General features: G+C 69.9%; 88 protein-coding genes and 11 pseudogenes (1 of these 99 only partly in view). 65 read left to right on the forward strand and 34 right to left on the reverse strand.

What is annotated here, in order from left to right:
- The 7 genes from trpB to BL254_RS11265 all read left to right on the forward strand — a co-directional run.
- Positions 1 to 466 carry the 3' end of a tryptophan synthase subunit beta gene (gene trpB / locus BL254_RS11235; protein ID WP_047221875.1) on the forward strand. Its footprint begins 767 nt before the window's first position, so the window shows 466 of its 1,233 coding nt (coding positions 768–1,233); its start codon lies beyond the left edge, outside the window; its stop codon occupies positions 464 to 466.
- Between the two features lie 159 nt (positions 467 to 625).
- On the forward strand, positions 626 to 1,522 hold the full coding sequence (gene trpA, locus BL254_RS11240; protein ID WP_235433304.1) for a tryptophan synthase subunit alpha: 897 nt from the start codon (positions 626 to 628) through the stop codon (positions 1,520 to 1,522).
- Between the two features lie 286 nt (positions 1,523 to 1,808).
- Complete coding sequence (gene lgt / locus BL254_RS11245; protein ID WP_076843263.1) at positions 1,809 to 2,987, forward strand: prolipoprotein diacylglyceryl transferase; 1,179 nt, start codon at positions 1,809 to 1,811, stop codon at positions 2,985 to 2,987.
- Positions 2,988 to 3,426: 439 nt separating this feature from the next.
- On the forward strand, positions 3,427 to 7,998 hold the full coding sequence (gene gltB, locus BL254_RS11250; RefSeq protein WP_047221816.1) for a glutamate synthase large subunit: 4,572 nt from the start codon (positions 3,427 to 3,429) through the stop codon (positions 7,996 to 7,998).
- Between the two features lie 427 nt (positions 7,999 to 8,425).
- A complete protein-coding gene (locus BL254_RS11255; protein ID WP_076843264.1) occupies positions 8,426 to 9,868 on the forward strand; it encodes a glutamate synthase subunit beta in 1,443 nt (480 codons plus the stop codon).
- 263 nt (positions 9,869 to 10,131) lie between these two features.
- A complete protein-coding gene (gene serS / locus BL254_RS11260) occupies positions 10,132 to 11,394 on the forward strand; it encodes a serine--tRNA ligase (protein ID WP_076843265.1) in 1,263 nt (420 codons plus the stop codon).
- Positions 11,395 to 11,544: 150 nt separating this feature from the next.
- Complete coding sequence (locus BL254_RS11265) at positions 11,545 to 11,763, forward strand: DUF6343 family protein (protein ID WP_076843266.1); 219 nt, start codon at positions 11,545 to 11,547, stop codon at positions 11,761 to 11,763.
- A 162-nt stretch (positions 11,764 to 11,925) separates the two neighbouring features.
- Here BL254_RS11265 and BL254_RS11270 read toward each other — a convergent pair whose 3' ends face one another.
- Complete coding sequence (locus BL254_RS11270; RefSeq protein WP_047221814.1) at positions 11,926 to 12,333, reverse strand: type II toxin-antitoxin system VapC family toxin; 408 nt, start codon at positions 12,331 to 12,333, stop codon at positions 11,926 to 11,928.
- Positions 12,330 to 12,632 carry a type II toxin-antitoxin system Phd/YefM family antitoxin gene (locus BL254_RS11275; protein WP_254858009.1) on the reverse strand — a complete coding sequence of 101 codons (303 nt, stop codon included), beginning with the start codon at positions 12,630 to 12,632 and terminating at the stop codon, positions 12,330 to 12,332. The genes BL254_RS11270 and BL254_RS11275 overlap by 4 nt, the downstream gene beginning before the upstream one ends.
- A gap of 528 nt (positions 12,633 to 13,160) precedes the next feature.
- On the opposite strand from BL254_RS11275, the gene BL254_RS11280 reads away from it, so the two are divergent.
- From BL254_RS11280 to BL254_RS11385, 22 genes are all read left to right on the forward strand, one after another.
- Positions 13,161 to 14,939, forward strand: coding sequence for a 2-oxoacid:acceptor oxidoreductase subunit alpha (locus BL254_RS11280; RefSeq protein ID WP_371390470.1), 1,779 nt, complete (start codon positions 13,161 to 13,163; stop codon positions 14,937 to 14,939).
- Positions 14,932 to 15,966, forward strand: coding sequence for a 2-oxoacid:ferredoxin oxidoreductase subunit beta (locus BL254_RS11285; RefSeq protein WP_076843268.1), 1,035 nt, complete (start codon positions 14,932 to 14,934; stop codon positions 15,964 to 15,966). The genes BL254_RS11280 and BL254_RS11285 overlap by 8 nt, the downstream gene beginning before the upstream one ends.
- Positions 15,967 to 16,851: 885 nt before the next feature.
- Positions 16,852 to 18,018 carry a homocitrate synthase gene (nifV, locus tag BL254_RS11290; protein WP_052914278.1) on the forward strand — a complete coding sequence of 389 codons (1,167 nt, stop codon included), beginning with the start codon at positions 16,852 to 16,854 and terminating at the stop codon, positions 18,016 to 18,018.
- Positions 18,019 to 18,269: 251 nt separating this feature from the next.
- Positions 18,270 to 19,142, forward strand: a complete 873-nt coding sequence (gene nifH, locus BL254_RS11295) for a nitrogenase iron protein (protein ID WP_076843269.1) — start codon at positions 18,270 to 18,272, stop codon at positions 19,140 to 19,142.
- A 33-nt stretch (positions 19,143 to 19,175) separates the two neighbouring features.
- Positions 19,176 to 20,624, forward strand: coding sequence for a nitrogenase molybdenum-iron protein alpha chain (gene nifD, locus BL254_RS11300; protein ID WP_076843270.1), 1,449 nt, complete (start codon positions 19,176 to 19,178; stop codon positions 20,622 to 20,624).
- 112 nt (positions 20,625 to 20,736) lie between these two features.
- Positions 20,737 to 22,260 carry a nitrogenase molybdenum-iron protein subunit beta gene (gene nifK / locus BL254_RS11305; RefSeq protein ID WP_076843271.1) on the forward strand — a complete coding sequence of 508 codons (1,524 nt, stop codon included), beginning with the start codon at positions 20,737 to 20,739 and terminating at the stop codon, positions 22,258 to 22,260.
- A gap of 41 nt (positions 22,261 to 22,301) precedes the next feature.
- Positions 22,302 to 23,831 carry a nitrogenase iron-molybdenum cofactor biosynthesis protein NifE gene (gene nifE, locus BL254_RS11310; RefSeq protein ID WP_076843272.1) on the forward strand — a complete coding sequence of 510 codons (1,530 nt, stop codon included), beginning with the start codon at positions 22,302 to 22,304 and terminating at the stop codon, positions 23,829 to 23,831.
- Positions 23,831 to 25,222: a nitrogenase iron-molybdenum cofactor biosynthesis protein NifN gene (nifN, locus tag BL254_RS11315; protein ID WP_076843273.1), complete on the forward strand. Its 1,392-nt coding sequence runs from the start codon at positions 23,831 to 23,833 to the stop codon at positions 25,220 to 25,222. The genes nifE and nifN overlap by 1 nt, the downstream gene beginning before the upstream one ends.
- Complete coding sequence (gene nifX / locus BL254_RS11320) at positions 25,216 to 25,614, forward strand: nitrogen fixation protein NifX (RefSeq protein ID WP_013874043.1); 399 nt, start codon at positions 25,216 to 25,218, stop codon at positions 25,612 to 25,614. The genes nifN and nifX overlap by 7 nt, the downstream gene beginning before the upstream one ends.
- The gene (locus BL254_RS11325) at positions 25,611 to 26,111 is read left to right on the forward strand and encodes a NifX-associated nitrogen fixation protein (protein ID WP_254858010.1); all 501 of its coding nucleotides are present in this window, start codon (positions 25,611 to 25,613) and stop codon (positions 26,109 to 26,111) included. Before nifX ends, BL254_RS11325 begins: the two co-directional genes overlap by 4 nt.
- On the forward strand, positions 26,098 to 26,307 hold the full coding sequence (locus tag BL254_RS11330; protein ID WP_013874041.1) for a CCE_0567 family metalloprotein: 210 nt from the start codon (positions 26,098 to 26,100) through the stop codon (positions 26,305 to 26,307). Before BL254_RS11325 ends, BL254_RS11330 begins: the two co-directional genes overlap by 14 nt.
- Positions 26,304 to 26,681, forward strand: a complete 378-nt coding sequence (gene nifW / locus BL254_RS11335) for a nitrogenase-stabilizing/protective protein NifW (RefSeq protein ID WP_076843274.1) — start codon at positions 26,304 to 26,306, stop codon at positions 26,679 to 26,681. The genes BL254_RS11330 and nifW overlap by 4 nt, the downstream gene beginning before the upstream one ends.
- Positions 26,681 to 26,977, forward strand: a complete 297-nt coding sequence (locus BL254_RS11340) for a nitrogen fixation protein NifZ (protein WP_047221804.1) — start codon at positions 26,681 to 26,683, stop codon at positions 26,975 to 26,977. The genes nifW and BL254_RS11340 overlap by 1 nt, the downstream gene beginning before the upstream one ends.
- Positions 26,974 to 28,635, forward strand: coding sequence for a nitrogenase cofactor biosynthesis protein NifB (gene nifB, locus BL254_RS11345; protein WP_076843275.1), 1,662 nt, complete (start codon positions 26,974 to 26,976; stop codon positions 28,633 to 28,635). Before BL254_RS11340 ends, nifB begins: the two co-directional genes overlap by 4 nt.
- Positions 28,632 to 29,246 carry an iron-sulfur cluster assembly accessory protein gene (locus BL254_RS11350; protein WP_076843276.1) on the forward strand — a complete coding sequence of 205 codons (615 nt, stop codon included), beginning with the start codon at positions 28,632 to 28,634 and terminating at the stop codon, positions 29,244 to 29,246. Before nifB ends, BL254_RS11350 begins: the two co-directional genes overlap by 4 nt.
- A 43-nt stretch (positions 29,247 to 29,289) precedes the next feature.
- Positions 29,290 to 29,886, forward strand: a complete 597-nt coding sequence (locus BL254_RS11355; RefSeq protein ID WP_047221801.1) for an iron-sulfur cluster assembly accessory protein — start codon at positions 29,290 to 29,292, stop codon at positions 29,884 to 29,886.
- A 19-nt stretch (positions 29,887 to 29,905) separates the two neighbouring features.
- Positions 29,906 to 30,817, forward strand: coding sequence for a HesA/MoeB/ThiF family protein (locus BL254_RS11360; protein ID WP_047221800.1), 912 nt, complete (start codon positions 29,906 to 29,908; stop codon positions 30,815 to 30,817).
- A gap of 11 nt (positions 30,818 to 30,828) precedes the next feature.
- Complete coding sequence (locus BL254_RS11365; protein ID WP_083730992.1) at positions 30,829 to 32,022, forward strand: cysteine desulfurase family protein; 1,194 nt, start codon at positions 30,829 to 30,831, stop codon at positions 32,020 to 32,022.
- Between the two features lie 178 nt (positions 32,023 to 32,200).
- Positions 32,201 to 32,521: a hypothetical protein gene (locus BL254_RS11370; protein WP_047221799.1), complete on the forward strand. Its 321-nt coding sequence runs from the start codon at positions 32,201 to 32,203 to the stop codon at positions 32,519 to 32,521.
- A gap of 456 nt (positions 32,522 to 32,977) precedes the next feature.
- Positions 32,978 to 33,448, forward strand: coding sequence for an ester cyclase (locus tag BL254_RS11375; RefSeq protein ID WP_047221798.1), 471 nt, complete (start codon positions 32,978 to 32,980; stop codon positions 33,446 to 33,448).
- Positions 33,445 to 35,265 carry a hemopexin repeat-containing protein gene (locus BL254_RS11380; RefSeq protein WP_139342274.1) on the forward strand — a complete coding sequence of 607 codons (1,821 nt, stop codon included), beginning with the start codon at positions 33,445 to 33,447 and terminating at the stop codon, positions 35,263 to 35,265. The genes BL254_RS11375 and BL254_RS11380 overlap by 4 nt, the downstream gene beginning before the upstream one ends.
- A 142-nt stretch (positions 35,266 to 35,407) precedes the next feature.
- Entirely contained in the window at positions 35,408 to 36,739 is a 1,332-nt protein-coding gene (locus BL254_RS11385) for a hemopexin repeat-containing protein (RefSeq protein ID WP_076843278.1), read from the forward strand.
- A gap of 380 nt (positions 36,740 to 37,119) precedes the next feature.
- Here the strand turns inward: BL254_RS11385 and mftR are convergent, their stop codons facing one another.
- Positions 37,120 to 37,788, reverse strand: a complete 669-nt coding sequence (gene mftR, locus BL254_RS11390; protein WP_076843279.1) for a mycofactocin system transcriptional regulator — start codon at positions 37,786 to 37,788, stop codon at positions 37,120 to 37,122.
- 372 nt (positions 37,789 to 38,160) lie between these two features.
- Between mftR and BL254_RS11395 the strand changes: the two genes are divergently transcribed.
- The 15 genes and pseudogenes from BL254_RS11395 to BL254_RS11465 all read left to right on the forward strand — a co-directional run bounded on the left by BL254_RS11395 (position 38,161) and on the right by BL254_RS11465 (position 56,549).
- Positions 38,161 to 38,934, forward strand: coding sequence for a mycofactocin-coupled SDR family oxidoreductase (locus BL254_RS11395; protein WP_047221870.1), 774 nt, complete (start codon positions 38,161 to 38,163; stop codon positions 38,932 to 38,934).
- The gene (gene mftF / locus BL254_RS11400) at positions 38,931 to 40,739 is read left to right on the forward strand and encodes a mycofactocin biosynthesis glycosyltransferase MftF (protein WP_254858013.1); all 1,809 of its coding nucleotides are present in this window, start codon (positions 38,931 to 38,933) and stop codon (positions 40,737 to 40,739) included. The genes BL254_RS11395 and mftF overlap by 4 nt, the downstream gene beginning before the upstream one ends.
- Positions 40,736 to 41,458 carry a mycofactocin biosynthesis peptidyl-dipeptidase MftE gene (gene mftE, locus BL254_RS11405; protein WP_083730994.1) on the forward strand — a complete coding sequence of 241 codons (723 nt, stop codon included), beginning with the start codon at positions 40,736 to 40,738 and terminating at the stop codon, positions 41,456 to 41,458. The genes mftF and mftE overlap by 4 nt, the downstream gene beginning before the upstream one ends.
- A gap of 32 nt (positions 41,459 to 41,490) precedes the next feature.
- Positions 41,491 to 43,713 (forward strand): ATP-dependent RecD-like DNA helicase, encoded by a 2,223-nt coding sequence (locus BL254_RS11410; RefSeq protein WP_076843280.1) that lies wholly within the window; start codon positions 41,491 to 41,493, stop codon positions 43,711 to 43,713.
- A 600-nt stretch (positions 43,714 to 44,313) separates the two neighbouring features.
- Positions 44,314 to 44,706 carry a TcmI family type II polyketide cyclase gene (locus tag BL254_RS11415; protein ID WP_076843281.1) on the forward strand — a complete coding sequence of 131 codons (393 nt, stop codon included), beginning with the start codon at positions 44,314 to 44,316 and terminating at the stop codon, positions 44,704 to 44,706.
- On the forward strand, positions 44,703 to 46,520 hold the full coding sequence (gene accA / locus BL254_RS11420; RefSeq protein ID WP_076843282.1) for an acetyl-CoA carboxylase carboxyltransferase subunit alpha/beta: 1,818 nt from the start codon (positions 44,703 to 44,705) through the stop codon (positions 46,518 to 46,520). Before BL254_RS11415 ends, accA begins: the two co-directional genes overlap by 4 nt.
- The gene (locus BL254_RS11425) at positions 46,517 to 47,143 is read left to right on the forward strand and encodes a biotin/lipoyl-containing protein (RefSeq protein ID WP_047221793.1); all 627 of its coding nucleotides are present in this window, start codon (positions 46,517 to 46,519) and stop codon (positions 47,141 to 47,143) included. Before accA ends, BL254_RS11425 begins: the two co-directional genes overlap by 4 nt.
- Positions 47,144 to 47,175: 32 nt before the next feature.
- On the forward strand, positions 47,176 to 48,543 hold the full coding sequence (locus BL254_RS11430; RefSeq protein ID WP_076843283.1) for an acetyl/propionyl/methylcrotonyl-CoA carboxylase subunit alpha: 1,368 nt from the start codon (positions 47,176 to 47,178) through the stop codon (positions 48,541 to 48,543).
- Complete coding sequence (locus BL254_RS11435) at positions 48,540 to 48,800, forward strand: acyl carrier protein (RefSeq protein ID WP_047221791.1); 261 nt, start codon at positions 48,540 to 48,542, stop codon at positions 48,798 to 48,800. The genes BL254_RS11430 and BL254_RS11435 overlap by 4 nt, the downstream gene beginning before the upstream one ends.
- Before the next feature lie 121 nt (positions 48,801 to 48,921).
- Entirely contained in the window at positions 48,922 to 49,431 is a 510-nt protein-coding gene (locus BL254_RS11440; RefSeq protein ID WP_076843284.1) for an SRPBCC family protein, read from the forward strand.
- Positions 49,432 to 49,474: 43 nt separating this feature from the next.
- A pseudogene (locus BL254_RS28305) lies at positions 49,475 to 49,873 on the forward strand (cupin domain-containing protein); the annotation flags it as partial.
- Positions 49,874 to 50,058: 185 nt separating this feature from the next.
- Positions 50,059 to 51,372 (forward strand): beta-ketoacyl synthase, encoded by a 1,314-nt coding sequence (locus BL254_RS11450; RefSeq protein WP_047221789.1) that lies wholly within the window; start codon positions 50,059 to 50,061, stop codon positions 51,370 to 51,372.
- Entirely contained in the window at positions 51,369 to 52,607 is a 1,239-nt protein-coding gene (locus BL254_RS11455) for a beta-ketoacyl synthase N-terminal-like domain-containing protein (RefSeq protein WP_047221788.1), read from the forward strand. Before BL254_RS11450 ends, BL254_RS11455 begins: the two co-directional genes overlap by 4 nt.
- Complete coding sequence (locus tag BL254_RS11460; RefSeq protein ID WP_076843285.1) at positions 52,608 to 55,085, forward strand: FAD-dependent monooxygenase; 2,478 nt, start codon at positions 52,608 to 52,610, stop codon at positions 55,083 to 55,085.
- 81 nt (positions 55,086 to 55,166) lie between these two features.
- A complete protein-coding gene (locus BL254_RS11465; RefSeq protein ID WP_076843286.1) occupies positions 55,167 to 56,549 on the forward strand; it encodes an NAD(P)/FAD-dependent oxidoreductase in 1,383 nt (460 codons plus the stop codon).
- Here BL254_RS11465 and BL254_RS11470 read toward each other — a convergent pair.
- The 3 genes from BL254_RS11470 to BL254_RS11480 form a co-directional block, all read right to left on the reverse strand.
- The gene (locus tag BL254_RS11470) at positions 56,530 to 57,387 is read right to left on the reverse strand and encodes a 4'-phosphopantetheinyl transferase (RefSeq protein ID WP_047221866.1); all 858 of its coding nucleotides are present in this window, start codon (positions 57,385 to 57,387) and stop codon (positions 56,530 to 56,532) included. The two genes, BL254_RS11465 and BL254_RS11470, sit on opposite strands and share 20 nt — an antisense overlap.
- Before the next feature lie 160 nt (positions 57,388 to 57,547).
- Positions 57,548 to 58,405 carry a metallophosphoesterase gene (locus tag BL254_RS11475; protein ID WP_076843288.1) on the reverse strand — a complete coding sequence of 286 codons (858 nt, stop codon included), beginning with the start codon at positions 58,403 to 58,405 and terminating at the stop codon, positions 57,548 to 57,550.
- Between the two features lie 182 nt (positions 58,406 to 58,587).
- A complete protein-coding gene (locus tag BL254_RS11480) occupies positions 58,588 to 59,460 on the reverse strand; it encodes a TIR domain-containing protein (RefSeq protein ID WP_076843289.1) in 873 nt (290 codons plus the stop codon).
- A 576-nt stretch (positions 59,461 to 60,036) separates the two neighbouring features.
- Between BL254_RS11480 and BL254_RS11485 the strand changes: the two genes are divergently transcribed.
- The 5 genes from BL254_RS11485 to BL254_RS11505 all read left to right on the forward strand — a co-directional run bounded on the left by BL254_RS11485 (position 60,037) and on the right by BL254_RS11505 (position 62,317).
- Positions 60,037 to 60,237, forward strand: coding sequence for a hypothetical protein (locus BL254_RS11485; RefSeq protein ID WP_047221787.1), 201 nt, complete (start codon positions 60,037 to 60,039; stop codon positions 60,235 to 60,237).
- Positions 60,237 to 60,767 carry an HEXXH motif domain-containing protein gene (locus BL254_RS11490; protein ID WP_052914271.1) on the forward strand — a complete coding sequence of 177 codons (531 nt, stop codon included), beginning with the start codon at positions 60,237 to 60,239 and terminating at the stop codon, positions 60,765 to 60,767. Before BL254_RS11485 ends, BL254_RS11490 begins: the two co-directional genes overlap by 1 nt.
- A complete protein-coding gene (locus BL254_RS28310) occupies positions 60,752 to 61,030 on the forward strand; it encodes a DNA-processing protein DprA (protein WP_052914270.1) in 279 nt (92 codons plus the stop codon). Before BL254_RS11490 ends, BL254_RS28310 begins: the two co-directional genes overlap by 16 nt.
- A 473-nt stretch (positions 61,031 to 61,503) precedes the next feature.
- Positions 61,504 to 61,914, forward strand: a complete 411-nt coding sequence (locus BL254_RS11500) for a hypothetical protein (protein WP_047221785.1) — start codon at positions 61,504 to 61,506, stop codon at positions 61,912 to 61,914.
- Positions 61,915 to 61,987: 73 nt separating this feature from the next.
- Positions 61,988 to 62,317 (forward strand): hypothetical protein, encoded by a 330-nt coding sequence (locus tag BL254_RS11505; RefSeq protein WP_052914269.1) that lies wholly within the window; start codon positions 61,988 to 61,990, stop codon positions 62,315 to 62,317.
- A 295-nt stretch (positions 62,318 to 62,612) separates the two neighbouring features.
- Here the strand turns inward: BL254_RS11505 and BL254_RS24905 are convergent.
- From BL254_RS24905 to BL254_RS29385, 10 genes and pseudogenes are all read right to left on the reverse strand, one after another.
- A pseudogene (locus BL254_RS24905) lies at positions 62,613 to 62,776 on the reverse strand (alpha/beta hydrolase); the annotation flags it as partial.
- A gap of 6 nt (positions 62,777 to 62,782) precedes the next feature.
- Positions 62,783 to 63,841 (reverse strand): LLM class flavin-dependent oxidoreductase, encoded by a 1,059-nt coding sequence (locus BL254_RS11510; RefSeq protein WP_076843291.1) that lies wholly within the window; start codon positions 63,839 to 63,841, stop codon positions 62,783 to 62,785.
- The gene (locus BL254_RS11515) at positions 63,838 to 65,793 is read right to left on the reverse strand and encodes an FAD-dependent oxidoreductase (RefSeq protein WP_083730997.1); all 1,956 of its coding nucleotides are present in this window, start codon (positions 65,791 to 65,793) and stop codon (positions 63,838 to 63,840) included. Before BL254_RS11515 ends, BL254_RS11510 begins: the two co-directional genes overlap by 4 nt.
- Positions 65,790 to 67,220 (reverse strand): NtaA/DmoA family FMN-dependent monooxygenase, encoded by a 1,431-nt coding sequence (locus BL254_RS11520; RefSeq protein ID WP_076843292.1) that lies wholly within the window; start codon positions 67,218 to 67,220, stop codon positions 65,790 to 65,792. The genes BL254_RS11515 and BL254_RS11520 overlap by 4 nt, the downstream gene beginning before the upstream one ends.
- A 131-nt stretch (positions 67,221 to 67,351) precedes the next feature.
- A complete protein-coding gene (locus BL254_RS11525; protein WP_076843293.1) occupies positions 67,352 to 68,197 on the reverse strand; it encodes an ABC transporter ATP-binding protein in 846 nt (281 codons plus the stop codon).
- Positions 68,187 to 69,146 (reverse strand): ABC transporter ATP-binding protein, encoded by a 960-nt coding sequence (locus BL254_RS11530; RefSeq protein WP_076843294.1) that lies wholly within the window; start codon positions 69,144 to 69,146, stop codon positions 68,187 to 68,189. The genes BL254_RS11525 and BL254_RS11530 overlap by 11 nt, the downstream gene beginning before the upstream one ends.
- Positions 69,143 to 70,045, reverse strand: coding sequence for an ABC transporter permease (locus BL254_RS11535; protein WP_047221781.1), 903 nt, complete (start codon positions 70,043 to 70,045; stop codon positions 69,143 to 69,145). Before BL254_RS11535 ends, BL254_RS11530 begins: the two co-directional genes overlap by 4 nt.
- 1 nt (position 70,046) lies before the next feature.
- Positions 70,047 to 71,081: an ABC transporter permease gene (locus BL254_RS11540; RefSeq protein ID WP_076843295.1), complete on the reverse strand. Its 1,035-nt coding sequence runs from the start codon at positions 71,079 to 71,081 to the stop codon at positions 70,047 to 70,049.
- 269 nt (positions 71,082 to 71,350) lie between these two features.
- Complete coding sequence (locus tag BL254_RS29380) at positions 71,351 to 72,904, reverse strand: ABC transporter substrate-binding protein (protein WP_047221861.1); 1,554 nt, start codon at positions 72,902 to 72,904, stop codon at positions 71,351 to 71,353.
- A gap of 240 nt (positions 72,905 to 73,144) precedes the next feature.
- Positions 73,145 to 74,503, reverse strand: a pseudogene (locus BL254_RS29385) (LLM class flavin-dependent oxidoreductase); the annotation flags it as partial.
- 416 nt (positions 74,504 to 74,919) lie between these two features.
- Here BL254_RS29385 and BL254_RS11555 point away from each other — a divergent pair.
- A complete protein-coding gene (locus BL254_RS11555; protein WP_047221779.1) occupies positions 74,920 to 75,828 on the forward strand; it encodes a LysR family transcriptional regulator in 909 nt (302 codons plus the stop codon).
- A 27-nt stretch (positions 75,829 to 75,855) separates the two neighbouring features.
- On the opposite strand, the gene BL254_RS11560 is transcribed toward BL254_RS11555, so the two are convergent.
- From BL254_RS11560 to BL254_RS11570, 3 genes are all read right to left on the reverse strand, one after another.
- Positions 75,856 to 78,258: an excinuclease ABC subunit UvrA gene (locus tag BL254_RS11560; protein WP_047221778.1), complete on the reverse strand. Its 2,403-nt coding sequence runs from the start codon at positions 78,256 to 78,258 to the stop codon at positions 75,856 to 75,858.
- Positions 78,259 to 78,378: 120 nt separating this feature from the next.
- On the reverse strand, positions 78,379 to 78,789 hold the full coding sequence (locus BL254_RS11565; protein ID WP_047221859.1) for a VOC family protein: 411 nt from the start codon (positions 78,787 to 78,789) through the stop codon (positions 78,379 to 78,381).
- 5 nt (positions 78,790 to 78,794) lie between these two features.
- Positions 78,795 to 79,244, reverse strand: a complete 450-nt coding sequence (locus tag BL254_RS11570) for a helix-turn-helix transcriptional regulator (protein ID WP_047221777.1) — start codon at positions 79,242 to 79,244, stop codon at positions 78,795 to 78,797.
- Positions 79,245 to 79,494: 250 nt separating this feature from the next.
- On the opposite strand from BL254_RS11570, the pseudogene BL254_RS11580 reads away from it, so the two are divergent.
- The 4 pseudogenes from BL254_RS11580 to BL254_RS29395 form a co-directional block, all read left to right on the forward strand.
- Positions 79,495 to 79,746: pseudogene (locus BL254_RS11580) on the forward strand (AAA family ATPase); the annotation flags it as partial.
- A 161-nt stretch (positions 79,747 to 79,907) separates the two neighbouring features.
- Positions 79,908 to 80,102: pseudogene (locus tag BL254_RS11585) on the forward strand (Tn3 family transposase); the annotation flags it as partial.
- A pseudogene (locus BL254_RS29390) lies at positions 80,071 to 80,166 on the forward strand (hypothetical protein); the annotation flags it as partial. The pseudogenes BL254_RS11585 and BL254_RS29390, both read left to right, overlap by 32 nt.
- Positions 80,167 to 80,271: 105 nt before the next feature.
- Positions 80,272 to 80,391 (forward strand): annotated as a pseudogene (locus tag BL254_RS29395) (MFS transporter); the annotation flags it as partial.
- Here BL254_RS29395 and BL254_RS28325 read toward each other — a convergent pair.
- From BL254_RS28325 to BL254_RS11605, 4 genes and pseudogenes are all read right to left on the reverse strand, one after another.
- Positions 80,355 to 80,477, reverse strand: a pseudogene (locus tag BL254_RS28325) (toxic anion resistance protein); the annotation flags it as partial. The pseudogenes BL254_RS29395 and BL254_RS28325 overlap by 37 nt on opposite strands.
- 91 nt (positions 80,478 to 80,568) lie before the next feature.
- Positions 80,569 to 81,606, reverse strand: a complete 1,038-nt coding sequence (locus BL254_RS11595; protein WP_076843298.1) for a PD40 domain-containing protein — start codon at positions 81,604 to 81,606, stop codon at positions 80,569 to 80,571.
- Positions 81,603 to 83,006 carry an MFS transporter gene (locus tag BL254_RS11600; protein WP_052914268.1) on the reverse strand — a complete coding sequence of 468 codons (1,404 nt, stop codon included), beginning with the start codon at positions 83,004 to 83,006 and terminating at the stop codon, positions 81,603 to 81,605. Before BL254_RS11600 ends, BL254_RS11595 begins: the two co-directional genes overlap by 4 nt.
- A 5-nt stretch (positions 83,007 to 83,011) precedes the next feature.
- Positions 83,012 to 83,854, reverse strand: a complete 843-nt coding sequence (locus BL254_RS11605; protein WP_139342275.1) for an alkaline phosphatase family protein — start codon at positions 83,852 to 83,854, stop codon at positions 83,012 to 83,014.
- 344 nt (positions 83,855 to 84,198) lie between these two features.
- On the opposite strand from BL254_RS11605, the pseudogene BL254_RS28330 reads away from it, so the two are divergent.
- Positions 84,199 to 84,383: pseudogene (locus tag BL254_RS28330) on the forward strand (IS5/IS1182 family transposase); the annotation flags it as partial.
- A gap of 215 nt (positions 84,384 to 84,598) precedes the next feature.
- Here BL254_RS28330 and BL254_RS11610 read toward each other — a convergent pair.
- The 3 genes from BL254_RS11610 to BL254_RS11620 all read right to left on the reverse strand — a co-directional run bounded on the left by BL254_RS11610 (position 84,599) and on the right by BL254_RS11620 (position 86,842).
- Complete coding sequence (locus BL254_RS11610; RefSeq protein WP_047221772.1) at positions 84,599 to 84,901, reverse strand: hypothetical protein; 303 nt, start codon at positions 84,899 to 84,901, stop codon at positions 84,599 to 84,601.
- Between the two features lie 130 nt (positions 84,902 to 85,031).
- Positions 85,032 to 86,120 carry an iron-containing redox enzyme family protein gene (locus BL254_RS11615; RefSeq protein WP_083730999.1) on the reverse strand — a complete coding sequence of 363 codons (1,089 nt, stop codon included), beginning with the start codon at positions 86,118 to 86,120 and terminating at the stop codon, positions 85,032 to 85,034.
- On the reverse strand, positions 86,117 to 86,842 hold the full coding sequence (locus BL254_RS11620; RefSeq protein WP_047221771.1) for a class I SAM-dependent methyltransferase: 726 nt from the start codon (positions 86,840 to 86,842) through the stop codon (positions 86,117 to 86,119). Before BL254_RS11620 ends, BL254_RS11615 begins: the two co-directional genes overlap by 4 nt.
- Positions 86,843 to 87,680: 838 nt before the next feature.
- On the opposite strand from BL254_RS11620, the gene BL254_RS11625 reads away from it, so the two are divergent.
- Positions 87,681 to 88,997 carry a mechanosensitive ion channel family protein gene (locus BL254_RS11625; protein ID WP_047221770.1) on the forward strand — a complete coding sequence of 439 codons (1,317 nt, stop codon included), beginning with the start codon at positions 87,681 to 87,683 and terminating at the stop codon, positions 88,995 to 88,997.
- 132 nt (positions 88,998 to 89,129) lie between these two features.
- On the opposite strand, the pseudogene BL254_RS29400 reads toward BL254_RS11625, so the two are convergent.
- Together BL254_RS29400 and BL254_RS11635 are read right to left on the reverse strand one after the other, a co-directional pair.
- Positions 89,130 to 89,231: pseudogene (locus tag BL254_RS29400) on the reverse strand (polyketide cyclase); the annotation flags it as partial.
- A 209-nt stretch (positions 89,232 to 89,440) separates the two neighbouring features.
- Positions 89,441 to 90,235 carry a methyltransferase domain-containing protein gene (locus tag BL254_RS11635; RefSeq protein ID WP_175648353.1) on the reverse strand — a complete coding sequence of 265 codons (795 nt, stop codon included), beginning with the start codon at positions 90,233 to 90,235 and terminating at the stop codon, positions 89,441 to 89,443.
- A 196-nt stretch (positions 90,236 to 90,431) separates the two neighbouring features.
- Here BL254_RS11635 and BL254_RS11640 point away from each other — a divergent pair, with 196 nt between their 5' ends.
- From BL254_RS11640 to BL254_RS11655, 4 genes are all read left to right on the forward strand, one after another.
- On the forward strand, positions 90,432 to 90,731 hold the full coding sequence (locus BL254_RS11640) for a type II toxin-antitoxin system Phd/YefM family antitoxin (RefSeq protein ID WP_047221768.1): 300 nt from the start codon (positions 90,432 to 90,434) through the stop codon (positions 90,729 to 90,731).
- Positions 90,728 to 91,015, forward strand: coding sequence for a type II toxin-antitoxin system RelE/ParE family toxin (locus BL254_RS11645; protein ID WP_047221767.1), 288 nt, complete (start codon positions 90,728 to 90,730; stop codon positions 91,013 to 91,015). The genes BL254_RS11640 and BL254_RS11645 overlap by 4 nt, the downstream gene beginning before the upstream one ends.
- Positions 91,016 to 91,167: 152 nt before the next feature.
- Entirely contained in the window at positions 91,168 to 91,719 is a 552-nt protein-coding gene (locus BL254_RS11650) for a TetR/AcrR family transcriptional regulator (protein ID WP_175648354.1), read from the forward strand.
- Positions 91,720 to 91,991: 272 nt separating this feature from the next.
- Positions 91,992 to 92,471: a DUF3592 domain-containing protein gene (locus BL254_RS11655; protein WP_047221765.1), complete on the forward strand. Its 480-nt coding sequence runs from the start codon at positions 91,992 to 91,994 to the stop codon at positions 92,469 to 92,471.
- A gap of 869 nt (positions 92,472 to 93,340) precedes the next feature.
- On the opposite strand, the gene BL254_RS11665 is transcribed toward BL254_RS11655, so the two are convergent.
- Positions 93,341 to 94,360 carry an AraC family transcriptional regulator gene (locus BL254_RS11665; RefSeq protein WP_083731000.1) on the reverse strand — a complete coding sequence of 340 codons (1,020 nt, stop codon included), beginning with the start codon at positions 94,358 to 94,360 and terminating at the stop codon, positions 93,341 to 93,343.
- 85 nt (positions 94,361 to 94,445) lie between these two features.
- Here BL254_RS11665 and BL254_RS11670 point away from each other — a divergent pair, with 85 nt between their 5' ends.
- The 3 genes from BL254_RS11670 to BL254_RS11680 all read left to right on the forward strand — a co-directional run bounded on the left by BL254_RS11670 (position 94,446) and on the right by BL254_RS11680 (position 96,954).
- A complete protein-coding gene (locus BL254_RS11670) occupies positions 94,446 to 95,114 on the forward strand; it encodes a peroxiredoxin-like family protein (protein WP_047221764.1) in 669 nt (222 codons plus the stop codon).
- A gap of 35 nt (positions 95,115 to 95,149) precedes the next feature.
- Positions 95,150 to 95,581, forward strand: a complete 432-nt coding sequence (locus tag BL254_RS11675) for a TIGR03618 family F420-dependent PPOX class oxidoreductase (RefSeq protein ID WP_047221763.1) — start codon at positions 95,150 to 95,152, stop codon at positions 95,579 to 95,581.
- 515 nt (positions 95,582 to 96,096) lie between these two features.
- Positions 96,097 to 96,954: an LLM class flavin-dependent oxidoreductase gene (locus tag BL254_RS11680; RefSeq protein ID WP_076843304.1), complete on the forward strand. Its 858-nt coding sequence runs from the start codon at positions 96,097 to 96,099 to the stop codon at positions 96,952 to 96,954.
- A 165-nt stretch (positions 96,955 to 97,119) separates the two neighbouring features.
- Here BL254_RS11680 and BL254_RS11685 read toward each other — a convergent pair whose 3' ends face one another.
- The gene (locus tag BL254_RS11685) at positions 97,120 to 97,911 is read right to left on the reverse strand and encodes an alpha/beta fold hydrolase (RefSeq protein ID WP_076843305.1); all 792 of its coding nucleotides are present in this window, start codon (positions 97,909 to 97,911) and stop codon (positions 97,120 to 97,122) included.
- 692 nt (positions 97,912 to 98,603) lie between these two features.
- Here BL254_RS11685 and BL254_RS11690 point away from each other — a divergent pair.
- Positions 98,604 to 99,302 carry a PhoU domain-containing protein gene (locus BL254_RS11690; protein ID WP_083731006.1) on the forward strand — a complete coding sequence of 233 codons (699 nt, stop codon included), beginning with the start codon at positions 98,604 to 98,606 and terminating at the stop codon, positions 99,300 to 99,302.
- 302 nt (positions 99,303 to 99,604) lie between these two features.
- Here BL254_RS11690 and BL254_RS11695 read toward each other — a convergent pair whose 3' ends face one another.
- From BL254_RS11695 to BL254_RS11705, 3 genes are all read right to left on the reverse strand, one after another.
- Complete coding sequence (locus BL254_RS11695; protein ID WP_076843306.1) at positions 99,605 to 99,853, reverse strand: hypothetical protein; 249 nt, start codon at positions 99,851 to 99,853, stop codon at positions 99,605 to 99,607.
- Positions 99,854 to 100,276: 423 nt separating this feature from the next.
- Positions 100,277 to 100,912, reverse strand: a complete 636-nt coding sequence (locus BL254_RS11700; RefSeq protein ID WP_076843307.1) for a CoA transferase subunit B — start codon at positions 100,910 to 100,912, stop codon at positions 100,277 to 100,279.
- Positions 100,902 to 101,648, reverse strand: a complete 747-nt coding sequence (locus BL254_RS11705) for a CoA transferase subunit A (protein WP_047221759.1) — start codon at positions 101,646 to 101,648, stop codon at positions 100,902 to 100,904. Before BL254_RS11705 ends, BL254_RS11700 begins: the two co-directional genes overlap by 11 nt.
- Positions 101,649 to 102,614: 966 nt before the next feature.
- Between BL254_RS11705 and BL254_RS11710 the strand changes: the two genes are divergently transcribed.
- The gene (locus BL254_RS11710; protein ID WP_047221853.1) at positions 102,615 to 104,576 is read left to right on the forward strand and encodes an NAD(P)/FAD-dependent oxidoreductase; all 1,962 of its coding nucleotides are present in this window, start codon (positions 102,615 to 102,617) and stop codon (positions 104,574 to 104,576) included.
- 121 nt (positions 104,577 to 104,697) lie between these two features.
- Here BL254_RS11710 and BL254_RS11715 read toward each other — a convergent pair.
- Positions 104,698 to 105,395: pseudogene (locus BL254_RS11715) on the reverse strand (acetyl-CoA acetyltransferase); the annotation flags it as partial.

The raw sequence follows: 105,395 nt of genomic DNA on the forward strand, positions 1-105,395 counted from the left end.
GATCTTCCATCCGTTCATCGACGACACCTCGGTCCGCCTGATCGGCGCCGAGGCCGGCGGCGACGGGCTGGCCACCGGCCGGCACGCGGCCGCGATCGCCGGTGGCGCTCCCGGCGTTCTGCACGGCATGCGCACCTTTCTTCTTCAGGACGCCGACGGGCAGACGCAGGTGTCGCACTCGATCTCGGCCGGGCTGGACTATCCGGGCATCGGCCCCGAGCACGCCTGGCTGCACGAGACGGGCCGGGCGACCTACGGGGTGGTCGACGACCAGGCCGCCATGGACGCGCTGCGTCTGGTGGCCCGGCTGGAGGGCATCCTGGTCGCGATCGAGAGCGCGCACGCGTTCGCCGCCGCGTTCGACGTCGCCCGGGATCTCGGCCCGGACGCCGTCGTCGTCGTGAACTGCTCGGGGCGGGGCGACAAGGACGTCGACACCGCGGCGAAGTGGTTCGATCTCCTCTGACGGCCAGCACCGGCGGGAACGCTGTCACCGACGAAAAACGCCATCATCGGCGGGAGAGAACACCGCCAGCGACCGGAAGCATGCCGAACCAGCTCCGCGCGGCGGGCGTCAGGCACGGCCTGGCCGCCGCCGCCGGAACGGATCACGGAACGGACCAGAGTGCGAAGTCTTTCGGATGAACGGAGTCTCGCCGGCGAGCCCAGCGAGCGGAACGAGCCCGGCGGACAGAGTCGGCTGAGCCAGGTCTTTGCCAGGGCGCGCGCTGACGGGCGGGCGGTACTGGTCGGCTACCTGCCGGCGGGCTTCCCCTCGGTGGCCGGCGGGATCGCGGCGGTGCGGGCCCTTGCCGAGGCCGGGGCGGACGTCGTCGAGGTCGGCCTGCCCTACTCGGATCCGACCATGGACGGCCCGGTGATCCAGGCCGCGTCGGACGCGGCCCTGCGCCGCGGGGTCACCACCGCCGACGTCCTGCGCACGGTGGAGGCGGTGGCCGTCACCGGCGTGCCGGCGCTGGTGATGACCTACTGGAACCCGATCGAGCGCTACGGGGTCGACGCGTTCGCGCGTGATCTCGCGGCCGCGGGCGGGGCCGGCGCGATCACCCCGGACCTGCCGCCCGAGGAGGCCGGCCCGTGGCTTGCGGCCACCGCCGACGCCGGGCTCGACTCCGTCTTCCTGGTCGCGCCGAGCTCGACCGACGCCCGGCTGGCGCGGGTCGCCGCGGTCAGCAAGGGCTTCATCTACGCGGCGTCCCTGATGGGAGTGACCGGGACCAGGGAGCGGGTCGGCGCGCAGGCGGCCGACCTGACCCGCCGGGTCCGGGCCGTCACCGACACGCCGGTCGCCGTCGGGCTCGGTGTGAGCACGCCCGAGCAGGCGGCCGAGGTCGCCGGCTTCGCCGACGGTGTGATCGTCGGATCGGCCCTGGTCAAGGCGCTGCTGGAGGCCGAACGCGCCGGGGCGGATCCGGGGGAGGCGGAGGTGGCGCTGCGGGGGATCGTGGCCGGGCTTGCCGCCGGGGTGCGCCGCCCCGAGCCGTCCGTGCCACGGGGGTGATCCCCGGCGGTTCCGCCGCCCGCACCGCTCCCGCCGTCCATGCCCGGTGCCGCGATTACAGGGCCCGGTGTCGCGATTACAGGCACGCTTTATAGTAATTTGTCATGTTTTGTCATGCGCTGTAACGTATTGTGACGCCTGCTGATGGCTGCTGACGTTCGGTGGTATTCGGTCGTATTTGATGATGTTTGGTAATGGCCTGCTGGTAACTTACGGTGATTCTTGTGATGGTCGGTGATGTGGGGCATGGCGAGGGCCAGGTTACGGGCGGTATAGCTTGACCTATGTGGTCCTAGCCGCGATTCCCAGCCCCTCGACGGGCATCCTGTACGTAGGCCCCGTCCCGCTGCGGGGCTACACCCTTGCGATCATCGTCGGTATCGTGATCGCGACTGTGATCACCGGGCGGCGGCTGCGCGCGCGCGGCCAGCCGGCCTATCTCGCCACCGACGTGGCCGGGTGGGCCGTCCCGTTCGGCATCGTCGGAGCGCGGGTCTACCACGTCGTCACCAGCCCGGACGCCTACTTCGGCGCAGGCGGGGACCCGGTCGACATACTGCGGGTCTGGCACGGCGGGCTGGGGATCTGGGGCGCGGTCGCCGGCGGGGCACTGGGCGTGTGGCTCGCCTGCCGGCGCCGCGGGGTYGGCTTCGGCCTATTCGCCGACGCGGCGGCCCCGGGCCTGGTCCTGGCCCAGGCCGTCGGGCGGGTCGGCAACTGGTTCAACCAGGAGCTCTACGGGCGCCCGACCGACCTGCCCTGGGCGTTGCGGATAGATCCCGAGCACCAGCGTGTCGCCGGTGAGTCGCTCTACCATCCCACCTTCCTGTACGAGGCACTGTGGAACGTCGGGGTGGCCGGCATCCTGCTGTGTGTGGACCGCCACCACAGGCTCGGCCGGGGCAAGCTGTTCGCGCTCTACGTGCTGCTCTATACCGCCGGGCGGGCGTGGATCGAGGCGCTGCGCATCGACGAGGCCCACACCTTCCTCGGGGTACGGCTCAACGACTGGACGTCGCTGGTCGTGTTCGCCGCCGCGGCGCTCGCCCTGGTGTTCCTGCACGCTCCTGTCGACCCTCCGGTGGCCGCCGACACACCCGCCGACGATCCCAGCGCCGCTCCCGGCCCCGGCCCCGGCCCCGTCGCCGGGCCCGCGGCTGTCTCGGGCGAACCACCCAGCCGGCCCTCCGCTGCCTCCGGTGACGCCGCCGCCCAGGCCAACGGCCCGGACGGGGAGAGTGACGCGGGGAGCGCGGCGGCCGAAGGCAGCGGCCCGGACGGGGAAGCCGGCCCGGCTCGGCCCGACGCCGCGCCGCCGGATGTGCCGCCGGATGTACCGGGTGTGCCGCCGGGTGTGCCGGGTGTGCCGCCGGGTGTGCCGGGTGTGCCGCCGGGTGTGCCGGGTGTGCCGCCGGGTGTGGAGTCCGCCGTCCCCGCGACCGGCGAGCCGTCCGACCGGCCCTGACCGGGGCGGCGCCCGGCAGCGACGGCGGAAAACGAGGAGGACGGGAGAACCCGGGGAACAACGCGGGGAACGCGGGGAACGCGGAGAGTACGGAGAGTACGCGGAACGAGGTGTCCGGCGTCCGACAGTCGGCGGCTGACAGCGGTCGCGGACAGTGCTGGAAGGCAGCGCTGGAAACAGCGACGAAAGGTGTCCGTGACGTCGGTGTACGGTCAGTGCAGCATGCCCGGGGACCGGCCGGCGCACCTCGGGGCCGAGGCGCCACCGAGTGCCCGGTTGGCCACATCCGCCGCCAGCCCGTTTGTGATCACGGCGGATCCAGTGCGCACGTGGCACACTCGTTAGTGCGCCCGGCCGGGACATTCCMTGTCGCGGCGGCGCGTCCGGACAGCGTCGTCCGCCTCTTGGAGATCCCCTGAAGACGGACAGGACCCGCCGGATGTCGATCGCACAAGGTTTGTACGACCCCACGTTCGAGCACGACGCCTGCGGGGTCGGCTTCGTCGTCGACGTTCGTGGGCGACGCAGTCACGAGCTGGTCGAACAGGGCCTCACCGTGCTACGCAACCTTGACCACCGGGGTGCCTCCGGCTCCGACCCGGACACCGGGGACGGCGCGGGCATCCTGTTGCAGATCCCGGACACGTTCCTGCGCGACGTCGTCGACTTCCCGCTGCCGCCGCCCGGCCAGTACGCGGCGGGGACGGCGTTCCTGCCGCAGATCGCCGGCGACCGGGACGACGCGGTCCGCGCGATCAGCCGGATCGTGCGCGCGGAGGGCCTGCGGGTCCTGGGCTGGCGTGAGGTGCCGGTGGTCAGCCACATGGTCGGCCGGGCCGCCGCCGAGGTCGAACCGTGGATGCGCCAGCTCTTCCTCGGCCTGCCCCCCACGGCCAGCGGCAGCGGCACAACCGGTGTCACAGCTGGTGACGGCGCCGCCGACGGGTCCTCCGACCTGATGGACCTCGAGCGCCGGGCGTTCCGCGTGCGCAAGCGAGCCCGCCTGGAGGCGGGGGTGTACTTCCCCTCCCTGTCCGCGCGCACCATCGTCTACAAGGGGATGCTCACCACCCACCAGCTTTCCGCGTACTTCCCCGATCTTGACGATCCCCGGTTCGCCAGCGCCATCGCTCTGGTGCACAGCCGGTTCTCCACCAACACCTTCCCGAGCTGGCCGCTGGCGCACCCGTACCGGTTCGCGGCCCACAATGGTGAGATCAACACTGTGCGTGGCAACCGCAACTGGATGCAGGCCCGGGAGGCGCTGCTCGCCAGCGACCTGATCCCGGGGGAGCTGAGCCGCCTGTTCCCCATCTGCTCGGACGGCGCCAGCGACTCGGCCAGCTTCGACGAGGTCCTGGAACTGCTCCACCTKGCCGGGCGCAGCCTGCCGCACGCGGTCCTGATGATGATCCCGGAGGCGTGGGAGAACCACGACGAGATGGATCCGGCCCGGCGGGCCTTCTACCAGTTCCACTCGACGCTGATGGAGCCGTGGGACGGCCCGGCGTCGATCGCCTTCACCGACGGTACGGTCATCGGCGCGGTGCTCGATCGCAACGGGCTGCGTCCGTCCCGCTACTGGGTGACCGACGACGGTCTGGTTGTCATGGCCTCCGAGGTCGGCGTCCTCGACATCCCCGCGCACAAGGTGGTGCAGAAGGGCCGGCTGCAGCCGGGGAAGATGTTCCTGATCGACACCGCCGAGGGCCGGATCGTCGACGACGAGGAGATCAAGTCCGAGCTGGCCGCCGCCGCCCCCTACGAGGAGTGGCTGCACGCCGGCCTGATCTCCCTGGACGACCTGCCCGAGCGTGAGCACGTCATCTACGGGCACGAGTCGGTGCGCCGCCGTCAGCAGGTCTTCGGCTACACCGAGGAGGAGTTGCGGGTCATCATCGCGCCGATGGCCCGCACCGGCGCCGAGCCGATCGGGTCGATGGGCACCGACACCCCGATGGCGGTGCTCTCGCAGCGCCCGCGGCTGCTGTTCGACTACTTCACCCAGCTCTTCGCGCAGGTCACCAACCCGCCGCTGGACGCGATCCGGGAGGAGATGGTCACCAGCCTGGCGCGTACGCTCGGCCCGGAGGGCAACCTGCTCGCGCCGTCACCGGCGTCCTGCCGGCTGGTGCACCTGCCGTACCCGGTCATCAGCAACGCCGAACTCGCCAAGATCGTCGGTATCAACGACGACGGTGACATGCCCGGGTTCGCCGCGGTGACCGTCCGTGGTCTCTACGACGTCGACGGCGGCGGGGCGGCGCTCACCGGCCGGCTGCGGGAGATCTGTCGCGGGGTCAGCGAGGCGATCGCCGACGGCGCCCGCATCGTCGTGCTCTCCGACCGAGACTGCGATCGGCACAAGGCCCCGATCCCCTCCCTGCTGCTGACCGCCGCCGTCCACCACCACCTGATCCGGGAGAAGACCCGCACCAAGGTCGGTCTGATCGTCGAGTGCGGCGACGCCCGTGAGGTCCACCACATCGCGCTGCTGCTCGGCTACGGCGCGGCCGCGGTCAACCCGTACCTGGCCTTCGAGTCGATCGACAACATCCTCGACGCCGGCGAGCTGGACGGGATCACCCGGGAGCAGGCCCAGAAGAACCTCATCAAGGCGCTCGGCAAGGGCGTGCTGAAGGTCATGTCCAAGATGGGCGTGTCCACCGTGGCCGGTTACACCGGCGCGCAGCTGTTCGAGGCGATCGGGCTGTCCCAGCAGCTCGTCGAGACCTACTTCACCGGGACGCCGTCCCGGCTCGACGGAGTGGGCATCGACGTCCTCGCGGACGAGGTCGCGGCCCGCCATCACCGGGCGTACGCGGCGCTGCCCAGYGAGCTCGCCCACCGCGACCTCGACGTTGGCGGGGAGTACCAGTGGCGCCGCGAGGGCGAGGTGCACCTGTTCAACCCGGAGACGGTCTTCCTGCTCCAGCACGCCACCCGCAGCCGCCAGTACGAGGTCTTCAAGAAGTACACCGCCACCGTCGACGATCTCTCCCGGCGCAACGCCACCCTGCGCGGCCTGTTCGAGCTGCGCGAGGGGCTGCGCCCGCCGGTGCCGATCGAGCAGGTCGAACCGGTCTCGGAGATCCTCCGACGGTTCGCGACCGGGGCGATGTCCTACGGCTCGATCAGCGCCGAGGCGCACGAGACCCTCGCGATCGCGATGAACCGGATCGGCGGCAAGTCGAACACCGGGGAGGGCGGGGAGGACGCCAGGCGCTACGTCCCCGACGCCAACGGCGACCTGCGCCGCTCGTCGATCAAACAGGTCGCCAGCGGACGGTTCGGGGTGACCAGCGAGTACCTCGCCAACGCCGACGACATCCAGATCAAGATGGCGCAGGGCGCCAAGCCGGGTGAGGGCGGCCAGCTGCCCGCGCACAAGGTCTACCCGTGGATCGCGCGGACCCGGCACTCGACGGCGGGCGTGGGCCTGATCTCCCCGCCGCCGCACCACGACATCTACTCCATCGAGGACCTCGCCCAGCTCATCCACGACCTGAAGAACGCCAACACCCGGGCGCGGGTGCACGTCAAGCTCGTCGCCGAGGTCGGGGTGGGCACGGTCGCCGCCGGGGTGTCCAAGGCCCACGCCGACGTCGTGCTGATCTCCGGGCACGACGGCGGCACCGGCGCGTCCCCGCTGACGTCGCTGAAGCACGCCGGCGCCCCCTGGGAGCTGGGGCTGGCCGAGACCCAGCAGACCCTGCTGCTCAACGGCCTGCGCGACCGGATCGTCGTCCAGGTCGACGGTCAGATGAAGACCGGCCGGGACGTCGTCGTCGCCGCCCTGCTCGGCGCCGAGGAGTTCGGGTTCGCCACCGCCCCGCTGGTGGTGGCCGGCTGCGTGATGATGCGGGTCTGCCACCTCGACACCTGCCCGGTGGGGGTGGCGACCCAGAACCCGGTGCTGCGCGAACGCTTCACCGGCAGGCCCGAGTTCGTCGAGGCGTTCTTCACCTTCATCGCCGAGGAGGTGCGCGAGTACCTCGCGGCGCTGGGCTTCCGCACCCTGCGGGAGGCCGTCGGGCACGTCGAGTTCCTCGACGCCCGGGCCGCCGTCGACCACTGGAAGGCGGCGGGCCTCGACCTCACCCCGTTGCTGCACAGCCCGGAGCGGCCGTTCGGTGGCGCCCTGCACTGCACGACCGCCCAGGACCACGGGCTGGACAAGGCGCTGGACAACTCCCTGATCCAGCTCTGCGAGGACGCTCTTGAGGACGGCCGGCCGGTGTGGCTGGAGATGCCGATCCGCAACGTCAACCGGACGGTCGGCACCATGCTCGGCTACGAGGTGACCAGGCGGTACGGCGCGCGGGGCCTGCCCGACGACACGATCTCGCTGCGGTTCACCGGCTCGGCCGGGCAGAGCTTCGGCGCGTTCGTGCCGCGCGGGGTGACGCTCACCCTCGAGGGCGACACCAACGACTACGCGGGCAAGGGCCTCTCCGGCGGCCGGATCATCGTCTTCCCGCCGAAGGAGGCGCCGCTGCGCGCCGAGGAGAACACCGTCGCGGGCAACGTGCTGCTCTACGGCGCCACCGCCGGCGAGGCGTTCTTCCGCGGCATCGTCGGCGAGCGGTTCTGCGTGCGCAACTCGGGCGCGACCGCCGTCGTCGAGGGCGTCGGCGACCACGGCTGCGAGTACATGACCGGCGGTACCGTCGTCGTGCTCGGGCCCATCGGGCGCAACTTCGCCGCCGGGATGAGCGGCGGCGTCGCCTACCTGTACAGACCGCTGCGGCGGCGGATCAACACCGAGATGGTCGACGTGGAGCCGTTGGACGACGACGACCGCGAGCTGCTGCGCACCCTGATCGCCCGGCACCGGCGGGAGACCGGCTCCACGGTCGCGGCCGGTCTGCTCGGCCGGTGGGAGGACGAGCAGGCCCGGTTCGTCAAGGTGATGCCACGGGATTACAAACGCGTGCTGGCGGCTATGAAGAAGGCGGAGGATGACGGGCTGCCCGCCGATGATCTGATCATGACGGCAGCCCGCGGCTGAGCCCGGTCGGGACGCCGCTCGGCTCATCCGCGGACGGGCGGCGTCGCGGCGGGTGACGCCTGCCGGACGGGGAGGATCCCCGGTGGCACCGTCCACGCGCAGTACGTATCCGACGTATCCGACGTATCCGATGTTCCCGATGTGTCCGACGACATACCCGCACTCTTCTCGGCGGTTGTCCGATGAACCCGGCGCCGTCGACATGTCCGTGAAATCCTTGTAAAACATCCCCGCAAAAGCCTGATGGGACACACACCCGCGAACCGCGTCGAGCATCGCCCCCGCGACGCTGCCCCCGCGACCCGCCCCTCGCGGCCGACGCGTCGGCAGGCGGCGCCCGGCGCGCGGCGCCCCACCACCCGACAGCGTCCCGCCACCCGACAGCACCTGGTCACCCGACAGGACCCCACCACCCGACAGGAGCGGTATGGCTGACCCGACAGGCTTCCTCAGGCACCACCGGGAGCAGCCGAAGCGCCGGCCCGTCGACGTGCGCATCACCGACTGGAAAGAGGTCTACGAGCCGTTCCCGGCCAGCTCCCTGCGGGACCAGGCCACCCGGTGCATGGACTGCGGCATCCCGTTCTGCCACAACGGCTGCCCCCTGGGGAACATCATCCCGGAGTGGAACGACCTGGTGCGCCGCGGCGACTGGCACGACGCGATCGAACGGCTGCACGCCACCAACAACTTCCCGGAGTTCACCGGACGGCTCTGCCCGGCGCCGTGCGAGGCCGCCTGCGTCCTGGGCATCTCCGACGACCCGGTGGCCATCAAGCAGGTCGAGGTGTCGATCATCGACCGGGCGTGGGGCGACGGTGYGGTCCGTCCCGTGCTGCCGTCGACGCGCACCGACCAGCGGGTCGCCGTGGTCGGGTCGGGCCCGGCCGGGCTCGCCGCGGCCCAGCAGCTCACCCGCGCCGGCCACAACGTCGTCGTGTACGAGCGGGCCGACCGCATCGGTGGCCTGCTGCGCTACGGCATCCCCGAATTCAAGATGGAAAAGCACGTCCTGGACCGCCGCCTCGCCCAGATGCGGGCCGAGGGGACGGTGTTCATGGCCTCCTGCGACGTCGGCGTCGACATCACCGGGGACGAGCTGCACGCCTCCTACGACGCGGTCGTGCTCGCCGGCGGGTCGACGGTCGGCCGGGACCTGAACATCCCCGGCCGCGACCTCGACGGCATCCACCTCGCCATGGAGTACCTGGTGCCCTCGAACCGGGTCCAGCAGGGTGACCTCGCCGCGTCCCCGATCAACGCGGCCGGCCGGCGGGTGGTCATCATCGGCGGTGGCGACACCGGCGCGGACTGCCTGGGTACCGCGCTGCGCCAGGGTGCCCGCTCCGTGCACCAGCTTGAGATCATGCCGCGGCCGCCGCGGTCGCGGCCGGCGGCCAACCCGTGGCCGACCTGGCCGGTGGTCTACCGGGTGTCCAGCGCGCACGAGGAGGGCGGCGAGCGCGTCTTCGCCGTCTCCACCGAGCGTTTCTCCGGTGACGCCGCGGGTCGGGTCCGCTCGCTGCGCATGCACGAGGTCCGACTGGTCGACGGTCGTTTCGAGAAGGTGCCCGACACCGACGTCGAGCTGCCCTGCGAGCTGGTGCTGCTGGCGATGGGCTTCACCGGGCCGCAGCGGACGGGCCTGCTCGAACAGCTCGGGGTGGCCCTCGACGCCCGTGGCAACGTCGCCCGGGACGCCGGCTGGGCGAGCTCTGTCCCGGGCGTGTTCGTCGCCGGGGACATGGGCCGCGGCCAGTCGCTGATCGTGTGGGCGATCGCGGAGGGCCGGTCCGCCGCCGCGGCGGTCGACCGCTACCTGCGCGGCAGCACCGACCTCCCCGAACCGGTCACCCCAACCCAGCGATAAGCCCCAAAGGTACCTTCAGGCACAATTTGGGGACACTGCTCTCTGAGTGGTGGATCTGTCGCCGTGTGATCGCCGTTGGCGATCACGCTCCGTGCGGCTCCTGGCGTGAGGTGTCTTCCGGCATGACCGGGGATCCCTGTCCCTGGGCGGGCCACGGCCGGTGCCCTTCGGCCGGTGATCGCCGGTGGGCCTCGGGATGCGCTGTAGGCTTTTCGGCGACGTCCGTAACTGGAGTTCGTAACGGGAGAAGGCACAGGAGCCAGATGCTGGACAGGCGGTTCATCCGGGAGAATCCCGATGTCGTGCGCGAGGCCGCTCGCGTCAAGGGGGTCGACCTCGACGTCGACGGCATCCTGGCTCTCGACCGCAGCGTGCGATCGTTGCAGCACACCCTGGACACGGCGCAGCGTGAGCGCCGTGAGCTCGCGGGTTCGTTCAAGAGCGCCGACGCGGCCGGCCGCGAGCGGCTGCGGGAGCGCTCCGCCGCCCTCGACGTCCAACTGCGCGAAACCCGTGACGAGCTGGAGACCGCCAGCGAACGGCTGCGGGACCTGCTGCTGCGCACCCCGAACATCCCGTGGGACGGCGCCCCGGTCGGCCCGGACGAGTCCGCGAACACCGTCATCCGGGTCTGGGGGGAGCGGCCTGCGTTCGACTTCACCCCGCTCGACCATGTCGAACTGGCCGAGAAGCGCGGCTGGGCGGAGTTCGAACGGGCCCGCAACGTCTCGGGGGAGCGCGCCTACGCGCTGGCCGGGCCGCTCGTGCTGCTGGAGCGGGCGGTCCACTCCTACGCGCTGGACCTGCTCGCGCACAGGGACTTCCGGCTGGTCTCGGCGCCGTCGCTGGTGAAACGGGAGGCGCTGGTCGGCACCGGCTTCCTGCCCGGGCACGGTGAGGAGATCTACGAGCTGCCCGCCGACGAGCTGTTCCTCGCCGGCACCGCCGAGGTCGCGCTGGTCGGCCTGCACGCCGGCGAGATGCTCCCCCTGCGTGACCTGCCGCTGMGCTACGCCGGGATCTCGCCGTGCTTCCGCCGCGAGGTCGGCAGCGCCGGGCGGGACGTGCGCGGGCTGCTGCGGGTCCACCAGTTCGAGAAGGTCGAGCAGTTCGTCATCTGCGAGGCCGACGAGAAGCAGTCGGCCCACTGGCACGCCGAGCTGTTGGACACGGCCGAGACCGTCCTGCAGTCCCTGGGGCTGGCCTACGAGGTGGTGGAGTGCGCCACCGGCGACATGGGCCTGGGCAAGTTCCGGATGAACGACATCAACACCTGGTTCCCGTCGCTGGAGCGCTACCGGGAGACCCACAGCTGCTCGACGCTGCACGACTGGCAGGCGCGGCGGGCGAACATCCGCTACAAGGACGCCGAGGGGCGTGTCCGTTTCGCCCACACCCTGAACAACACGGCGGTGGCCACCCCGCGGCTGCTGGCCGCCATCCTGGAGAACTTCCAGACGGCGGAGCACCATGTCCGCATCCCCAAGGTCCTGCGCCCCTACCTCGGCGACCGCGAACTGCTCTAGCCAGGCCGGCCGGGCCCAGCCGGACAGATTCGCGGGGAAGGCGTACCGTCCCCGCCAGAACTGGCACGGCCAGGCACGTTCAGGTCTGATCGTTGTGGGCACATCACCACACGTGAACGACGGAGAGGCCGGGGTGGCGGGCGGGTCGGGATGAACGGCGGTCCGGGTGGGTATCCTCCCGCCCGCAGCGCGCTGGGCCTGCGTTTCGCCCTCGCCCTGTTTGGGCTGCTGTTCRCCACGGCCATGTGCGCCTACTTCGCGGTCCGGGACCAGCCAGCGCTCGCCGTGCTGCTCGGCCTGGTCGCCCTGACCGCCGTGGTCGACCTGTTCGTCATCGTCCGCCGCGTCCGCCGCGAACACCGCTGGTGACACCCGCCGCCGTCTTCAGTCTCCCTCCAACCCCGAGCTGTAGGTGGAAACCGTCACCAGAGCAACCAGAACCACCTACGTCAGCGGAACGCGTAGGTAGAAAAGGCTGTCGGGACGACCGAAACCACCTACGCCTTCAGGCGTACCGGGGTTGCCGAGCCTTCAGACACCGGGGCTGGCGGTGGGAAGTCCGGCCCTGGCCGCGATCGCGAGCAGGCGTTTGTCATAGGTGACGAACGCCTCCAGCCTGGCGCCGGGTTGGTCGGTCAGCACCGTGGCGGTGGCGAGGTGAACGGCGTCCAGGGAGCGGAGCTGTGGGTCATCGTAGGCGGCCGCGACGGCTCGGACCGTGGCGTTGATCTCCAGCCGGTACAGCCGGGCAAGGGTGACCGGCAGCCTGCCCAGAGCCTGCGGGACGCAGCGGCGCAGCGCGCGGGACGCCTCGACTTCGACCAGGACCGACGACACCAGCGGTAGGGCACGGTAGGCGTCCAGCCAGTCCAGCAGGTCAACGGTGCAGGGCTCCGCGCGGACCAGCTTGACCACGGCGGCAGAGTCGAGATAGATCACCAGTTTTCGTCCTCGCGGGCCGCGGCCAGCTCCGCGGCGGTGTCCACGGCCGGGTCGCCCAGTACGGGTGGCATGGAGAGTGGTTCGCCTACCTGGACCGAGGGCGCAGTAGCCTGGCCCTCGGCGACAAGGCGCTCCAGTACCGACAACTCACGTTCGACGGGGACGAGGCGTGCGACCGGATGGCCGCGATCGGTCACCTCCACTGTCTCGCCGCGGCGTACCCGTTCGATCACCTGACTGGTGTTCTGGTTCAGCTCGCGTACTCCTACCTGCCGCATGGGTCCAGTGTAGAACATGCCGTTCTACGCTATGGCTCTACAGGGGGTAGCGCTGGGGTGGGCCGGTTGTGGGGTAGCCGCGTGGAAGATGCGGGAAACCGCCGCGGGACGAACCGGCCCGGGCAGATAGGCCGGTTGCCGGGATGAGGTGAACCTTCGCCGTGAAGGAACAGACCGCCTGTCCCCTGTGCCGGGGAAACGTATTTCGGTCATTACTTCCCGAAAGTCCCGGGCCGGTGGTCGTGGGCGGGGGCCACGATTGTTTTTCCGCACGTCCGCCCATATATTTGACGGCGTTGTTGTCGAAATACCGTGACCGAGGCCGCGCTGATCGCGAGACGGCGATTTGACACCGCGAAACACGTTGGAAGCAATGCCTCCGTATAAGAAGGACGGGCGGGCCTGACGGCCTACTCTACCCACGGTCGGACCGTGGGTAAGCCCCTCGCCGACCGTCGGTCATTGAGGAGGTCCACGTACGTGGCCAAGCAAATCCAGCATCTGGACCGGGTGGCAATCCGGTTCGCCGGTGACTCCGGCGACGGCATGCAGCTCACCGGCGACCGTTTCGCCTCCGAGACCGCCATCCTGGGGAACGACCTGTCCACCCTTCCCAACTACCCCGCCGAGATCAGGGCACCATCGGGCTCGCTGCACGGTGTGTCCAGTTTCCAGGTACATTTCGCCGCCCACGACGTCCTCACTCCCGGGGACTCGCCGGACGTCCTGGTGGCGATGAACCCGGCCGCGCTGCGCGCCAATCTCGCCGACCTGCCGCCCAATGCGGAGATCATCGTCAACACCGACGAGTTCACCACCCGCAACCTGGAGAAGGTCGGTTATACAAGCAACCCGCTGGAGAACGACTCGCTCGACGGGTTCACCGTCCACCGGGTGCCGCTGACGTCGGCGACGATCGCCGCCCTCGCCGACTTCGAGGTCTCCAAGAAGGACGCCGAGCGGGCGAAGAACATGTTCGCGCTCGGCCTGCTGTCCTGGATGTACAGCCGGCCCACCGAGGGCACGGTGGAGTTCCTCAGGCAGAAGTTCGCCAAGAAGCCGAAGATCGCCGCCGCGAACGTGGCCGCCTTCCAGGCCGGCTGGAACTACGGCGAGACCACCGAGGACTTCGCCGTCCGCTACGAGGTCAAGCCCGCGAACCTGCTGCCCGGCACCTACCGCAGTGTCAACGGCAACTCCGCGCTCGCCTACGGCCTGGTCGCCGCCGGCCTGCGTGCCCATCTGCCGGTCTTCCTCGGCGCCTACCCGATCACCCCGGCCTCGGAGATCCTGCACGAGCTGTCCGCGTACAAGCGCTACGGCGTGACCACCTTCCAGGCCGAGGACGAGATCGCCGCGGTGGGCTCGGCGCTCGGTGYCTCCTACGGCGGCGCGCTCGGCGTCACCTCGACGTCCGGCCCGGGGCTCGCGCTGAAGACCGAGACCCTCGGGCTCGCGGTGATGCTGGAGCTGCCGCTGGTCATCGTGGACGTGCAGCGCGCCGGCCCGTCGACCGGCCTGCCGACCAAGACCGAGCAGTCCGACCTGAACATCGCCCTGTTCGGCCGGCACGGTGAGGCGCCGCTGGCGGTGATCGCGGCCCGCTCACCGGCGGACTGTTTCTACGCGGCGCTGGAGGCGGCGCGTATCGCGCTGACCTACCGGATGCCGGTCATCCTGCTCTCGGACGGCTACCTGGCCAACGGCTCCGAGCCGTGGCTGCTGCCGGACCCGGCGGACCTGCCCGACCTGCGGGTGGAGTTCGCCACCGAGCCCAACGGGCCGGACGGTAAGTTCCTGCCCTACCTGCACGACCCGCACACGCTGGCCCGCCCGTGGGCGGTGCCGGGCACGCCCGGCCTGGAGCACCGCGTCGGCGGTCTGGAGAAGGCCAACAACACCGGCGCGGTCTCCTACGTCCCGGCCGACCACGACCTGATGATGCGGCTGCGCGCCGCTCGGGTCGAGGCCATCGACGTGCCCGACCTGGAGGTCGAGGACCCCACCGGGGACGCCCGGGTGCTGGTGCTCGGCTGGGGCTCCACCTACGGGCCGATCGGCGCGGCCTGTCGCAAGCTGCGGGAACGCGGGGTGTCCATCGCCCAGGCGCACCTGCGGCACATCTCGCCGCTGCCGCGCAACGTCGGCACGGTGCTCGCCGGCTACGACCGCGTCATCATCCCGGAGATGAACCTCGGGCAGCTCGCCCACGTGATACGCGACCGCTACCTGGTCGACGCCGTGTCCTACAACAAGGTCAACGGCCAGCCGTTCACCTCGGCGGAGCTGGAGACGGTCCTGGAGGAGGTCGTGCGCAATGACTGAGGTCCCACTCAAGCTCACCGCCAAGGACTTCCGGTCGGACCAGGAGGTCCGCTGGTGCCCGGGATGCGGTGACTTCGCGATCCTGTCGGCGATCCAGTCGTTCATGCCGGAGCTGGGCATCCCCCGGGAGCGGATCACCTTCGTCTCCGGGATCGGGTGTTCCTCCCGTTTCCCGTACTACCTCAACACCTACGGGATGCACTCGATCCACGGCCGGGCGCCGGCGATCGCCACCGGTCTCGCGGTCAGCCGCCCGGACCTGTCGGTGTGGGTGGTCAGCGGTGACGGCGACGCGCTGTCCATCGGCGGTAACCACCTGATCCACGCGCTGCGCCGCAACGTCAACATCAAGATCCTGATGTTCAACAACCGGATCTACGGGCTGACCAAGGGCCAGTGCTCGCCGACCTCGGAGTTCGGCAAGGTCACCAAGTCGACGCCGGTCGGCTCCCGGGACACCCCGTTCAACCCGATCGCGGTGGCGCTCGGCTCCGAGGCGTCGTTCGTGGCTCGCACGATCGACTCCGACCGCAAGCACCTGCACTCGGTGCTGCGGGCCGCCGCCGCGCACCAGGGCAGCGCGTTCATCGAGATCTACCAGAACTGCGCCATCTTCAACGACGGCGCGTTCGACGTGCTGAAGGATCCCGCCAGCCGCGACTCGGTCCTCATCCGCCTCGAGCACGGCAAGCCGATCACCTTCGGCGCCACGGGGGAGAAGTGCGTGGTGCGCGAGCCGCGCGGCTTCGGCCTGGAGGTCGCCGACACCGCCAGCGTCCCGCGCAGCGAGATCATCGTGCACGACGAGGCGGTGCCCGGGCCGGCCTACGCGTTCACCCTGTCCCGGCTGTCCGACCAGGATCTCAGCAACACCCCGATCGGGGTGTTCCGTCGGGTGGCCCGGCCCACCTACGAGTCGATGGTCCAGGAGCAGAACACCGCCGCCCGCACGAGCGCCACGGACAGCACGCCCGACGACCTGCTCGCCGAGCTGCTGCACACGGGCAACACCTGGACGATCCGCTGAGCTCCTGATCCGCCGGGCCGTCGATCCACCGCCGCGCCGATCAGCCGTTTCGCCGGTCCGGCACCTGACCGATTCGGTGATCTGGTGATTCGGTGATCGGCCGGGCCCCCGGCTCACCGGCGCGCCGACCGGCCGAGCCGTCCAGCCATGTGATTTCCGGCGGACGGTGCTCACGGACATGTTCCGGTTTCCGCCCCACCGGCGTTCCCCGGTCGCCCGCGTCCAACGGACGCGGCGACCGGGGAACGCCTTTGTCGTTTCCGGCCTGTTCGCGGCGGGCCGTCCGTGTCCGGACCGTTCGCGCGGGCGGGGCCGCCCACCGTTGGCGGACGGCTTCGCACGTTCTTCCCGGCCAGCGCTGCCAGGCCGTGCCACAACGGTCGCCCGGACCCACGGGCCGGAATTTTCAGGCCATCCGAACAATGCGCCGGGTAATAGGTCACCGGCGTCGGAACGTTCGTCCCAGAAGTCGCCGGACGCCGTATTCGGCAACGGATCCGGGCTGTAAAGAACTGGTACGGCACGTTGTCGGAGTCGATCGCCGAAAATTGCTGACGGGCAGGCTGCCGACTGCCCGGAACCCAGGTGGTGACCAGCGTCCACACCATTGGTCCCAGGCCTTTCGGCCACCTGGCCCAGGCTTCTTCTGCTATTCGTCCCGGAATCGCGGATCGGGGGCAGAAGTAACTGGGAAGATACGGCGCTTAAAGCGCCCGAAACAACGGTCAGCGACATTTCTAATCGCGACACCTCAACGGTGAGGATCGCGGGACCGCCCACCGGCGGATCGCGGATCGCGGGTCCGGCATCAGGTAACTGGCCGGCACCGGCTCGGCACAGCGCCATCTTCCCTGTTCGGYGCGACTGACGGAGGGCACGCATGATGTGGAGCACGACATCGTGATCGGGTTCTGTGACACCACGCTGCGCGACGGTGAGCAGGCCCCGGGCGTCGCCTTCACCGCCGAGGAGAAGCTCGCCATCGCGTCCGCTCTCGATCGGGTGGGAGTACAGCAGATCGAGGCGGGCGTGCCGGCCATGGGGCCGTCCGAACGCGAGATCATCCGCCGTGTCGCGGCGGCGGGTCTGCGGGCGGAGGTCATCGCCTGGTGCCGGGCCGTGCGGTCCGACGTCGACGCGGCGGCGGCCTGCGGGGTGCGGCGGGTCCACGTCAGCATTCCCGTGTCCGACCTRCACCTGCAGTACAAGCTCGGCCGTGACCGGGCGTGGGCGCGCAGCCGGATCCTCGACTGTGTCGCGCACGCCCTCGACCGTGGACTGGTGGTCGGGGTCGGGTTCGAGGACGCCTCGCGGGCGGACGACGGCTTCGTCGCCGACCTCGCAGGCGAACTGTCCCGGGCCGGTGTCGACCGTCTGCGCTGGGCCGACACCGTCGGGATCCTCGAGCCCGCCGGGGCGTACGAACGGCTGTCCGCCCTGGTGGTAGCCGCCTCGGCCGCTCCGGCCGTCTGGGAGATCCACGCCCATGACGACTTCGGGCTGGCCACCGCCAACACGCTCGCGGCGGTCAGCGCCGGTTTCGGGTTCGTCAGCACGACGGTCGCCGGGCTCGGGGAACGGGCCGGCAACGCCGCCTTCGAGGAGGTGGCGATGGCGCTGCGTCATCTTCTCGGGTACCGGATCGATCTGGACACCACGGCGTTGCGCGCGCTGGCCGAACTGGTCTCGGGCGCGGCGCGGCGGCCGGTACCCACCGGGAAGGCGATCGTCGGGGAGTCGGCGTTCGTCCACGAGTCGGGTATTCACGTGGACGGCGTGCTGAAGGCTCCGAGGATCTACGAGCCCTTCGACCCCGCGGAGGTCGGCGCGCGGCGCCGGCTGATCGTGGGCAAGCACGCGGGACGGGCGTCGCTGCGCCACGCCCTGCGTGAGTATGGGATCGACGCCGACGAGGGCGTTCTCGGATCCGTCCTGGACGGTCTGCGATCGCACGTCGCGACGCTCAAGCGGCCGCTGTGCTCCGGTGAGGTCCGCGACCTCTACGAGCTCACGGCGGCCAGCCTGGCCACCGGCGCCGGCGCCGGTTCCTGAACGAATACGGCACGGAACAGTGCACGAAATACAGCACGAAATACCGCACAAAATGCAGCACGAAAACGGCATGAGAAGCACGACGGCGGTATCGCGGCGCGGGACCTGTTCCCGCGGGCAGCGGCATCGCCGCAGGCACCAGACAGGCGCCAGGACATGTACCGGTTCCCGGGCGCGGAGCGCTTCGGCGAACCAGCACCGGTTCTTCCACAGTGACGCACGCTCAAGCGTGCGGTGAGGAGCACACACCCATGAGRCAGCTCGCGTTCTACGGCAAGGGTGGTATTGGTAAGTCCACCACTCAGCAGAACACGATGGCCGCACTGGCTGAGCGGGGCAACCGGGTCATGATCGTCGGTTGTGACCCGAAGGCGGACTCGACCCGTCTGATCCTGCACTCCAAGGCTCAGCACACCGTCATCGAGAAGGCCGCGGAGAAGGGCTCGGTGGAGGACCTCGAGCTCGACGAGGTCCTGCTCGAGGGCGCGTGGAACATCCGGTGTGTCGAGTCGGGTGGCCCGGAGCCGGGTGTCGGCTGCGCCGGCCGAGGCGTCATCACCGCCATCACCTTCCTGGAGGAGAACGGCGCCTACGAGGACCTCGACTTCGTCACCTACGACGTCCTCGGTGACGTCGTCTGCGGTGGGTTCGCCATGCCGATCCGCCAGGGCAAGGCCCAGGAGATCTACATCGTCACCTCCGGTGAGATGATGRCCATGTACGCGGCGAACAACATCGCCCGAGGCATCCTCAAGTACGCCCACACCGGTGGCGTCCGCCTCGGTGGGCTGATCTGCAACAGCCGCAAGACCGACCGTGAGGACGAGCTGATCACCGAGCTCGCCCGGCGGCTGAACACCCAGATGATCCACTTCGTCCCGCGTGACAACATCGTCCAGCACGCCGAGCTGCGCCGGATGACGGTCATCGAGTACTCGCCCGAGGCCGACCAGGCCAACGAGTACCGCGAGCTCGCGCGCAAGATCGAAGAGAACGACATGAAGACCATCCCCACCCCGATCAGCATGGACGAGCTCGAGGAGCTCCTGATCGACTTCGGGATCATGGAGCAGGAGGACGAGTCGATCGTCGGTCAGAAGGCCGCCTCCGCCGTCGGCGCCTGACCGCTCGTCCCCGCACACCCAGAAAGGTCTGTCATGACTCCGCCCGTGACGTCTGCCGAGACGCAGGCGATGATCGACGACGTCCTCTCGGCCTACCCGCCCAAGGTCGAGAAGGACCGCCAGAAGCACGTCAAGCCCAACGACCCGGGCGGGGCGAAGGAATGCGAGGTCAAGAGCAACGTCAAGTCCCGCCCCGGGATCATGACGCTGCGTGGCTGCGCCTACGCCGGTTCCAAGGGTGTGGTGTGGGGTCCCATCAAGGACCTCATCTCCATCAGCCACGGCCCGGTCGGCTGCGGCCAGTACACCTGGGGCACCCGGCGCAACTACGCCAACGGGCAGCTCGGCGTCGACAACTTCACCGTCATGCAGATCACCAGCGACTTCCAGGAGAAGGACATCGTCTTCGGTGGCGACAAGAAGCTCGCCGCCATCCTGGACGAGCTGGTGGATCTCTTCCCGCTGGCCAAGGGCGTCTCCATCCAGTCCGAGTGCCCGATCGGCCTGATCGGTGACGACATCGACGCGGTCGCCACCGCCGCGACGAAGCGGCTGGACCTGCCGGTCGTCCCGGTCAAGTGCGAGGGCTTCCGCGGGATCAGCCAGTCGCTGGGCCACCACATCGCCAACGACGCGATCCGTGACCACATGCTGGGCACCCGGGAGATCGCCGAGCAGACCCCGTACGACATCACGCTGCTCGGTGACTACAACATCGGCGGTGACGCCTGGGCCTCCCGGAAGATCCTCGAGGACATGGGCCTGCGGGTCATCGCCCAGTGGTCCGGCGACGGCACCGTCAACGAGATGGCCACCGCCCACCTGGCCAAGCTCAACGTGCTGCACTGCTACCGCTCCATGAACTACATCGCCACCACGATGGAGGAGCGCTACGGCACCCCGTGGACCGAGTTCAACTTCTTCGGCCCCACGAAGATCGTCGAGTCGATGCGGAAGATCGCCGAGTTCTTCGACGACACCATCAAGGAGAAGACCGAGGCCGCCATCGCGCGGTACCAGCCCTTCTTCGACAAGGTGCGGGAGACCTACCGGCACCGGCTCGAGGGCAAGACCGTCATGCTCGCCGTCGGCGGCCTGCGCCCGCGCCACACCGTCGGCGCCTACGAGGACCTCGGCATGGAGGTCATCGGGACCGGCTACGAGTTCGCCCACAAGGACGACTACTCCCGTAGCTACCCCGAGCTCAAGCAGGGCATCGTGGTCTACGACGACCCGACCGCCTACGAGATGGAGGAGTTCACCCGCCGTCTCAAGCCGGACCTGGTCGGCGCCGGCATCAAGGAGAAGTACGTCTCGCACAAGATGCGGACGCCGTTCCGTCAGATGCACTCCTGGGACTACTCCGGTCCGTACCACGGTGTCGAGGGCTTCGCGATTTTCGCCCGGGACATGGACAGCGCCGTCAACAACCCGTCATGGGACCTGTTCGACGCGCCGTGGGTGAATTCCAAGAAGAGCTGATTTCCCGCGGAAGACRTGTCTTTCGCCCGTGGCTTCCCGCGAAAGGCACGTCTTCCGCTCGTAATTCCCCGCGGAAGACGTGTTCTTTCGCCCGTGAACCGGAGGATCGCTGGTGTCCACCAACCCAGACGCACTTGTGGTGCGAGACCACAACACACTGTTCAAGGGCCCTGAGTACCAGGAGCAGCGCGAGCGCAAGAAGCAGTTCGAGGCCGGGTCCTCGCCGGCGGAGGTCGACCGGGTCGCCGAATGGACCCGGTCGTGGGAGTACCGGGAGAAGAACTTCGCCCGGCAGAATCTCACGGTCAACCCGCTGAAGGCGTGCCAGCCGCTGGGCGCCGTGCTCGCGGCCCTCGGCTTCGCCGGGACCCTGCCGCTGGTGCACGGCTCGCAGGGGTGCACCTCGTACTTCCGCGGCCACCTCTCGCGGCACTTCAAGGAGCCGGTGCCGACGGTGTCCTCGTCGATGACCGAGGACTCGGCGGTCTTCGGCGGCCTGAACAACCTCATCGAGGCCCTCGGTACCGCCGTGCACGTGTACAAGCCGGACATGGTGGCGGTGTCGACCACCTGTATGGCCGAGGTGATCGGCGACGACCTGCAGAACTTCATCGCCAACGCCCGTACCAAGGGCGCGATCTCCGAGACCATCCCGGTCCCGTACGCCCACACCCCGAGCTTCGTCGGCTCGCACGTGCTGGGCTACGACAACATGCTGCGCGGCATCCTGTCGTACCTGACCGAGGGCAAGAAGAGCGCGTCCAACGGCACGGTCAACATCGTGCCGGGCTTCGACCCCTACGTCGGCAACATCCGGGAGCTCAAGCGGCTGTTGACCCTGCTGGGCGTCAAGCACGTCGTGCTCGGCGACCACAGCGACAGCCTCGACTCCCCGGCGACCGGCGAGTACCACATGTATCCGGGCGGGACCCCGCTCGCCGTCGCCGCCGACTCGATCAACGCCATCGCCACCGTCTTCCTGCAGTCCTTCGGCTCCAAGCGGACCAGGGAGATCGTGGGCGGGTGGGCCGGCGAGACGGTGACGGTCAACGCGCCGATCGGCATCGGCAACACCGACGCCTTCATCACCGAGATCGCCCGGGTGGCCGGGGTCAAGGTGCCGGACGAGATCACCGCGGAGCGCGGCCGGCTGCTCGACGCGCTGACCGACTCGCACGCCTACCTGCACGGCAAGCGGGTCGCGATCGCCGGCGACCCCGACTTCGTCAACGGGATGCTCGGCTTCCTGCTGGAGCTGGGTATGGAGCCGGTCCACGTGCTGGCCACCAACGGTGACGAGACCTGGGCCAACCAGGCCCGGGAGATCCTCGCCGCCAGCCCGTTCGGCCGGCAGGCGACCGTCTGGCCGGGCAAGGACGGCTGGCACCTGCGGTCGCTCGTGCACACCGAGCCGGTCGACCTCATCGTCGGCTCGACCCATCTCAAGCACCTCGCCCGCGAGGCGAACGTGCCGCTGTTCCGGGCCGGTTTCCCGATCTTCGACYGGCACCACCTGCACCGCTTCCCGATCTACGGCTACGAGGGTGGCCTGGCGCTGCTGACCCAGCTGGTCAACCTGTTCCTCGACGAGCTGGACCGCAACGCGCCCGACCACAGCTTCGACATCGTCCGCTGACCGGCAGCGCACGCTGACCGACACCGTCCGCTGAGGTGAAAATGGCTGCCCTGACGAAGATCGACGCCACGGTACTCTTCGACGAACCGGCGTGCKACCACAACCGCGCCAAGGATCCCAAGACCCGCAAGACGGGCTGCTCCCGGCCGAAGCCGGGCGGCACCGCCGGGGGCTGCGCGTTCGACGGCGCGATGATCACTCTGGTTCCGATAGCCGACGTCGCCCACGTGGTGCACGGCCCGATCGCCTGTGCCGGCAACTCGTGGGACGGCCGGGGCAGCCTCTCCTCAGGCCCGACGCTCTACCGCCGGGGCTTCGCCACCGACCTCGGCGAGCAGGACGTGGTCTTCGGCGGCGAGCAGCGCCTCTACGACACCATCGTCGAGGCCGCGCGCCGCCACCGCCCGCCCGCGGTCTTCGTGTACGCCACCTGCGTCACCGCGATGATCGGCGACGACGTCGACGCGGTGTGCGCGGCGGCGGCCACCGCGACCGGCATCCCGGTGGTCCCGGTGCACTCGCCGGGATTCGCCGGCAGCAAGAACTTCGGCAACCGACTCGCCGGCCAGGCCCTGCTCGAACACGTCATCGGCACGGTGGAACCGGCGTTCACCACGCCGTACGACGTGAACCTGGTCGGCGAGTACAACATCGCCGGCGAGCTGTGGGACGTCACCCCGCTGCTGGCGAAGCTCGGCATCCGGGTGCTGGCGAGCGTCAGCGGTGACGGCCGCTACGCCGACGTCGCCGCCGCCCACCGCGCGAAGGCGACGATGGTCGTCTGCTCGCGGGCGCTGCTCTCGCTGGCCCGGGGCCTGGAGGACCGCTACGGCATCCCCTGGTTCGAGGGCAGCTTCTACGGCGTCCGCGCGATGCGCGACACCCTGCGCGGATTTGCCCGCGTCCTCGGCGACAAGGAGCTCTCCTGGCGGGCGGAGGAGCTCATCGCCACCGAGGAGGCCGCCCTGGCGACGGCGCTCGCCCCCTACCGGGAGCGGCTGGCCGGTGCCCGGGCGGTGCTCTACACCGGCGGGGTCAAGAGCTGGTCGCTGGTGGCGGCGCTGCAGGACCTCGGGGTGGAGGTCGTCGCCTCCGGGGCCACCAAGAGCACCGAGGACGACGTCGACAAGATCACCGAACTGCTCGGTGAGGACGGGATCGTCGTCCGCAACGGCACGCCCGCCGAACTGCTGCGGGTGGTCGCCGACACCCAGGCCGACATCCTGATCGCCGGTGGCCGCAACCAGTACACCGCGCTCAAGGGCAGGCTGCCCTTCCTCGACGTCAACCAGGAACGCCACCACGCCTTCGCCGGCTACCCCGGAATGATCGAACTTGCCCGGCGGCTGGATCTGGCGCTGTCCAGCCCGGTCTGGGAGCAGGTCCGGGCGGACGCGCCCTGGGAGGACGAGCCGGATCCCACCGGCCCCACCGGCCGCCCGGGAGGCCCGGCCGCCAGCGCCGGTGGCACTGCCGCCGACGCTGTCACGGCCGCCGGCGCGGCCGCGGGCGGCGGCTTCGAGGACGGCACCGACGACATCGACGACGACAGCGATCCCGAGGTCTTCTGATGGCCCGCGTCACCACCGGCGGACACCGGGCCGCCTTCGACCCGCTCAAGCACAGCCAGCCCCTCGGCGGCGCGCTGGCCTTCCTCGGCCTGGCCCGCTGCATCCCGATGCTGCACGGTGCGCAGGGCTGCTCGGCGTTCGCCAAGGCCCTGCTCACCCGCCACTTCCGCGAGCCCATCCCGTTGCAGAGCAGCGCCATCAACGACGTCAGCGCCGTGCTCGGCTCGTCCGAGTCGCTGCTGAGCGCGCTGGACACCATCAACGAGCGGCAGCGTCCCGACATCATCGGGGTGCTGACCACCGGCCTCACCGAGGTCACCGAGGAGGACATGTTCGGTGTCCTCGGCGCGTCGAGGTACGCCCCGGGCTCCCGTGGCCCGCTGGTCGTCGCGGTGTCCACCCCGGACTTCCACGGCGGGCTGTCGGACGGCTGGTCCGCGGCGCTGCGGGGGATCGTCGCCGCGGTCCCGGCCACCGGGGTGACGGTCCCCGGCCGGGCCGCCGTGCTCGTCGGCCCGACGCTGACCGCGGTGGACATCGACGAGATCGCCGACCTCGTCCGGGCCTTCGGCCTCGACCCGGTGGTCGTCCCCGACCTGTCCGGGTCGCTCGACGGCCACCTCGCCGCGAACTGGTCGCCGGTGACCACCGGCGGGACGACCCTCGACGCCCTGCTGGGCCTGGCCGGCTGTGAGGTTGTCGTCGCGGTCGGGTCCGCGGCGGCCACCGCCGCCGGAGAGCTGGCGGGCAAGGCCGGCGTCCCGCTGATCGCCCACGACCACCTCAGCGGGCTGGCCGTCACCGACCTGCTGGTCACCGACCTGATCCGGCACACCGGCGCGACCGCCCCCGAGGCGGTTCGGCGCTGGCGCCGGCGGCTGGCCGACGGGCTGATGGACAGCCACTTCGTCCTCGGCGGGGCGAAGGTGGCCCTCGCGCTCGAACCCGACCAGCTTGTCGCGGTCGGTTCGCTGCTCTACGACGTCGGCGCCGAGATCGTCACCGCGGTGTCGCCGACGGACGCCGACGTGCTGCGGCAGGCGCCGTGGGAGGAGGTTGTCGTCGGCGACTTCGTCGACCTCGCCGAACGGGCCGCGGCGGCCGGCGCCGAGCTGGTCGTCGCCTCCAGCCACGGGGCCGACGCGGCCGCCGGGGCCGGCGCGGCACATCTGACGATGGGCTTCCCCGTCTACGACCGGATGGGCGCCCAGCTGCGCGCCACGTCCGGATACCGGGGCAGCCTGCACCTGCTCGTGGACGCGGCCAACCGGCTGCTCGAACACCGCGAGTCACACCGTCCGTCGCGTCATCCGGCAGCCGCGGCGCCGACGGGCGCGGCGGCCGCCGAGCGCCTGGAGCAGGACGAGCACCTGGAGGAACTGGCATGTTGAAGGTCGCCTTCGCCACCAGCGACGGCATCGTCGTCGACCAGCATTTCGGCTCGTGCCGCCGGTTCGACGTCTACGAGGTGTCCGCGGAGCTCGCCTCGCTGTATGAGAGCCGGGTGCTCGACCCGGCCGTCGACGACGAGGCCGAGAAGATCGAAAGCCGGTTGGACGCCATCCGGGACTGCGCGATCCTGCACGTCGCCGCGATCGGCGGGACAGCCGCCGCGAAGGTGGTCCGGGCCCGCGTCCATCCGCTGAAGGTCACCGAGGACACCTCGATCGCGGACCAGATCGTCCGGCTGCAGCGGGTCCTCGCCGGCAACCCGCCGCCGTGGCTGCGCAAGCTGCTGCGCGCGAGCGGATCCGGCGCCACCCCCACCTGGAGCCCGCGATGACCATCGACAGCACCAGCACCAGCACCAGCACCAGCAGTGCCGGCGGCGCGGGCGCGGACGTCGCCACCGGCTTCCTGCGCGACCTGATCGACCAGCTGCGCGCCGGGGACACCTACGGCCAGCTCGACCGCCTCGGCTGGGAGAAGCTGCTCAGCCCGTTCGTGCTCACCCCGCAGCGGCGCCGCGAGCTGGGGATCTCCTGTGATGTCGACCCGGCCACCGAGGGCCGGCTGCGCTCCTTCTACCAGGCGGTCGCCGCCGGCATCGAGAAGGCGACCGGCCTGGTCACCGGCTATCTGCTCGATCTCAGCCATGAGGGCTTCGGCCGGGTCACGGTGTTCACCGGCCGGCTCGTGGTCGTCTCCGAGGTGCTGCGTGACGCGCACCGTTTCGGCTTCGACTCCATCGACCATCTTGCCGGGCGTGGTGAGGCGCTGGTCGGCGCCGCCGCCGCGCTCGTGCGTGCCCACCCGGAGGTGGCCCGTGACGACTCCTGACGACATCCCCGAGCTGCGCACGAAGCTGAAGAAGCTCAACAGCCTCGCCACCCGTCTCAAGCTCGACCTGCACGATCTGGCCGAGGACCTGCCGGTCGGCTGGGAGCAGATCCTGGAGACGGCCACCGCGACCTACAACACCTACGTCGAGATCAACCGTCTCGAGCGCGAACTGGCGAAGGTGGACGCGGCATGACCGCGGCATCCGCCGAGCAGCTGCCACCCGCCGAACAGCTGCCACCCGGCGAGCGGCTGGCGCGCTTCCGCCAGTGCGCCACCGCCGAGGACTACTTCCAGGCCCTGGACGTCCCCTTCGACCCGAAGGTGGTCGCGGTCAACCGGCTGCACATCCTGCGGCACTTCTCCCGGGCCGTGGCCCGGACGGACGCGGAGAATCCCGCGCCGGGGGAGCGGCTGGCCGCCTACCGCGCCGCCCTGGTCGCCTCCTACGAGGCGTTCACCACGGCCGGCGCGCTCGACCACCGCCTGTTCAAGGTCCTCGCCGACCGCGCCCCCCAGGCGTTCGTCGCCCTGGACACCGTCACCGTTKAAGCCGAGAAGAGGGCCTGATGGACGTCAGTTTCGAGGAACCGCCGCTGTCCGAGGCCGCCTACGACGTCGGCGACACCGTCGTGGCCGTCAAGGACCTGCGTAACGACGGCACCTTCCCCGAGCCGGGGATCAGCGTCGGGGACGTGCTGGTGGAGACCGGGACCGTCGGTCACGTCCACGGTGTGGGCGTCTACCTGCAGGAGCACATCGTCTACGCGGTCGCGTTCAGCAACGGCCGGGTCGTGGGCTGTCTGGAGCGCGAGCTGGACCTGGTGACCGCCGCGCCGGGCCGGGAAGCGGGTGAGCGGCCATGACCCCCCAGTCAGCGCGGCCGGCGCCGGTACCGGCGCGCTCGATCCCCCTGACGGTGCTCTCCCCGGYCGAGGCGGCCGCGGCGTCGGCGCCGGTGGCCGCTGCGCCGTCGCCGGCGTCGTCGCCGGCGACGGGGTGCGCGTCCACTCAGGGATGCGGCACCAGCACGACCGGTCTGGACCCCGCGATCGCGGAGAAGGTCGCCAACCATCCCTGTTACAGCCAGGAGGCGCACCAGTACTACGCCCGGATGCACGTCCCGGTCGCGCCGGGCTGCAACATCCAGTGCAACTACTGCAACCGCAAGTTCGACTGCGCGAACGAGAGCCGCCCCGGCGTCRCCAGCAAGCTGCTCACCCCGGAGCAGGCACTGGCCAAGGTCAAGCGGGTGGCCAGCGAGATCAAGCAGATGAGCGTGCTCGGCGTGGCCGGGCCCGGGGAGCCGCTGGCCAACGCGGGGCGCACCTTCCGCACGATGGAGCTGGTGGCCCGGGAGTGCCCGGACATCAAACTGTGCGTGTCCACGAACGGGCTCGCCCTCGTCGACCACGTCGACCGCATCGCGGATCTCGGCATCGACCATGTGACGATCACGATCAACATGATCGATCCCGAGGTCGGCGAACGGATCTACCCCTGGGTGGCCTTCCGCGGTAAGCGCCACACCGGCCGGGAKGCGTCGAAGATCCTTGTCGAGCGGCAGCTGGAGGGGCTCGCGGCGCTCACCGAACGCGGGATCCTGTGCAAGGTCAACTCGGTGATGATCCCCGGGGTCAACGACGAGCACCTGGTGGAGGTCTCCCGCACGGTCCGCGGCATGGGGGCCTTCCTGCACAACGTGATGCCGCTGGTGTCCGCCCCCGAGCACGGCACCCACTACGGCCTGACCGGGCAGCGCGGGCCGACCCCGCAGGAGCTCAAGGCGTTGCAGGACCGCTGCGAGGGCGACGACGGCGCGCAGATGAACATGATGCGCCACTGCCGGCAGTGCCGGGCCGACGCGGTCGGCCTGCTCGGGGAGGACCGCGGCGACGAGTTCGGCCCCGAGACCTACCTGGAGGGCGAGGTCACCTACGACCTGGCCGGCCGCCAGGAGGCGCACGCGGCGATCGAACGCTGGCGTTCCGACGTCCGTGCCACCCGGGAGGAGCTGCGGATCTCCGCCGGCGCGGCAAAGCCGGAACGCACGGTTCTGATCGCGGTCGCCACCAAGGGCGGGGGAGTGGTCAACCAGCACTTCGGCCACGCCGAGGAGTTCTGGATCTACGAGGCGGGCGAGCGGTGGGCGCGCCTGGTGGGCACCCGCAGCGTCGCGCGCTACTGCGAGGGCGCCTCCGAGTGCGATGACGAGGGGGAGAGCGGCAAGGGGGAGAGCGGCAAGGGATCGGTGCTCGACCGGACCGCCAGCATGCTGTCGGACTGCGCCGCCGTGCTGTGCAGCAGGATCGGTAACGGCCCGCGGGAGACGCTGGCCGCGGCCGGGATCGAAGCCGTCGAGTGCTACGACATCATCGACTCCGTGGTTGCCACCGAAGGTGCGCGGCTTGCGGCGCAGGGTGCCCAACAGACGGCGGACGACCTGTTCGAGGACACCCCGGACGAGCTGTCCGCCCCGCGCCCGCGGTCGGCCGGGCCGGTCGCGGCGGAGGTGGGATCATGATCACAAAATTGCAGGTCGTGCTCACCGAGCGTGCTGGCGAGCAGGTCCGGGCGCTGCTCGCCCGCGACGAGACGACCACCGGCTACGGCCTTCGGGTCGGCGCGGAGCCCGGCGGCTGCTCGGGCTACAAGTACAGCCTCGCGCTCGCGCCCGCCGCCGAGAAGGGCGACATCACCGTCCGCCAGGACGGGTTCGACGTGTTCGTCGCGTCCGAGTCCGCCTCGCTCGTCCACGGGGTCCGTATCGACTATGCGGAGTCGCTGACGTCGTCGGGTTTCGTCTTCTCCAACCCGCGGGCGGCGGATCCGTGCTCCTGCGGGTCGTCCTTCTCCGCGGACTCCGCGGACTCCGCGGACTCCGCGGAGCGTCAGGAGGGTGACGAAGATACCCTGTGGCGGCAGGTCGACGAGGCGATCCAGCAGGTAAGGCCGTTCCTGCAGCGTGACGGCGGGGACGTCACGGTCGTCGACATCACCGCGGGCGTCGTCTCCGTCCGCCTCACCGGAGCCTGCGGGGGATGTTCCGCTGCCCTGGACACGCTCACGGGCGTCATCGAGCGCCAGCTGAAGGAATCGGTGCCAGCGGTCGAGCGGGTCGTCCTCGCGTACTGACAACTCCGTCCGAGCGCATCTGAACGCATCTGGAGGTGGACCAGTGGATATCACGATCAGTTTCACCGAGCGGGCGGCCGGCCAGGTACGTGCGCTGCTCGATCGGGAGGGCGGCACGCCCACCGCAGGCCTGCGGGTCGGCGTCGACGGCAGCGGCGGCTGCGCCGGGCACCGGTACCGGCTGGCCGTCGAGCCCGCGCCGAGCGCCGGCGACGTCGTCACCCGGGTGGCGGACTTCGACGTGTTCGTCGCCGCCGACGCGGTCGACCAGTTCGACGGCATGCGCATCGACTACAGCGAGTCACTGATGTCGTCCGGCTTCACCTTCTACAACCCGCATGCGCGTAGCCACTGTATGTGTGGCCCGTCGTTCGTCCCGCCCGTCCAGCCGGACGGGGTGGAGACGTCGCTGCTGCAGAAGGCGAACGTGGCGATCCAGCACATCCGGCCGCACCTGCAGCTGGTGGGCCGGGACGCGTCCGTGGTCGGGGTCGCCGACGGCGTGGTCTCGGTGCGACTGACCGGCATCGGCCTCGAACGCGAGGCCGACGTCATCGAGCTGGTGAAAACGGTCGAACAGCAGCTCAAGGACGCCGTCCCCGCCGTCCGACGGGTCGTCCCCGCATCCGTGGGCCGGTAGCGGAAGGCAGGGGGACGGCATGGACATGCGGCGGTTCGAGCGTCAACTGACACTGAGCGGTTTCGGGCTACCGGGACAGGAGCGGCTGTGCGAGGCGACGGTGCTTGTGGCGGGTGTGGGTGGGGTAGGCGGCGCCGTCGCCACCTACCTGGCCGCGGCTGGCGTCGGGCGGCTGGTCCTCGTGCATCCCGGCGCCCTCGAGACACCCGACCTCAACCGACAGACGCTTATGCGACCCGACCGGGTCGGTGAGTCACGGGTGGCCTGCGCCGCCGGCACGTTGCGGGAGCACTACCCGGACGTCACGGTCGAGGCGTGGGACCGGGACCTGTTCGACCCGCTCCTGCCCGGTCTCGTCGCCGGCGCGGACGTGGTCGTCGACGCCCGCCACAACTTCCCCGAACGGTTCCGGATCAACCGGATGTGCCTGGACCTGGGGGTGCCGCTGGTCTTCGCGGCCATGAGCAACACCGAGGCCCAACTGCTGACGGTGCTGCCCGGCGACCCGTGCCTGCGCTGCGTGTTCGCCGACGGCGACCCGGAGTGGGAGCCGCTCGGCTTCTCGGTGCTCGGCGCGGTGGCCGGCACGGTGGGCTGCCTGGCCGCCATGGAGGTCATCAAGATTGTTTCTCGGTTTGGTGAGCCGTCCAGCGGGAAACTGCTCACCTTCGACCTGTGGGACATGGACTTCCGCTCGTTCCCGGTGGCCCACGACCCGCAGTGCGTCGACTGCGGGCCCGTCCGGCGGCAGCCGTCGCACCCCCAGCCGTACACGGTGCGCCGCGTCCCGCTGTCAGATGTGTCAGATGTGTCGGACGTGTCGGCAGGCGTGCCAGGCCTGGCGGACACGGCCGGCACAGCCGGGGCCGGTGGGCTGGCGGGGGCAGGGGCCGGCTCCTGCGTCCGGTGCGGTCACGACGATCCGCTGTGACCGGATCTCCCATGACCCCGATGATCTACTGTGACTACAACGCGACGACCCCGGTCGACCCGCGGGTGCTCGACGCGATGCTGCCGCTGTTCACCGAGGACTTCGCGAACGCCTCCAGCGGGCATGCCGCCGGCCGCGCGGCCGCCCGCCTGGTCGAGCGGGCCCGCGAGCAGGTCGCGGCCCTGGTCGGCGCCGGCCGGCGCAGCGTCGTGTTCACCGGCGGCGCCACCGAGGCGGCCAACCTCGCGATCCACGGCGTCCTCGCCGGTGCCGAGCCCGGCCGTCGGCGCGTCCTGGTGGCGGCCACCGAGCACAAGGCCGTTCTCGCGGCGGCCGGGCAGGCCGCGCGGCTGCACGGTGGCTCGGTCGAGCTGATCCGGGTGCTGCGCGACGGCACCCCCGATCTCGATCATCTCGCCGCGCTGCTGTCGAAGCTGTCGGGGCAGGTCGGGCTGGTCGCGGTGATGGCCGCGAACAGCGAGACCGGCGCGATCGCGGACATCCGGCAGGCCTGCCGGCTCACGCACGGCGCCGGCGCACTGTACCTGTGCGACGTCACCCAGGCCGCCGGCAAGATCCCCGTCGCCATGGAGACGCACGGGATCGACATCGCCGTGCTCAGCGCGCACAAGATATACGGACCCAAGGGGGTCGGCGCGCTCGTCGCCAGCCGTCCGCTGCAGAACCGGCTGACACCGTTGATCGTCGGCGGCGGCCAGGAGCGGGGGCTGCGCAGCGGCACCATCAACAGCGCCGGCATCGTCGGGTTCGGCCAGGCCGCGCAGCTCGCCGCCGAGCGGCTGCCCGCCGACGCCGACCGGCTGCGCCACCTCACCGCGCTGCTGCACGGCCTGCTGACGGAGAAGCTCCCCGGCGTGGAGCTCAACGGCCCGACCGTCACCCGGCTGCCGAACACGGTGAACCTGCGTTTCGCCGGGGCGGACGCCGACGCGGTGATGACGTCGATGCCGCAGGTCGCGGTGTCGGCGGGCAGCGCCTGCAAGGGTTCGAGCACCGAGCCGTCCCACGTGCTGACGGCGATGGGGCTCGACACGACCGCCGCGTTGGAAAGCCTGCGCTTCAGCCTCGGCCGCCCCACCACCGAGGACGAGGTACACGCGCTGGCCACCCACGTTGCCACCGCCGTCACCCACGTCCGCTCCCTGCACACTCGCCCCCACACCACCCCCCGCGCCCACGCCTGACCGGCGGCCGCGGCGGAAACGCGGGTGGCACCATCATCCCGGCGATGGTTACCACCTATACCTCGTCTACCTCGTCGACGCTGGCCGAAGATGTAGGCGGAAAACATTGTCATGGCAGTGTTTTCCACCTGATACCGATATTTTTCACCTGGTACCGGTGTCGTTCCGTGATCCAATTGTGCTGTCCCGACCGGAGCTGCCGCGGCCGCCGTCCGTGCCGTTGCGGGATCTCCAGGCGGCGGAGGTGGCGCACATCGCCGGCCTGCTCACCTCGACCACCGAGGATTTCAACCTCGCCTGGCAGACATACCTCACCTGCGGCGGGTATCCGTGGGCGGTGAGCGAGTACCGCCGCACCGGAGTGGCCGGTGATGCTTTCCTGACCGACATCGAACCGACATCGAACAGTGGCTGCACCGCGATGTGGACCGGAACGCGCCGGAGGAGTCCATCCTCCGACCACTCGCTGGTCTCCACAGCCGTTGCGGTACCCCGATGAATGGACCAGGGCCGTGGTCGACCTGGGATATCCCTCCCGACAGGCATTCGACCTGCGCCTGGGGAAGCTCGTCCGGACGCTCGGAGAGCTCTGCTGTCATCAGATCGGTGCCGCGGTGCGCCGGGTGGCGGGCGCGTGGGCCGGGCTTTGCCTCGCTGATCCGATCATGGCTTGGTTGGGTCCCGGCTGCGGGCGCCGCCGGCTACGGCTTCCCGAAACGGCCTCCCGGAACCTGGCCCTGGGCGCACGCGCTGGCCACGTGCGCACCGTGTCCTCGCCATGCTCACCCCGACAAGACAAAAGGCGAGGACGGGAAGCGTCGTCTGGCCGACATTACGCCTCTCCAAAGCGGCCTTGTTACCGTGGCGTGATCTCAATAAAATCAGCTGCGACCGATGACCGCATCGAGCAATGGCAAACCGGGGGCAGCGCGTGGCGGGGGACAGCAGGACCATAGTGAGCGCACTCCTCACCGATGTGTGGGGTGCCGGGAAGGTCGATCTTATCGAGGATCTGATCGACGCCGAATACCGTAGTCATATCGAGGAGACCCATCCGGTCCGGTCCTCGCGTCGGACGGGTCCTGTCATTCCGCGCCTCGAGATCATCGCCTACCGCTCGGGTATACCGAACCTCAGCCTGGACGTCACGGCTGTTCTCGCTGACGGGGACACCGTCGTGGCGATATGGACGATGTCAGGCGACAACACCGCCGACGCCAGCGTCGAGGGCGGCGACGAGGTGATTCCGTCGTCCGGACGCCGCGTCGAGGCGACCGGTATCGGGTTGTTCGTCGTCAGGGACTCCAGGATCACGAAGGCGACATACCACTGGAATCCGTTGGGCCCGCTGACGCAGCTACGATTCTTCGCCACGGGTACTCTCGAGATCGGGCTCGGCGACGGGACGGTGAGTCTCCAGCGATGAGCGACACTTCGAATGTTGTGATCGTGGACCCGGCGAATCCTGTGGTCCGGCCGCTGTTCGAGGTTTCATCCGCGCTGCCGGAAAGCCTCGAATTCGATATCAAGCCCGTGTGGACCGCGCTCGCCGTTCCCCCCTCGGCCTTTCCCGCGAGGCTCGGCGGCTACACCGAGCCGAGCGAGTCCCCGTACGCGCGGCGCAAGGGCGCGTTCGACAGCGCGGCCCGGGGTTTCGGTGCCACCGCCGACCGCATCTGGTTCTTCCGGGGAGCCAACTTCATCCGCTATTTCGAGCGCCCGGAGCGCAGGGACGACACCAGCGATTGGTTACGGACAGCCACATACTGGCCTGGTCTTCCAGCAAACATCAGTACGCGCATCGACGCGGTACTCACTGGCAACGTCGCGCCATATGAGGGCCACCTGTGGCTGTTCAGCGGCAGTCAGTACATTCGCTATGACCCGAACAACGACACAGTAGTCGTCGGAGCTCGGCCCATAGCCGGGCACTGGGGTCTGCCCGACGGGTTCGCGCAGGGTTTCGACGCGGCCATCCACGGGGTCGGCGACTACCTGGGCATCGCCTGGTTCTTCAAGGGCAGCCAGTACGTGCGCTACAACATCCATACGGACACGACCGAGTTCGGGCCCGTGGACATCGCGTCGATGTGGCACAACTGGCCCGACTCCTTCGCCGACGGGGTTGACTTCGCGTTCTACGGAACCGGGCCGCACGAGGAGCACATCTACTTCTTCCGCGGCGACAGGTACATCCGCTACAACCTGCCCGCCGACCGCGTCGAGGACGGTCCGTTGAACGCGACGGACGCGTGGCCCGCACTGGGCCGGTTCATGCCGGTGCCGCAACTGTTCCTGCGCGAAAAGTACACGCTGTCGACCTTCCACGGTGAGATGGGAAGGGCCGGCGTCGTCGGCGTGCCCACCCAGGTCGGCGGACACACCAGGACGGAATTCTACGTCGTCACGAAGAAGACGCAGGCCACCAACGAATCGATGTCGACCAACATCCTGGAAAGCAGCTCGCAACAGGTCGTGAACAACTTTTCCGACAGCCTGCGCACGGACACCTCGAGCTCCGAAAGCCACGACAACTACGACTACGGCATGGACGCCTCGTTCCACGGCGAGGCGCAGGCGACCGGGCTTACCGGCGGCGAGGTCAACGCCGATCTACATGTCAAGGGCGCCACGCATGACGTCCGTACGTCGTTCGCCAGGGCCGTCGGCGACCAGGTGAACAAGGCGAGGCAGGACTCGCACGAGCGGCACTCGCAGCAGGTCAGCACCCAGGACTCCTCGTACCAGGTCAACGTGGAGACGGAGACCGGGTTCAAGCAGGTGGTCGACAACACCCAGAATCCCGACGCGATCAATTTCGTGTTGTACCAGCTCACCCAGGAATACATCCTGGTGCTGAGCCTGGTGGACGCGGAGCTCGTGTTCCGCAACGGGGACGACCGGGCGGCGGCATCGGTCTCCATAYGCGACATGGGGAAGCTGCTCGACAACTGCGTGGCGGACGCCGCCGCCCGCGCCGACGTGGCACGGGCGGTGGTCGTCACGCTGACCTCCGTGACCGACGCCACCGGAGCGACACGCTCCCTGCTGGCCGCGGGTGTGACACCGGACGCCCCTGCCGGCGCCGCGGTCGACCGGTCGGTACGAACCTCGTTCACGGTGAAGAACTCCGAGGGAAATCCCGTACGCAACATCGATGTCGACGGCATCATTATCAGCGTTGAACGCCCGGTGGTGCTCACCGCGAACACGGCGCTGGCCACTCTCCACGGATCCGGGTGAAACGCCGCACCGCGTCCAGCAGAACCAGACACCGGCAGCGCTGCCATACCGGCGCCATACCGGCGTTCCCGAGCATCCAGCAAAGTTCTGAAGGCGGTCCCACCCGCCCCACTTTTCGTTTCCAGCAATCCGGAGGTATGTAGTGTCCAAGGCCTACGTGACCCGAGGCGGCCGGTACCTGCGTTACGACGTCGACGGCGACGCCGCGGACGCCGGGTATCCGAAGGCGCTCACTGACGGCTGGTCCGGGCTGTCCGGCACGGGCTTCGAGACCGGGATCGACGCGGCGCTCGACCTCGGCACGGGCAAGGTATACCTGTTCAGGGGCCCGAACTACCTGCGGATCGACCAGCAGCGCAACCAGGTTGACGAAGAGCCGAGACCCATCGCGGGCGCATGGGCCGGGCTCGCCGAGGCAGGCTTCGCCGACGGGGTCGACGCGGCCATCAACTGGGGCAACGGCAAGGCGTACTTCTTCCGCGGCGACTCCTACGTGCAGTACGACATCGGCGCCGACCGGGTCGACGACGGCTACCCACAGCCGATCGCGCAGGACTGGCCCGGGTTCGCCGACGCGGGCTTCGCCGACGGGGTCGACGCCGCCGTGAACTGGGGCAACGGCAAGGCGTATTTCTTCCGCGGCGATTCCTACCTGCGCTACTCGATCGGCGTCGGAACCGACGAGGGGTATCCGCGGCCGATCGCCGGGAACTGGCCAGGGCTTGGCGAGGCGGGTTTCAGCGACGGCCTCGACGCAATCTGGGTGAAGCTCACCTCGGCGCCCGCGCCCGGACCGGGGCCGGCTCCGTCCGGCGTCGGCCTCGTCCCCGGTGACCATGTCTGGTACTACAACGGCCAGATATCCACCGACCGCGACATCCCACGAGCTGTGTGGTTCCCCGGCTCGCAAAGCCCGACGGACTATCTCGGCCACGGCGATGAGATCTTCAACTTCGTCATCCACGCCGATGCCATCTACCGCGGCCGCCCGCACATGCGCGGCCGGGAGGGCACCTATGCCTGGCTGAACAACAACCCCGGCAACATCACCGGCGTCCCCGGCGGCACCGACTACGGCCAGTATCGGGACAAGTTCAACTGGCACCGATTCATCATCTTCCCGACTCGTCAGGCAGGGTACGACGCCATCGCCGCTTTCCTTCGCCAGGCCAGCTACCCTGCGAAAACCACCGGTGTGCGGCAGTGGCCGGCCGGCCGCTACCGCGACCTCGGCATCACCGAGGCGTTTCACCGGTACGCGCCCGCCGAGGACGGCAACGACCCTGACAGCTACGGGGCCGCGGTCGCCGCCGCCGCGGGGGTGTCGACGACCACGTTGATCAGCGAGTTGACCGACGCGCAGATGGCCCACATGCAGAACAAGATCGCCGAAATCGAGGGTGCGGTGCCTGGAGTGATATTTGCCCCGGACTCCGCTGACCTACCCGACGCCGTCCGCGCCGCCCTCGCCTAGAGAGCCGGGGGTCACGTCCGGCATCTGGCATGTCCGGCGCGTCGACGACGGGCTCACCCACGAGGCCGTCCTCCGGCTGACGCAGGGAGAAGGCTTCCCGGCTCCGCCACCGTGACGGATCCACAGCTGCCCGTCCCGCCTGTGGGGGCTGGCGGCACCATCGGATTGTGACAGGAAGTAGAAAATCTACATCTGTCCGTACCGGGAGCCGAACCGGCTCCAGCCCGGTCCGCGGCGGGCAAGAGTCCACTACCAGGAGCGGAGCCCACCGCACAAACCATGGTTCCGGTAAGTTGATCTTGTCGGGAATCCGGCTCCTGAGAAGATCACATAATTGCCTGACGATCAGATTCGGGCTCGGCCGGCCGCGTTACCTGTGATTACCGCGGGTCCGGGCCGTGGTCGGTCGGGGGGTTTTCGGCTGTGCCGGCGAAGCCGGCGGCGAGCTTCCGCATGGCGGCGTCCAGGAGTTCGGTGAGTTCCAGGTTCTCGTGGCGTAGCCACTGTTCGTAGGCGGCGATCGCCACGCCCAGAGTGGCGTACRCGATCGCCTGCGGGGCCAGGGCGTGCTCGTCCTGGCCGATGCGGTTACCGATGAACTCGGAGATGACCTGCCGCCACGCGACATAGCGCAGGGTCGAGTGCGCCTGCAGGGCCGGGGTGCCCAGAATGAGCCGCATCCGCCGGCGGTGCCAGGGGATCTCGGCGGGGTTGACCCGGTTGAACTCGATCAGCGCCTGGCGGACGGCGTCCATCAGCGGGACGTCGGGCGGGTAGGTGCGCAGGTCCGCGCGCAGCCGGGCCAGTTCCTCGTCGAAAGCGCCCCAGACGACGTCGTTCTTGGACGGGAAGTAGCGGAAGAACGTCCGCCGCCCGATACCGGCGGCGCGGGCGATGTCGTCGACGGTTGTCCGCTCGAAGCCGCGTTCGGCGAAGAGCTCGAACGCCAGATGCTCCAGCTCGGCGCGGCTGGTGACGGGGTTGCGGCCACCCCGGCCGCCGGATGTGCCGGATGTGCCGGGTGCGCGCTCTTCGCGCTGGTTCCGCATCGCCTCTTCCGGGTGGCATTGAGTGCCAATATTATGCGTGCCTGCGGTCACAGCGAATCATGTTGTCGGACGGGAGCATGCCATGCCGCACCGGATGCCCGGGTCGTGCCGGACGCGCGCGGCGGGCGGCCCACGCCCGGCGCGCGTCCGGAAGCCGCCGGACGCCGGCAGTGGCCGACCGACTGCCCACCGCGGGCACGCTCGCCAGCGGCGGGAAGGGCGGTGACCCGGCCAGCGGCGCCCACGGACGCGGTGGCCGAAGGGACAGCGGCAGGTACGGCAAGCGAGGGAACAGCGGGCGAGGGAACAGCAGGCACCGCGCGGGCCGCGGCCGGGGGGACGGCGACGGACCCGCAGGCGGGCAGCGGCCGGGTGGCGGTGGTGACGGGGGCGGCCCGCGGCATCGGCGCGGCCGTGGCGGGCCAGCTGGCCGCGCAGGGGTGGCGGGTCGTCGCGGTGGACGTGTGCGCCGACCTGCCCGGCGTCGCCTACCCGCTGGGGACGCCGGAGGAACTGCGCGCGCTCGCCCGGCGCTGGCCCGGCCGGGTCCGCGACGTGGTCGCCGACGTGCGCGAGGCACAGGCCCTGGCCGAGGCCGTCGAGCTGGCCGAGCGCGAGTTCGGGGGAGTGCACGCCGCGGTGGCCGCCGCCGCGGTGATGGCCGGCGGCCGTCCGCTGTGGGAGACCACGGACGCCGAGTGGGACGTCCTGTTCGAGGTCGGTGTCCGCGGAGTGCTCAACCTCGCCCGCGCGGCCGTGCCCGCCCTGCTGCGTGCCGCGCCGCCGCGCTCCGGCCGGTTCGTCGCGCTGGCGTCGGCGGCGGCCCATCGCGGCCTGTGGCATCTGGCCGCCTACAACGCCGCGAAGCACGCCGTCGTGGGGCTGGTGCGCGGGCTCGCGACCGACCTGCGGGGCACCGGTGTCACGGCCACCGCGGTGTCCCCGGGCTCCACCCGCACGGCCATGCTGGACGCGACCGCCGCCCTCTACGACCTGCCGGACGTCGACGGGTTCGCCGGATACCAGCTCCTCGACCGCCTGCTGCGGCCGGAGGAGGTCGCCGCCACCGTGTGCTGGCTGTGCGGCGAGGGCTCGTCCGCGATCACCGGCACCGTGGTGCACGCCGACGGCGGCTTCACCGCGTGACAGGCACCGTGGGCCCGGCGGGCTCCCGCGACGCGGACACCGCTGTGACGAACGCCGGAAATCCCGCGAGCCCCAGGAATCCCGCGGACTCCGGGAGACCCGCGAAGCGCGCGGACGACGCCTTGGATGCCGCGGGCTCCCAGAGCCCAGGCACTCCCGCGGCGGGAGCCGGCGGCACCCGGGACGAGGGCCGCGCGGGCTCGGGAAGCCCGGCGGACGGCGTCCTGCGGCTGGTCTTCGACCCTGGTACGCGCCGGTGGGCCGACGGGCAGGTGCTGCTTGGCGGTTCCCCGCTGCGGGTCCTGCGGCTGCCCGCCGCCGGCGCCCGGCTGGTCGAGGAGTGGATGCGCGGGCAGCCGGTCGGGCCCGATCCGGCGCGGCGGCGGCTGGCGGACCGGCTGGTGGCGGCCGGAATCGCCCACCCGGTCTACGAACGTCCCCGGCTGCGCCTGTCCGACGTCACGCTCGTCGTCCCCGTGCGCGACCACGCCGCCGCCCTGGAACGGCTGCTCGCCGCGCTGGGCGCGGCAGGTGAGGTGGGTACGGCGGGCGGGGCGAACAAGGCGGGCGGGGCGAACAAAGCTGGCGAGGAGAACGATGCGGGCGAGGGGGATGCGAGGGAGACAAGGAAGGCGGGGGAGGCGGGGGAGCTGGCGGAAGTGATCGTCGTGGACGACGGATCCGTGCCGCCGCTGCCGCGGGCGACAGCCCGCCACCAGCGGCCCCGCGGCCCGGCCGCCGCGCGCAACACCGGCTGGCGGCGGGCGGGCACCGAGCTGGTGGCCTTCCTGGACGCCGACGTGCGGCCCGAGCCGGGCTGGCTGGAGCCGCTGCTGGCGCACTTCGACGCCCCGGACGTCGCCGCGGTGGCCCCCCGGGTGACCAGCCTGCCTGGGCGGTCGTTGCTGGCCCGCTACGAGCGGGCGCGCTCGTCGCTGGACCTCGGCGGCGTCGCGGCGCCGGTGCGGCCGGCCAGCCGGGTGAGCTACGTCCCCTCGGCCGCGCTCGTGGTGCGTGCCGCCGCCCTGCGGGAGCTGCGCGGTTTCGACGAGCGGATGCGCTTCGGCGAGGACGTGGACCTGGTGTGGCGGCTGGTGCGTGCCGGCTGGCAGGTCCGTTACGAGCCCGTGTCGCGGGTCGGGCACGCTCCCCGCGGCCGGTGGACGGCGTGGCTGCGGCAGCGTTTCGACTACGGGACGTCGGCGGCGCCGCTGGCGACCCGGCACGGTGGTGCCGTCGCGCCGGTGCGGATGTCGGTGTGGAGCGCGCTGTCGTGGGCGGCGGTGGCCGCCGGCCGGCCGCGGGCCGGGCTTGTGGTCGCGGCCGGCACGGCGGCGTTGCTGCCGCGCAGGCTGGCGCCGCTCGGGGTGCCCGCCACCGGGGCGCTGCGGGTGGCGGCGCTGGGGCACCTCGGCGCGGGCCGGCTGTTCGCCGACGCGGTGACCCGCGCCTGGTGGCCGGCGGCCGTCCCGCTGCTGGCGGGCACCAGGCGGGGCAGATGGCTGCTGGCCCTGGCGCTGGGGCGGCACCTGCACGAGTGGTATCAGCGGCGGCCGGACGTGGATCCGCCGCGCTGGCTGCTGCTGCGGGCACTCGACGACGCCGCCTACGGCGCCGGGGTCTGGTGGGGCGCCGCACGCGCGGGCACGCTCACCCCGCTGCTCCCGGAGCTGTCCGGCCGGCCCGCCGCGGCGACCGCGTACCTTCGCCGTGTCCTTCAGGTCCGCGGTGCATCCCACCTGAAACCACGCCACGCGCTGGTTTCGGGAGCGCGTCGCATCCTGGGCAGGCATCACGTACCGTGACCGTCGTGCGGCCCTGGCGGTTGGCGGAGCTCGCCTGGCCCGAGGTGGCCGAGCGGGCCGCCACCAGCGTGCTCGCCGTCCCCCTCGGCGCGACCGAGCAGCACGGGCCGCACCTGCCGCTCACCGTGGACACCGAACTTGCCACGACGCTGTGCGAGCGGCTCGCCCGTGCCCGATCCTGGGTGCTCGTCGCGCCGGCGCTGCCCTATGGCGCAAGCGGTGAGCACGCGGGCTTTCCCGGCACCCTGTCGATCGGGCAGGACGGCGTCGAGTTGCTGCTGGTCGAGCTTGTCCGCTCGGCGGACGCGTTCGCCGGGGTGCTGCTGGTCTGCGGGCACGGCGGCAACGCCGCGCCGCTGCGCCGCGCCGTCGCCCGGCTGCGCGGTGAGGGCCGGCGGGTGCTTGCCTGGCTGCCCGGCGGGCCCGCGGACGACGCCCACGCCGGCCGTACCGAGACCTCGGTGATGCTCGCGCTGCGCGGGCAGGCGGTGCGGCTCGACCATGTCGAGCCCGGGGTGACCCGTCCGATCGGTGAGCTCCTGCCGGCGCTGCGGGAGTCCGGGGTGCGCGCGGTCAGCCCCAACGGCGTGCTGGGCGATCCGACCGGTTCCTCCGCCCGCGCCGGAACGCGCATCCTGGACGCTTGGGCCCAGGAGCTCGCCGCCGCGGCCGACCGGTGGCGCGACAGTCTGCCGCACGACCGGAAGAGCCAGCCGTAGGACCGGCGGCCGGCCGTGATATCGGTACTGGCATGGCAGCAGGGCAGCCGTTCCACGGATCGGTGCTGGACGCGGTACTGGAACGGATCACCTACGCCAACGAGGAGACGGGCTACACCGTCGCCCGGGTGGACGCGGGGCGGTCCGGTGAGCTGATCACCGTGGTGGGCGCGCTGCTGGGCGCGCAGCCGGGTGAGTCGCTGCGGATGCGGGGGCGGTGGGGCTCGCACCCACAGTACGGCCGGCAGTTCCACGTCGAGGACTACAGCACCGTGCTGCCGGCGACGATCCAGGGTATTCGGCGGTATCTCGGCTCCGGACTGATCAAGGGTATTGGGCCGAGGCTCGCCGAGCGCATTGTCGAGCATTTCGGTATTGACGCCCTGGACGTCATCGAACAGCATCCCGAACGGCTGATCGAGGTCCCGAAACTCGGCCCCAAACGGACGAAGGCGATCGCGGTTGCCTGGGAGGAACAGAAGGCCATCAAGGAGGTGATGGTCTTTCTCCAGGGCGTCGGGGTGTCCACGTCGCTGGCGGTGCGAATTTACAAACAATATGGCGACCGGTCGATCGAGGTGGTGCGCACCCAGCCGTACCAGCTGGCCACCGACGTGTGGGGCATCGGGTTCCGTACCGCGGACACGATCGCCAGGGCCGTCGGGATTCCGCACGACAGCCCGCAGCGGATAAAGGCCGGGCTGGTGTTCACCCTGTCGGAGTCCACCGGGGACGGGAACTGCTTCCTGCCCGAGCAGCGGCTGATCGCCGAGGCGATCAAGATCCTGCAGGTCGACACCGGCGCGGTGATCGAGTGTCTGGCCGAACTCGTCGCCGAGGAGGGCGTCGTCCGTGAGGAGATCCCCGGGGAGGATCCGGACGCCCCCGTCGCCGCGGTCTACCTGGTGCCCTTCCACCGCGCGGAGATCTCCCTGGCCGGTCAGCTCCTGCGGCTGCTGCGCGCGCCCGCCGACCGGATGCCGGCGTTCGCCGACGTCGACTGGGACAGGGCGCTGCTCTGGCTGCACGGGCGGACGCGCACCGAGCTCGCCCCCGCCCAGCGGGCGGCGGTGAAACTGGCCCTGACCGAGAGGGTCGCCGTCCTCACCGGCGGGCCGGGATGTGGCAAGAGCTTCACCGTACGCTCCGTAGTCACGCTTGCCCAGGCCAAGGGCGCGAAGATCGTGCTGGCCGCGCCCACCGGCCGGGCGGCGAAACGGCTCACCGAGCTGACCGGGCACGACGCGTCCACCGTGCACCGGCTGCTGCAGCTGCGTCCCGGCGGGGACGCGGCCTACGACCGCGACCACCCGCTGGACGCCGACATCGTCGTGGTCGACGAGGCGTCCATGCTCGATCTGCTGCTGGCCAACAAGCTGGCCAAGGCGGTCGCGCCCGGGGCGCACCTGCTCCTGGTCGGCGACGTCGACCAGCTCCCGTCCGTCGGGGCCGGGGAGGTCCTGCGCGATCTGCTGGCGGCGGGGACACCGGTCCCGCACGTGCGGCTGACGCACGTCTTCCGGCAGGCGCAGCAGTCCGGGGTGGTCACCAACGCGCACCGGATCAACAGCGGCGAGYACCCGCTGGTGCGCGGCCTGCCGGATTTCTTCTTCTTCGCTGCGGACGAGACCGAGGAGGCCGCGGCGATGACCGTGGACGTGGTGGCCCGGCGGATTCCCGCGAAGTTCGGGCTGGACCCGCGCCGCGACGTGCAGGTGCTCGCGCCGATGCACCGCGGCCCGGCCGGCGCCGGCGCGCTGAACACACTGTTGCAGGAGGCGCTCACCCCGGCGCGTCCCGACACGCCCGAACGCCGCGCCGGCGGGCGGATCTTCCGGGTCGGCGACAAGGTCACCCAGATCCGCAACAACTACGACAAGGGAGCCAGCGGCGTCTTCAACGGCACCCTGGGCGTGGTCACCGGTATCGACCTCGACGAGCAGAAGGTCACGGTGCGTACGGACGAGGACGAGGATATCGACTACGACTTCACCGAGCTGGACGAACTCGTCCACGCCTACGCCGTGACCATCCACCGTTCGCAGGGCAGCGAGTACCCGGCCGTGGTCATCCCGGTCACCACCAGCGCCTGGATGATGTTGCAGCGTAACCTGCTGTACACGGCGGTCACGCGGGCTCGTAAACTGGTGGTGCTGGTCGGGTCACACCGAGCCATCGGCCAGGCCGTGCGCACGGTCAGCGGCGGCCGCCGCCACACCGCCCTCGACCACCGGCTACAAACGTCCGCTTCGTAACACCGCCTGGTCTCAGATCTCAGATCTCGGGTTTCGGATCTCGGGCCGCCCTGGTCCGCCCTCTCGACCCAGGCTCCTCCTCCGGGTTCGTTCTGATCGTTGGTCGGAGGTCGAATCGCGGGAACGAGGGGGCAAGTGGTTGCTGTGGCAGCCATTTCCGTACTTGTTCCATACTCGCTCCGTATTCGCCTTCCCGGGCGGGGCGGACGGCTGGCCGGTGTTGTTGGTGGATTGTGTTTGCTGGCCCGCTCGTCGGGCCGGCCGGCCCGGTGGGTCGACCCGGTAGGACGCGCCGCGGGCGGGTGGCCGGCCGTCGGTCGTGAGCCGACCCAGCGGCCGACTCGGTGGCTGGCCCGCCAGGCCGACTCGGCGGGGCGGTGCGGTGGGGGCGGCGGGCCGGTGTGGGTGGCTTCGGGGAGGGGCGGTCGCTCTCTGGCAAAGGTCACGCAGACGGCACCGGTGGACGCGCTGTGTGATCACCCTTACTCTCGGTAGGGGGGTCGGTCTGAACCGGAACGTTGTCGCCGTGAATGGGTCAGTGACCCCGCCGGCCCCGGTCCCGGGGTTTTCCCGGCCTGCTCGGTGGAGGGGGACACCAACATGCACAGATCCTTGATTGTTGCCAAGATCACACCCGGCGCGGAAAAGGACGTCGCACGCATCTTCGCKGAATCGGACGCGACCGGACTTCCGCGGATCGCCGGCGTCACCCGCCGTTCGCTCTATTCGCTCGGGGATCTCTACGTCCACCTGCTGGAAACGGCCGGGGACGGCCGGCGGGCGGTGGACAACGCGCGCGGCCACGAGGAGTTCAAACGCGTCAGCGAGCGGCTGTCCCACTACATTCAGCCCTATCTGCCGACCTGGCGGTCACCCGAGGACGCGATAGCGCGGTGTTTCTACACCTATGAGGCCGGCTCCGCCGGCGGTACCCACGAGGCCAGCTCCGCCGGTGGCACCCACGAGGCCAGCTCCGCCGGGGAGGCAGCGTGAGGGCCACGGTCGCCGAGGCGGACGTGGCCGCCTGGAGCCGGTGCGGCTCCTGCACCGCGCTCGTCTACGGCAAACGGCTGGCCCGCAACCTCTACGTGTGCCCGGAATGCGGCCACCACGACCGGCTGACCGCCGCCCAGCGGATCGACCAGCTCCTCGATCCCGGCAGCTTCCGGCCGCTGCTGGTCGAACCCGTCCACTTCGACATCCTCGGGTTCACCGACACCCGGCCGTACGCCCAGCGCTGGGAGGCGGCCCGGCGGGAGACCGCGCTGGCCGAGGCGGTGCTGTGCGGCGCCGGAGCCATCGGCGGCCACGGGCTTGTCGTGGCCGTGATGGACTTCCGTTTCCTCGGCGGCAGCCTCGGCTCGGCGGTCGGCGAAATGATAACGCTCGCGGTGGAACTCGCCGTGGACGAGGCGCTTCCCCTGCTCGTCGTCTCCACCTCCGGCGGCGCCCGGATGCAGGAGGGCTGCCTGTCGCTGATGCAGATGGCCAAGACCGGTATCGCCGTCGAACGGCACCGGGAACACGGCCTGCTGTCCATCAGCCTGGTGACCGACCCGACCTACGGCGGGGTGGCGGCGTCGTTCGCGACCAACACGGACGTGATCGTCGCCGAGTCCGGCAGCCGGATGGGTTTCGCCGGGCCCCGGGTCATCCGGCAGACCATCGGGCAGGAGCTGCCCGCCGAGTTCCAGAGCAGCGGTTTTCTCGCCAGCAAGGGGCAGGTCGACATCGTCGCCGACCGGACGGACCTGCGGACGGTGCTGGGCAGGCTGCTCGCGGTCGGCCGGCGGGAGCAGCGGGACATCGACCCGTCGACCGACCTGCCGGCCGACCTGCCGGCCGGCGAGCCGGCGGACGAGCCGGCGCGGCAACCTGTCGGGACGCCGGCCGGCCGGCCCGTACCGGCCGGCTCCGGCGTGCTCATCACCGACCCGGAGCGGCTGGTCCAGCGGGATCCGTGGGAGACCGTCCGACTGGCCCGGGACAGCGGCCGCCCCACCGTCCGGGACTACCTCGCCCGGTCGTTCGACTCCTTCATCGAGCTGCGTGGTGACCGGCTGTACGGGGACTGCAGCGCCGTCGTGGCGGGCATCGCGGAGATCGACGGGCTTGCCGTGGCCGTGGTCGGGACCGAGAAGGGGCACTCGACCACGGAGCTCGTCGCGCACAACTTCGGCATGCCCCAGCCCGAGGGCTACCGCAAGGCCATGCGGGTGATGTCGCTGGCGGCGCGGCTCGGCCTGCCCGTGGTGACACTGATCGACACCCCCGGCGCCTACCCCGGCCGGGAGGCCGAGGAGCGGGGGCAGGCGTCCGCGATCGCGCACGCCATCCAGCGGATGTCCGCGCTGTCCACACCGGTCATCGCGGTGATCACCGGTGAGGGCGGCAGCGGCGGCGCGCTGGCGCTGGCCGTCGCCGACCGCGTCCTGGTCGCGGAGAACGGCGTGTTCTCCGTGATCAGCCCCGAGGCGTGCTCGTCGATCCTCTGGAACGACACGCAGGCCGCGGCCGAGGCCGCCCGCGCGCTCGGCCTGAACGCCCCGTGGCTGCTGCGGCTGGGCATCGTCGACGCCGTGGTACCCGAGCCGCTCGGCGGCTCCCAGACGGATCACCTTGCCGCCGGCAACCTGCTGCGCCAGGCGGTGCTCGAGGCCCTGCGCCCGCTGCTGGCGCTGCCGGCGGCCCACCTGATCCGGGCCCGGCGCTCGCGCTTCCGCCGCTTCGGTCAGGCGGCCGTGACCACCCCCACCGACATCGCGCCGCCGCAGCCGCGCGAACGACATGAGGAGAAGGCCGTATGAGGCCGGCCAACACCAGCGACCAGCGTCAGCACGTCCTGAGCCGTCTGCACGAGCACGCGACCCGGCTGGCCGGGGAACTGCCCGGCCAGCTCGGCCGCATCCGCGTCTGTTCCGGGGACGTCGCCATCGAGGTCGAGTGGTCGCGGGCGACCCCCGGCGCGCAGCAGGCGGCGCCGCCGGAAAACGTCGGCGCGCTCATCCCGGCACCGTCCACCGGCGACACGGCTGTTGAGCGGACGGTTGTCACGCGGGCGGCCACCGGGGCGCCGGCCGCCGGAAACGGCACCATCGTCAGCGGTGCCCCCGTGAATGGCGCGGCCGTACCCGGCGCCACGGCAAACGGGGCCGCCGCGAACGAGGCTGGTGAGAATATCGCGGACGCCGACGTGGCCGCTGTCACGGCCCCGATCGTCGGGACTTTCTATCACGCGCCCGAACCGGGGGCAGAGCCTTTCGTCACGGTGGGGAACGTCATCGACGCGGGCGCGACGATCGGCATCATCGAGGCGATGAAACTGCTGAACCCGGTGACTGCCGACATCGGCGGGACGGTGGCCCGGATCTGCGTCGGGAACGGGGAGGCGGTCGAGTTCGACCAGGTTCTCGTCGAAATAGCACCGTAGCGGAAGTCTCATTTCACGCGGGGGGTGAAGATTTGTTCCAGAAAGTTCTCATCGCGAACCGCGGCGAGATCGCGCTACGGGTGGCCAGGGCGTGCCGTGAGCTCGGTATCCGGACCGTCAGCGTCTATTCGACAGCGGACCGGGACTCGCTTGTCCATCGCCATACCGACGAGGCGGTGTGTATTGGGCCGCCACCGCCACGGCGCAGCTACGCCAACGCGGCGGCCATCGTCGAGGCGGCGAGAATGACAGAGGCKGACGCCGTCCATCCCGGCTACGGGTTTCTCTCCGAGGATCCCGACTTCGCGGAGATATGCGCCGACGCCGGCCTGGTGTTCATCGGCTCGCCGCCGGCGGTGATGGCCTCGCTGGGGGACAAGAGCGTGGCCCGGGCCCTGATGCGCAGGGCGGGCCTGCCGCTGCTCACCGGCAGCGCCGATGTCGCGCGCAGCGTAGCTGACGCGCGCGACATCGCCGACGCCATCGGATATCCCGTCATCATCAAGGCCGCGGCCGGTGGCGGTGGGCGCGGTATGACGGTCGTGCGCTCGGCCGCGCAGCTCGCGACCGCGTTCGCCGACACCCGGGCGGCGGCCCGGGCGGTCTTCGGCGACGACCGGATCTACGTGGAGCGTTTTCTCGAACGGGCCCGCCACGTCGAGGTGCAGATCCTCTGTGACGCGCACGGTGTGGGCATCCACCTGGGCACCCGGGACTGTTCGGTGYAGCGCCGCCACCAGAAGCTGGTGGAGGAGGCGCCCGCGCCCGAGCTCGACCCCGACCGGGTGGCCGAGATGTGCCGGGACGCGGTGCGTGGCGCGCTGTCGGTCGGTTTCACCGGCCTGGGCACGGTCGAGTTCCTGGTGGACGAGGACCAGAACCACTATTTCATCGAGATCAACAGCCGTATCCAGGTGGAACATCCGGTCACCGAGATGGTGACGGGCTGCGATCTCGTCCACGAGCAGCTCCATGTCGCGRCCGGCACGCCGTTGCGGCTGCGGCAGGAGGACGTCGTCCTGCGCGGGGTCGCCGTCGAGTGCCGGGTCAACACCGAGGATCCGGACCGCGGGTTCACCCCGGCCGCGGGCCGGCTGGACCGCTTCGCCCCGCCGGCCGGCCCGTTCGTCCGGGTGGACACCCATGGCTTCCCCGGATACCGGGTCAGCCCGTACTACGACTCGCTGCTGGCCAAGGTGTCGGTCTGGGCGCCCAGCCGGGCCGAGGCGCTCAGCCGGGCCGAGCGCGCGCTCGGCGAGTTCGACGTCGACGGGCCCGGCGTACGTACCACTATTCCTTTCATCAAACGTGTGCTGGCCGACACCGAGTTCCGCAAGGGACGGTATTCGACCAGCCTGGTCGACCGCCTGACAGCGGACTCCGGAAAGGTGCGGCGATGAGTGTTGAAGCTACCGGGGAGACCCGGTCCGTCGTGACAGCGGCCACGATCCGCGAAATTCTCGTCGAGCGGGCCGGTGTGGATCCGGACGTTTTCGCCGGAAACGAGTCGCTTTCTCTCGCGGAGCTGCAGATCGACTCACTGGCCGTTCTCGAGCTGCAGGCGGTGCTGGTCGAGAGGTTCGGTGTGGAGATTCCCGACGAGGCCGTCACGATGACCGTGGGGGAGATCGCCGCCGTCGCGAACGAGGATCGGTGACAGAAGGTCCATGAACGAAGACCTGTGAAAAGGCCAGCGAACGAAGGCACCCGGGTGGCGTCCCGTGGGCGAGGGCCTGCGGGAGAAAATCCGGGACAATTTCAGGGAGGTCTCGTAGGAGATGCCGGGACACACACAGAACTCGGTGTTCATCGCCGCTCCGTTCGGCGTCGTCTGGGACGCGACGAACGACCTGGAGAACTGGCCCGACCTGTTCACGGAGTACGCCTCGGTGGACATTCTCGAACGCGAGGGGAACACCGTCCGTTTCCGGTTGACCATGCATCCGGACGAGAACGGYCAGATCTGGTCGTGGGTCAGCCAGCGAACGGTCGACCGTGGCCTGCGTGAGGTGCGCGCGCATCGGGTCGAGCCCGGCCCGTTCCAGTACATGAACATCTACTGGTCGTACGAGGAGCTCGACGGCGGCGTCCGGATGACGTGGCTGCAGGACTTCGCCATGCGCCCGGACGCGCCGGTCGACGACGAGGCGATGACCGCCCGGATCAACGCCAACTCGGTGATCCAGATGGAGATCATCCGGGACAAGGTCGAGAAGCTGGCGGCCGGTGTGGCCGRCACGGCCGGTGTGGCCGGCGCGGCCGGTGGGGCTCGCGACGCGGGCGCATGACGAGTGAGCACGGGCGCATGACAAGTGAGAGGGAGTACCGGAGATGGCTGTCGCATCCTGCTGTCGGCATGTGGCTGTCCGTGATGTTCCGCCGGACCGGCGGCGCGGGGGAGAGCTACGGGTGCTGCTCGGTCCGCGCACGGTCGGTAGCACCTCGGGCTTCATGGGCGTGGCCACCCTGCTGCCCGGCGAGAAGATCGCCGAACACTACCATCCGTACAGCGAAGAGTTTCTGTACGTAGCAACAGGGAGCATCGTCGTCGACTGCGACGACGTCCCGGTGGCCGTCGCGGCCGGCGAGGGGCTCTACATCCCGATCGGGACGCGCCACCGGCTGCGCAACACCGCGGGCGAGCCGGCGTCGGTGGTCTTCCACCTCGGTCCCCTCGCCCCCCGTCCCGAGCTCGGGCACGTGGACACCGAGAACGCCGAGGACACCGGGAAGGCCGGGGACACCGGGAACGCCGGGGAGGCCCGGGGGAGCGGGGACGCCCGGGACGCGGGCGCTGCCCGGCAGGCCGTGACCGTGACCGCCGACCAGGCGCGCTCCGAGCCGCAGCTGTCTGACCAGGTGAGTACCGGCCAGGTGGGCAGCGAACGCGCCGACGGTGATCCGGTGGCCTCGGCGTGAGCGGCCACCGCCGCGTGGTGGTGACCGGGGTGGGCGTGGTCGCGCCGGGCGGGGTGACGCGGGAGGCGTTCTGGTCCGCTGTGACGGCGGGCCGGACCGCCACCCGGCGCATCACCCTCTTCGACGCGTCGCCGTTCCGGTCCCGGGTCGCCGCCGAGTGCGACTTCGACCCGGCCGCCGCCGGGCTCACCCCCCGTCAGGTGCGGCGCTCCGACCGCTACATCCAGTTCGCCATGGCCGCCGCCGCCGAGGCCGTCACGGACAGCGGGCTCGTCTTCGACGAGCCGACCGCGAACGCCACCGGCGTGACGATGGGCACGGCGGTCGGGGGGACCACGGCGCTGGAGACCGAGTACGTCGTGGCCAGCGACAGCGGCCAGCAGTGGCTGGTCGACCCCGACTACGCGTCGCCGTTCCTGTACCAGGCGCTGATGCCGAGCAGCCTGGCGGCCGACGTCGGCTGCCAGTTCGGCGCCCACGGCCCGGCGCAGGTCGTCTCCACCGGCTGCACGTCCGGGATCGACGCCATCGGCTACGGCTACCAACTCGTCGCCGACGGGGAGGTGGAGGTGATGATCGCCGGTGCGTCGGACTCCCCGATCTCCCCGGTCACGCTCGCCTCCTTCGACGCGATCAAGGCGACGTCGCCGGACGATTCCGACCCCGAGCACGCCTCCCGGCCCTTCGACCGGGACCGCAGGGGCTTCATCCTGGGTGAGGGCGGCGCGGTCCTCGTCCTGGAGGAGCTGGAGCACGCCCGGCGTCGGGGTGCGCACATCTACTGCGAGGTCGCCGGGTTCGCCACCCGCAGCAACGCCTTCCACATGACGGGGCTGCGTCCCGACGGGGTGGAGATGGCTCGGGCCATCTCCGACGCGCTGGCACAGGGCCGGCTGGCGCCGACCACCGTCTCCTACATCAACGCCCACGGTTCGGGGACCAAGCAGAACGACCGGCACGAGACGGCGGCCTTCAAACGGGCGCTGGGCGAGCACGCCTACCAGGTGCCGGTCAGTTCGATCAAGTCCATGGTCGGCCATTCGCTCGGCGCGATCGGCGCGATCGAGATGGCGGCCTGCGCGCTGGCCATCGAGCACGGGGTGGTCCCCCCGACGGCGAACTGGGCCAACCGCGATCCGGAGTGCGACCTCGACTACACGCCGAACACGGCACGTGAGCACAAGGTCGACGTCGCGCTGTCGGTCGGCAGCGGTTTCGGGGGCTTCCAGTCGGCCATGGTCTTCCGGGCTCCCAACGGCCTGCCGGCCGCGGAGGGCGCTGGGAAGAGGAAAGCGGGGGTCGGACGGTGACGCCGCGCGCTGTGATCACCGGGATCGGGATCGTCTGCGCGAGCGGGATCGGCGTGGACACGTACTGGAAGACCGCGCTGTCCGGGGAGACCCGAATCGGGCGCATCACCCAGTTCGACCCGTCACGCTACGACACCACCCTCGCCGGTGAGGTCGAGGGTTTCGGGGCGGCCGAGCACATGCCGAGCCGGTTCGTCGTGCAGACGGACCGGTGGACGCACCTGGCCTTCTGCGCCGCCGGCCAGGCCCTGGCGGACGCGGGGATCGACCCGGAGGCCCTCGACCCGTACGACATGTCCGTCGCGCTCGCCAGCGGCTCGGGGGGCAACGCGTTCGGCCAGCGCGAGCTGCAGCACCTGTGGAGCTCCTCGTCCCGCACGGTCGGCGCCTACCAGTCGATCGCCTGGTTCTACGCGGCCACGGTGGGGCAGCTGTCGATCCGGCACGGCATGAAGGGGCCGTCGGTGGTCCTGGTGTCGGAGAGCGCCGGTGGCCTGGACAGCTTCGCCCACGCGGCGCGGCTGGTCCGCCGCGGGACCCCGGTGGTGCTCGCCGGCGGAACCGAGGCACCGCTGTCCCCGTACGCGCTGACCTGCCAGCAGCACAACCATGCCATGACATCCCGCACCGACCCGGCCCACGCCTACTGCCCGTTCGACGTCGACGCGGACGGTTACGTCCCCGGGGAGGGGGGTGCCGTCTTCGTCGTGGAGGACCTCGACCACGCCCTGGCCCGCGGCGCCCCCGTGATCTACGGGGAGATCGCCGGGGCGGCGGCCACGTTCGACGGCCGCCCCTCCCGGCGTCGCGGCGGCTTCGACGTGGAGCAGTACGCCCGGGCGATGACCACGGCGCTGCACCGGGCGGGCCGGCGTCCCGAGGATGTCGACGTGGTCTTCCCCGACGCGCTCGGGCTGCCCGCCGCCGACCGCGACGAGAGCGCCGCGCTGCGGGCCGCATTCGGCTCGGCGTCACCGGTGGTGACGACGCAGAAGCCACTGGTGGGGCGGCTCTACCAGGGTGGAGCCGCCCTGGACGCGGCCACCGCCCTGCTGGCCATGCGGCACGATCTGCTGCCGCCGGCGGGTGTCCGTACGCCCGCGCCCGGATGCGACCTGAACTTCGTCGCCGAGGTGACCCCCACGCCGGTCACCACCGCAATGATCAACGCCCGTGGTTTCGACGGATTCAACGCGTCGGTCGTCCTACATCGCTATCAGCAGGAGGAGAAATAGATGCCCAACGTGGACGCGACCGGCGGCCCCGGGGTGGGGGCGGTGGTGCGCACGGCGCTCGGCACCGCCACCGACACGGTGCGCACGCTGCTGCGCATGCGCGCCCGTCCCGGCCGTGAGCAGGAGTTCGAAAGCGCCTGGCTGAAGGCGGCGGAGGTCATCAGCACGGTGCCGGGGAACATCCGCCAGGATCTGATGCGCAACCCGGACCGGCCCGGCGAGTACGTGATCGTGGCCGACTGGGAGAACCGCTCGGCGCTGGACGCCTTCGGGCGCAGCGCGCGCCGGGACCACCTCACCGCCGCCCTGCGCGACCTGCGCGACGACGCCGAGCGCAGCACCTACGACGTGCTGCACACCCTGGACGGGCGGGGGCCGGCGGTGCGGGTGCTGGTCACCACCACTGTGCCCCCCGGCGAGGAGGACGCGTTCGAGCAGGCGTTCCTCGAGGTCGCCGAGGCCATGCGCGGGGTGGCCGGCCGGGTCCGGGAGGAGCTGCTGCACGAACCCGGCACCGGCACGTTCCACCTGCTGGCGGAATGGGCCTCCGAGCAGGCCTTCCTGGCCTGGGTGGGGGATCCGAACCACAGCGACCGCACCAGGCAGCTCATCCCCTTCCTCGACCGTGGTTTCTCCCGCCGCATCTTCTCGATCGTCGCCCGCCCACCGGAGGACGAAGCGAACGCCGGCGCGAGCCCCGAGGCGGCCATCGGCGCGGACGCCGCCGGCGCGAACGCCCGCCCCAGGCCGGGGGCGGCCCCGCAGCAGCGCCCGACAGCGGCCCTGAGCACGGCCGCGGCCGCGACCGTCCGGCCGCAGGTCGCCGGTGCCCGGCGGCCGGAGCCGGACGCGGCAACCGACGTGCTGGTCGTCGGCGCGGGACCGACCGGCCTGACCCTCGCCATCGAGCTCGCCCGCCGCGGGGTCGCCTGCCGGCTGGTGGACAGGAGCACCGAGCCGCCGGGCCAGGCGGACAAGGCCATCGGCGTGCACTGCCGGACGATGGAGATCTGGGAGGACCAGGGCATCGTCCAGGAGGCGATGGACGCCGGCATCTGGCTCAACGGCCAGATCGTCGTCGTCAACGGGCACCAGACCCACCGCGTCGAGTGGGACCTGCCGGAGCTGCCGTACGCCCACCTCGGGCTGCCGCAGTACGAGACGGAACGCATCCTCACCAACCGTTTCGCAGCCCTCGGCGGGACGATCGAGCGGGGCGTCGAGCTGCGCGGCCTCACCCAGGACGCCGCCGGCGTGACCGCCCGGCTGTCGGCCGCCGACGGTGAGACGACGGTGCGCGCGAAGTATCTGGTGGGATCCGACGGCGCGCACAGCACCGTCCGCAAGGAGCTGAACCTGGCGTTCAACGCGGGCGCCGGACGGTTCCCGCAGCTGTTCATGCTCGCCGACGTCGAGGTCGACTGGTCGCTGCCCGAGGGCTATCTGCTGCGCTTCCTGCACGAGACCGACGGCAAGATGGACGGGATGCTCGTGTGCGTCCCGTTGCGGGGCCAGGGCCGTTACCGCATCGCGACCATGGCCCCGCCGCGGATCATGGCCGAGGCCGCCCGCACGGACGTGCCGCCCGGTTTCACGAAGGAGTACGAACCGCCGACGCTGGCCGAGTTCCAGGCCGCGCTCGACGGGCTGGCGCCGCCCGGGACGACCGCGCGCAACCTGCGCTGGTCGTCGATCTTCCGGATCAGCCACGGGATCGTCGACCGTTACCGGGTCGGCCGGGTGTTCGTCGCCGGTGACGCCGCGCACCTGCACCCGCCGGCGGGCGGGCAGGGCATGAACACCGGCATCCAGGACGCCTACAACCTCGGCTGGAAGCTCGCGCTCGCGGCGGGCGGGCACGCGGGGCCGGGCCTGCTCGACAGCTACGAGGCCGAGCGCCGCCCGGCCGGGGAGTCGGTCATGGGCCGCGCCGTGCGGGTCGCGTTCACCGACGAGATGGACAACGAGGACGAGAAGGCGCAGTTCCTCGACGAGATGCAGATGACCCTGACCTACCGCGGCACCCCGCTGGTCGGGGAGGCGCTGGGCTGGGACGCCCCGGACCGCGGGCCGGCGGCCGGCGACCGCGCGCCGGACGTGCACGGGCTGGCCCGCCGCGGGGTCGGGCACCGGCTGCGGCTGTTCGAGCTGATCCAGGGCAGCGGGCACACGCTGCTGTTCTACGGGGACGCCTCCTCGACCGAGGAGGACCTGCGCGGCTACGAGAAGATCGCCGCGGCGATCCGGCGGCAGGCCGCGGGGCTGATCAACGTCTACGCCGTGCTGGACCCGGACGCCGTCGCTCCCGCGGGCCTTGACCTGCCCGTCATCCGCGACACCGAGCGTGACTACCGGTCCGTCTACGCGACCACCGGGCCGTGCGCCCACCTGATCCGGCCGGACGGGCACATCGGCTTCCGCAGCAGGCCGGTCCTTGCCGGCGCCCTTGAAGATCACATACGTGCCGTTTTCGGGTGACGACAGCCGATTGCGCTTCGGCGTACGGCCGCGACGAAATGTACGGAGTGTGATGAACTGATATGCAGAACGGGGAATTGAATGGCGAGCGGAAGGCGGCTGGACGTCCTGGTGTGCGGTGCCGGAGTGGCCGGGATGACGGCCGCTCTCGCGCTGGCGCGCCTCGGGCACGCGGTGACGCTGATCGAGCGTGACACCGCGGTGAGACCCGCCCGGCTCGACGAGGCCGGTGGCTGGAGACGGACCGGGGTCGCGCACCTGCACCAGCCGCACGCCTTCCTCGCCCGCATCCACGCCGAGCTGCGCGCGGGCCTGCCCGACACACTCGACGCCCTGCGGGCCGCCGGCGCGGTCGAGGTGCCCCTGCCGGACGGGACGCGCTCGTTGCGGTGCCGCCGCAGCACCCTGGAGTGGGTGCTGCGGCGCGACCTCGAGACGCAGCCCGGGATAGAGCTGCGGGCCGGGACCGTCCAACGGGTGGAGACCCGGCGGGGAACGGCCGTCGGCGTGCAGCTGGCCGAGGGCGGGCTGCGACCGGCCGATCTTGTTATCGACGCCGGTGGCCGGCGCAGCCGGCTGACCACCGGGGCACGGGACGCGGAGGGCATCGACGAGCCGGCCAACGAGGTCTACGTGTCCCGCCGCTACCGGCTGCTGCCGGGACGGCAGTTCACCGCGGTCAACCGCTGGGTGGTCGGAGTCGAGGAGGCCGACGGCTACGCGCTGCTCGTCTTCCCCCATGACGCCGGCACCTTCACCGTCGCCTTCGTCCACCTGCCGGGGGACCGGGCGCTGGCGGGGCTGCGCCGGGTGCCGGTGTTCGAGTCGGCCGCGCGCATCATGTCGCTCGGGGCGGCCTGGACCGATCCGAACTTCGCCGAGCCGATCTCCGGCGTCACGGTCATGAGCGGGCTGCGCAACATGTTCCGGCCGCTGGATCCGGCGGTGCCGGTCGGCCTGCACGCGCTCGGTGACACGGTCTGCACCACCAACCCGCACTTCGGCCGAGGCTCCTCGCTGGCTGTCACGCACGCGTTGCGGCTCGTCCAGGCGGTGGCTGAGGACCCCGGCGATCCCGCCGCCTGGCGGGACCGGGTCGACGCCTGGGTCCGGGGCGAGCTGCGGTCGTGGTTCGACGACGCCCGGCAGCTCGACCGGGCGCGTGCCGCGGCCTGGTGGGCGGCCGTCGACGGCGGGGCGCAGGCCATCCCGTCGATGAGCCCGCCGAGCCCGGCGTCGCTGCCGCGGTTCGTGCTGCTCGCCGCCGCCGGTGTCGACCCGACGGTCGCGACGGCGGCGCTGYGCCACATGCAGATGACGGATCCGCCCGAGGCGCTGGACGCGGTGGAACCGCGGGTGACGGACCTGATCACTCAGGGCTGGCGTCCGAGTCGTTCCCCGGGGGTGCCCACCCGGGCCGAACTGGTCGAGACGATCTCCGCGGTCAGCGTCCCGGTACGGTGATCGCCGTGATGACCAGGCCGTTGCGGGCCAGCCAGCGTCCGGTGAAGCCGGTCAGCCGTTCGGGGGCCTGAGGCTCCAGGGACGCGGAGAGATCCGCGGGGAGGGCTCTGTCGGGCTGGTCCCTCCCCGGTGGGACGCCACCGGGGAGCACCGGCCCGTCCACCAGCAGGTGGACGGAGAAGGTGCCTCCGAGCGGGTCGATCGTGATCGACGCGTCCTCGAAACCCAGCCAGCGCCGGGCCAGCGGGAACCACGCCTTGTAGACCGATTCCTTCATGCTGAACAACAGCCTGTCCCAGTGCACGACGGGATCCACGGCGGGACCGCCGGGCGGCAGCGCGCCCGGCCGCCCGGCGGGATCCCCGGGCGGCAGTGGCTCCGAGCGCGCGGCGGGGATGCCGTGCGGCGGGCCGCCCGGGCGCGCGGCGGAGCCGTCGCGCAGCAGCGGGTCGAGCCAGTCCCGTTCCTCGGGGCGGGCGATCTGGTCGAGCACGCCCGCCGGCAGGGCCTTGTTCGGCTCGGCGTCGATACCGACCGTGAGGATGTCGGCGGACCAGGCCGCCACCGCGGCCCGGTAGCCGGCACAGTGCGTGATGCTGCCGATCACCCCGGCGGGCCACTGCGGCTCGCCCTTGGGCCCGCGCAGGATCGGTACCGGCGATATGCCCAGGCCTGCGAGCGCGCGGTGGGCGCACACCCGGGCGGTGGTGAACTCCCGGCGGCGTTTGTCCACGGACCGCGCGAGCGTCGCGGCCTCCTCCGGGAACAGCACGGCGTCCGGATCGTCGGCGAACGCCTCCACCGCGACCACCGCGGGGTGAAGCAGCGTGGCGAGCAGTTCGGCCCCGGCGACGGCTCCGCCGGACGAGGCGACGGCGCCGGACGGGGTGGGGGGCCCGGACGAGCTGAGGTCGGTCGCGTCTTTGGGGAGGCGGCTTCCGGGCACGACGGCCCCAGCCGTCCCGGTCTCTGATATCCCGGTCCCTGATATCCCGGTCTCAGTCATGTCGCTCCGGCTCCGGCAGTATCTGCCGGGGAATGTTGCGCGGGCCGTTCCAGCGGCGCCACTCCCGAGGATAGCCGATCGAAACCTCCTCGAACCGGACGCCGTCATACCACGTTGTTCGGGGAATGTGCAGATGGCCGTACACCACGGCGGCGGCCCGGAACCGCCGGTGCCAGTCGGCGGTGTTCTCCGTGCCGCACCACTGCGCGAACTCCGGATAGCRCAGCACATAAGTCGGATCCCGCACCAGCGGGAAATGGTTCACCAGAACGGTCGGCAGCTTCGGGTCACATGCCGCGAGCCGTTCACGGGTGTGCTCGACCCGGGCCCGCGACCAGGCGTCCACACTCGGGTAGGGGTCGGGAACCAGCAGGTACTCGTCCGCGCAGACCACGCCCGTGCGGTGCGCCACGGCGAGCGCCTCCTTCTTGGAGCTGGTGCCGGCCGGCCGGAAGGTGTAGTCGTAGAGGAGGAACAGCGGAGCCACCGTGACCGGCCCGCCGGCGCCCTCCCACACCGGATAAGGATCCTCCGGGGTGAGTACGCCCAGGCGCCGGCATATCTCCACCAGATGCTGGTAACGCCGCTCACCGGTCAGCCGCACCGGATCCTTTTTCGGCGTCCACAGCTCGTGATTACCAGGTACCCAGATCACGGTGGAGAACCGGGAACGCAGCAGTGCCAGCGCCCATTCGACGTCCGCGACGACCTCACCGACGTCACCGGCGACGATCAGCCAGTCCGCGTCCGACTCCGGTCGTAGTTCCTCGATGAACTGCCGGTTCTCGGGGTACGCCACATGTAGATCACTGATGGCGAGCAGCTTCCCAGCCACCCGGAACGTGGTCACCCCTCCAACTTTACCCGATCCCGCCGGGGCGCCGCGTGACGAATCCCAGGGCCAGTTCGATCAGGGCGAGCCCGGCCTGCTGCGCCACCCCCGCGAAAGCCTTGGTGACCTCCAGTTTGCGCTGGTTCTCCGGCGGCGCCCTGGCGGGCCGGACTCCACCAGGACCCGGCCGAGGATCCGGGCTAAAGATCGGTACCCGTGCTGCTCGCTTCTTCTTTTACGTATGCGGCAAAAGCGGGATTTGCCGGAAACAGCTGCCGCGCCGCGGCCAACAGGCGCTCCCGCCCCGCGGGCAGTACTCCCGCCGCGAGCAGGCTGCTCACCGCTCTCCAGAACTCCAGCGAAGATCCGGCGTTCCACCCTGGCTGACGCCCCGCGTCCAGACCGGCGGTCTCCAGTATCTGCCGCGCCGAGACAGGCGTTGGGAATGCCGCGGCCAATGCGTGAACCGCCGGCTCGGACAGACCTGGTGGTGCGGCTGGAACCCCCGGTGGYGATGGTGTGACGCGTGGCTGCCGGGCGGCCGGCGGGAACTGCGGCACCGAATCCACCGACGTCTCACCAGCCGTCAGCCCGCCCGTTTCGGAGACCGGTGCGCCGGCAGGAAAACTCGGCTCACTCGTCGGCTTTCGGCGCCGTGTCCCAACAGCCTCCAGAAGCCGTTGCCGGGCAACTTCCCGAGTGACCCCGAACAGGTCCACCGAGACGATCTGGCGCAGCAGCCCCGGCCGGTCGCAGTCCGCCACCCGCATGACCATCAGCAGCTTCGTCGAACCAGCCGGGTTCGACGCCCAGACGGCCTGCCACTCCTCCGTCGCGAACACCGACGTCAGATAGGAACGCGAGAGCACGACGATCGTGCGTCGGCTGCCGTCCAGAGCCTGCTGCATTTCGGCGACGAAATGAGAACCAGGCGCGAAGTCCCACGCCTGAATCAGGACGTCATGACCGGCCTCTTCCAACGTCCACGCAATCCACTCCGCCCACTGGGTGTCCACCCCCGTGTACGAGACAAAGAAACGCTGTCCCGCCCCGTTCTGACTACCGTCGACCACCCGGACAGCATCCCATACCCCGTACCCACCGCCGGACGCGATACGCGGACCACCTGGCCAGGTACGCGAACCCTCTCCGCGTCCGCGGCGAGCGCGAAGCGGAACGTGCCGTTGGGGCGCGCCCGGGCCCGGCGGGCCTGGTTGGGCAGGGAGCAAGTACCGTCCTGCCAGGGACGAGCGGACCGAAGCGGTTGGCTGGGTGGTGGGCCGCCGCCCGCCGAGCCCACGCCTGGCTGCGTTTGTGACGGTCCGTTGTGAAGATCGCGAGCCGGGGTGCGGTGTAGGTCCGCATCCTGTCGAGCACGCGGGCCGAGTTCCCGGGGCGAAAGGCAGGTTCCGGTAACGGAAGGCAGCCGTCAGTCCCCGACCTGGCTGTATCCGCCACCCGGGTCGTTCCGTGGCTGCCCCGGCCCTGGACGGCCCAATTCCGCCGGACCAGCGCCACGTTTGCGCCATCTCCACCTGGCAGGTGTGTAAGACTTCTGTCGCGGCTTCGCTCTTCTTTCCACGGCGGGGAACGGCGGCTACCGCTTCCGGCCGCCGTGGGGAGAAACGGTCAGAAGGGAATGGGGCACCATGCCTGACGCTGTGATCGAATGGGAGCTCGCCGATGTGCGCGGGATCGGGCTGGACCAGCTCCCCGACAGCACGGACGAGACGCTTCAGACCGAGGTTCGGCGGCTGCTCGACACCCTTGCCCTCCGCATGACCGCCTGGGCCGTGAATGGGACCACCTCCTCCAATGCAAATGGCGCCAAACGCCGGCAGGATTATTGATGCGGCCCGCGCCGCCGGTGGCCGCCGCACGTTCCGGCCCCGGCACCCACCGGTTGTCGGCGCGCGATGTCGACGCCCTCTCGCTCGGTGCGATCGATCCCGACATCGTCCGGCGGCTGGTGGACGCCGAGATCAGCTATCGCCGGATCGCGTTCCGCGCTCTCCTCGACTTCCTGCGGGACCAGCCCGCGCAGTCGGGCCCGCTGACCTCGGCGGAAGTGGCCTGGGATCTCCTCGTCGAGGTGGAACGGCGTGATCCCGCAGCGGTCCGCACGGTACTCGACCGCCCCTTCGCCGGAGCGTGGGCCGCCAGGCTGCTGCGCCGGCTGCGCGCACGGCCGCACGACGACGTGCCGCTGTGGGTCGATGTCGGCTACCTGCACGCCATGGCCGCCGCGGCCGCGGTCCGGGCCGGCGCCGCGGCTGCGCCCACGCGCCTCAGCCTGGAAGACGGCGCTCGCCACTGCTGTCGCAGTTCTGGCCGGACACGCCGCCTCAGCGGCACAACTTCCCGATGCGTAACGCGGTGATGTCCGGCTACGGCATCACCACGATCGTCGTCGAGGCGGGGGAACACAGCGGCGCTCGCATTCAGGCCCGGATGGCGGTGCACCACGGCCGGTCGGTGATCCTGACCGATCTCGTCGTTGACAGCACCGAGTGGGGCGGGGAACTCGTCGGTCGTCCCGACGTCTACGTCGCGTCGTCGATCGCCGAGGTGAGAGCCGTGGTCGAAAAGCTTGCCGAACGTCCGAGCCAACTGGAAGCGGTTCTCAGCCAGATCACCGTCTGATGACCACCCGTTCGCCCGCTCTTGACACACTCCGCGACCTCATCGGCAGCACGGGAATCCTGTTCCTTCGCAATACCGATGGGCGCCCGGAGTCACCTGCAACATCTGCACAGGGATTCCGATCTACGGTCTTTCGTTCGTGCTGGTGGTCATGTTCGTCGCGGCTTCGGGCTACTGCGGGGATACGCGGCGACTACGATAGATCACGGGCCAGAGTACACTCGGGAGATGCGTAGCGCTGAATTTCTCCTCCTGTGCCGTGGGGCCTGAATTCCTCGTCTGTTCCGGCTCACCTGGGCGGCTTCCGCCGTTGCGGGAGGAGGCCTTTTCGGGCTGGTAGTGTCACGGTTGAACGGCGCCTCCTGGCCACCGTTTACAGCTTTCAGCCTCTTCCTCGGCGCGGGATGGGCCTGGGCCGGTCTGGCCTATTTTTTTTAGGACGGTCCTGTGCCACGTCAACTCTGCGCGCGTCGGTGGCGGCGCTGCTCGGTCTGGTCGCGGCCGTGGTCGCATACAGCCTCAGCGATCTTTCGCGTGGGGTCTACCGCACGGTAGATGAAACAGGCCCGCGGTTGGCAACGTACATGGATTGGCGAGGCTTTGTCACCACGACCGGCTTCTGGGTCGTGGTCGCCGTCGTCGTGGCCCCGGTTCTCGGCATCGCCGGGAGGTCGGGACGAGGCTGGCGGACTCGCGCGGTAATCAGCAAACTCCTGATACCGATCCTGGCTCTGACTGAGATGACGCGGCGTTTGGCAATGGAGGCAAGGTTTCAGCCCAGCCCGGTGGCGGTGTATACCTGGGACGTTGTCGAGGGCTGCGCACTCCTGGTCGTGATCGTCATATTGGGAATCTGCGCAGCCCGGACGCTCCAGCGACGCTAAAAGAACGTCCGCGGCCCGGCAGTGCGGGCTGAGCGCCGCGTATCATGCGATTATGAACGCAGGTCCGGTAACTGTGACAGGTCTTGGCGCCTGGGGCATTCTCAAGGAAAGCCCGGATGGTGGGACGCGGTGCGAGGTACGCGAGTTCGCGCTGCTGTCCGACGGGCGTGAAGTGACGCTCTTGGATGACCGGGGGTGGGCAACATCCGCGCCGCTGGACGAGATCTCACTTAACCATATCGTGCGCAACGTCCGTAACGTGGTCCTGCCCGACGACGCCGAGGAAACAGGCGAACAGCACGAGTGGCAACGCTTCGAGCAGCACCTGCGCGAAGCCGGTGTTCTGGCCGCTCCGGACGGGCTCCGACTGCTACCGTACCGCATCATTCTGAGCGTTCCCTGAGGTTGTTCTCGACCTGCGTGCGTACGGCGGCTGGGCTGGCCAATCCATACTCGCCGCATACACGGATCCCATCCACGACCACCCGTACAAGCCATGATCCAAGCGAGTTTGTTGTTGTGTGCGCTTTTTGGCCGCATCAGCGTACACAACGACAAACTCGCGCCGATCTTCTCCGGTAGCCGGCGTCCATCGAAGCGTGCCACCGTTCGCGGGGATACGTATGGCTACATGGCCGGCGCTCTAGATCAACCGTGTGCCGACGCGGCTGAGCGAGCCGGCCGGGTCGCTCAGCCGCGTCGAAGGCCGGCACGTCGACCACCCGCACGCGGTAGGCGTTAGCCGCCAGACGGCCGCCGAGGCGGCGGTAGATGGCGGGACTCTCCCCCGGCCCGGCACGACCAGGACGGTCCCGCGGGTGCGCAGGCCTTCGGGGCCGGTGAAGTCGAGGTAGTCGGTCATGGGCTTTCAGGCTCCTGCCAGTTCGGGCTCGGCGGTGGACACGGGCTGCCAGCCCAGTGCGGGGGCGACCTCGGTGGCGATGAGCTCAAGCGCCCGGATCGCCGCGTCCTGGTCGACCACCGCCGGGTTGAACTGAGCGATCAGGTCGGTGGCGACCGGCAGCACCCGCTCCCGGCGCAACTGTTCGATCAGCTCGTCGGGATGGCCGTAGAAGGAGTGGAAGCGGCGCAGCGCCTCCTCGGTGTCGATCCCCGCTGGGAAGGCACCGCGCACGGAGAACCGCTGGGCGGCCGCGAGGACGTCCGGGCCGATCTGGGCCAGCGCGGTGYGGCGGTCGGCCGCTGGGAAGATGAACCGCGACAGCCCGATGCGCGGCGCCCGCGGCTGCTCCCAGGCGGCGAGGTAGGCGTCCGCCCAGGGCCGCTGCACCTCGTCGGTGGGCTCGTCATAGCCGTAGGTGGCCCGGTTGAGCAGCAGGTTCGAGCCCGCCGCCGCGGCGTACTCCGCGCCTGGCTGGCTGAAGACGCCCTGCCAGACCCGGTCGGTGAAATCGCGGGCGGCCGGCTGGATGGTGAACCCGGGCGCGCCGACCTCCTCGTTCGCGAGCGCCCTGCGCAGTACTGCCAGCCCTTCGCTGGTCAGCTCGCGCTTGTGGGCCACGTCCCGGCCGAACGCGGCGTACTCAAGCTCGCTGCCGCCGCTGCCGACGCCGATCTCGACCCGGCCGCCGCTGAGGGTGTCGACGACCGCCACGTCCTCGGCCAGCCGCACCGGGTCCTCCAACGGCAGGACCGTGATCGCGGTGGCGAGCCGGATGTGCCTGGTGCGGGCGGCGGCGTAGGCCAGGAACGTCCACGGTGAAGGCAGGCCACCGCCGCCCAGCGACACGTGGTGCTGGGCCACCCAGCCGACGTCGAAGCCGAGCTCGTCGGCGACGACGAACAGCTCCTGGGCGTCGCGGTAGGCCGCCGTGAAGTCGGTACGTCCCCGGTCGTCGGCACGTCCCTGGACGTGGGTGAGGAAGCCGAGCCGGAAACGCGGCCGGCCGCCGGGCCGATCGGTCATGCGCTGGCGCCTTTCAGGGTCGACTGGGCGGATGCGGATGCGGATGCGCCCGCCGGAGCCGGGACGGCACCGATGGGAGCGGCGCCGGCGGGAACGGCGGGAACGGCGGGAGCCGGGACGGCGTCCGCGGGCACCGGGCGGGCGGGGGCCGCGGGGCGGACCGCCGCGGGGACGTCCGCTCCGAGGACGAGGTCGAGGACGGCCCCGGCGCCGCCGGTGGGGAGCTCGCCGCCGCGCCAGGCCACGTGCTGGTCGGGACGGACCAGCACGTTGTCGGCGCCGTACAGCGCGCGGGCCGACGGATCGGTGAGGTGGACGACCGTGAACGGCAGCGCGCGGGCCGTCGCCTCGGCGACGAACGCCCGCTCCACGGCCCGGTCCGCGGTGCTGTCCACGGCCCGGTCCGCGGACAGCACCAGCAGCGCGAAGTTGTTGCCGATCCGGTCGTAGAACGTGTCGCCGTAGGGGTCGACGAAGCCGTCCGGCGCGCGGTGGCCCGGGCGCGGGTCGTCCTCGTAGTGGTCCGCGTGCCACGGCGGCTCCGTGTCCGACTGGCCGTCCTCGTACCAGATCACCGCGGATGCGTCGTAACGCTCGTCGAAGGTCACACCGGCCGCGGCGAACGGGTTCCGGGCGATGCGGGCGCTGATCTCGGCGCGCCGCCGCCGCGCCTGCGCGCTGGTGTCGGCGTCGTCGGGGATGCCAAGCTCGCGCAGCTCCGCCAGCAGCGCCTGCGACTGCCGGCCGCGCTCCAGCGCGTGGTCGGCGACCCGCCAGTTGTGCCGGCGGCGCTCCTGGTCGTAGGAGTCCAGCAGGGTGTCGGGTGCCTGGCCGGCGAGTACGGCGGCGAGCTTCCAGCCGAGGTTGGCGACGTCGCCGAAGCCCTCGCCCAGGTTGCCGCCCGGAGTGCGCACATGGGCGGCGTCACCGGCCAGCAGCACCCGCCCGCGGCGGAACGTCCGCGCGATCCGGGTGGCGTCGTAGAAGGTCGTCGCCGAGACCAGTTCCAGGTCCAGGTCGAAGCCGAACGCCGCCCGGGCGATGCCGAGCAGCTCGGCCTCGGGGGGCTCGTAGCCGAGTGGGTACGGCCCGGCGTACACCCGCCACTCACGGGTGCTCACCGCCGCCAGGAAGCCCGAGGCCCGCTGGTTGAAGACGATGTTGGTGCCGCTGGGCGCCGCGCCGACGACGTCCGCGATGTCGCCGGTGCGGACGATGAGCCGCAGCCGTTTCTCGGTGGYGTACTCACCCTCGCGCTCGATGCCGGCCAGCCCGCGGACCGTGCTGCTGCCGCCGTCCGCGCCGATCACGTACCGCGCCCGGACGGTCCGCCGCACGGCGCCGCCCTCGGGAGATCCTGCTTCAGGGATGCTGGCTGTGGGGGAGCCGGCCGCGAGGAGAACGGCCTCGACGTGGTCGGTGCGCTCTCGCAGCGCGTCCAGCCGCCAGCCGCCGGAGACGCTGACACCGCGTTCACCCAGATGGGTGAGGAAGACCTGCTGCAGCGCGGTCTGCGGACGGCGCAGCGCCTCCTGCGACGAGTGGCGGCCGGTGAACGGCCCGCCGCCGAGTGGCCCGGTGAAGGACGGGCGCCGGGGCTCGCCCAGCTCGTGGCCGACGAGGGAGGTGACCAGGCGGATGCCCCGGTTCCACTCCGGTGGGAAGGTCCACTCGTCCCGGATCCGCTGCAGCAGCCCCCAGCGGCGGAAGTGTTCCACCGTCCGCGAGTTGTGGCCCATCGCGCCGGCCCGGACCAGCGTCGCGGCACGGGCCCGGTCGACGACCGCGACCTCGACCCCGCGGGCGGTGAGCTCGACCGCGGCCGACAGGCCCACCGGGCCGGCGCCGACGATCAGCACGTCGACCTCGGTCGGCGGGGTGGCGGCCGGGAACCGCACGGTGTGGATGTCGCGCCCACCTGTCACCGAGTACGCCGTCACCGACGCGGTCATGCCGCACCACCCGCGACGCCGGCGGCCACGGTCCCGAGCCCGGTGCCGGCACCGGCGTCCACGGCGGTGCCGGCGTCCACGGCGGTGCCGGCCGCGGCCGCCGCGCGCTCCAGGGTGTGGCGGTTGACGGGGAACGGCAGGCCGAGGTTCTCGCGCAGGGTGCCGCCCTCGTACTCGGTGCGGAACAGGCCGCGCTTCTGCAGCAGCGGGACCACGTCGCCGATGAAGCGCTCCAGGTCGTCGTGGGTGCGGAAGCGCAGGTTCAGGCCGTCTGCCGCGCCGGTCCGGAACCAGTGCTCGATGGTGTCGGCGACGGTGTCCGGGGCGCCGGTGAACGGTGACGGCCGGTACTCGGTGAGGGTCTCGACGACCTGGCGCAGGGTCTGACCGGCCTCGCGGGCCCGCCGGACGATCTCCAGGCCGTGGGTGCGGCCGCCCTTCTCGGCCAGGTGCGCGATGTCGGGGAACGGGGCGTCGAGGTCGTGCTGGCCGAAGTCGTAGGCGCCGAAAGCGCGGCCGAGGAAGGCGAGCTTGCGGTCGAAGTCGTTGTCGGCCTCGAAGATCTCGCGGGAGACGCGGTGCGCCTCCTCGTCGGTGTCGCCGATGACGGGGCTGGCGCCGACGAAGATGACCACGTGGCCGGGTTCGCGGCCGAGCGCGGCGGCGCGTGTCTTGACGTCGTGGTAGTACTCCTGTGCCCGCGGCAGCGACTCGCCGGGGGCGTAGATGCCCTCCGCGATGTGGGCGGCCAGGTTGCGTCCCTCCTCGGAGACCCCGGCCTGGAAGATCACCGGCTGGCCCTGCGGCGACCGCGACAGGTTCAGCGGCCCGGCCACCCTGAAGTGCCCGCCGACGTGGTTGAGGGCGTGCAGTCTGGTCGGGTCGAGGAAGACGTCGCGCTCGACGTCGGCGGGGAAGGCGTCGTCCTCGTAGGAGTCCCACAGCCCGCGCACCACCCGCACCGCCTCCAGGGCACGGCCGTACCGGGTGCCGTAGTCGAGGTGCTCGTCCAGCCCGTAGTTGCGGGACGTCTGGGTGTCGAAGCTGGTGACGACGTTCCAGCCGGCGCGCCCGCCGCTGATGTGGTCCAGCGAGGCGAACCGCCGGGCGAGGTTGAACGGCGAGTTGTACGTCGAGCTGGCCGTGCCGACCAGGCCGAGGGCGCTGGTGTGGGTCGCGACCGCCGACAGCAGCGTCAGCGGCTCGAGCCGGTTGAGATAGTGCGCCGGGTAGCTGGCGTTGATGAACTGGCTGTCGACGATGAAGAACGCGTCGAACAGCGCCCGCTCGGCGGTCTGCGCCTGCTGGATGTAGTAGTTGATGTCGACACTGGCGTTCTTCGGGACACGCTGGTCCTTCCACAGGCCGTGCTGGCCGGGGCCACCGACGCCGTAGGCGCTCAGAGCAAGGTGGAGCTTGCGGGTCATGTCGTTTCCTCTTCTCCTCTTCGGCGAAAGTCGGCCGGGACCGGTGGGACCGGGGCGGCCGGCGGATCGACGGAGATCAGGCCGGCAGGCGGAGACCGGCGGGGAGCAGGAGCGCGGCGGAACTCGTGGGGTCAGGCGTGCAGCAGGGCGCGCAGCGCCTCGCGTTCGGCGCGGGTGGCGGCGGAGCGCAGCGTGGGCGCCGAGCCGACGAGCAGGCGGGTGTAAGGGTGCCGCGGGGTGTTGATGATCGCGCGGGCGTCGCCCACCTCGACAAGCTCGCCCTGGTAGAGCACTGCGATCCGGTCGGCGACGCCGGCGACGGACCCGAGGTCGTGCGAGATGAAGATCAGTGCGACGCCGGCGTCCCGCAGCTCCTTGAGGATCTCCAGGACGCCCACCCGGTTGGCGGAGTCGAGCGCGCTGACCGGCTCGTCCAGGATGATCAGGGCGGGCTCGGCGACCAGGGCCCGCGCCACGGCGACGCGCTGGCGCTGGCCGCCGGAGAGCTCCCCGGGCAGCAGGGCGAACAGCTCCTCGTCCAGGCGGACCCGGGCGAGGTAGGCGCGGCCGCGGGCGATCGCCTCCTGGCGGGGCACGCCCTGGATCAGCAACGGCTCGATCAGCGACTCCCCGACGCTGAGGTCCGGGTCGAGGCTGCGCAGCGGGTCCTGGAACACGTACTGGACGACGCCGCGTCGGCGCAGCGCCCGCCACTGCTGGTGGGAGTATCCGGAGACCTCCTCGCCGGCGATGCGGATCCGGCCGCCGGAGGAGCGCACCAGGCCCAGCACCGCTCGGGCGAAGGTCGATTTGCCCGAGCCTGTCTCTCCGATCACACCGACGGTCTCACCGCTGTGCACCGTCAGAGAGGCGCCGTGCAGCGCCCGGCGTCGCCTGCGCCCCCGTCCGTAGTGCACCTCGAGGCCGGCGACGTCGAGAACCGGCCGGTCGTCGTCGGTCGGCACGTCAGTGGACACCGTCGAGCACCTTCCGCTCGTCGGGGCCGGTCGGGCTGTCCAGGTACCGTTCCAGGCCGTACTGCTCGTGCTCGGCGATCAGCAGCCTGGTGTACTCGTGCCGCGGGCGGTAGAGCACGTCCGCGGTCGCCCCGTGCTCGACGACGTCGCCCTGGCGCATCACCAGGWCCTCGTCGCACACCTGCGCGACGACGGCCAGGTCGTGCGAGACGACCACGAGCGCGAGCCCGGTCCGCTCCTGCAGGTCGGCCAGCAGGTCGAGGATCTCGGCCTGCACGGTGACGTCGAGCGCGGTGGTCACCTCGTCGGCGATGAGCACCTGTGGGCCGGCGGCGATCGCCGCGGCGATCAGGATCCGCTGGAGCATCCCGCCGGACAGTTCGAAGGCGTACTGGTCGTAGACCAGTTCGGGGTTGCGCAGGTGCACCGCGGCCAGCAGTTCGAAGGTGCGGTGCCGTGCCGCCCGCCGGCCCAGGCCCAGCTTGACCCGGATGACCTCGGCGATCTGCGTCCCGACCTTGACGGACGGGTTGAGGTAGGACGCGGGGTCCTGGAACACCGCGCTGATCGTCGACCCGCGCAGGCCGGTCCACTCCCGGGTGGTCAGGCCGGCGATATCCCGGCCGACGATCTCGATCGACCCGTCGGACACGGTGAGGTGCTCGGGCAGGATGCCGAGGAGCGCCCGGCAGGTCAGCGTCTTGCCGCTGCCGGACTCGCCGACGATGCCGAGCGCCCTGCCGGGCCGCAGCTCGAACGAGACGCCGTGCACGATCTCCCGGTCGTTGACCCCGTCCCGGATCCGTATGTCCCGGGCCACCAGCACGGCGGCGTCCGCCGCGGCCGTCTCCGCCGCGGGTGTCGCGGGGGCGTCCGCGGCGGGGGCCGTGCCGTCGGGGAGAGCCGTGCTGTTGGGAAGGGCCGTGCTGTTGGGAAGGGCCGTGCTCATCGGGCAGCACCTCCGACGGAGAGCGGTTCGGGGTTGTCGACAGTGCCGGCGCGGTGGGCGCGTGCCCTGCGGCTGTTCAGCAGCGCCCGTCCGGCCTCGCCGGAGACGTCGCGGATCGCGTCGGCCAGCAGGTTGCTGCCCCAGACCGTCGCCATGATCATGACGGCGGGCGCGATCGGGGCCCACGGCTGGTACGCCAGGTAGCCCAGGGCGGAGGCGAGCAGCCCACCCCAGGTCGGTGCCGGTGGCTGCACGCCGATGCCGAGGAAGGTCAGGCTGGAGACGACGACGAAGCCGGTGCCGATGGTATAAGCCAGCGCCACCGTGATCGGTGGCAGCACCTTCCCCCACACGTGCCGGCGCACGACCAGGCCGACCGACGCCCCGGCGATCAGCGCCGCCTCGACGTACTGGGACCGGGCGACCGCCAGCGTCGCCGCCCGCGACACCCGGTAGAACAGCGGCGAGACGAGCACGCCGACGACGAACATCGCCTGCGGGATTCCGTTGCCGAGCAGCGCGGTAACGGCCACGGCGTACACCAGGAACGGCAGCGCGACGAGGGTGTCGGTGATCCGCAGCGTGCACCACTCGAACAGACGGCCCAGGTACACCGACAGGATGCCGGGGATCACTCCCACCACCAGCGCGATCAGCACGACCTGCAGGGCGCCGAGCACACTGGTGCGGGACCCGTCGAGCAGCCGGCTGAACACGTCCCGGCCCAGGTAGTCGGTGCCGAGCCAGTGCGACCAGGACGGGCCGGCGAGCGTCTGTGGGCTCGTCTCGAGCGGGTCGTGCGGGGCCAGCACCGGGCCGAGGGCCGCCAGCAGGATGATCACGGACAGGACGCCGACGGCGATGCGGCCCGCGTTCAGGCCAAGGATGCGACGGACCATGTCACAGCCCCCRCTGCGAGGCCGGGGTGACCCGGGCCAGGATGATGTTGACGATCAGGTTGAAGGTGACGACCAGGACGATCGAGATGACCAGCACGCCCTGGACGGCCGGCACGTCACCGGCCTGGGCCGCGTCGTTGGCGAACCGCCCGAACCCCTGCAGCCCGAAGATCCACTCGGTGACGACCGAGCTGCCGATGAGCATGGGGAACTTCAGGCCGAGCACCGCGAGGGCCGGCCCGGTACCGTTGCGCAGCACGTGCCGGAAGAAGATCCGCCGCGGGCTCAGCCCCCGCACCACCGCGCCGATCACGTAGTTCTCCTGGTAGGCGGCGATGAGGCCGGCCCGCAGCTGCCGGGCGACGTCCGCGACCGTGTCGAAGCTCAGAGCCAGCGCGGGCAGCAGGACGTGGGAGAGCCACGGCCAGGCGCCCGCGCTTGCCGGGACGTACCCGGCGGAGGGGAACCAGCCCAGCCCGACGGCGAAGATTGAGACCAGGACGATGCCGACCACGAACGGCGGCGTCACCGAGATGATCGTGGTGAAGCCGGTGATCGCCCGGTCGATCCAGGTGGTGCGGCGCAGCGCGGCCAGCGCACCCAGCGCGAAGCCGCCGACGATGCCAATGATCAAAGCTGCTGTCGCCACCGACAGGCTGATGGACAGGCCGTTGCCGATCAACGTGGCGATGTCGGCGCCGTTGGCCCAGCTGGCGCCGAGATCACCATGCAGGATGTTCTCGAACCACGTCCAGTACTGGGCGAGGAAGGGGCGGTCGAGACCCCACTCCTGCTCGATCCGGGCGACGGCCTCCGGGGTGGCGCTCTCCCCGAGCTGGATCTGCGCCGGGCTGAGCCCGCTGATCGCTCTCAGCGCGAAGGTCGCGAAGGTCGCCACCAGGAAGACGGGAACGAAGATCAAAACCGAGCGGGCGAGGGTGACCAGGCCGCGGCCGGCCGCCCGTCGCGCCCTGGCCACGGCGACCTGTCCACGCCGGTCAGACACGACCGCGTAGCCAGCCGTGCTCACCGCCATGGGGTTGCCTCCTCTCTTCGGGTCGGAATTCTCGTCGGGCTGGGCTGTTCTTCAGCCGGGATATCATTCGGGATATCAACTGGGATATCAGCCGGGATATGTCCGGGCCGGAATCTCTCCGGCCCGGAACGGATGTCGTCGGGCTGGGACGCCTGTATCTGGATTACCGGGATCCGGATTACGGAATACGGAATACCGGGATCTGGATTGCGGGGCATGGCGGCCGGCGGGGTCAGGGCGTGTCTGGCCGAAATCCGCCGGGCATGCCTCTAGTCACCGACGGTGACGCCGGTCCAGTCGATGTGGCCGGGGTTGCGGGGCAGGTCGGAGATCGCCTTGTTCTTGGCGAACAGGTTCGGCGAGGAGTGGGTGAAGATCAGCGCCTGGCTCTGCAGCCCCGCGCGGGTGGCCTCCTGGAGGACCTGCGGATACTCCGGTGCGTCCAGCGGCGTCCCGCGGACCTTCGCGATCGCCTCCTCGAACCCCGCCGGCTCGTATGGGGAACTGAGGTTCAGCGGCCCGCTCGGCCCGAAGTGGGCGGTGAGGGTCTGGGCCGCGGAGTCACGGCCGGTCGTGCCGTACAGCGAGAACGTCAGGTCCTTGGCGAAGAACGGCGTCGCCCAGTTCTTGTCAATCTTGATGTTGACGGTGATCCCGATCGCCGCGAGCTGCGACTGCACGATCTCCGCCTGCGGGTTCTCCGAGGAGATGACCAGGTCCAGCTTGATCTGGCCGGGCTGGTAGCCGGCCTCGGTGAGGAGCTGCCTGGACTTCTCGGGGTTGTAGGGGTACAGGTTCTTCGACTTCGGGTCGTAGGCGACGTAGCCCCCCGGGAACGGCTGGTCGGTCGCCTGGCCGTAGCCGAAGGTGAGCTTGTCGACGTACTCCTGGCGGTTGATCGCATACCGGACGGCGTCGACGACCTTCGGGTTGTTGAACGGCGCCTTGTTGATGTTCAGACTGATGTTCGAGGCGTTGAAGCCGGGCTGCACGAAGACGTCGAGGCCGGCGGCCGTGGCGGCCTTGGCCTGGTTCGGCGCCACATCGGCGAAGTTGTAGACACCCGTCTGCAGGCCGGAGACCACGGTGGCCGAGTCCGGAGCCGAGACGAGCTCGACCCGGTCGATGTGGATGTTCGTCGCGTCCCAGTAGCTCGGATTCTTCTTCAGGACGGCCTTCGTGCCGGGAATCAACTGATCGATGACGAACGGCCCGGCGCCGACCGGGTTCTGGTCGAGCTTCGCCGGGTCGGCCGCGGCCTGCGGACTGGCGATCTGCAGCACGCGCTCGCCGAGCAGGAGCGGGATCTGGTGGTCGACCTGCGTGAGGTGGACGACGGCGTCGAGGTCACCACTGGTGGTGACCGACCTGATCGAGGTGAGGTCGCCGAACAGGGCCGAGTTCTTCTGCGTCCTGGCCCGCTCGATCGCGTTCTTGACGGCCTCGGCGTTGACCGGGGTGCCGTCGCTGAACGTCAGGTTCGGCCGCAGGTGGAAGGTGACCTCGTCACCGGCATCGTTGTAGGTCCAGCTCTGAGCCAGGTCCGGGACCGCGTTGCCCTTGTCGTCCGTCCTGGTCAGGGACGCGTAGACCAGGGCGAGCTCGCGGAACTGGGCACCGCTGCCGGAGACCACCGGGTCCCAGTGGCTCGGGAAGTAGGAGGAGGCCCACTTCAGGGTGGCCGAGCCGCCGCTGCCCGCGGTGGAGCCGGTGCCCTGGCTGCCGCAGGCACTGAGCAGCAGGGCCGCAAGCGCCAGCAGGGCCCCGAGGACCGACCCACGCCTGAAGCGGCGGGCGGACGACAGGTGTCGCTCGGAGATCATAATCTTCTTTCTCTGGTCGGGCTCCGGTGAGAGCGGATCGTGGGCCGGGCGGGCGGTGCCTGACGGGGCGGTGCCGCGCGGGATGTCGTGTGCGGCGCAGGCCGCGACCTGCGGAGACGGGCTCAGGAGACGAGGAGCGACGCCGCACCCGCGGGGTCGGAGGCAGCCGGCGGGGGCGGGCGCGGAGCCGGTGTCGGCGGCTGGGGTGTCGGGGGTGTCGGCGGTGTCGGCGGTGTCGGCGGCCGCGGTGGTGGCGGCAGGCTGTTGCCGCTGGCGGCGGGCCGCGGTGTACCGGTTCTCCGGGGCGGGCAGGCCGAGGTTGCCACGCAGCGTCGTCGACTCGTACTCGCTGCGGACGACGCCGCGTTCGCGCAGGATCGGCAGCACCTTCTCGATGAACAGAGCGAACTCGCTGGGCACCGTCACGGCGATGTTGATGCCGTCGAAGCCGCCGCCGTCGAACCAGCGCTCGATCTCGTCCGCGACGGTGCGCGGCGAACCGACGAAGGGCGAGCGCTGCTCCTGGAGCTGGTGTTCGACCACCTGACGCAGCGTGAGGTTTCTTTCCTGGGCCAGCTTCTTGATCTTCTCCGCATGGGTCCGGAAGCTGCGCGCGCCGACGTCGCCGACCTCGGGGAACGGCGCGTCCAGGTCGTACCGGGAGAAGTCGTGCCAGCCGAAGGGGCGGCCGAGTTCGGCCAGCGCCCGCTCGAAGCTCTTCGCGCCGAGGATCGCATCCTCCTTGGCGTGGGCCTCCTCGTCGGTGTCGGCGACGATCGGGAAGATCCCCGGGACGACGAGCAGGTGCTCGGGGTTGCGCCCCCTGGTCGCCACCCGCGCCCGCAGCTCGCTGCGGAACGCCCGCGCCTGCTCGAGCGTCCGAGCATGGGTGAAGATCGCGTCGGCGATGCTCGCGCCCAGGTCACGGCCTTCCTCGGAGTCGCCTGCCTGGAAGATGACCGGCTGGCCCTGGGGGGTGCGCTCCAGGTTGAGCGGCCCGACCACCGAGAAGTACTCGCCCCTGTGCCGCAGCGCGTGCTGGCGGCTGCGGTCGAAGAACACGCCGCGTTCCCGGTCGCGCGGGAAGGCGTCGGCCTCGTAGGAGTCCCACAGCCCCTGGGCGACCTGGACGTGTTCGAGCGCCCGCCCGTACCGGGTCGCATAGTCGTAGTGCTCGTCGCGGCTGTAGTTGCCCGCCGTCCCGGCGTCACCGCTGGTGACGACGTTCCAGCCGGCCCGGCCGCCGCTGATGTGGTCGAGCGAGGCCAGCCGGCGGGCGACGTTGAACGGCTCGTTGTAGGAGGTGGTGATCGTACCCACCAGGCCGATGTGGCTGGTGTGCACGGCGATCGCGGACAGCAGCGTCAGTGGCTCGAGCCGGCTGAGATAGTGGTTCGGCGAGTCCGGGGTGATGAACTGGCTGTCCACGATGAAGACGTGATCGAACTTCGCGGCCTCCGCCTGCCGTGCCCGGGCGATGTACCAGCGGACGTCCACACTGGCGTTGCCCGGGATCTCAGGGCTGAGCCAGGTGTTGTGCTGCCCAGGGCCGCCGACTCCGAGGAGGACGGCGCCCAGTTTGAGCGTGCGAGCGGACATTCGGTGGGACCTTCCTGGTGGTTGGGCCGCGCCGGGACAGCCGGATCCGCCGGACCGACGCCGGTTCCGGCACGACAGGCGCGCGGATGAAGCGGGTACCGATGAAGCGGGGGAGAGAGGGCCTTGYGCCGCCCGGTGGGCGGCGGCCGCACGGCGGCCGGTCAGGTCAGTGACAGCGCGTGCCGATGAGAACGGCGACGCGGGGGACAGCGATGCAGGTCAACAGTGACTGCGCGCAAGGTCCAACCAGCGACAACACGTGAGCAGCACGGTGGCCGACTGGGTCATGCCGATGAGCATGCGATGTGGGTGACCAGATGTCCAACAATGCTTCGCGATGGCGATCTATCGCATCTCGCGATGGATTTTTCACCAGTTTGATGAACATGATAGTTTTGCCGAGTAGCCTGACTGGCATGAGACAGACGCTGGACATCGCTCCGCTGCGCAGCTTCGTAGCTGTCGCGGATTGTGGCGGTTTCCAGCGGGCTGCGTCGTCTCTGCATCTCAGCCAGGCCGCGGTGAGTCAGCATGTGCGCCGCCTCGAATCCGCGACAGGACAGGTTCTGATCGAGCGCCAAGGGCGCGGTTCTCGCCTCACCCGTGACGGTGAGTACCTGCTCACCCAGGCGCGGCGGATCCTGAGCCTGCACGACGAGACCCTGCACCGCTTCGGCCTGGAAACCGAGGAGACGGTGGTCATCGGATCGACCGAGCACGGCGCGGCCCAACTGCTGCCGTTCCTCGCCGCGGTGCTGGAGCAGTCGCTGCCCCACTACCGGGTCCGCTTCCGCATCGACCGCGGCACCAAGCTGCGCGAAGGGCTCGAGGCCGGCCGGGTCGACCTGGCGCTGTTACTCGACCTGGCCGACGACCCGCGCGCATGGCCGGTCGGCGAGCTGGAGCTGATCTGGTACTCCGCCCCCACCTGGCGGCGGCCGGCGCAGGCGCAGCCGATACCGGTAGTGGCCTTCGACCAGCCCTGCGCGCTGCGTACCCGGGCGCTGGAAACCCTGGCGTTCCACGCGATCCCCGCGGTGATCAGTGCGGAGGCCATTCAGCTCGCCGGCGTGCAGGCGGCGGTCGGGGCTGGCCTCGGGGTCGCCCTGATGGCCACTCTGGGCCAGACCCCCGAAGGGCTCGTCGCCCGCGACGACCTGCCCAGGCCGGCGCCGCTGCCGCTGGCCGTCTGGTCCCGGCACGGTCTGCCCGCGAAGGTCTCGCAACGCGTCGCGGCGGCGTTGCGCCGGCTGCTCGCGCAGCCGGCGGCAGAGCTGGCCGTCGCACCGACCATCGCGCATCTCGAACTTGCCAAGGGAGCCTGACACCGCGATCCGCGGGAGTTTTTCCGGTCAGGCGCCGACGTAGGCGGCGAGATGCTCGCCGGTGAGGGTGCGGCGGGCGGCGACGAGGTCGGCGGGGGTGCCCTCGAAGACGATCCGGCCGCCGTCGTGGCCGGCGCCGGGGCCAAGGTCGATGATCCAGTCGGCGTGCGCCATGACCGCCTGGTGATGCTCGACGACGATGACCGACTTGCCGGCGTCGACGAGCCGGTCGAGCAGGCCGAGCAGCTGCTCGACGTCGGCGAGGTGCAGACCCGAGGTCGGCTCGTCGAGGACGTAGATGCCACCCTTCTCAGCCATGCGGGTGGCCAGCTTCAGGCGCTGCCGCTCGCCGCCGGACAGGGTGGTGAGCGGCTGGCCGAGGCTGAGGTAGCCGAGCCCGACGTCGGCGAGCCGGCCGAGGATGGTGTGCGCGGCCGGCGTGCGCGCCTCGCCGGCGCCGAAGAACTCCGCGGCCTCGGTCACCGACATCGCGAGCACCTCGCTGATGTCGCGGCCGCCGAGGTGGTGTTCCAGCACCGACGCTTCGAACCGTTTCCCCTCGCACTCCTCGCAGGTGGTGGCGACGCCGGCCATCATCGCCAGGTCGGTGTAGATGACCCCGGCGCCGTTGCAGGTGGGGCAGGCGCCTTCGGAGTTGGCGCTGAACAGCGCCGGCTTCACGCCGTTGGCCTTCGCGAACGCCCTGCGGATCGGGTCGAGCAGCCCGGTGTACGTCGCCGGGTTGCTCCGTCGCGAGCCGCGGATCGCGCCCTGGTCGATCGACACCACACCCGCGCCGGCTGGCGCCGTCAGGCGGGGCAGCGAGCCGTGCACGAGCGAGCTCTTGCCGGAGCCGGCAACACCGGTGACGACGACAAGCACCCCGAGCGGGATGTCGACGTCGACGTCGCGCAGGTTGTGCGTCCTCGCGCCGCGGATCGCGAGCCGGCCGGTGGGCGTCCGCACCGTCTCCCTGAGGGTGGCCCGGTCGTCGAGATGGCGGCCGGTGAGGGTGCCGCTGGCCCGCAGTCCCTCGACGGTGCCCTCGAAGCAGACGGCGCCGCCCGCCGTACCGGCGCCGGGGCCGAGGTCGACGACGTGGTCGGCGATCGCGATCGTCTCCGGCTTGTGCTCCACGACGAGCACTGTGTTGCCCTTGTCCCGCAGCCGCAGCAGCAGGTCGTTCATCCGCTGGATGTCATGGGGGTGCAGGCCGGTGGTGGGCTCGTCGAAGACGTAGGTGACGTCGGTGAGCGAGGAGCCGAGGTGACGGATCATCTTGACGCGCTGCGCCTCGCCGCCCGACAGCGTGCCCGACGGCCGGTCGAGCGAGAGGTAGCCCAGCCCGATCTCCACGAACGAGTCGAGGATCCGTCGCAGCGCCGCGAGCAGCGGCGCCACCGACGGCTCGCCGAGGCCGCGGACCCATCCGGCCAGGTCGCTGATCTGCATCGCGCACGCGTCGGCGATGTTGATCCCGCCGATCCGCGACGACCGGGCCGCCTCGCCCAGCCGGGTACCGTCGCACTCGGGGCAGGTGGTGAACGTCGTCGCCCGCTCCACGAAGGCGCGAACGTGCGGCTGCAGCGCGTCGACGTCCTTGGACAGGAACGATTTCTGGATCTTCGGGATCAGGCCCTCGTACGTCAGGTTGACACCGTCGACCCTGATCTTGGTCGGCTCCTTGTGGAGGAGGTCGTGGAGCTCCTTCCTGGTGTACCCGCGGATCGGCTTGTCCGGGTCGAGGAAGCCGCAGCCGCCGAAGATGCGGCCGTACCAGCCGTCGACGCTGTAGCCGGGGATCGTGAGCGCACCCTCGTTGAGCGACTTGCTGTCGTCGTACAGCGCGGACAGGTCGAAGTCGGTGACCGTTCCCCGGCCCTCGCAGCGCGGACACATGCCGCCGGCGCGGGTGAAGGTCTGTGTCACGGTCCTACCGGCACCGCGTTCGACCGTGATCGCACCGCTCGCCCGGACCGAGGGGACGTTGAACGAGAACGCGTTGGGCGGGCCGATGTGCGGCCGTCCGAGCCGGCTGAACAGGATGCGCAGCAGCACGCCCGCGTCGGTGGCGGTGCCGACCGTGGAACGGACATCGGCACCCATCCGCTGCTGGTCGACGATGATCACGGTTGTCAGCCCCTCGAGCACGTCGACCTCGGGCCGTGCCAGCGTCGGCATGAAGCCCTGCACGAAGGCGCTGTACGTCTCGTTGATCAGCCGCTGCGACTCCGCGGCGATCGTGCCGAACACCAGTGAGCTCTTGCCCGAGCCGGAGACGCCGGTGAACACCGTCAGCCGGCGTTTCGGGATCTCGATGCTGACGTCCTTGAGGTTGTTCTCGCGCGCGCCTCGCACCCGGATCAGCTCGTGACTGTCGGCAACGTGCGGTGCGGACGTCCGCGGGCCCGTCCTTATGGCCGTGCTCATCGTGTCTCCATGTTCGGCACTCGTCATTCGGCACCTGTCATTCGGGACTCGTCGGTCGGACCTGCCATTCGGAACCCGTCGGTCGGGGAGCGCGGGTCGTGGCCACGATCGCCGGCCAGCTCAGCGCAGCTCCTGGATGCGGATCAGGTTGCCCGCGGGATCACGGACGGCGCAGTCGCGAACGCCGTACGGCTGCTCGGTCGGCTCCTGGACGACCTCGGTGTCGCCGGCCTGCAGCCGCGCGAAGGTGCCGTCGAGGTCGGCGGTGGCCAGCAGGATGCCGGCGTAGGTGCCCTTGGCCATCATCTCGACGATGGTGTGGCGCTCGTCGTCGGTGACGCCGGGGTCGGCGGCCGGCGGTGTCAGGACGATGGACGTGCCGGGCTGGTCGGCGGGGCCGACCGTGATCCAGCGCAGCCCGCCGTATCCGACGTCGTTGCGAACCTCGAAGCCGAGGGCGTCGCGGTAGAAGGCCAGGGCGGCGTCCGGGTCGTTGTGCGGGAGGAAGCTCGCGTGAATGGTGATGCCCATGGCGGTCACGCTAGGTGCGGCTCGCGGGCCGGCGCTTCTCGATTCCTGACCGGTCTGGTCACCTGTCTCGCCACACAGGACGGCATCCCCGCCGTCACGTGCGCCGCCTGGCGCCGATAGACGCTGGGCGGCACACCGACCAGCTCGGTGAAGCGACTGCTGAAGGTGCCCAGCGACGAGCAGCCCACCGCGAAACAGACCTCGGTGACGCTCAGGTCGCCACGACGCAGCAGCGCCATCGCACGCTCGATGCGTCGCGTCATGAGATAGGCGTATGGCGACTCGCCGTAGGCGCGCCGGAACTCGCGGCTGAGATGCCCGGCCGACATGTGCGCGCCGCGGGCGAGCACCTCGACGTCCAGCGGCCGCGCGTACTCCCGGTCGATCCGGTCGCGGACGCGGCGCAGCCGGGCGAGATCGCTCAGGCGCTGTGCCGCGGCGGGTCTGCTCGTCACCTGCGAAATCGTGCCACACCGCAAGAACCAGCCGGCCGAGCGCCGACCCGCGAACGCCGGCCGGCACAGRCACAGAACGAGCTCGACGGAGTCAGGCCCCCTCGATCAGAAGGTAGGACACGAGCGTGAAGCGGAAGGTCGAGGAACCCGTGTTCGCGGCAAGATGCCGGCTCACAGCGCGCTGCTGAAGGCCAGTGCTGGCGATGCCGAGGCCGGGGTACGCGGCTCGCCGTCGCTTCGCGAAGGGCTTGATCTGGGCTCGATCCTCGACACCTGGCTCGCCGCGCATACCGATGGGATCGCCCGCGTTGTCGGCGATCCCGCGTTCCGGGCGACGCCCCGCGTCCGGTCGCTGACCCCGGAGCTGTCGGAAGGCCTCGAGTTCGATCTGATCGTCCTCGTCGACCCGGAAACGTTCGGTAACGGTATCGAAGGAGCGGTCGACCGCTACGTCGCGATGACCCGAGCGACCCGGCAACTCGTCATCCTCACAAGCCCCTGACGCCGGCCAGAACAGCATGATCGCCATTTGATGATCATGAAGGGCTCAAGGATGTGAGTCTGGTGCTGTCATAACGGCCCGCTTCCCGCCCTCGGACAGAACAGGGATCAATCTTCGACAAGAGGTAACTGGGATGCCTCCCGTCGAATGTCTGGTGGATTCGCTTCCGGAGGGCGGAGATGCCCGGGACGGACGCCGGCGGGTATCACCCGCTGGAACCGCTGGCCTGCAACAAGGTCAACCTGAACAAGGTGGTCACGCACTGGCCGGACCTGCTGCGGGTGGCTGGCTCCCTGGTCACCGGACAGGTGCGGGCGTACGGCGCTGCTGCGGCCGGACGGCCACGTGGCGTGGGTCGGTGAAGATCAGCGGGATCTGCTCGGCCAGCTGCCCAGGTGGTTCGGCGCTGCCGTCGGCTGAGCGCGCGGTCGTGGCTCGCGGGGGCGGGACCATGTTCGCGGTGAACACGGCCGGCTGCGCGGCGATCGGCGTGCTGATGGTCCTGATCGCCGAGGTGGGCACCGCGCGGCCGCCGCCACCGGCCGGGGCCGCGGGTTCACCGTCCACGAGGCCATGGACCAGTTCGGCGCGCTGGCCGGGCCGCTGCCCGTCGCCGCCATGCTCTCGACCGTCTCCGCCCTGTACGTGTTGATGGCGTCCATCGTCGCGAAGATGTCGTCGAACGCCTTCTGCGGGGCTTCGACGCTGACCGTGCTGGACGACGCCTGCTGTCGACGCTCTCGGCCCTGTGCGGTATATCAGGTGGATCGTCAGCTACTCGGCCGCTCCGCGGGTCTGCTTCCCCCGCGAACGCGCGGGCGGTCAGCCGATCACGGCGGGCGCGAGCGCCGCGGTCGTCAGCCGGGTCGGGCTACCTGTGCCGTCGGCCGGGATGGTCCACAGATCCGAGCCGTAGTCACCGGCGAGAGCGTAGACGAGGGTGCTGTTGTCGAGCCAGACGGCCTGGTCGTCAACACTTCGGTGTTCGCCGAGCGGTGTCTCCCGCATGTCGCGCAGGTCGAGGACGTACTCCCGCCACGGCGCGTCCGCGGAGGCCTCCGGCACCCGTTTCTTGAACGCCAGCCGGGTGCCGTCGGGCGACAGCGACGGGCACTCGACGTTCTCGCGCAGGGTGGTCACGGTCCTGGCCCGGACGTCCCCGCGCACCAGGTAGGTCTTCCCGCGGGTGGCCAGGGTGGCGTAGAAGTGGTCGTCGTCGGCGAACGTGACGCCCCAGAAGTTGACGTCAGCGCCGCGGTACGCCTTACCATCCATGATCACCTGGTAGTCCTCCAGCGACTGCTGAAGCGTCCAGGTGCGGGTGTCGAGGATCGAGGCGCGGGTGGAGAACTGGGTACCCGCGTAGGAGTCACCGCTGACGAACACCGTCCACGCCACCATCCGGCCGCTGGGCGAGACCCGAGCCCGGGTGGGGATGCCGTCCAGCGGGAAATGCCGCTGTTCACGCAGGTCCGCGTCCAGCACCAYCGCCCGGTATCTCTCCTCGAGCGTGCCCGGCAGCCGCTGCAGGCAGATGCCGGTACCGGCGGCGGCGTAGAAGCGCAGGCAGCGGACATCCRACGCGGTGCGCGGGCCGGACGGCGCCGACGCGGCCACCGACACCAGTTCGTCCCGTTGCGGGCCCCAGAGCATGTTGCGGAAGACCAACCGTTGTTGCCGGGGCGAGCCGGCGCCGGTCCCGGCCAGCGTGACCCGGCCGGCGGCCACCGGCGGGCCGTCCTGCTGTTGGCGGTCCCTGAGCGCCCCGCGCTCGGAGGCGTACCGCACCCAGCCGACGGAGACACCGCCGAGCAGGACGACGGTCAGGAACAGTACGACCAGCCGGGCGCGGTCCGTCATGTCGTGGCTCCCCGCGATGCCGCCGTCCCCAGTGCCCGCAGGGGCCGCGCAACCGCGCCCAACGTGACGCAGACTGCCAGCGCGACCGTCGCGGAAGCCAACGCCGCGCGGTCCCCCCAGGCCGACCAGGCGGCCCCGAAGAGCAGCGAGCACGCGAACCGGGCGCTTCCCTGCGCGGTCTGCACCAGGGCCAGGCCGCTGGAGCGCAGCTGCGCGGGCACCGAGACCGCGGCGTCGGCCATCAGCACCCCGTCTGTCGCGGCGTAGAAGGCGCCGTGCAGGACGAGGACGACGGCCAACAGCGCCGCGTCGCTCACCGGCACGAGCAGCAGCCCGTACGCCACCAGCAGGCCGACGTGCCCGGCGAGAAAGACCCGCCAGCGACCGAACCGGTCGGCGGCCTGCCCGAACGGCACCGCCAGCAGCAGGAACGTCCCGGCCGTGGCGACCGGCAACAGCGGGAACCACTCCCGCGGCATGGCCAGGTCGCGCTGCAGCATCAGATAGAGGAAGGAGTCGCTGACGGTGGCCAGGCCGAGCAGCAACGCGCACAGCGCCAACCAGCGCAGATCGGGGCGACGCAGCAGGCCGAACGCCGCGCGCGCGGAGACGGTCGCCTCCTCCCGCGCGCGGGAGGCCGGCGCGTCCTCGACCGGCGCGGACGCGGCGTTCCCGGCCGCGTCGGCTCCGGCCGTCGCGTGGCCGCGACCTGGGGCGTCTGTCGTGTGGCCACGACCCGGGGCGAACAGCAGCAGGACCGCCACGCCCGTCATGGCGATACAGAAGCTCACCATGAACAGGGCGTCGAATCCGTCAACCGCGGCCCGCATCACGAAAAAGGCGATGATCGGGCCCAGCAGCGCGCCCGCGGTGTCCATCGCCCGGTGTATGCCGAACGAGCGGCCCTGGGTTTCGGCCGACGACGCCAGGGAGATCATCGCGTCGCGCGGAGCGGTCCGCAGCCCCTTGCCGGTCCGGTCGGCCGCGAGCACCACGCCGATTGACGCCACCCCGTGCGCGAGGAGCAGCGCGGGCTTGCACAGCGCGGACAGCCCGTAGCCGACCGCGGCGACAGCCTTGTGCCGTCCGCCGCGGTCGGCGAGATGGCCGCCGACAAGGCGGACCAGCGTGCTGAAGCCGTTGTAGATGCCGTCCAGCAGGCCGAAACCCAGCGGTGAGAGGCCCAGCTCCGCCACCAGGTAGAGCGGTAGGACAGCGGTGACCATCTCGGCCGAGACGTCGGTGAGGAGGCTCACCGTTCCCAGCACGAGGACCGTGCGCGGCAGCGCCCGCGCGACGGCCCGCGGTGTGACGCGAGCGGCGGGCGCCGCGGCCTGCTGGCCCGGGTCGGTACCCGGGCCAGCAGAAGTGGGGACGGTGTACGCGTCCGCGAGGTACACGGACGCTAGCTCCAGATGCCGGTGATGTCCGACGCACTGGCGGCGCTACCCGCGTGTGTCGTCAGACCGGCCAGGTCCTCCAGGGTGCRCAGCAGGTTGTAGTGGTTGTAGGTCGTCGACGAGGAGCTGCCCGCGGTGACGTGCTGCCCGTAGAGCACCGTGGGGATGTGGTTGCCGTTGAGGCTGTTGTCCTCGTCGAAGGTCACGATGAGCAGGCTGTTGTGGGTCGTGGCCCAGGTGGCATAGGCGCCGAGGTTGTTCTGCAGCCAGGTGTCACCGGTACTCACGGAGCAGTCGTGCATGTCGTTGCACAGGTTCGGGACGACGAACGATATCTTCGGCAGAGTCGAGTAGTTGGTCGGGAACTGGGCGAACGTGTAGGCGGTGTTCGTCGGCACGTTGCTGAACCCGAACCAGGGGTTGTGCTTCCGCGCGTACTTCGTGCTGCTGTTGCTGCAGACCGTCGAACCCTGGGAGGGCAGGCCCTCGTTGTAGCTGCCCCAGGCGAGACCGGCCGCGATCAGCTCGGAGCCGAGGTTGGCGGCGCTGCTGAACCCCGGCGTGTAGCAGCTGTCGCTGGTGATGCCCTGGGTTCCCCCGGAGAAGAGCGCCATGTAGTTGGGCTGGCTGGGGTGGGTGATGGCGTACGACGCGGTGAGGTTCGCGCCGCCGGTCTTCAGTGAGTTGATGTAGGGAGCGCTGGAGCTGCCGATCACCTGGGAGTAGGCGTGGTTCTCGAGCACCACGACGACGACGTGGTCGGGTGTGGGGAGCGCCGCGGCGTGCGCGGGCTCTGCGCTCCACACACCAATCGACGCGACGGCCAGAACGACGGCGGCACCGAGCATGCTCAGCAGCCAGCGCGGACGCCGGACAGCAACGGCAGGGGACACGGGCGGACCTCCAGAATGGGCCAGGGGGAAAGCAGCGCCTGACTGGGGAGCGAAGCCAGGGTAGTGACGTTCCGCATCATCGTCAGTGCACCGGCAGCGACGGCTCAGCAAACAGGAGATGTCAAATTCCCCGCCTGCCCGGACTCGTTCTCGAGGGATGACCCGCCGGCTACCACGGGAAACGCTTAGACGAGTAAGAGTGACCGGCAATAGGCGCGGGTCCAGGAGATCGACATGCGAGCAGGCGCGGAACCTGGCGATCGTCGGATCATCACAGTCCGTGAGCACTGGAGGATCTCATGCCCGCCGTCCCATCATCCTTGCTCGGCCCGATCTGGAGCCGGTTCGAGGCCCTGCTGACCCGCACACCAGCGGACCGCCGCCCGAGTCCGGCCCCGCCCACCCGCCAGGCTGCCACCGCCGCCGCATCCCCGACCGGGCCGTCTTCGGGTACGTGCTGGACGCCCTCGTGCCCGGCCCGGGCGTGGTCACCAACCGGTCCGGCTCCGAAGGCCCTCCTCACGTCGTGGTCCGGGGACCGGCAGGTCGTTCAGGCCGTTGTCGGCTCGCCCGGGTGACATGGGTGAGCCGGGCCGTGAGGGCGCGGCCGAGGCCCGGGTACCGCGGGCACCGACAGCACGGGCTCGGCACCATGAGCCTCGGCAGCGGCGGCATGCTCCGGCAGCGACGGAACGGGTCTCAGGCTGGGACGAGCTCGGCGTGGCGGTCGAAATGACGGTGGGCCGCCACCGCCGTGGTGAAGGCCGAGGCGAACTCGGCGGTTTCGGAGTCGGTGGCCGTGTGTCCCGCCAGGCTCAGAGTCACCACGCCGCGGTCGTCGACGAGGCGGCCATCAAAGGATGTCACGTCGAGCTCCCTGGGCTGGACGAAGTTCGGCACCCGCCGCGGACTCAGGATGACCAGCCGGGTGCGGCCAGCCCCGGCGCCGACGGGCTGACGGCGGCCGTCGGGCGCGCCCGCGCGGGCACCACCCGTCCCCACCGCTCTCCCTTGGCCGCCGGGACCAAAACACATCCGGAACACATCCGGCCGCGGGACGGCACAAGAAGAAGACGACCAAGAAGACGACCCCAGACGAACCTGCCGAGCAACCGCTGTTCATCGCCGCGGATCAGATCAGGGACGATTCCCCTCTCTCCCAGGCAGTCATGATCGCCTCGGCGGCGCGGGCCTCGACGGCCATCGCCGCCCGCGCGCCGAAGAGCAGGCCGGCAGCGAGGCCGGGTTCGGCCCGCACGAGGCCGGTGGCGAGGGCGTCGGCGGCGACCGTCTGGTGGTGGGCGTCCGCCACGACGTGCGTGTCGAAGAACAGACGGGCGGCCGGGGGCAGGCCGTGGCGGCGCAGGGCGGCGCTGTAGGCACTCATCGGCCCGACCGAGGTCATCTCGAACACGGCGAGATGACCGACGAGCGCGGCCCGGTGTTCGCGGTGCAGGCCGAAGAAGGACGGCACGTTGACGGTGGCGAGCGTGGTGGCCGGGACACGGTCGAGGTAGGCCCCGTACGCAGGGTCCAGTCCCAGGGCGCGCAGGGTGAGGCCGAAGAGGGTCTGGTGCATGTCCCGTTGGGCGCCGTGACCGTACTCGTCGGTCTGGATCTCGACCAGCGCGGCCTTCGCCGCGCCGGCCAGCCGGGGAATCGCCCACGAGTGCGGATCTGCTTCCTTGAGCTGGAGCAGGGAACGGTGGACGGCGAACTCACGGAACTGGCCCAGCGAACCGCGTTCGGCGAGATACCCCGACAGTGACGGGCCGCTGGGAGCGTCGACGATGCGGCGCAGCGCGCCCGCGATCCCGTCCGTGAGGAGGTCGCCCGGCTCGGTGCCGGGGGTGGCGAGGCCCACGTCCTCCCGCAGCCGGGCCAGGAGATCGCGCTCCAGGAGCCGGCGCAGTCCCAGCAGCGACGGCTCCCACTCCCAGCCGTCCGCCACATCGGCAAACCCGCGGTAGTGCAGCTCGTACAGGCAGTACAGGGCGAGGGCGGCGTCCTCACCGAACAGGGCGTCATCGTCGGCCGCGGGCACCCTGTCCACGGCATGGACCGGCCCGGCCAGAGCGGTGGTCAGAACGGCGCTGAGGGTGCCCCGCGGGCGCGGCAGAGGGCTCGGCCCGAGCTCGGCCGGGCTGAGAACGTCGCCGTAGTCGGCACCGTTCGGCCCGCGGAAGGTCGTGGTCACGGGCCGGGAGCGGGAGGCGGTCATGCCGGCACCGCCGCGGCGCCCGCGCTCAGCACCTGGGCCAGAACCACCGAGTCCCTCCCGGGCGGGTACGCACGGCTATGGTCACGGATCCAGGTGACACCGGCGAGCAGGTAGCCCTCCTGGTGGAAGAATGCCTGCCCGGCGGCGGCAAGGGACTGGATGCGCCGCCACACCTCGGGGTCGCGGCAGTAGGGGCCGAACCTGATCGGGCGCGTCACCCAGTCCACCACCCGGTACCCACAGCGGGTCGCCTCCGCCAGGACGCCGAGCGGATCGGAGATCGAGGCGACCATCACCATCACCAGGTCGAAGGAGCAGCCCAGAATCCGGCAGGTCACTTCGGCTCCTCGCGCCCCGCCGTACAGGTCGGGAGCACCCGGCCGCCGCGGCTGCCCCGGCAGGTACGGGGGGTTGGCGACCACGCAGCGCTCCGTTGCCCCGCTGGCGTAGCGGAAGAAGTCCCCGAACTGGACGGTGTAGTTCACCGGCCCCTTCAGCTCCGTCAGCCGGCGGGCTGACCGGAACGCGTCGGGGTCGCGCTCAAATCCACGGACCCGTGCCAACGTCTCCGATCGGCCGACGGCCTCCAGCAGCGGGATCCCGGTACCCGCCCCCAGCTCTGCCACACCGGCGGCGGTGTAGGGACTCAGCTGTGCGCAGGACAACAGGCGCTCGACGCACCACGAATAGAAACTCGACTCCACCGGGTCGTAGAAAGCCATGTCGCTCCTGCCGTAGGTCGACCGGAGGCGGGCCGGCCCGGGCGGAACGGGCCACAGGGCCGCAGGCACCGCCGCCGCTGTGCGCTCACGGCCAAGTACCCGCCCGGCTCCGCCTTAACCGGGCGCCAACGCCGGGACGCGCGTGCACGGCGCCCAACTCCCYGCCGGCCGGAGTGCCGAGGCGTACGTCAACGGCCAGAGCGGCTGGCATGCGGGCGATCGACGTCCCTGTCCCGGCAGGGAGATGAAGGTCGCTCGCCCCCTCCGCCGCTCCTCGATCGTCACCGTGAGCAGGGCCGATGGGGCGAACACCGTGGCCTGCGGCACCGGAACCGCGCTACCGGACCGGCACCGACCGCTCTCCGCTCAACCCGTGTCATCGCGGACTCTCCTTCATTCCTTCATTCCTTCATTCCTCCATGCCTCCCGCCGACGTCGCGCTCCGGTGTCCCGGCGCCGGCGTGCAGCGGAAACGGCTCGTCGCATAGCTGGAGAAACTCGGCCCGAAAGCCACCGTCGAATCTCGACCGTAAATCTTCCGGTGGAGGCGTCCTTCAAAGTCGTTCTGAGGCGTCCGAAGCCGCCGGTTACCGGCCATTAAGATCACCGATAATCGGCGAATGCGACAGCGCCCGACAGACCCTCCTGCCGCGCTCGGGATCGAGAGCGCGGAGCCAGATCAACCTCGCTCGAGAAGGAATTCATGATACTTCCGAATGTGACGGATCTCTCACGTTATAACGCCCCACTGCGGGAAGGCATCCCTGGACACAGGCGCGTCGCTCGGGGCAAGGCGCYGCCCGGGCTACCGCTACCAGACTGATCCGAGGAGTCCGGTGTGGTCATTCGCCACGCAGCCGAGATGTCCCTACCCGAGGCTGATTCGACACCCGCCGTGCTGATCGTGCTGGCCATGGCCGCCGTGCTCGGCTACACGGTTGCGCTGGTCGTCGACCGGACAGCCCGCCGGGTCGGGCGCCGTTCGGCAGCCGCCGCCGACCTGGCCCAGCGCGGCCGACGCCCGGCCCACCTCACCCTCGTCATCCTCGCCCTGCTTGTCGCGCTGAACGCCATGCCCGAACAGAACTGGACCGGGGCCATCGTCCGGCTGCTCGGCCTGGCCTTTATCGGCGGCGTCTCCTGGCTGGTGGCGGTGCTCACCTTCCTCCTCGAGGATCTTGCCCTGGCTCGCTACCGGATGGACATCGCCGACAACCGGCACGCCCGCCGGGTGCGTACACAGGTGACCCTGCTGCGTCGCATCACGGTGGTCGTCATCACCGTCATAGCCGTGGCCTCGATGCTGATGACGTTCCCCAGCGTGCGCATTGCCGGTGCCAGCATCGTCGCGTCCGCCGGAATCGTCGGCATCCTCGCCGGGCTGGCCGCACAGACCTCGCTGGCGAACGTGTTCGCCGGGCTGCAGCTCGCCTTCACCGACGCCATACGGGTGGACGACGTGGTCGTCGTGGAGAAGGAATGGGGACGCATCGAGGAGATCACACTGACCTACGTGGTAGTCCACATCTGGGACGACCGACGCATGATTCTGCCATCGACATACTTCACCACCGTGCCGTTCCAGAACTGGACGCGTCGGGAGGCGGCCGTGCTCGGCGTGGTCGAGCTGGACCTGGACTGGTCGGTGCCGGTGGAGGAGATGCGGGCGGAGATGCACCGGATCCTGGACGCCACCGCCCTGTGGGACGGCCGGGTCTCGGTGCTCCAGGTAACCGACGCGGTCGGCGGATGCGTGCGGGTCCGGGTGCTGGTCAGCGGTAGCGACGGACCGACCGTGTTCGACCTGCGCTGCCACGTCCGGGAGTTGCTCGTGCGATGGCTGCGACAACGGCACCCGGCGGCGCTGCCAAGGACACGGCTCGAACACGAGCGGAGCGGCCCGGCGTGGGACGGCGAGCATGACGGCCACGGGAAGGGGGTGTACGGGCCGGCGCAGCGGCGCGAATCCGACCCGACCACTGCCAGGGTCGCGGCCGCCGATCCGGCCACCACCAGTACGGGGATGGACCTCCCCGCGCATCCCGAGGAAGCTCACCCCGACGCCCGCCTGTTCGGGGGCAGTCCGGATGCGGCCGAGCGCTCCCGGGCGTTCAGCGAGACCGGTGAGAACGGCTCACGCAGGCCGCCGTCCTAGAGGGAAAAGCCCTCTCCTCGGTCGGCGAGCCGGGCCCTGACTGACCCCGTCGAGGGTCAGAACCCGGTAAGGGTGATCTTCATCGCGCCTGCGGCTTTCGGCGACCCCGGCGAGTTGCCTGGTGACCGAGCCTCAGCCTTCGAAGAAGCCGAGTTCCTCGTGACGGGCGCGGGCGGCGGGATCACCATGGCGGACGATGACCCGGTAGTCCATATCCTCTGGATGATCGCTCAGGACGGCTGGACCATCGAGGTGGCCGAAGCCCGGCCCCGGTCGGCCACCGACCACGACGGCCTCGACATCACGATCCACGACGCGGTCCCGCGCGCCCGCCGAGACGACACCCACGACCGCCCGGACCCGGCCCTCCGCTGTCAGGCACGCGGCCGACTTCGACGCCATCACTGTCAACGGCGGCCAGGGGAGTGGGCAACCGCGTCAGGTCACCCGCGTCCCACGAGATGGAACACCCGGCTGAGCTGCCGGTAGGGATCACGCCGGCTGGCTTCGAGTTCCACCTCGGCGATCCTGGTCAGCTCGTCCTCGTCCTCGTCCTCGTCCTCGTCCTCGTCGAGGGTCGTCCAGTCGGTGAACAGCCACACGCCATACCAGGCCAGCGGGCGGACTCCGTGATCAGCGAACAGGACGGAGAGTTCCTCGACGGTGTCGGCCCGCGTGTCCAGGCCCAGCACGCCGCGTTCCCCGCGGGCGTGGAAGGCGGCCTGTGCGTCGTCCCACCGACGCTCCAGCGCGGGGCGGACGGCGAGGGTCGCCGCGTTGAGTGCCATCACCGAGACGATGCCGTCCACGTCGGTGCACGCGCACAGGGCCTCGATCATCGGGGTCGGGTCGGGCAGGTACATCAACACGCCGTGGCACAGCACGGCGGCAAACCGTCGGCCCCGGGTCAGCGAGGGCGCCTCCTCGCCGCTTCCCAGTATCAGCCGGACACGATCGCGGACGTCGGCTGGCTCGGCGGCCAGCCGCCGCTCCGCGGCGGCAAGCATCGCCTCGGACGCGTCGAGCAGGACAACCTCATAGCCCAGCCGGGCCAGCGGAAACGACTGGTGCCCGGCGCCCCCGCCCACGTCGAGCACGGCCGCCGGCGGCGGCGGCAGGTGATCCATCAGGTGGCGGTGCAGGACATACGTGCGCACCCGGCCCTTCACCGTCGCGTACGCGCCCTCGACGAACCGGTCCGTCAGGCCAGCCCAGACATCCTCGGTCACGGCAACCATCCTGCCCGTACCCACCCGAAGCGACGACGCCCGGTCCGGCCGCTTCGCCAGATTCCCCGGCCTCGACTGTGACGACCGCCGCCTCGACTACCCGCACGCCGACGAGCTCGCGGACAGGCGCGAGAGCGCGGTCCACACGCACGCCGTGCCAGCAATCTGCCTTTAGTTCGCGCCAGTTCCTGGTACGCTCGACGCTATGACCGTCATGCCGTTCACCGATGCGCGCAACCGCCTGTCGGAGCTCATCGACGAGGTGGAGCGGACCCATGAGCGGGTGGAGATCACCCGTCATGGGCACGCCGTGGCGGTCCTCATCTCCCCCGATGACCTCGCGGCGCTGGAGGAGACACTGGATGTGCTGGCGAGCCGGGAGGCGATGCGGCAGCTCGCGGAGTCCCGAGACGCGGTCGAAGCCGGCGACGTGCTCGATGCCGAGGAGCTCACCGCGCTCATGGTGAAACGGGCGCGGAGCGCCGAGCGGCCTCGCGCGACATGAGTGAGACCGGCGAGCCGTTCAAACTTCTGATCACCGGCCCCGCGGCACGCGCTCTCGCCGGCAGACCGCCCGAGAAGATCGCGGCGGCCGTCCACGAGTTCATCACGACCACGCTCCTGAACAACCCCCACCGGCTCGGCAAACGCCTCCTGCTCCCACCGTACGAGGGCACCTGGTCCGCCCGGCGCGGCAGCTACCGGGTGTTGTACGAGATCGATGAGGAGAACCGTACCGTTACCGTAACCGCCGTCGAACATCGGTCCGACGCGTACCGCTCACGCTGACCGAGAGACCCGACGAGGATATTGGGACCCCTGCTGTCACATGCGCCCATTAAGTCCTCGGTTCGGAGGGCTGAGCGTCGTCGCTGCTCTCGGCTGGCCGTGCCGGCTCGATCGGCTGCCGGTGCGTTCAGTGGCCGGGGATGGCGCCGGTCGTGGTGAGGGACTCGGCGGTTTCGATGATGGTGGTCGGCACGTCGCGGGAGCTCGGAGTCAGCTCGGGCGCGCCGTACCACCACTTCACCGACCGTGCGGCGCTGTTCGCGGCGATTGTCGTCGACGGACACGACCTGCTGTTCACCCGGCTCGACGCCGCTCGGGCCGGCGGTTCCGACGCCGTCGCCGCGTTACGCGACCTGCTCGTGGCCTACGCCGGCTTCGCCGCCGACCATTCCGCGCACATGCGCGTGATGCTGCGCCCCGAACTCGCCGAGCCAGCCGCGCACCCGGAGGTGACGGCGGCAGGAGCACGTCCGATCGAGCTGCTACGGTCGACCGTCCTGGCCGCGCAGGACGAAGGCGCTGTTCCTCCCGGCGACCCGGAGCCCGTGCTGCAGATGTTCTGGTCGCTGGCGGTCGGCTATGTGACGCTGTGGCTCGACGGCCCCGTCGAGGCCCGCTGCACCACTCTCGGCACGACCCCCGACGAGATGAGCCGCCGTGTCGCGTCGACCGTCGAGGAACTGCTGCGACGACCGCGAGCGTAATCCGGGCGCGAGGACACCTGCCATCGTGGGTCCGCTCATGGGAGACGGTGACACCCCGGCCATGGCCCCGCCGCGACAGCTTCACCGGACCGGGCGATCCGCTCCCCGTCTCACGCCGCACCATCGAGACCACCCACGGCAGCGCCACGGAAGGCATACCCGCAACGGATCAGTTACCTTGCATGGGGGTGTTTGCGCCGTTCCGTAGCCGCGGGGAAAAACACCGGCTCACGCCGGGTCCGGACAGGCGATGTGGAGGGGCGGGCGATCGCGTGGAGCTCCTGTCGGCCGCATGGGCCGTCACCGGCCTCGCCGAGCCGCACGTGTCGCTGGCCGGCGGCACCGAAGGCGGGACGGAGAGCCGCTGGGGGTTGGGCATCGGGGGTGTTCTGCTCTTGGCCTGGGCCGTCGAGCAGCTCTGGCGCCTGCAACGCCGGCTCGTGAGCCGGCTGACCGGCCGTGTGGCCCAGGGCGTCGTCGTCGACGTCGACAGGAAGGAACACGGTGACGACGTGACCTTCTACCGGCCGAAGGTGGAGTACGTCACCCGCGACGGCACCCGCCACGTCGGTTGGGCCCGGTCGGCGACGGAACGCAACTACCGGGTAGGGCGGCGGGTACTCGTCCACCACGAGGCCGACCCGACGGTGTTCTCCGTCGGATCGACCGGACGCGATGTGGGACGGTTCGTCTGGGCCGGGATGTGGGCCGCCGCCGGGATCTACTGTCTCGTCACCGCGCTGTCCCCGTGACGCGGGACCGGGTCCGGACCGGAGACGTTCACGCTGCCCGGCCGCCCGGATCCCCWCGAAGGGTGACCACAAGGGGCAACCTGATGGACCTGACGTGTCACACGATGTCGTACGCGCCGCCGATCCCGGACCGGCCGACCGCCTAGCTGATCACCAGGAGTTTCCGAGGACGACGCTCTGGATCAGACTGCTCTCCAGGAAGGCGGCCTCGTCGACATCCTGACTCACGTGGTCGTCCCTGCGACGGTCGTTTCAGGGACGGGTCTCGTTCGTGATCGCCGAGAACTGCGGGGGTGCGGACGGCTGAACGATGTCCGCCCTGGCCTGCGCGATGATCTCCTGAGCGTGCCGCTCGATCTCCTCGGGGCCGAGACCAAGAGCCGTACCGATAAGGAACCCGCAAACGACGTGATCGCATCGGCCGCGCGGTCCTGCGACGTGCGCATCCGCGCGAAGAGGACCCGTTCATTGGGGACCCGTACGTGGGGGCGGCCACTGCCACCCCCACCGGCGCGGCGCGCCTGATTCTGATCATCAGCGGAGGGGCTCATGGTACTCATACTCGGGGCTCCACCCACAGTGTCAGGTAGCTACCGGAAGAGCGACGAATCCGGTTACCGGCGTCCAGCGCCGTAGCCCTGCCGCCCGAGATCGGAACCCCGGTTCCTGAGTCGAAAATGGCCTCAGGGTGAAGGTGGCCCCGCCCCGCATCAGGCCTGCACAAGGGTGATGGTGCGGCCGGCGGGGCTTGTCGTGGTGGTGATGGCCGTGCGTTCGGTGATGTCGGGGCGAGGATGCGGCTGACCGGCAGGCCGAACAGCAGGACGAGCGCGCCGGCGGCGGGGCCTGTCCGCCCCGGTCAACGACGGTCAGAGGGCGGCGGGAACGGCCTGGTGACGGTCGGGATGCTGGTCCTGTAGGGGAAGCCGCCGCCCTGAGGGAGCCCGGGCCGTCGTCGCGCGGGTCCTCGCCCGGTAGCGCCCGGGCGGCTGGCCGCGGGCACGGCTGAAAGCCCGGGAGAACGCATACTCGCTGGTGTATCCGATGTCGGCGGCGATCGCGGCGATCGGGTCGTCGGTTTCCCGCAGACGTTGCGCGGCCAGGTCCATACGCCACCGGGTCAGGTAGGTCAGCGGCGGTTCGCCGACAAGCTCACCGAAACGCCGGGTCAGCGTCGCGCGGGAGACGTGCACCGCGGCGGCCAGCGCCTCGAGGTTCCACGGCCGCTGCGGCTGGTCGTGCAGCAACGCGAGCACCCGCGCGACGACGGGGTCACGCAGTGCGCGCAACCACGACGCCTCACCGTCGGGCTGTGTACGCAGCCAGGCGCGCACGACATGCACGAGCAGGACATCGATCAGCCGGCCGACGGCGGCACGCGATCCGGGTGGATTGCCGCCCAGCTCGAAGCGCAGCAGGTGCAGCGTCGCGGCGACCGCCCCGTCATCACCGGGAAGGGCGGTGGACAGGTGCAGGACACCGGGCAACAGCGACAACAGCGGCTGGGCGACCTCGTGATCATAATCGTAGGCGGCGCACAGGATATGCGTGGCAGCCCCGTCACCGGACAGCTCGATCATCCCCTCGGGTGTGCGCGGCCCCGCCCTGGTGACCTGCTCCAGTGATATCGCCGGTGTGTCCGGGCCGCTGGAAAGCGTGTGCGGGAGGTTGGTCGGCAGCAGCACCACGTCGCCGGGCAGCAGCTGCCGAGGCGGCGTGTCGGCGGTGCGCAGCCAGCACGATCCCGCCAGGACGCTATGGAAAGTGGCACCGGGCTGCGGATCGACCGCCACCCCCCACGGCGCATGGGCGAGGAGCTGGGCAAGCACGGCACCCGAGACACGCGCAAGATCGAGGACGTCGGTCAGCGGGTCCACGACATCAACCATAGCGCGAACACCGTGAGCCTATCGGACAAGAAACCGCCACCATCGGGCATTCATCCGCTTATCCGCTCGGTCTAGCGTGACAGGCATGTCGACCACCTCCACCCCCGCCACGTCCTTGACCGATGCGGCCGTGCGGCTACGCGCCCAGCTTCGCGACCAGTTCGGTGACGCGCTCGACCCGTTCGACGCGGAAGCCGACATGCTGGCTACCCGTAGCATCGCTGCCGGCGCACCCGCCGTCGGCGCACCCGCGCCCGACTTCACCCTGCCCGACGTCCACGGCGCGGACGTCACGCTGAGCACCCTGCTGGCCAGGGGCCCGATCGTGGTCGTGTTCTACCGCGGCGCCTGGTGCCCCTACTGCAACCTGCAGCTCAACGCCTTCCAGACGGCGCTGGACGACATCGAGGCCGCCGGCGCGACGCTCGTGGCCATCTCCCCGCAGACACCCGACAGTTCACTGACGTTCACCGAACAGCAGCAGCTGCGCTTCACCGTCCTCAGCGACGTCCACAACACGGTGGCCCGGGCCTACGGCCTGGTCTTCCGGCAGGCCGACGCCCCGACCGCGATGCAGAAACAGCTCGGCATCGACCTCGAACAGGTCAACGGCGACGACAGCCACGAACTGCCGGCAGCCTCCACGTTCGTGATCGACACCGAGGGGACCGTCCGTTTCGCCGCGGTCTCCAGCGACTACCGGTGGCGCGTCGGACCCGACGAGGTCCTCACCGTCCTGCGTGAGACGAGATAGCCATCCTCCGCCATCCAGGCACAGCCGGGAATCCTATGACATCCACCGACCACCCCACGATCCCGATTCCCACGGACATCCGGGCGCTCCTGGACGCGCCCAACTACGTGCACCTTTCCACCCTGCGGGCAGACGGTTCCCCCCGTAACCAAGTCGTGTGGGTCGGGCTTGAAGGCGATCACGTGCTCGTGTGCACCGCCGACTGGTCATGGAAGGCAAAGGATATGCGCCGCGACCCTCGGGTGGGCCTGTCCGTCGTGGACATGGCGGACCCATATCGTATGGCCACGCTCAAGGGACGGGTCGTCGAGAAACGCCGTGACAAAGACTGCCGGTACATGGATCCGATCAGCGTCAAATACACCAATCTATCCTTCCCCAGCCGCGGCCCCGACCGTATCTGCTTCGTGATCGCGATCGAAAGAGCCGTTCAGCACACGCTCGGCTTCGTCCACAACCCCAGCTGACAAGCGTTTCTCCGTATCCCACGGTGGCCTGTTACGTCGCGGGAAAGCAAGACATGGCGGACCCTGTCTGAATGTTGCTCAGACCGTCAGGATGAGCTCGGTGAAGGYAGCCGATACCAGCAGTCGCAGTCTGGTGCCGACGCCGAGTTCGTGGTGGCCACGGCGGGGACTGACTGTTGCATTCGCCGATCACAGCCGATCTGCACCGTAGATCTTCCCGCCGGACGCGCCCATGCGCCCCGATCAATGGGTTACCAGCCGCCCGGAGCCGCGTCGGGGACGCCTCGGCGCCGGAAGACTTGCAGTCAAGATCTACCGGTGCACGCGAATGCACCAGTCCCCCCTTTTGCTGCTTGCTGAGTTGAACCTGGAGACCGGTTGTGCATGCGGTCACCGCCAGCTACGCTGGCGCCAGCGTCCCCACGGATATTGTGGATGACGGATGATTGCCCGGTCGCGCACAAAATGTCCGGTGCCGGAAAGTACCCGAAATCGCCAGAGTGGGAGCACGGGARATGGACGTCTCGATCGGGTTGCCCTCCACCATTCCCGGCGTCGAAGGCAGTCAGATCCTCGAGTGGGCCAAACGGGCGGACCGCTCCGTATTCTTGTCACTCGGCGTCATCGACCGTCTCGTCTACCCCAATGACGAGCCTCTGATCACGCTTGCGGCCGCAGCGGCGGTGACTGAGCGGATCAAACTCCTGACCGCCATCGCGATTCTTCCGTACCGGGTCAATGCGGCGTTGTTCGCCAAGCAGGCCGCAAGTATCCAGCATCTTTCCGGCAACCGGTTGGTGCTGGGTCTCGGCCTGGGCGGTCGGGAGGACGACTACCAGGCCGGCGGCGTTCCTTTTACTGGCCGGGGACGACGATTCGAAAAGATGCTGGTGGACACGCTTGAAATCTGGTCCGGTGAGCCGCGCGGCGACGCGGGGGCGATCGGGCCCACCCCACCGGCTCGTCCCGGGTTGCTGATCGGAGGCCAGTCACCGAGGTCCTTCCAGCGGGCCGCCGAGCACGCGGACGGATGGATCGCGGGTGGGGCGCCGCCGGAGGCGTTCGGGCCGGCCGCCGCGCAGGCGAAGGCTGCGTGGGAAGCCCGCGGCCGCAAGGACCGGCCACGGCTGGCGGCACTCGGTTACTTCTCCCTGGGGCCGGAGGCACGCGCACATGCTGAGAGCTACCTCCGGCACTATTACGCGTTCGCCGGAGCGTACGCCGAACAGGTGGTGGCGGGTGCGCTGACCGACGGCAGGGCGGTCCGCGACGCTGTCGCCGCCTTCGCCGATGCGGGGTGCGACGAGTTGGTGCTGCTCCCGTGCAACCCGGAACCCGGCCAGGWCGACCTTCTGGCCGACGCGGTCAGGTAGGCCCAACGGAAGGAAGGTCATTCGGCCGCTCAGATCCGGTCCGACACGGGGCCGAGGGATTCACGCACCTTTGGTCACCTAACAAAGCCCTACTAGTTGTGGATCAGTCATCATGCCGAGGTCCTGGGGAAGGCACGGCGCGGAAATGAGCGCGACCGAGCAGCGCTACGCCCCGCTCACGCGGGCGTTCACCCTGGCAACTGCGTCCAGCACGGCGGCGGCGAACAGGTCGGGATGGACCACCGGAAAATCATGATCGGCTGCTACCGGGATGACATGTGCCCCGAGCTGGTCGGCCAGTTGCCGTTGCAAGGCGGGGCGGCACAGCGTGTCGTTGTCGGTCAGCAGCACGACTGACGGCACGTTTCGGAGCGGTTGAACACGTCCGCGCAGATCGTGGCGTTGCACGGCACGGCCTATGGCCAGGACGGCGGCCAGTGGGGTACGGGTTAGTTCGGCGTGCAGCCACGRCCATCGGTTGACCACATCAGTCCCGCTGCGCCGATTGGCTCCGAAGTAGCGCGCGGGCAGCGAGTTTCCCCGGTTGAGGCGAGCCAGCGGGGCTGCCGTCGCAAGAGCGGTCCACAACAGGCGGTCGCGGCGGTTCTGCCGGTAGTTCAGCGCGCAAGCTGCCAGGACCAGGCCCGCGACCCGCTGCGGATGAGCCAACGCCATATGCGTTCCCACCAAGCCGCCGAGGGAGAATCCGCACACGATCACACGGTCGATATTCAGGACGTCGAGCACCGCTATGACGTCTTCGGCGCAGTCGGCGATGGAGAACTCCCCGGCGATCGGCAGTCCGCGTCCGTGGCCACGCTGGTCCAGGCCGACAATCGGATGCCGCTGGGACAGCGGTGGCATCAACCCGAAGAAATTGACGTCCAGCGACYAGGTCCACCCGTGCAGCAGCAACACCGGCAGTACACCGTCCCGGTCGGCCCGGGTCTGCCGCACGAAAACCTCCCCGCGGCCGGGGACTTGCAACATACGACCGGGCGGCAGCTCGGGACGCCACCCCTGTATGTGTGAGCGCGATGCGCGGGCCGGTCGGAGGAAGCCTGCCGTGCGCCGCGCCACACGGACACGGGTTGTCTGCATACTCGAAATTTACATGCAATCAGCTTGCGATCAGCGGCAGGGTGTCTCGCCCTGCTGGCTGGTTCACAGCGGTGGACGGATCTCGTGTCCACGTCCCGTGGAGACCTCCCAAGCCTGTCGCCGGGAAACTTTGTCGGACGCTATGACGTCATGCGAAGCTGCAGTTGACCACACCTCCCCGTCTTCGCTGTTCTCGCAAGAAGACCGGCTGAGAAGAGTAGTTCTCGGGAATCCTGAAGAGCCGTCAGCCCGCCTCTGGGTGGGGCGGCCAGCGGAACCCATTTTGGATCTTGTTCTGATGTTGGACGAACACGGGTTTCAGCACTCGGCGTGTCGACGGTCCAGCTTGGGAGCTGCCATACCGGGCGGGGCTATTTCTGAAGTGGTTCTCAGGGATTATTTCTTACCGGACCTGCAGCGACGGCCGGCTCCAGGGTCCGACCGTCGTCCATCTCGCACGGCCTCGTACGGTGTGCCGGTAAATTTTACACGACATATTAACGAGTTTTACATGGAATATTGACGGGTGGATGGTGGACGATGCCGGCATGGACGTTCCCGGACCGCGCCGGTGGGAGTACACCGCAGAACTGCACCGGCTCCGATTCATGCTGAGCTCGCTCGCCACACAGGCCTGCGAGATCATCCTTGGCGCGACCGCCGCGGTGACCGAACAGGCCGACACCGTCTGCGTGCACCTCTCCGTGGCCCGTCTGCGCGGCACCTGCCAGGAGGCGAACAACGACCTGGTCACGCTGTTGGCCCGCCAAGCCCCGGTCGCCGGGGACCTGCAGCTGGTCATAGCCGGACAGCGGATCACCCTGGCCGTGCAACGGATGGCCGAACTCGCCGACCACATTGCCACCACCGCCGACCGTCGGGCCCCCGCCCAGGTGCTCCCCGCCGACCTGTGTCCCAGCCTTACCCGGATGGGCCGGCTATGCTCCGAACAGGCCTGCGGCCTCGCCACTGCGATTCACGCCGACGACACGGCCACGGCTGTCCGCCAGCTCACCGCAGGCGACGATCCCATCGACCGGATCCACCGGGAGCTGATGGCCACGGTGACCGACTCGGGTTGGTCCCACGGCATGCACAGGGCCGTGGATCTCACCCTGCTGTCCCGCTACTACGAGCGGTACGCCGATCAAGTCGTCAATGCCGCCCAATCCCTCGCCCGCGCCCACTGGGTGCTACCGCTGCCGGACAACCGGGTGTCCGCGCACACCGTCCAGAGATCGGCGTAGGTTCCGGTCGGTCGRCCAGTCACGAGGCCCGAGCCCACACAGCCGGTGTCGTCATCAAGCGGAGCGCCATGATGTCTGGACTGATAACAGCCGCAGCCGTTGTCCTCGTGCTGGCATTGTTCCTTCTCGCTCTCTTCGGTTCCGAGAGGCGGTACCAAAGGAACTCTCCGGAGCAGAACGGAAGCCGACATCTCGAACGATAATCGGTCAATCCCGTACTTCTACTGCCTCGGCCGGGCCAAGAAGGAGAACTGTACACAGTCGACAGTCTTGATCGCTGACGTCGAGGTGGCCGTCGCGGACTACTGGTCCCGCATCCAGCTCACCGAAACTCGCATCGCGGCCATCCGCGAACAGGYCATGGCCGAGCCGGTGAAGCGGCAGCACAGCAACCGGACCAAACTCGACTGCTGCTCTGCGCCAACGCGCATCGGCTGTACCTCAGCGCTCCGCCTGACGTACGCCGACAGCTCAACCAAGCCGTCTTCGCCCGCCTCTGGATCATGGATGACCAGGTGCAGGGCGCGGATCTCACCGAAGGCTTCGTTCACCTCCTCGCCCCTGATCTTGCCGCACGGCTGACGGAGGCGAAGAACGACGAAGACGCGAAGATCGAAATCCGTCCCCGCCTCGGTAGGGGCCGGAGACGATCATCCGGCGCGCAGAGCGCTGACCTGAAACTGGTGCGGCCCAGGGACGTCATACAGCGCCCGAACGGCCCACTTCCCGCCGATCCGACGAACCCCGGACCCAACCGGGACCGGGGTTCAAACGTGACCGTTTTGGTGTCCGAGGGAGACTCACCCCATTCGTACATGATCGGCCTTCGTGAGGTCTTCGACCTCACACTCGTGGGCACGGCACATGTAGGGCTTTGTTAGGTGACTGAAGGTGCGTGAATCTTTCGTTCTGGTAACGGGTTGTAGGGGTGGTGGCAGGTGTGGCAGGCGCCGGTCCAGACGTTGAGCTCAGTCCTAATAGAGCGCGACGGCGAAGTCGGGTTCGGTGGCGGCACGGACGTCGTCGACGGTCACGCTTGGCGCGAGCTCGCRCAGGACGAGTCCTGAGGGCTCGATATCGAATACGGCGAGGTCGGTGATGACGCGCTGGATGCACGCGCGTCCTGTGTAGGGCAGCGAACACTCGTATACGATCTTGGGTGAGCCGTCTTTGGCGGTATGCTCCATCATCACGATCGAGCGCTTGGCCCCGTGCACAAGATCCATCGCGCCGCCCATCCCCTTGACCATCTTTCCGGGGATCATCCAATTGGCCAGGTCGCCCTTCTCCGACACCTGCATGGCGCCGAGGATGGCGACGTCGATGTGACCACCGCGGATCATTCCGAACGACGTCGCGCTGTCGAAGTACGAGCCGCCTTTGTTGAGGGTGACGGTCTCCTTACCGGCGTTGATGAGGTCGGGGTCGACGGTGTCCTCGGTCGGATATGGCCCGACGCCGAGTATGCCGTTCTCGGACTGCAGCACGACGTGTATGCCGTCCGGCACGTAATTGGGTACCAGGGTAGGCAGACCGATCCCGAGGTTGACATACTGCCCATCCGTGAGCTCGAGAGCGACCCGTRCTGCCAGCTCATTCCTAGACAACACGGACGGTCCTCCGCTCGATCCGCTTCTCCACAGACACCTGTACCACGCGCTGCACGAAGATCCCCGGAGTGTGCACCAGGGCCGGGTCTAGGTCGCCGGGCTTCACGATCTCCTCGACCTCCGCGATCGTCACGCGACCCGCAGCGGCGCAGAGTGGGTTGAAGTTCTGCGCTGACTTCTCATAGACGAGGTTGCCGTGCCGATCGCCGTAGCGAGCGTGCACGAGAGCGTAGTCGCAGACAATCGCGTGCTCCAGCGCGTACTCCACGCCGTCGAAGGTGCGGACTTCCTTGGGCTCCGACGCCTTCGCCGTAGCACCCGACCCGTCGTAGCGGAGAGGAAGCCCTCCGAGTGCAACCTGTGTCCCGACGCCACTGGGAGTGAAGAAAGCGGGGATGCCCGCGCCACCGGCGCGGAGTCGCTCGGCGAGCGTGCCCTGCGGGACCAGTTCGACCTCGAGCTCGCCGGACAGGAACTGCCGCTCGAACTCCTTGTTCTCTCCGACGTAGGAGCCCGTGGTGCGGCTGATCCGTTTGGCTCGCAGAAGCGAGCCCAGTCCCCACTCATCAACGCCACAGTTGTTGGAGACCGTCTTGAGGTCGTCGACCCCGGTCTCCAACAGTGCCTCGATGAGGGCCTGTGGGATACCACAGAGCCCGAACCCGCCGACGGCCAGCGATGATCCCCTGACGATATCTGCCACTGCTTCGGCAGCGCTATTGACGATCTTGTCCACTGCTCCCCCTTCGACCCCTAACTCTAGTTAGAAAATAGCGCCTTGCAAGCGTGTCTTGTGGTGCGAAGGGGTATCGGGATCATTGGATCAAAACGAAAATAGAATAAATGGAAGATATCGTAGATCAACATCTACTGAGGGTAGTGGTTCATAGACTGATGTCGCTCGGCTTATTTTGATCATTCTGCTGTCACGGGGTAGTGGTGGATGGTGGCAGGTCCGGGGTGGTGGGGGCGGGCTGGCCGGACTTCTGTAGTCGTTGCGTCGGCCATATTTGATCTTGCAGGGGCGAGGGCGGGGCAGGGGCGGGTTGAGTCGTTCGGTGATCTCGGCGTGGATCCGGGGTAACGCGGTGTGCCAGTCCTAGAACGAAAATCAACGTGAGGCTGGGCAGACGGACCTGACCCGTGGCCTGGCGTCGTGGGTTGGGCGGGGTGTCCGGTTGGTCGGGACGGTGTGTCAGGCCGTGGTCGCCGCATCCTGGGGATGAGGGTGACTCGGAGGCCGAGGCGCTCGAGGCGCCGGATGTGGCTGGCGATCTGCTTGCGGGTGTCCTTGTGCCGCTCGTGGTGGTCGGCGCCGAGGTCGTGATATCGGGAGTCCGAGTCGTTGACCAGGTGCCAGATGGTGATCAGGATCGAGCGGGACACCGCGACGATGACTTTCTGGGACCCCCGGTTGGCGCGGATGCGCCGGTAGCGGGCGCCTAGAACGTCTGGGTCCTGGCCTGCGAGAGCACGGCCTGGCCAAGTGCGCCGGCTAAAGATCAATAGACGGTGTGTTCGAAGGGGAGCGGCAGCGCTGAAGCCCTGCCGCAAGGTTGCTCATGGTTGCCGATGGGGTCGATCTGACGACCGGGTGTGAGTTGCTTGCCTTGAGATAGTATCTAAACTAAATTAGAACAGACGAAGTCCCGCATGGACCGTCGCTGGCGGCAGGTGGCCTGCTGCCATGGAAGGAGAGATGATGTCGGTCGCTGGGGCCCGCACCCACATCGATCCTGTGGCGCTGCACGAGGCTTTGGGCGTGGCCAACATTCCGACGCTGGTACCGCTGCTGGTGCAGCTCACCGGCGACCGCAAGTGGACACGCCCACCCTACCGGCCGACTCGTGCCCGTGGTACGGACGACCACGATGACGGCGGCCTTCCCCCCGCGGTGCAACAGGAAATCCGCTCAGAGGTCGAACGGGCAGTGCTGGACTGGGCTGCGGGAGCACCGGTCGCGATACCCGCTCCCACTGGTCGGCAGTTACTGGAATTACTCGAGCTGTGTGTCGCCGAGGAGGTTCCCGAGGAGTTCGAGGCGATGACAGCCGAGCAGATGGGATTCCGACCCAGGCCTGCGCCGGTGCCATTCGTCGCCAGCAACGAATTCCGCGTGATCGTCGTCGGTGCTGGCATCTCGGGCATGACCGCCGCCAAGCATCTCCAGGACACCGGGATCGCCTACACGGTTATCGAGAAGAACGCCAACGTGGGCGGCACGTGGATCGAGAACCGCTACCCGGGTTGCGGAGTCGACACCCCGAGCTACCTCTATTCTCTCTCGTTTTTCCCGCGCGCGTGGAGTATGCACTTCGGCAAGCGCTCGGAGCTTGAGGAATATCTGGACGGACTCGCCACGCATTTCGATCTTCATAAGAAGATCCGCTTCGAGACCATGGTGGTGGCAGCGTCCTGGGACGATGACGCGGAACTGTGGACAGTCATCGTCCAGGACGCGGCTGGCACGAAAGAGGAGCTGACCGCAAACGTCCTCATCTCGGCTGTCGGTCAGCTGAACATTCCGAAAATCCCACAGCTCGAGGGGGCGAAGCGGTTCAAGGGACCGGTGTTTCACTCGGCGCGCTGGCCTGAGGGTCTGGACCTGACTGGCAAACGTGTCGCCGTCATCGGGACTGGCGCGAGCGCCATGCAGATCATCCCCGCCATTGCCGACACGGTGGGAGCTCTCGACGTCTACCAGCGCTCGCCGCAGTGGGTGTCGCCGAACAGCAACTACTTCCGATCGGTCGATGAGCGGATGCACTGGCTCATGGACAATGTGCCGTTTTACCGCTCCTGGTATCGCTCCAAGCTCGCCTGGGCCTACAACGACCGGATCCACGCGTCACTGCAGAAGGACCCTACGTGGCCGCATCCGGAACGGTCCCTGAACGCCGTCAATGACTCACACCGCAAGTTCTTCACGGCATACCTGATGAGGGAGCTCGAAGGTAGGCCCGACCTTGTGGAGAAGGCATTGCCGGACTATCCGCCATTCGGAAAGCGGATGCTGCTGGACAACGGATGGTTCGCCGCACTGAAGAAGCCTCAGGTCGAGCTCATCACGGCTGGGGTCGCGGCGCTGACGGAGACGGAAGTTGTCACGGTCCATGGGGAGAAGCGGCCCGCGGACATCGTGGTCCTCGCCACGGGTTTCGAGGCCCACAACCCCATCCGCTACCAGGCCACCGGCGTGAATGGACAAGTGCTTCAGGATCTGTGGGGAGCAGACGATGCTCGCGCGTATCTGGGCATCACAACGCCAGGTTTCCCGAACCTGTTCTTCATGTACGGGCCGAACACCAACCTCGGCCACGGCGGCAGCTTCATCTACTTGGCGGAAAGCCAGATCAACTACATCATCGATGCCCTGCAACACATGCTCTGCGAGGGCATCAGCTCCCTTGAGTGCAGGCAGGAGGTCAGTGACCGGTACAACCAGGAACTTGACGAGGCGCATGAGCGGATGGTGTGGACGCACCAGGGTATGGACACGTGGTACCGCAACTCCAAAGGCCGCGTGGTGACCGCAATGCCCTGGCGTGTTGTCGACTACTGGACGATGACGCGCTCAGTTAACCTGGACGACTATATGCTGCGTGAGAATGGTCGGATTATCAAACGACTAAAATCGGCCAGACACCCACCTGAACACGAGTAACTGGCGGTGTGCCGCGACCGCCCTCGGCTGTCGCGGCACGCGCTGTCATAGGAGATCCGGTGTTAGCGCCTGTCTGCTGCTCTGTTCGGCGTGACTTGGAGCATGGTCGTATAGACGGTGCTCATGGGCGTTCCGTCCCGACGATGGATACGAACGATACACACTCGCCGGGGCCTCCGCCGAGATTGTGGGTCAAGCCCATAGTTTTTCCCGTGCTGGGAATGCTCCGCTCCTCCGGAGCTTCACCACGAAGCTGCAGCCAGCACTCATAGAGCATGCGAAGCCCTGACGCCCCCACAGGATGACCGAATGCCTTCAGTCCGCCGTCGGGGTTGACCGGTAGTGTGCCGTCCAGGTCGAACGCCCCAGCCAGAACGTCCTTCCATGCGGTTCCGCGGGGGGCGAAGCCGAGATCCTCCATGAGGACGAGTTCGGTGACGGTGAAGCAGTCGTGCACCTCGGCCATCGCGATCTGAGCCCGAGGATCGGACACGCCCGCCTGGCGGTAGGCTTCCTTTGCGGATGCCTCGACCTCCGGGAAGGTCGTGAAGTCGTAGTTTGGGTCGATGTTACCGTCTGCCGCACCGGACACGAAGGACAACGCCTTCACGAACAGGGGGCGCTTGGTGTAGCGGTACGCGTCCTCGGCCCGTACTACGATCGCTGCCGCTGCCCCATCCGATACCCCGGAGCAGTCGAATACGCCGAGGTTTCCGGCGACCAGAGGGGAACGGGCGATGGTTGTCCTGGCCACTTCTTTTCGGAACTGGGCCCGTGGGTTCCGGGAACCGTTCTTGTGGTTTTTCCAGGCGATCCGAG

The sequence above is a fragment of the Protofrankia sp. BMG5.30 genome (genome assembly GCF_001983005.1).
Classification (GTDB): domain Bacteria; phylum Actinomycetota; class Actinomycetes; order Frankiales; family Frankiaceae; genus Protofrankia; species Protofrankia coriariae.

Bases quoted from the DNA above. Each gene is read 5' to 3' on its own strand.
- BL254_RS11560 (WP_047221778.1), bottom strand. From the start codon at position 78,258: ATGAGCACGGCCATAAGGACGGGCCCGCGGACGTCCGCACCGCACGTT.
- BL254_RS11350 (WP_076843276.1), top strand. From the start codon at position 28,632: ATGATCACAAAATTGCAGGTCGTGCTCACCGAGCGTGCTGGCGAGCAG.
- BL254_RS29380 (WP_047221861.1), bottom strand. From the start codon at position 72,904: ATGATCTCCGAGCGACACCTGTCGTCCGCCCGCCGCTTCAGGCGTGGG.
- nifX (WP_013874043.1), top strand. From the start codon at position 25,216: ATGTTGAAGGTCGCCTTCGCCACCAGCGACGGCATCGTCGTCGACCAG.
- BL254_RS11645 (WP_047221767.1), top strand. From the start codon at position 90,728: ATGAGTGAGACCGGCGAGCCGTTCAAACTTCTGATCACCGGCCCCGCG.
- BL254_RS11555 (WP_047221779.1), top strand. From the start codon at position 74,920: ATGAGACAGACGCTGGACATCGCTCCGCTGCGCAGCTTCGTAGCTGTC.
- BL254_RS11460 (WP_076843285.1), top strand. From the start codon at position 52,608: ATGCCCAACGTGGACGCGACCGGCGGCCCCGGGGTGGGGGCGGTGGTG.
- BL254_RS11710 (WP_047221853.1), top strand. From the start codon at position 102,615: ATGTCGGTCGCTGGGGCCCGCACCCACATCGATCCTGTGGCGCTGCAC.
- BL254_RS11615 (WP_083730999.1), bottom strand. From the start codon at position 86,120: ATGACCGCCTCCCGCTCCCGGCCCGTGACCACGACCTTCCGCGGGCCG.
- BL254_RS11640 (WP_047221768.1), top strand. From the start codon at position 90,432: ATGACCGTCATGCCGTTCACCGATGCGCGCAACCGCCTGTCGGAGCTC.
- BL254_RS11490 (WP_052914271.1), top strand. From the start codon at position 60,237: ATGCGGCCCGCGCCGCCGGTGGCCGCCGCACGTTCCGGCCCCGGCACC.
- BL254_RS11690 (WP_083731006.1), top strand. From the start codon at position 98,604: ATGGACGTTCCCGGACCGCGCCGGTGGGAGTACACCGCAGAACTGCAC.
- BL254_RS11340 (WP_047221804.1), top strand. From the start codon at position 26,681: ATGGACGTCAGTTTCGAGGAACCGCCGCTGTCCGAGGCCGCCTACGAC.
- BL254_RS11675 (WP_047221763.1), top strand. From the start codon at position 95,150: ATGACATCCACCGACCACCCCACGATCCCGATTCCCACGGACATCCGG.
- BL254_RS11485 (WP_047221787.1), top strand. From the start codon at position 60,037: ATGCCTGACGCTGTGATCGAATGGGAGCTCGCCGATGTGCGCGGGATC.
- BL254_RS11275 (WP_254858009.1), bottom strand. From the start codon at position 12,632: ATGTTCTACACTGGACCCATGCGGCAGGTAGGAGTACGCGAGCTGAAC.
- BL254_RS11620 (WP_047221771.1), bottom strand. From the start codon at position 86,842: ATGGCTTTCTACGACCCGGTGGAGTCGAGTTTCTATTCGTGGTGCGTC.
- BL254_RS11665 (WP_083731000.1), bottom strand. From the start codon at position 94,360: ATGGTTGATGTCGTGGACCCGCTGACCGACGTCCTCGATCTTGCGCGT.
- BL254_RS11520 (WP_076843292.1), bottom strand. From the start codon at position 67,220: ATGACCCGCAAGCTCCACCTTGCTCTGAGCGCCTACGGCGTCGGTGGC.
- BL254_RS11425 (WP_047221793.1), top strand. From the start codon at position 46,517: ATGAGGCCGGCCAACACCAGCGACCAGCGTCAGCACGTCCTGAGCCGT.
- BL254_RS11285 (WP_076843268.1), top strand. From the start codon at position 14,932: ATGACTGAGGTCCCACTCAAGCTCACCGCCAAGGACTTCCGGTCGGAC.
- nifN (WP_076843273.1), top strand. From the start codon at position 23,831: ATGGCCCGCGTCACCACCGGCGGACACCGGGCCGCCTTCGACCCGCTC.
- BL254_RS11670 (WP_047221764.1), top strand. From the start codon at position 94,446: ATGTCGACCACCTCCACCCCCGCCACGTCCTTGACCGATGCGGCCGTG.
- BL254_RS11325 (WP_254858010.1), top strand. From the start codon at position 25,611: ATGACCATCGACAGCACCAGCACCAGCACCAGCACCAGCAGTGCCGGC.
- BL254_RS11535 (WP_047221781.1), bottom strand. From the start codon at position 70,045: ATGGTCCGTCGCATCCTTGGCCTGAACGCGGGCCGCATCGCCGTCGGC.
- BL254_RS28310 (WP_052914270.1), top strand. From the start codon at position 60,752: ATGCGTAACGCGGTGATGTCCGGCTACGGCATCACCACGATCGTCGTC.
- BL254_RS11365 (WP_083730992.1), top strand. From the start codon at position 30,829: ATGACCCCGATGATCTACTGTGACTACAACGCGACGACCCCGGTCGAC.
- BL254_RS11360 (WP_047221800.1), top strand. From the start codon at position 29,906: ATGGACATGCGGCGGTTCGAGCGTCAACTGACACTGAGCGGTTTCGGG.
- nifD (WP_076843270.1), top strand. From the start codon at position 19,176: ATGACTCCGCCCGTGACGTCTGCCGAGACGCAGGCGATGATCGACGAC.
- BL254_RS11635 (WP_175648353.1), bottom strand. From the start codon at position 90,235: ATGGTTGCCGTGACCGAGGATGTCTGGGCTGGCCTGACGGACCGGTTC.
- BL254_RS11435 (WP_047221791.1), top strand. From the start codon at position 48,540: ATGAGTGTTGAAGCTACCGGGGAGACCCGGTCCGTCGTGACAGCGGCC.
- BL254_RS11565 (WP_047221859.1), bottom strand. From the start codon at position 78,789: ATGGGCATCACCATTCACGCGAGCTTCCTCCCGCACAACGACCCGGAC.